Annotated in this window: 88 protein-coding genes and 3 riboswitches (2 of these 91 cut by a window edge); of the genes, 38 read left to right on the top strand and 50 right to left on the bottom strand. The window is 74.2% G+C overall.

What is annotated here, in order from left to right:
- The 5 genes from JOE63_RS07855 to JOE63_RS07835 all read right to left on the bottom strand — a co-directional run.
- Positions 1–323: the beginning of an exodeoxyribonuclease III gene (locus tag JOE63_RS07855; protein ID WP_204540401.1), read on the bottom strand. The gene continues 481 nt to the left of window position 1, outside the view; the window shows 323 of its 804 coding nt (coding positions 1–323); the start codon lies at positions 321–323; its stop codon lies beyond the left edge, outside the window.
- A 102-nt stretch (positions 324–425) separates the two neighbouring features.
- On the bottom strand, positions 426–1,841 hold the full coding sequence (locus tag JOE63_RS07850) for an MFS transporter (RefSeq protein WP_204540397.1): 1,416 nt from the start codon (positions 1,839–1,841) through the stop codon (positions 426–428).
- 83 nt (positions 1,842–1,924) lie between these two features.
- Positions 1,925–2,806, bottom strand: coding sequence for a bifunctional methylenetetrahydrofolate dehydrogenase/methenyltetrahydrofolate cyclohydrolase (locus tag JOE63_RS07845; protein ID WP_087472834.1), 882 nt, complete (start codon positions 2,804–2,806; stop codon positions 1,925–1,927).
- Positions 2,807–2,814: 8 nt separating this feature from the next.
- Positions 2,815–4,104, bottom strand: coding sequence for a serine hydroxymethyltransferase (gene glyA / locus JOE63_RS07840; RefSeq protein WP_087471416.1), 1,290 nt, complete (start codon positions 4,102–4,104; stop codon positions 2,815–2,817).
- 82 nt (positions 4,105–4,186) lie between these two features.
- Positions 4,187–4,297: riboswitch (ZMP/ZTP riboswitch) on the bottom strand.
- Positions 4,298–4,350: 53 nt separating this feature from the next.
- A complete protein-coding gene (locus JOE63_RS07835) occupies positions 4,351–4,869 on the bottom strand; it encodes a GNAT family N-acetyltransferase (RefSeq protein WP_087471415.1) in 519 nt (172 codons plus the stop codon).
- 107 nt (positions 4,870–4,976) lie between these two features.
- Here JOE63_RS07835 and purU point away from each other — a divergent pair, with 107 nt between their 5' ends.
- Positions 4,977–5,897 (top strand): formyltetrahydrofolate deformylase, encoded by a 921-nt coding sequence (gene purU / locus JOE63_RS07830; RefSeq protein ID WP_087471414.1) that lies wholly within the window; start codon positions 4,977–4,979, stop codon positions 5,895–5,897.
- Positions 5,898–6,062: 165 nt separating this feature from the next.
- Here purU and JOE63_RS07825 read toward each other — a convergent pair whose 3' ends face one another.
- From JOE63_RS07825 to JOE63_RS07790, 8 genes are all read right to left on the bottom strand, one after another.
- On the bottom strand, positions 6,063–7,175 hold the full coding sequence (locus JOE63_RS07825) for a substrate-binding domain-containing protein (RefSeq protein ID WP_087471413.1): 1,113 nt from the start codon (positions 7,173–7,175) through the stop codon (positions 6,063–6,065).
- Positions 7,176–7,255: 80 nt separating this feature from the next.
- Positions 7,256–8,545 carry a multiple monosaccharide ABC transporter permease gene (gene mmsB / locus JOE63_RS07820; RefSeq protein ID WP_087471412.1) on the bottom strand — a complete coding sequence of 430 codons (1,290 nt, stop codon included), beginning with the start codon at positions 8,543–8,545 and terminating at the stop codon, positions 7,256–7,258.
- A 52-nt stretch (positions 8,546–8,597) separates the two neighbouring features.
- A complete protein-coding gene (mmsA, locus tag JOE63_RS07815; RefSeq protein ID WP_087471411.1) occupies positions 8,598–10,154 on the bottom strand; it encodes a multiple monosaccharide ABC transporter ATP-binding protein in 1,557 nt (518 codons plus the stop codon).
- 329 nt (positions 10,155–10,483) lie between these two features.
- Entirely contained in the window at positions 10,484–10,981 is a 498-nt protein-coding gene (locus JOE63_RS07810) for a GNAT family N-acetyltransferase (protein WP_204540393.1), read from the bottom strand.
- Between the two features lie 96 nt (positions 10,982–11,077).
- Complete coding sequence (gene pulA, locus JOE63_RS07805; protein ID WP_204540390.1) at positions 11,078–17,269, bottom strand: pullulanase-type alpha-1,6-glucosidase; 6,192 nt, start codon at positions 17,267–17,269, stop codon at positions 11,078–11,080.
- A gap of 276 nt (positions 17,270–17,545) precedes the next feature.
- Positions 17,546–21,211 carry an ATP-binding cassette domain-containing protein gene (locus JOE63_RS07800; protein ID WP_204540387.1) on the bottom strand — a complete coding sequence of 1,222 codons (3,666 nt, stop codon included), beginning with the start codon at positions 21,209–21,211 and terminating at the stop codon, positions 17,546–17,548.
- 154 nt (positions 21,212–21,365) lie between these two features.
- Entirely contained in the window at positions 21,366–22,352 is a 987-nt protein-coding gene (locus tag JOE63_RS07795; RefSeq protein ID WP_204540384.1) for a malate dehydrogenase, read from the bottom strand.
- A gap of 138 nt (positions 22,353–22,490) precedes the next feature.
- Positions 22,491–23,708: an NADP-dependent isocitrate dehydrogenase gene (locus JOE63_RS07790; RefSeq protein ID WP_047234064.1), complete on the bottom strand. Its 1,218-nt coding sequence runs from the start codon at positions 23,706–23,708 to the stop codon at positions 22,491–22,493.
- 374 nt (positions 23,709–24,082) lie between these two features.
- Between JOE63_RS07790 and JOE63_RS07785 the strand changes: the two genes are divergently transcribed.
- Positions 24,083–25,156: an MIP/aquaporin family protein gene (locus JOE63_RS07785; RefSeq protein WP_239576654.1), complete on the top strand. Its 1,074-nt coding sequence runs from the start codon at positions 24,083–24,085 to the stop codon at positions 25,154–25,156.
- A gap of 65 nt (positions 25,157–25,221) precedes the next feature.
- On the opposite strand, the gene JOE63_RS21655 is transcribed toward JOE63_RS07785, so the two are convergent.
- A complete protein-coding gene (locus JOE63_RS21655) occupies positions 25,222–25,650 on the bottom strand; it encodes a DUF3017 domain-containing protein (protein WP_087471405.1) in 429 nt (142 codons plus the stop codon).
- Positions 25,651–25,704: 54 nt separating this feature from the next.
- On the opposite strand from JOE63_RS21655, the gene JOE63_RS07775 reads away from it, so the two are divergent.
- Positions 25,705–27,081, top strand: coding sequence for an NAD(P)/FAD-dependent oxidoreductase (locus JOE63_RS07775; protein WP_204540378.1), 1,377 nt, complete (start codon positions 25,705–25,707; stop codon positions 27,079–27,081).
- A gap of 61 nt (positions 27,082–27,142) precedes the next feature.
- Here JOE63_RS07775 and purH read toward each other — a convergent pair whose 3' ends face one another.
- Positions 27,143–28,792 (bottom strand): bifunctional phosphoribosylaminoimidazolecarboxamide formyltransferase/IMP cyclohydrolase, encoded by a 1,650-nt coding sequence (gene purH, locus JOE63_RS07770; RefSeq protein ID WP_204540375.1) that lies wholly within the window; start codon positions 28,790–28,792, stop codon positions 27,143–27,145.
- Between the two features lie 61 nt (positions 28,793–28,853).
- A riboswitch (ZMP/ZTP riboswitch) is annotated at positions 28,854–28,942 on the bottom strand.
- A 3-nt stretch (positions 28,943–28,945) separates the two neighbouring features.
- Positions 28,946–30,370, bottom strand: coding sequence for an MFS transporter (locus JOE63_RS07765; RefSeq protein ID WP_204540371.1), 1,425 nt, complete (start codon positions 30,368–30,370; stop codon positions 28,946–28,948).
- Between the two features lie 102 nt (positions 30,371–30,472).
- Between JOE63_RS07765 and JOE63_RS07760 the strand changes: the two genes are divergently transcribed.
- On the top strand, positions 30,473–31,063 hold the full coding sequence (locus JOE63_RS07760; RefSeq protein ID WP_087471401.1) for an ArsR/SmtB family transcription factor: 591 nt from the start codon (positions 30,473–30,475) through the stop codon (positions 31,061–31,063).
- Here JOE63_RS07760 and purN read toward each other — a convergent pair.
- On the bottom strand, positions 31,060–31,701 hold the full coding sequence (gene purN, locus JOE63_RS07755) for a phosphoribosylglycinamide formyltransferase (RefSeq protein ID WP_047233091.1): 642 nt from the start codon (positions 31,699–31,701) through the stop codon (positions 31,060–31,062). The two genes, JOE63_RS07760 and purN, sit on opposite strands and share 4 nt — an antisense overlap.
- A 148-nt stretch (positions 31,702–31,849) precedes the next feature.
- Here purN and JOE63_RS07750 point away from each other — a divergent pair, with 148 nt between their 5' ends.
- Complete coding sequence (locus tag JOE63_RS07750; protein WP_087471400.1) at positions 31,850–32,473, top strand: hypothetical protein; 624 nt, start codon at positions 31,850–31,852, stop codon at positions 32,471–32,473.
- 13 nt (positions 32,474–32,486) lie between these two features.
- On the opposite strand, the gene manA is transcribed toward JOE63_RS07750, so the two are convergent.
- The 6 genes from manA to JOE63_RS07720 form a co-directional block, all read right to left on the bottom strand.
- Positions 32,487–33,656 (bottom strand): mannose-6-phosphate isomerase, class I, encoded by a 1,170-nt coding sequence (gene manA, locus JOE63_RS07745; RefSeq protein ID WP_204540369.1) that lies wholly within the window; start codon positions 33,654–33,656, stop codon positions 32,487–32,489.
- A gap of 2 nt (positions 33,657–33,658) precedes the next feature.
- Positions 33,659–35,176 (bottom strand): phosphomannomutase/phosphoglucomutase, encoded by a 1,518-nt coding sequence (locus tag JOE63_RS07740; protein WP_204540366.1) that lies wholly within the window; start codon positions 35,174–35,176, stop codon positions 33,659–33,661.
- On the bottom strand, positions 35,169–36,248 hold the full coding sequence (locus tag JOE63_RS07735; RefSeq protein ID WP_374059005.1) for a glycoside hydrolase family 130 protein: 1,080 nt from the start codon (positions 36,246–36,248) through the stop codon (positions 35,169–35,171). Before JOE63_RS07735 ends, JOE63_RS07740 begins: the two co-directional genes overlap by 8 nt.
- Positions 36,249–36,321: 73 nt before the next feature.
- Positions 36,322–37,212, bottom strand: a complete 891-nt coding sequence (locus JOE63_RS07730) for a carbohydrate ABC transporter permease (protein WP_087471397.1) — start codon at positions 37,210–37,212, stop codon at positions 36,322–36,324.
- Entirely contained in the window at positions 37,212–38,183 is a 972-nt protein-coding gene (locus tag JOE63_RS07725) for a carbohydrate ABC transporter permease (protein ID WP_087471396.1), read from the bottom strand. The genes JOE63_RS07730 and JOE63_RS07725 overlap by 1 nt, the downstream gene beginning before the upstream one ends.
- A 23-nt stretch (positions 38,184–38,206) precedes the next feature.
- A complete protein-coding gene (locus JOE63_RS07720) occupies positions 38,207–39,499 on the bottom strand; it encodes an ABC transporter substrate-binding protein (RefSeq protein WP_239576652.1) in 1,293 nt (430 codons plus the stop codon).
- 347 nt (positions 39,500–39,846) lie between these two features.
- Here JOE63_RS07720 and JOE63_RS07715 point away from each other — a divergent pair, with 347 nt between their 5' ends.
- Positions 39,847–40,938, top strand: a complete 1,092-nt coding sequence (locus JOE63_RS07715; protein ID WP_144425449.1) for a LacI family DNA-binding transcriptional regulator — start codon at positions 39,847–39,849, stop codon at positions 40,936–40,938.
- 22 nt (positions 40,939–40,960) lie between these two features.
- Here the strand turns inward: JOE63_RS07715 and JOE63_RS07710 are convergent, their stop codons facing one another.
- Positions 40,961–42,667 (bottom strand): endonuclease/exonuclease/phosphatase family protein, encoded by a 1,707-nt coding sequence (locus JOE63_RS07710; RefSeq protein ID WP_204540361.1) that lies wholly within the window; start codon positions 42,665–42,667, stop codon positions 40,961–40,963.
- 124 nt (positions 42,668–42,791) lie between these two features.
- Positions 42,792–46,898 carry a polysaccharide lyase family 8 super-sandwich domain-containing protein gene (locus tag JOE63_RS07705; RefSeq protein WP_204540359.1) on the bottom strand — a complete coding sequence of 1,369 codons (4,107 nt, stop codon included), beginning with the start codon at positions 46,896–46,898 and terminating at the stop codon, positions 42,792–42,794.
- Between the two features lie 546 nt (positions 46,899–47,444).
- Here JOE63_RS07705 and JOE63_RS07700 point away from each other — a divergent pair.
- Genes JOE63_RS07700 through JOE63_RS07690 form a run of 3 tightly spaced genes read left to right on the top strand, consistent with a single transcriptional unit; the run spans position 47,445 to position 50,911 of the window.
- Positions 47,445–48,785 (top strand): M20/M25/M40 family metallo-hydrolase, encoded by a 1,341-nt coding sequence (locus JOE63_RS07700; RefSeq protein WP_087471392.1) that lies wholly within the window; start codon positions 47,445–47,447, stop codon positions 48,783–48,785.
- Between the two features lie 60 nt (positions 48,786–48,845).
- Complete coding sequence (locus tag JOE63_RS07695; RefSeq protein ID WP_087471391.1) at positions 48,846–50,339, top strand: MFS transporter; 1,494 nt, start codon at positions 48,846–48,848, stop codon at positions 50,337–50,339.
- The gene (locus tag JOE63_RS07690) at positions 50,336–50,911 is read left to right on the top strand and encodes a hypothetical protein (RefSeq protein ID WP_087471390.1); all 576 of its coding nucleotides are present in this window, start codon (positions 50,336–50,338) and stop codon (positions 50,909–50,911) included. The genes JOE63_RS07695 and JOE63_RS07690 overlap by 4 nt, the downstream gene beginning before the upstream one ends.
- 100 nt (positions 50,912–51,011) lie before the next feature.
- Here the strand turns inward: JOE63_RS07690 and JOE63_RS07685 are convergent, their stop codons facing one another.
- A complete protein-coding gene (locus JOE63_RS07685; protein WP_204540356.1) occupies positions 51,012–52,274 on the bottom strand; it encodes a cell division protein PerM in 1,263 nt (420 codons plus the stop codon).
- A gap of 81 nt (positions 52,275–52,355) precedes the next feature.
- Here JOE63_RS07685 and JOE63_RS07680 point away from each other — a divergent pair, with 81 nt between their 5' ends.
- Both JOE63_RS07680 and JOE63_RS07675 read left to right on the top strand, forming a co-directional pair.
- Positions 52,356–53,201 (top strand): patatin-like phospholipase family protein, encoded by an 846-nt coding sequence (locus JOE63_RS07680; protein WP_204540353.1) that lies wholly within the window; start codon positions 52,356–52,358, stop codon positions 53,199–53,201.
- Positions 53,198–54,256 carry a 1-acyl-sn-glycerol-3-phosphate acyltransferase gene (locus tag JOE63_RS07675; protein WP_307839990.1) on the top strand — a complete coding sequence of 353 codons (1,059 nt, stop codon included), beginning with the start codon at positions 53,198–53,200 and terminating at the stop codon, positions 54,254–54,256. The genes JOE63_RS07680 and JOE63_RS07675 overlap by 4 nt, the downstream gene beginning before the upstream one ends.
- 102 nt (positions 54,257–54,358) lie before the next feature.
- Here the strand turns inward: JOE63_RS07675 and sucD are convergent, their stop codons facing one another.
- The 3 genes from sucD to JOE63_RS07660 form a co-directional block, all read right to left on the bottom strand.
- A complete protein-coding gene (sucD, locus tag JOE63_RS07670) occupies positions 54,359–55,249 on the bottom strand; it encodes a succinate--CoA ligase subunit alpha (protein ID WP_087471388.1) in 891 nt (296 codons plus the stop codon).
- Between the two features lie 37 nt (positions 55,250–55,286).
- On the bottom strand, positions 55,287–56,456 hold the full coding sequence (gene sucC / locus JOE63_RS07665; protein WP_204540351.1) for an ADP-forming succinate--CoA ligase subunit beta: 1,170 nt from the start codon (positions 56,454–56,456) through the stop codon (positions 55,287–55,289).
- 188 nt (positions 56,457–56,644) lie between these two features.
- A complete protein-coding gene (locus JOE63_RS07660) occupies positions 56,645–58,246 on the bottom strand; it encodes an OmpA family protein (protein WP_204540347.1) in 1,602 nt (533 codons plus the stop codon).
- 159 nt (positions 58,247–58,405) lie between these two features.
- On the opposite strand from JOE63_RS07660, the gene JOE63_RS07655 reads away from it, so the two are divergent.
- Complete coding sequence (locus JOE63_RS07655) at positions 58,406–58,627, top strand: helix-turn-helix domain-containing protein (RefSeq protein WP_087471385.1); 222 nt, start codon at positions 58,406–58,408, stop codon at positions 58,625–58,627.
- 1 nt (position 58,628) lies between these two features.
- A complete protein-coding gene (locus tag JOE63_RS07650) occupies positions 58,629–59,204 on the top strand; it encodes a Clp protease N-terminal domain-containing protein (RefSeq protein WP_204540344.1) in 576 nt (191 codons plus the stop codon).
- 27 nt (positions 59,205–59,231) lie between these two features.
- Here the strand turns inward: JOE63_RS07650 and JOE63_RS07645 are convergent, their stop codons facing one another.
- Positions 59,232–60,158 (bottom strand): DUF5996 family protein, encoded by a 927-nt coding sequence (locus tag JOE63_RS07645; protein WP_204540342.1) that lies wholly within the window; start codon positions 60,156–60,158, stop codon positions 59,232–59,234.
- A 107-nt stretch (positions 60,159–60,265) separates the two neighbouring features.
- Between JOE63_RS07645 and JOE63_RS07640 the strand changes: the two genes are divergently transcribed.
- Positions 60,266–60,955, top strand: coding sequence for a DUF6518 family protein (locus JOE63_RS07640; RefSeq protein ID WP_204540339.1), 690 nt, complete (start codon positions 60,266–60,268; stop codon positions 60,953–60,955).
- A 116-nt stretch (positions 60,956–61,071) separates the two neighbouring features.
- On the opposite strand, the gene pcrA is transcribed toward JOE63_RS07640, so the two are convergent.
- Positions 61,072–63,837, bottom strand: a complete 2,766-nt coding sequence (pcrA, locus tag JOE63_RS07635) for a DNA helicase PcrA (RefSeq protein ID WP_087471382.1) — start codon at positions 63,835–63,837, stop codon at positions 61,072–61,074.
- A 119-nt stretch (positions 63,838–63,956) separates the two neighbouring features.
- Between pcrA and JOE63_RS07630 the strand changes: the two genes are divergently transcribed.
- On the top strand, positions 63,957–64,337 hold the full coding sequence (locus JOE63_RS07630) for a VOC family protein (RefSeq protein WP_204540337.1): 381 nt from the start codon (positions 63,957–63,959) through the stop codon (positions 64,335–64,337).
- Positions 64,338–64,352: 15 nt separating this feature from the next.
- On the opposite strand, the gene JOE63_RS07625 is transcribed toward JOE63_RS07630, so the two are convergent.
- From JOE63_RS07625 to JOE63_RS07610, 4 genes are all read right to left on the bottom strand, one after another.
- The gene (locus JOE63_RS07625) at positions 64,353–64,835 is read right to left on the bottom strand and encodes a DUF456 domain-containing protein (protein ID WP_204540334.1); all 483 of its coding nucleotides are present in this window, start codon (positions 64,833–64,835) and stop codon (positions 64,353–64,355) included.
- 27 nt (positions 64,836–64,862) lie between these two features.
- Positions 64,863–65,669, bottom strand: a complete 807-nt coding sequence (locus tag JOE63_RS07620; RefSeq protein WP_204540332.1) for an alpha/beta fold hydrolase — start codon at positions 65,667–65,669, stop codon at positions 64,863–64,865.
- Complete coding sequence (locus tag JOE63_RS07615) at positions 65,666–66,226, bottom strand: PadR family transcriptional regulator (RefSeq protein WP_204540329.1); 561 nt, start codon at positions 66,224–66,226, stop codon at positions 65,666–65,668. The genes JOE63_RS07620 and JOE63_RS07615 overlap by 4 nt, the downstream gene beginning before the upstream one ends.
- Before the next feature lie 102 nt (positions 66,227–66,328).
- Positions 66,329–66,694: a hypothetical protein gene (locus JOE63_RS07610; protein WP_204540327.1), complete on the bottom strand. Its 366-nt coding sequence runs from the start codon at positions 66,692–66,694 to the stop codon at positions 66,329–66,331.
- A gap of 436 nt (positions 66,695–67,130) precedes the next feature.
- Between JOE63_RS07610 and JOE63_RS07605 the strand changes: the two genes are divergently transcribed.
- The 5 genes from JOE63_RS07605 (at position 67,131) to cobA (ending at position 73,599) form a co-directional block, all read left to right on the top strand.
- Positions 67,131–68,882: a nitrite/sulfite reductase gene (locus tag JOE63_RS07605; protein ID WP_204540324.1), complete on the top strand. Its 1,752-nt coding sequence runs from the start codon at positions 67,131–67,133 to the stop codon at positions 68,880–68,882.
- Between the two features lie 188 nt (positions 68,883–69,070).
- Positions 69,071–69,784: a phosphoadenylyl-sulfate reductase gene (locus tag JOE63_RS07600; protein ID WP_374059065.1), complete on the top strand. Its 714-nt coding sequence runs from the start codon at positions 69,071–69,073 to the stop codon at positions 69,782–69,784.
- An 8-nt stretch (positions 69,785–69,792) separates the two neighbouring features.
- Positions 69,793–70,803 carry a sulfate adenylyltransferase subunit CysD gene (gene cysD, locus JOE63_RS07595; RefSeq protein WP_087471375.1) on the top strand — a complete coding sequence of 337 codons (1,011 nt, stop codon included), beginning with the start codon at positions 69,793–69,795 and terminating at the stop codon, positions 70,801–70,803.
- Positions 70,803–72,191, top strand: coding sequence for a sulfate adenylyltransferase subunit 1 (locus JOE63_RS07590; protein ID WP_204540321.1), 1,389 nt, complete (start codon positions 70,803–70,805; stop codon positions 72,189–72,191). The genes cysD and JOE63_RS07590 overlap by 1 nt, the downstream gene beginning before the upstream one ends.
- Before the next feature lie 10 nt (positions 72,192–72,201).
- The gene (gene cobA / locus JOE63_RS07585) at positions 72,202–73,599 is read left to right on the top strand and encodes a uroporphyrinogen-III C-methyltransferase (protein WP_204540318.1); all 1,398 of its coding nucleotides are present in this window, start codon (positions 72,202–72,204) and stop codon (positions 73,597–73,599) included.
- Between the two features lie 77 nt (positions 73,600–73,676).
- On the opposite strand, the gene JOE63_RS07580 is transcribed toward cobA, so the two are convergent.
- The 3 genes from JOE63_RS07580 to JOE63_RS07570 are packed head-to-tail and all read right to left on the bottom strand — an operon-like array spanning position 73,677 to position 77,415.
- Positions 73,677–75,203, bottom strand: a complete 1,527-nt coding sequence (locus tag JOE63_RS07580) for a hypothetical protein (protein WP_204540315.1) — start codon at positions 75,201–75,203, stop codon at positions 73,677–73,679.
- 59 nt (positions 75,204–75,262) lie between these two features.
- Positions 75,263–75,943, bottom strand: coding sequence for a LuxR C-terminal-related transcriptional regulator (locus tag JOE63_RS07575; protein WP_204543552.1), 681 nt, complete (start codon positions 75,941–75,943; stop codon positions 75,263–75,265).
- 14 nt (positions 75,944–75,957) lie between these two features.
- Positions 75,958–77,415 (bottom strand): ATP-binding protein, encoded by a 1,458-nt coding sequence (locus JOE63_RS07570; RefSeq protein ID WP_204540312.1) that lies wholly within the window; start codon positions 77,413–77,415, stop codon positions 75,958–75,960.
- Between the two features lie 136 nt (positions 77,416–77,551).
- Between JOE63_RS07570 and JOE63_RS07565 the strand changes: the two genes are divergently transcribed.
- Positions 77,552–79,291 carry a PspC domain-containing protein gene (locus JOE63_RS07565; RefSeq protein ID WP_204540309.1) on the top strand — a complete coding sequence of 580 codons (1,740 nt, stop codon included), beginning with the start codon at positions 77,552–77,554 and terminating at the stop codon, positions 79,289–79,291.
- Positions 79,291–79,866, top strand: a complete 576-nt coding sequence (locus tag JOE63_RS07560; RefSeq protein WP_204540306.1) for a hypothetical protein — start codon at positions 79,291–79,293, stop codon at positions 79,864–79,866. The genes JOE63_RS07565 and JOE63_RS07560 overlap by 1 nt, the downstream gene beginning before the upstream one ends.
- A 169-nt stretch (positions 79,867–80,035) precedes the next feature.
- Here the strand turns inward: JOE63_RS07560 and JOE63_RS21650 are convergent, their stop codons facing one another.
- Positions 80,036–80,800: a hypothetical protein gene (locus JOE63_RS21650; RefSeq protein WP_307839989.1), complete on the bottom strand. Its 765-nt coding sequence runs from the start codon at positions 80,798–80,800 to the stop codon at positions 80,036–80,038.
- A 180-nt stretch (positions 80,801–80,980) separates the two neighbouring features.
- Here JOE63_RS21650 and JOE63_RS07550 point away from each other — a divergent pair, with 180 nt between their 5' ends.
- Positions 80,981–82,141 (top strand): glycosyltransferase family 4 protein, encoded by a 1,161-nt coding sequence (locus JOE63_RS07550; RefSeq protein ID WP_204540303.1) that lies wholly within the window; start codon positions 80,981–80,983, stop codon positions 82,139–82,141.
- A 4-nt stretch (positions 82,142–82,145) separates the two neighbouring features.
- Here the strand turns inward: JOE63_RS07550 and guaA are convergent, their stop codons facing one another.
- Entirely contained in the window at positions 82,146–83,759 is a 1,614-nt protein-coding gene (guaA, locus tag JOE63_RS07545) for a glutamine-hydrolyzing GMP synthase (RefSeq protein ID WP_307839988.1), read from the bottom strand.
- A 43-nt stretch (positions 83,760–83,802) separates the two neighbouring features.
- The gene (thiE, locus tag JOE63_RS07540; protein WP_087471367.1) at positions 83,803–84,528 is read right to left on the bottom strand and encodes a thiamine phosphate synthase; all 726 of its coding nucleotides are present in this window, start codon (positions 84,526–84,528) and stop codon (positions 83,803–83,805) included.
- 52 nt (positions 84,529–84,580) lie between these two features.
- A riboswitch (TPP riboswitch) is annotated at positions 84,581–84,660 on the top strand.
- A gap of 4 nt (positions 84,661–84,664) precedes the next feature.
- Between thiE and thiO the strand changes: the two genes are divergently transcribed.
- The 3 genes from thiO to JOE63_RS07525 are packed head-to-tail and all read left to right on the top strand — an operon-like array spanning position 84,665 to position 87,132.
- The gene (gene thiO / locus JOE63_RS07535) at positions 84,665–86,038 is read left to right on the top strand and encodes a glycine oxidase ThiO (RefSeq protein WP_204540300.1); all 1,374 of its coding nucleotides are present in this window, start codon (positions 84,665–84,667) and stop codon (positions 86,036–86,038) included.
- 5 nt (positions 86,039–86,043) lie between these two features.
- The gene (gene thiS / locus JOE63_RS07530) at positions 86,044–86,277 is read left to right on the top strand and encodes a sulfur carrier protein ThiS (protein ID WP_374059003.1); all 234 of its coding nucleotides are present in this window, start codon (positions 86,044–86,046) and stop codon (positions 86,275–86,277) included.
- 9 nt (positions 86,278–86,286) lie between these two features.
- Positions 86,287–87,132 carry a thiazole synthase gene (locus JOE63_RS07525; RefSeq protein ID WP_307839987.1) on the top strand — a complete coding sequence of 282 codons (846 nt, stop codon included), beginning with the start codon at positions 86,287–86,289 and terminating at the stop codon, positions 87,130–87,132.
- A gap of 100 nt (positions 87,133–87,232) precedes the next feature.
- On the opposite strand, the gene JOE63_RS07520 is transcribed toward JOE63_RS07525, so the two are convergent.
- Together JOE63_RS07520 and JOE63_RS07515 are read right to left on the bottom strand one after the other, a co-directional pair.
- Complete coding sequence (locus JOE63_RS07520) at positions 87,233–88,501, bottom strand: ThiF family adenylyltransferase (protein WP_204540294.1); 1,269 nt, start codon at positions 88,499–88,501, stop codon at positions 87,233–87,235.
- The gene (locus tag JOE63_RS07515; protein ID WP_204540292.1) at positions 88,498–88,956 is read right to left on the bottom strand and encodes a DUF3817 domain-containing protein; all 459 of its coding nucleotides are present in this window, start codon (positions 88,954–88,956) and stop codon (positions 88,498–88,500) included. Before JOE63_RS07515 ends, JOE63_RS07520 begins: the two co-directional genes overlap by 4 nt.
- 124 nt (positions 88,957–89,080) lie before the next feature.
- Here JOE63_RS07515 and JOE63_RS07510 point away from each other — a divergent pair, with 124 nt between their 5' ends.
- From JOE63_RS07510 to JOE63_RS07500, 3 genes are read left to right on the top strand one after another with little or no spacing between them, the layout of a single operon-like run.
- Positions 89,081–90,877, top strand: a complete 1,797-nt coding sequence (locus JOE63_RS07510) for an ABC transporter transmembrane domain-containing protein (protein WP_087471363.1) — start codon at positions 89,081–89,083, stop codon at positions 90,875–90,877.
- The gene (locus tag JOE63_RS07505; RefSeq protein ID WP_204540289.1) at positions 90,874–92,607 is read left to right on the top strand and encodes an ABC transporter ATP-binding protein; all 1,734 of its coding nucleotides are present in this window, start codon (positions 90,874–90,876) and stop codon (positions 92,605–92,607) included. Before JOE63_RS07510 ends, JOE63_RS07505 begins: the two co-directional genes overlap by 4 nt.
- A gap of 28 nt (positions 92,608–92,635) precedes the next feature.
- Entirely contained in the window at positions 92,636–93,673 is a 1,038-nt protein-coding gene (locus JOE63_RS07500; RefSeq protein WP_204540287.1) for a GNAT family N-acetyltransferase, read from the top strand.
- A 45-nt stretch (positions 93,674–93,718) separates the two neighbouring features.
- On the opposite strand, the gene JOE63_RS07495 is transcribed toward JOE63_RS07500, so the two are convergent.
- Positions 93,719–94,576 (bottom strand): SURF1 family protein, encoded by an 858-nt coding sequence (locus tag JOE63_RS07495; protein WP_204540284.1) that lies wholly within the window; start codon positions 94,574–94,576, stop codon positions 93,719–93,721.
- 146 nt (positions 94,577–94,722) lie between these two features.
- On the opposite strand from JOE63_RS07495, the gene JOE63_RS07490 reads away from it, so the two are divergent.
- From JOE63_RS07490 to JOE63_RS07465, 6 genes are all read left to right on the top strand, one after another.
- Positions 94,723–96,921 (top strand): DUF11 domain-containing protein, encoded by a 2,199-nt coding sequence (locus JOE63_RS07490; protein WP_204540281.1) that lies wholly within the window; start codon positions 94,723–94,725, stop codon positions 96,919–96,921.
- A gap of 142 nt (positions 96,922–97,063) precedes the next feature.
- Entirely contained in the window at positions 97,064–99,562 is a 2,499-nt protein-coding gene (locus JOE63_RS07485; protein WP_087471359.1) for a phosphoketolase family protein, read from the top strand.
- A complete protein-coding gene (pta, locus tag JOE63_RS07480) occupies positions 99,559–101,751 on the top strand; it encodes a phosphate acetyltransferase (RefSeq protein ID WP_087471358.1) in 2,193 nt (730 codons plus the stop codon). Before JOE63_RS07485 ends, pta begins: the two co-directional genes overlap by 4 nt.
- Complete coding sequence (locus JOE63_RS07475) at positions 101,748–103,007, top strand: acetate/propionate family kinase (RefSeq protein WP_204540277.1); 1,260 nt, start codon at positions 101,748–101,750, stop codon at positions 103,005–103,007. Before pta ends, JOE63_RS07475 begins: the two co-directional genes overlap by 4 nt.
- A 16-nt stretch (positions 103,008–103,023) precedes the next feature.
- Complete coding sequence (locus JOE63_RS07470; protein ID WP_204540274.1) at positions 103,024–104,004, top strand: DUF4031 domain-containing protein; 981 nt, start codon at positions 103,024–103,026, stop codon at positions 104,002–104,004.
- 297 nt (positions 104,005–104,301) lie between these two features.
- Positions 104,302–104,844, top strand: a complete 543-nt coding sequence (locus JOE63_RS07465) for a SanA/YdcF family protein (RefSeq protein WP_244286069.1) — start codon at positions 104,302–104,304, stop codon at positions 104,842–104,844.
- Between the two features lie 43 nt (positions 104,845–104,887).
- Here the strand turns inward: JOE63_RS07465 and JOE63_RS07460 are convergent, their stop codons facing one another.
- The 4 genes from JOE63_RS07460 to JOE63_RS07445 are packed head-to-tail and all read right to left on the bottom strand — an operon-like array spanning position 104,888 to position 109,349.
- Positions 104,888–106,531, bottom strand: coding sequence for a succinic semialdehyde dehydrogenase (locus tag JOE63_RS07460; RefSeq protein ID WP_087471355.1), 1,644 nt, complete (start codon positions 106,529–106,531; stop codon positions 104,888–104,890).
- Positions 106,532–106,540: 9 nt separating this feature from the next.
- Complete coding sequence (locus tag JOE63_RS07455) at positions 106,541–107,602, bottom strand: GNAT family N-acetyltransferase (protein WP_204540270.1); 1,062 nt, start codon at positions 107,600–107,602, stop codon at positions 106,541–106,543.
- Complete coding sequence (locus JOE63_RS07450; protein ID WP_204540267.1) at positions 107,599–108,216, bottom strand: GNAT family acetyltransferase; 618 nt, start codon at positions 108,214–108,216, stop codon at positions 107,599–107,601. The genes JOE63_RS07455 and JOE63_RS07450 overlap by 4 nt, the downstream gene beginning before the upstream one ends.
- An 8-nt stretch (positions 108,217–108,224) precedes the next feature.
- Entirely contained in the window at positions 108,225–109,349 is a 1,125-nt protein-coding gene (locus JOE63_RS07445) for a GuaB3 family IMP dehydrogenase-related protein (protein WP_204540264.1), read from the bottom strand.
- 146 nt (positions 109,350–109,495) lie between these two features.
- On the opposite strand from JOE63_RS07445, the gene JOE63_RS07440 reads away from it, so the two are divergent.
- Together JOE63_RS07440 and JOE63_RS07435 are read left to right on the top strand one after the other, a co-directional pair.
- Positions 109,496–110,197 carry an exonuclease domain-containing protein gene (locus JOE63_RS07440; RefSeq protein WP_204540261.1) on the top strand — a complete coding sequence of 234 codons (702 nt, stop codon included), beginning with the start codon at positions 109,496–109,498 and terminating at the stop codon, positions 110,195–110,197.
- A gap of 149 nt (positions 110,198–110,346) precedes the next feature.
- Positions 110,347–111,882 carry a helix-turn-helix domain-containing protein gene (locus JOE63_RS07435; RefSeq protein WP_087471351.1) on the top strand — a complete coding sequence of 512 codons (1,536 nt, stop codon included), beginning with the start codon at positions 110,347–110,349 and terminating at the stop codon, positions 111,880–111,882.
- A 55-nt stretch (positions 111,883–111,937) separates the two neighbouring features.
- Here the strand turns inward: JOE63_RS07435 and JOE63_RS07430 are convergent, their stop codons facing one another.
- Complete coding sequence (locus tag JOE63_RS07430; protein WP_087471350.1) at positions 111,938–112,576, bottom strand: Rid family hydrolase; 639 nt, start codon at positions 112,574–112,576, stop codon at positions 111,938–111,940.
- Positions 112,577–112,935: 359 nt separating this feature from the next.
- On the opposite strand from JOE63_RS07430, the gene JOE63_RS07425 reads away from it, so the two are divergent.
- Positions 112,936–114,549, top strand: coding sequence for a flavin monoamine oxidase family protein (locus JOE63_RS07425; protein WP_204540258.1), 1,614 nt, complete (start codon positions 112,936–112,938; stop codon positions 114,547–114,549).
- Positions 114,550–114,639: 90 nt separating this feature from the next.
- Here the strand turns inward: JOE63_RS07425 and guaB are convergent, their stop codons facing one another.
- Positions 114,640–115,343 carry the 3' end of an IMP dehydrogenase gene (gene guaB, locus JOE63_RS07420; protein WP_087471348.1) on the bottom strand. It continues 826 nt past the right edge of the window, so only the last 704 of its 1,530 coding nucleotides appear in the window; the start codon falls outside the window, past its right edge — the gene reads right to left on this strand; the stop codon is at positions 114,640–114,642.

Below are 115,343 nucleotides of genomic sequence, written 5' to 3'. Positions count from 1 at the left end.
AGGCGACCGCCGTCGGGCAGCTCGAGGTCCGCCTCGACCCAGCGGCCCGTGTCGACGGGCGGCTCCGGCTCGCCGGCACCCAGCCCGACGCGCACGGCCGAGACGGGCAGCCGGGACGCGACGGCGACGCCGGCGCGGCCCTTGATGTCGCACGCCTGGTGCGCGACGTGCCACCCGTCGAGGAAGTCGTTGACGATCGAGTCGGGGGCGCGGACCTCCTGGAGCAGGAGGACGTCGGGCGTCCGGGACGCGATCCAGGCGTCCATCCCGCGGCGGTAGGCGGCACGGATGCCGTTGACGTTGGCGGTGGCGATGGTGAGCAAGTGGGCTCGTCCTCCCTCGATGACGGTCGCGCGCGGCTGCCAGGACGGCCGCGGCACGCCGGCCATCCCATCACACGCCACCGACAGGACGGCGACCTCTCGTCATGCGGGCGGCGTGGTCTCGCTCACGCTCACGAGGGCGACGCGGGCGGGCCGGAACGCGCCGGCGAGCACCGCCGACACCGCGGCGAGCACGGCGAGGACGACGAACCCGACCCGGAGGTGGTGGGCGGTCGCGAAGACGCCGGTGAGCACGCCGCCGAGCACCGCGCCCGCGTAGGTGAAGACGTTGAGGCGCGCGACCGCACGGTCCGTGACCGTCGCGACGATCCCGGCGGGAGGTTCGACCGGCGCCACGCCCGCGTCCACGTCGACGAGCCCGTCCTCGACGACCCGGTCGACCCCGACGACGTCCTCGACGCGCCCGCCCGGGGTCGCAGGTCCGGTGCTCCCCGAGCCCGTCGCCACCGCCTCGCGGGCCCGGTCCCCGATCGCCGAGAAGGCGAGGGGCGCGACCACGCCGAGCCCGAGCCCCGTCGCGGCCAGCCCGAGCACCGCGACGGGCCAGGCGGGGGCCGCGGCCACCGCGACGAACCCGAGGGCGCCGAGCGTGCCTCCCAGGCGCACGACCCGTACCCGGCCGAGACGCTCGACGAGGCCGTCCCCGACGAGCCGCGACACGATGAGGGCCGCCTGGTACGCCGCATACCCCAGCGGGGCGGCGGCGGCGCTCGCCGCGAGGACGTCGCGCAGGAACGTCGCGCTCCAGCTCGACACGGCCGAGTCGGCGACGGGGAACGCGAGCATCCCCGCGCCGAGCAGCGCGATCGTGCCCGCCGCGACCCACGGCACGGTCCCGAGCGCTGCCACGCCGCGGCCGTCGTCCGCGACCCCGACCGCTACCGGGCCCGCCTCGGTCGGCCGCTCGGTGCCCGGAGTCCCGCCCGGGGCCACGGCGCCCGGGACGGTGGTGCCGCCGTCGGGCAGCCGTAGCGCGAGCCAGACGGCGCCAGCGGCCACGAGCAGCGCCACCAGCGGGAGCGAGGCCGGCTGACCGAGGCCGACGAGCACGCTGCCCGACACGGCGAGCGCACCCAGCACGCCCCCGGCGGCGTTCGCGGCGAAGAACGACGCGAGCAGGCTGCGCCCGTGCCCGCGCTCGACGTCGATCCCGAGCATGTTCATCGCGGCGTCGACGGCGCCGAGCGCGAGCCCGTACAGCCCGATCGCGACGAAGAACACCGGCCACGACGGCGCGAGCCCGACGCCCGCCACCGCGAGCGCCGCGAGCAGCAGGCCGCCCACGACCACGGCGCGCGCGCCGCGGAGCGCCGCCACGACGCCGGACAGCGCGCTGCCCAGCCCGGCGAAGACGCAGACGCCCAGCACGACGAGCGTGACGACGTCGTCGCCCATGCCGAGCCGTTCCTTGTACCCGGGGATGCTGGTGAGCACCACGGCGAACCCGAAGCCCTGCACGGCGTACGCCGCCGTCGTCGCGATGCGCGCCCTCGTCACCCGCGCAGACTAGCGCCTGCGGGCCGCCCCGGGAACGCCGCAGGGCGCGGCCGTGGTGATCCACGACCGCGCCCTGGGAGAGGTCAGGCGGAGGCGCGCTCCGCCGCGTCGACGACGTTCGCGAGGAGCATCGCGCGCGTCATGGGCCCGACCCCGCCGGGGTTCGGCGAGATCCAGCCCGCGATCTCGGCGACGTCGGGCGCGGCGTCCCCGACGACCCTGCTCTTGCCGGTCTCGGGGTCGACCTCGCGCGAGACGCCGACGTCGATGACGACGGCGCCCGGCTTGACCATGTCGCGCGTGATGATGCCCTGGACGCCCGCCGCCGCGACGACGACGTCGGCGCGGCGCACGAGCTCCGCGAGGTCCGTCGTCCCGGTGTGCGTGAGCGTCACGGTCGCGTTGACGGCGCGGCGCGTGAGCAGCAGGCCGATCGAGCGGCCGACGGTCACGCCGCGGCCCACGACCACGACCTCCTTGCCCGCGAGGGAGATCCCGTGCCGCTCGATGAGCTCGATGATCCCGCGCGGCGTGCACGGGAGCGGCGAGGTGACCTCCTCGTTGACCCGCAGGACGAGGCGCCCGAGGTTGGTCGGGTGGAGCCCGTCCGCGTCCTTGGCCGGGTCGATGAGCTCGAGCACGCGGTTGGTGTCGATGCCCTTCGGCAGCGGGAGCTGCACGATGTACCCCGTGCAGGCCGGGTCCTCGTTGAGGCGGCGGACCGCGGCCTCGATCTCCTCCTGCGTCGCGTCGCCGGGCAGGTCCTCACGGATCGAGGACAGGCCGACCTCGGCGCAGTCGCGGTGCTTGCCGGCGACGTACCACTGCGAGCCGGGGTCGTCGCCGACCAGGAGCGTGCCCAGGCCGGGCACGACGCCCTTCCCGGCGAGGACCGCGAGGCGGTCCTTGAGCTCGGCCTTGATGGCCGCGGCGGTCGCCTTGCCGTCGAGGAGCTGCGCACTCATCCGGGGGCTCACTGGTGCAGGCCCGGGTACAGCGGGAAGTCGGCCGTGAGCTTCTGGACGCGGGCGCGCAGCGTGTCGGCGTCGGCCGCGGCACCCTCGCGCAGGGCGATCGCGATGATGTCGGCGACCTCGGTGAACTCGGCGTCGCCGAAGCCGCGCGTCGCGAGCGCGGGCGTGCCGATGCGCAGGCCGGACGTGACGCGCGGGGGGCGCGGGTCGAACGGCACGGCGTTGCGGTTCACGGTGATGCCGACCTCGTGCAGGAGGTCCTCGGCCTGCTGGCCGTCGAGCGCGGAGTGGCGCAGGTCGACGAGCACGAGGTGGACGTCGGTGCCGCCCGTGAGGACGGAGACGCCGGCCTCGGCCACGTCGGCCTGGGCGAGGCGGTCCGCGATGATGCTCGCGCCGCGCAGCGTGCGCTCCTGGCGGTCGCGGAAGTCGTCCGAGCCGGCGATCTTGAACGACACGGCCTTGGCCGCGACGACGTGCATGAGCGGGCCGCCCTGCTGGCCGGGGAAGACGGCGGAGTCGATCTTCTTGGCGAACTCCTCCTTGCTCAGGATGAAGCCGGAGCGCGGGCCGCCGATCGTCTTATGGACCGTGGAGGACACGACGTCCGCGTAGGGCACCGGGGACGGGTGCAGGCCCGCGGCCACGAGACCCGCGAAGTGCGCCATGTCCACCCAGAGCTTCGCGCCGACCTCGTCCGCGATCTCGCGGAACGCCGCGAAGTCGAGGTGACGGGGGTACGCGGACCAGCCGCCGATGATGACGTCGGGACGCGTCTCGAGGGCCTGCTTGCGCACCTCGTCCATCTCGATGCGGTACGACTGCGGGTCCACGCCGTAGGCCGCGACGTCGTAGAGCTTGCCGGAGAAGTTGATCTTCATGCCGTGCGTGAGGTGGCCGCCGTGCGCCAGCTCGAGGCCGAGGATCTTGTCGCCCTTGTTGATGAGCGCGTGCAGGACGGCGGCGTTGGCCGTGGCGCCCGAGTGCGGCTGGACGTTGGCGTGCTCGGCGCCGAAGAGCTCCTTGGCGCGGGCGATCGCGAGGTTCTCCGCGACGTCGACCTGCTCGCAGCCGCCGTAGTAGCGGCGGCCCGGGTAGCCCTCGGCGTACTTGTTGGTGAGCACGGAACCCTGCGCCTGCAGGACGGCGCGCGGGACGAAGTTCTCGGACGCGATCATCTCGAGGGTGTCGCGCTGGCGCGCGAGCTCCCCGTCGAGGACGGCCGCGATCTCGGGGTCGAGCTCGGCGAGCGGGGTGTCGAGGACGTTGTCGGCTGGCTGGGCGCTCATGGCGTCTCCTCCGCGGGTGCTTGGCAGTGTGTCGTCGGTGGTCACGTTCCCGGCTCGCCGGGTACGCCCCACCAGGGGTGTGACCCGGGGCCCAGGCGAACGACCCGTCGTCTGCACAGCGTGTCGCTCCCCGGTGGTGATCCACCCTGCCCGGGCGGAGTTCCTCCGGGCGGCGCCAGTCGCGACGCGTCGATCCTAGCGCACGGCCCGCGGGCCGGTCCCGGGCTCTCGCCTGCTCGTGCCCGGCTACTCCTGCCCGACGGCGTCGGACTCGTTGCGCGCCTCGGCCTCGCCGAGGATGCGGCGCAGGTAGGTGTACGTGAGGTCGCCGGCGGCCCTGTCGTACTGCTCCTCGTAGCCGTGCTTGGTGTACATGGCGAGGTTCTGCTTGGAGTCCTTGCCCGTGAAGACCCAGATCTCCGACGTCTGCTCGGGCAGGTAGGGCAGCACCTCGAAGAGCATCTGCGTCCCGATGCCGCGGCCCTGCATGTCCGGCGCGACCGCGAGGCGGCCGAGCGTCGCCTTGCTGTCCTCAATCTCGACGCGGACCGAGCCGACGAGGCGCGGGCCGAGCCACGCGCCGATCGTCACGACGTCCTCGCGCGCGAGGTCCTCGCGCAGCTCGTGGAGCGTCTGGGTCAGCGGGGGGATGTTGGGGTCCTGGTAGAGCTGCGCCTCGGTGACGAACGCCGCCCGCCGCAGGGTCAGGAGCTCACCGGCCTCGGCGTCGTCGACGAGGCGGGTCGTGATCTGCGCGTCGTTCATGAAGACATGGTGTCAGACATCGCGCGGCCCGACCGCGCGTGTCCGGGTGATGTCAGGGTGCCGGACGGCGGCCTCGGCACCGCCGGGACGCGGCTACCCTCTGAGGGGTGTCCACGACAGATCCCCGTGGCGCCGACGTCCCCGACACCTCGGCGCTCCGCACCGCGCAGCCCCCGACCGGCGACCCCACGCACTGGGTCCTCACGCTCTCGTGCCCCGACGGGCCGGGGATCGTGCACGCCGTCGCCGGGGCCCTCGCACGGCTCGGCGGCAACATCACGGAGTCGCAGCAGTTCGGCGACCCGCTCTCGGGGCTGTTCTTCATGCGCGTGCAGGTCACGGCCGCCGCGGAGCGCGCCGAGCTGGAGCGCGCGGTCGAGGAGGTCGCGGCCCGGTTCGCCATGACGTGGCAGCTCGACGTCGTGGGGCGCCGGGTCCGCACGCTGCTCATGGTCTCCAAGGCACCGCACTGCCTCGTCGACCTGCTCTACCGCGAGCGCTCCCAGGGCATGCCGATCGAGGTCGTCGGCGTGGTCGGCAACCACCGCGACCTCGAGGACATCGCCACGTTCTACGGCAAGCCGTTCCACCACGTCCCGGTGACCCGGGACACCAAGGCCGACGCCGAGGCGCGCCTGCGCGGGCTCGTGACGGAGCTCGACGTCGAGCTCGTCGTCCTCGCGCGCTACATGCAGATCCTCTCGGACGAGCTGTGCCGCGAGATGCCGGGGCGCATCATCAACATCCACCACTCGTTCCTGCCGAGCTTCAAGGGCGCGCGCCCGTACGCCCAGGCGCACGACCGCGGCGTCAAGCTCATCGGTGCGACGTCGCACTACGTGACGGGCGACCTCGACGAGGGCCCGATCATCGAGCAGGACGTCGAGCGCGTCGACCACTCGCGCCGGGTCGAGGACCTCGTCGCGATCGGCGAGGACGTCGAGCGCCAGACGCTGGCGCGCGCGGTGCGCTGGCACGCGGAGCACCGCGTGCTCCTGGACGGGCACCGCACCGTCGTCTTCCGCTGAGCCGTCGCCGCCCCGGGCTCCCCGGCGACCGGCACCGCTCCCCCTGAACGACGGCGGCCCCCGCCACGTCCGAGGACGTGACGGGGGCCGTCGAGCGGCGGCGTGCCGGTACGCCGCCGCCACCCGGTCGCTCAGGACCGGGCAGCTCGCGGGGTCAGCCGCGGGTCACTGGGTGAGCGGGCCCAGCGTCGGGTCGTTCGCGTAGACGTCGGCCGCGTTCTCCTGCGTGACGATGATCGGGTCGAGCAGGAAGGCCGGGACGACCTTGACGCCGTTGTCGTACGACTCGGTGTCGTTCGCCTCGAAGTCCTCGCCCTTCTGCGCGAGCTGGACCTGACGGATGCTCTCCGCGACGAGCTCACGCGTGTCCTTGTAGATCGTCGAGTACTGCTCGCCCGCCACGATCGACTTGACCGACTCCACCTCGGAGTCCTGGCCGGTGATGACCGGCGTCGGCAGGCCCGCCTGGCTGACCGACGTGAGGGCAGCGCGCGCCAGCGTGTCGTTCGGGGAGAGGATGCCGTGCAGCTCGGTGCCGTCGCCGTACGAGCCGGAGACGATCGTGTCCATGCGCTTCTGCGCGTTCTCGGCCTTCCAGCCCTGCGTCGCGACCTGCTCCTGCGACGTCTGGCCCGAGACGACCGTGAGGGTGCCGTCGTCGATCTTCGGCTGCAGGACGCTCATGGCGCCCTCGAAGAACGGCGTCGAGTTCGCGTCGTCGGGCGAGCCGGCGATGAGCTCGATGTTGTACGGGCCTTCGCCCTTGCGCTCCGCCAGACCGGTGAGCAGGGCCTCGCCCTGGAGCTCGCCGACCCGGAAGTTGTCGAAGGCGACGTAGAGGTCGACCGCGTCCGTGTTCTCGAGGAGACGGTCGTAGGCGATGACCTTGACGCCCTGGTCGGCAGCGGACTTGAGCTGCGAGCCGAGCTGCGTGCCGTCGATCGCGCCGACGATGATGACCTTGGCGCCCTGCTCGACCATGGCGTCGATCTGGCTCTGCTGCTCCGAGACGCCGCCGTTGGCGAACTGCACGATCGGCTTGAAGCCGGCCTCGGTCAGGCCGTCGTTGAACAGCTCCTCGGCGAGGACCCAGTTCTCCGACGTCTTCTGCGGGAGGGCGACGCCGATGGTCGCGCCCTCCTCGAACCCGGCGGCCGCGGACTCGCCGCCACCCGTCGAGTCGCCACCGCTGTCGCCCCCGCGGTCGGAGGAGCAGCCGCTGAGCACGAGCGCACTCGCGGCGGTGAGCGCCAGGAGCGTCGTGGTGAGCTTCTTCATGGGTACCACTTTCTTGTCGGGCATCCGTCGTCGGATGCTGGAGGGGTCGTGCGGTGTGAGAGGCGGGCGAGGAGCGGCGGTCAGCCCTTGGCGGCGGTCGAGCCCGCCTCGACGGGGACCGCGGGCTCGACCTCGTCCGCGCCGGTGACGGCGCCCGTGCCCTTGTCGCGCCGTGAGGGGAAGATGAGCCCGATGATCGACGGGCGGCCCTGCACCTTGTTGTAGACGTCGAACGCGACGGCGATGAGGAGCACGAGGCCCTTGATGATCTGGGTCCAGTCCGAGCCGACGCCCATGAGCTGGAGGCCGTTGTTGAGGACGGCCATGACGAGACCACCGATGACCGAGCCGACGACGGTGCCCACGCCGCCGGAGACGGCCGCGCCGCCGATGAACACGGCCGCGATCGCGTCGAGCTCCCACATGTTGCCGTCCGCGGGGCCGGACGCGGTGGACCGGCCGATGAAGATCATCCCGGCGAGCGAGGCGAGGACCGACATGTTCATCATGACGAAGAAGTTCGTGCGCCGGATGTTCACGCCGGACAGCGCCGCGGCGGCGCGGTTGCCACCGACCGCGTAGACGTGGCGACCGGTGATGGTGCGCGACGCGACGAACTGGTAGACGACGACGAGCAGGACCAGCACGAGCGCCGGGACGGGGAACGACGTGCCGACGCGGCCCGACCCGTAGAGGTACGTGAGGTAGGCGATCACGGCGCTGAAGAGGACGACGCGGGTGACCGCGACGGAGGTCGGGACGGGCTCCGCACCGAGCTTGCGGGCGCTCGCGCGGCGGCGGAGCTCCGACCACACGACCGCGGCGATCGCGAGGACGCCGAGCAGCAGGGTCGAGTTGTTGAGCCCGGTGTTCGGGCCCCACTCGGGCAGGTAGCCGCCACCGAGCGTCTGGAGCTCGGCGGGCACCGGCACCGACTTCGAGTCACCGATGAGCTGGTTGAGGCCGCGGAACAGCATCATGCCGGCGAGCGTCGTGATGAAGCCGGGGATGCCGACGTAGGCGACCCAGAAGCCCTGCCACGCGCCGATGATCGCGCCGACGCTCAGCCCGAGGAGGATCCCGAGCCACCACGGGATGCCCCAGTCGCGGATCGCGAGGGCCACGATGATGCCGGTCACGGCGGCCACGGAGCCCACGGACAGGTCGATGTGGCCCGCGATGATGACGAGCACCATGCCGATGGCGAGGATGAGGATGTAGGAGTTGCCGTTGAGCAGGTTCTGCGCGTTGCTCGGCGTGAGGACCCGCCCGCCCGTGGCGATCTGGAAGTAGATGACCAGGGCGAGGAGCGCGAAGAGCATGCCGAACTGGCGCGCTCCTCCGCTCAGCAGCTGCTTGATGGACGACATCGTCGGTAGTTCCTTCTCGGTCGAGATGCGGTGGCTGGGTGGTGGGGCGCGCTCAGGCGGCGGCGTCGGACGCGTCGCCGGGCGTTCCGGTCATGAGGCGCATGAGCCCCTCCTGGGTCGCCTCCGACCCGGGGACCTCGCCCGTGATCCGCCCCTCGAAGACGGTGTAGATGCGGTCGCACAGGCCGAGGAGCTCGGGCAGCTCGGACGAGATGACCACCACGCCACGGCCGGCGTCGGCGAGCTTCTGGACGAGGCCGTAGATCTCGTACTTGGCCCCGACGTCGATGCCGCGCGTCGGCTCGTCGAGGATGAGGAGCTCCGGCTCGGTGTACATCCACTTGGCGAGCAGGACCTTCTGCTGGTTGCCGCCGGAGAGCTTCGCGACGCCCTCGTGGACGCTCGGCGCCTTGATGGAGAACGCCTTGCGGTACGACTCCGCCGCGACGAACGCGGCATCCTGGTCGATGACGCCGTTCTTCGAGATCCGCGGCAGGTTGGCCGCCTGGATCGTGCCCAGGATCGTGTCGAGCAGGTTCAGGCCCAGCGTCTTGCGGTCCTCGGGGACGTACGCGATCCGGTTCTCGATGGCCGAGAGCACGGTCGGCATGGACACCTCGCGGCCGTCGATGCGCACGACGCCGGACTTGTAGCGCCCGTACGAGCGACCGAAGATCGAGCGCGCGAGCTCGGTGCGGCCGGCGCCCATGATCCCGGCGAAGCCGACGATCTCCCCCCGGCGGACGTGGAACGTCGACCCCTTGCACACGAGCCGCCCCGGCACCTCGGGGTGCTCGACGGTCCAGCCCTCGACCTCGAAGAACGTCTCGCCGATGGACGGCGTGTGCTCCGGGAAGCGCGACTCGAGCGAGCGGCCGACCATCCCGCGGATGATCCGGTCCTCGTCGACCTCGTCGCCCTGGACGTCCAGGGTCTCGATCGAGCGCCCGTCGCGGATGATCGTGATCGAGTCCGCGACCTCCTCGATCTCGTTGAGCTTGTGGGAGATCATGATGCTCGTCAGGCCCTTGGACCGCAGGCCGCGCAGCAGGTCGAGCAGGTGCTCGGAGTCCTCCTCGTTGAGCGCCGAGGTCGGCTCGTCGAGGATCAGCAGACGGACGTCCTTGGCGAGGGCACGGGCGATCTCGACGAGCTGCTGCTTGCCGACGCCGATGCTCTTGATCTGGGCGTCGGGCGACTCCTGGAGGCCGACGCGCGCCATGAGCTCCTCGGCGCGGCGGCGGGCCGCGTCCCAGTCGATGCCGAACGCACCCTTGACCTCGTTGCCGAGGAAGATGTTCTCGGTGATCGAGAGCTCGGGGATGAGGGCGAGCTCCTGGTGGATGATGACGATGCCCGCGTGCTCGCTCGAACGGATGTCCTTGAACTGGACCTCGGCGCCGTCGTAGTAGATGTCGCCGGAGTACGTCCCGTGCGGGTACACGCCCGAGAGCACCTTCATGAGCGTCGACTTGCCGGCGCCGTTCTCGCCGCAGATCGCGTGGATCTCTCCCGCCCGCACCCGCAGGTTCACGTCGTCGAGGGCGCGCACGCCCGGGAACTCCTTGGTGATACCTCGCATCTCGAGGATCACGCGCTCGTCCACCATCGGACCTCCTCCTGCCGAGGACAGCTCGCGGCGCACCGACGCGCCGCGGACCCGGACACCCTCAGCGCCGTCCGAGCGGGTGCGACGTTATGCCGGTCACGTTCTTGGCGTCAACTCCTGAACGCAAGGATCGGCAGAACCGTGACCAAACAGCGACCTTGGTCCCAGAACGCCGGGCGGAACGGCCATTGATGTGAGCGCAAACACGAGGAGAACGCTCCCACGCGGTCAGGAACTGAAGACGTGAGAGCGCTCTATGGACGCGGCGCGTTCCGGGAAGGTCGAGGGCTGACCAGTGGTGGTGGAACGACGGCGCGACGGCCGCGGGTCTACCGCGGCGGCAGGGGGCGCTTGAAGCCCTCGTGCGACTGCTCGTACCCGAGCGCGCGGTAGAACCGGTGCGCGTCGGTCCGCTGCTTGTCGGACGTGAGCTGGGCGAGCGCGCAGCCGCGCGCGACGCCCCACGCGTGCGCCCACGCCATCATGGCGCGGCCCACGCCCTGCCCACGGAGCCGTCGGTCGACGCGCACCGCCTCGACGAGGAGCCGCGACGCGCCGTTCCGGGAGATCCCCGGGATCACGGTGAGCTGCATCGTGCCGACGATCTCGCCGTCCAGCTCGACCACGACGAGCTCGTTGTGCGGGTCGGCGTCGATCGCGGCGAACGCCGCGTCGTGCGCGGGCCCGACCTCCCCCGTCCGAGCCCGGGCGATGGCGTCGTCCGCGATGAGCGCGACGACGCGCGGCAGGTCCGCGGCGACCGCAGCACGGAACGCGAGCCCCGCCGTCGGGCCGGGTGCGGGCGCGGGCTCGGGAGGGTTGCTCACGGCTCGCGACCGTAGCACCCGGGCCGCCGAGGTAGAGCCCTGGTCGTGGACCAGGGCTCTACCTCGCCGTACCGTGCGTCTCCCTCGGTGGTCCGGTCAGGAGCAGGCGAGCGCCTCGTGGGTGACGGCGAAGGTCGAGGTGACCTCCTCGCCGTCGACCACGGTGGTGGCCGTGACGACGGCCTCCCCCGCTGCGACGCTCCTCGCCCGCGTCGCGAACGACTGGTAGGCGTTCTTCCCGGCCGCGACGTCGGCGAACGACTTCTCGCCGAACGGCGTGGACAGCGTCAGGTCCACTGGGACGGCGCCGTCGTTCGTCGCGCGGAGGGCGACGTAGGCCTTGCCCGCGAGGCAGCGGGGCTGCACCTCGACGGAGACGGGCAGGTCGCCGCCCGCCTGCGGCTCGACGAGCACCGCGACGGTGCGCGCCGGGACCGTGACGGTCCCAGAAGCCGCGTCCCACGTGGTGCCCTGCACGACGGCGTCGCTCCCCTCGGCCTGGACCGGCGAGAGCACGTACTCGCGGCCCGCGAGCGCGGACAGCGGGACGGTGACCTCGTCCGGCGAGGCGTTGAAGACGGCGAGCAGCCCGTCGAGCGCGGGGTCGACGTCGGCACCGACCGTGTCGTCCACCGACATCGCGACGACGCCGGGCGCCTGCTCCGGACCGGCACCCGGGAAGGTGACCTTCTCCCGGATGAGGTCCGCGTCGCCGAGCCGGAAGAGCTCGGTCGAGTGCCGCAGCCGCAGGAGCTCCTGCGCCTGCGCCGACGCCGTGGCGATGTCGTCGGGCGACGGCGTGAGCGCCGGGTCCGCGAGGAGCGGGGCCATGAGCGGCCACTTGTCCTCGTTGTCCGCCGCCATCGGCAGGCCCTTGCCGAAGCCGTTGTCCTGACCGGTCCAGTCGATCGCGTTGAACCAGTCGCCCGAGTCGTAGCTGTTGCGGTCGAGCGACTTCGACCGCAGCAGGTCCGTGCCCGCGTGCCAGAACGACGGCGTCTGGGAGAGCGCCGCGGTCGCGAGCGAGACCGTGTTCATGCGCACGCGCTCGTCCATCGGCGTGTCGGCCGGGAGCTTGAGCGCGAGCAGGTCGAACAGCGTCTCGTTGTCGTGCGCGTCGACGTAGGTCACGACCTCCTCGGGCGAGTCGGCGTAGCCGGCCGGCGCCCCGCGGTAGTCGATCTCGTCGCCGCGCTTCTCCTCACCCGTCGACGTGACGAGCGTGTAGTCGCGCAGGTTGCCCGCGAGGCCGAGACGCACGAGGTCGGTCTGGTGCCCGAGGTCGGCGAGCTCGTCCGCGGACCCGTCGTTCACGGTCCCCGGCTCTCCCGCCCGGGCGGGCTGCCCGTTCGGGTCCGTCGCGAGGCCCGTGCCGAAGCCCTGCGTGAACGTGGACGCGCCGTCGACGGGCGAGCCGCCGTGCACGGCGTCGCGCAGCCGGTCGGAGAACGTCCCGATGCCCGTGCCGCCGAGCTGGCCCTGCGTGGCCTGCTCGAACAGCGCATTGCCCGCGACCTCGCCGAAGTCCCAGCCCTCGCCGTACAGGTAGACGGACTTCCCGTCGACGCCGTCCTCGGCGAGCGTGAGCTCGTCGAGCGCGGCCCGGACGTCGAGCATGTTCTGCTTCGAGTGGTGGCCCATGAGGTCGAAGCGGAACCCGTCGACGCGGTAGTCCTTCGCCCACGTGACGACGGAGTCGACCATGAGCTTGCCGGCCATCGCGTGCTCGGTCGCGACGTTCTGGCAGCACGTGCTCGTCTCGACGGAGCCGGTGGTCGGGTTCTGCCGGTGGTAGTAGCCCGGCACGACCTTGTCGAGGACGGACTTCGCGTCCTGCCCGCTCGCGGCGGTGTGGTTGAACACCTGGTCGAGCACGACCTGCAGCCCGGCGCCGTGCAGCGACCCGACCATGGTGCGGAACTCGGCCACGCGCGCGCCGCCGTCCGCGTCGACCGCGTACGACCCTTCGGGCGTACTGAAGTGCCACGGGTCGTAGCCCCAGTTGAAGCCGTCCTGCGCCTGCACCGCCGCGACGGCGGCCTGCTGCTCGGGCGAGTCGTGCGCGAACCCGGTGAGGTCGCCGGTCGTGGCCTGGGCCGCGCGGTCCTCGGGGATCGACGCGATGTCGAACGTCGGGAGCAGGTGCACCGTGGTGACGCCCGCGTCCGCGAGCTCGCGCAGGTGCGTCATGCCGGCCGAGTCCTGCTCCGCGAACGCGAGGTACGTGCCGCGCCGCTCCGCCGGGACCGTCTCGTCGGAGATCGAGAAGTCCCGGACGTGGAGCTCGTAGATCGTCTGGTCCACCGACCGCTCGACGACCGGGGCGGGCGTGCCCTCCCAGGCGCTCGGGCGGAACGCGGGGTCGTCGAGGTCGACGGCCACCGAGTGCGTGGAGTCGAGCGTCAGGCCCACCGAGTACGGGTCGGTGACGACGTTCGTCTCGACCTTCCCCGTGCTCGGGACGTAGACCTGCACCTCGTAGAGGTAGCGCGCGCCCTTCCAGCCGACGTCCGCGCCGCCGAGCTTCTTGTCGGCGGTCTTGCCGTCGAGCGTCCACGTGCCGTCGGGCTGGCGCGCGGCCTCGAACCGGCGCGGGTCGTCGTCGAGCGACGCCCCCGCGGGCCACGCGAGCACCGAGACGGCCTTCGCCGTCGGCGCCCACAGCGCGAAGGACGCCCACTTGCCGTTGGCGTGCCACGAGACGCCGAGCTCGCGCTCGGCCGCGTCCTGCGCGAACAGGTCGTCGACGACGCCCGGCACCTGCACGCCGGTCGCGGCCGTGAGCGCGCCGCCGTCGGCCCGGGTGACGAGGAGCTGGCCCGTGAGCGCCGCCTCGACGCCCGCGCGGTCGAGCGGCTCGCCGTCGTCGAGCACGCGCAGCGCGGTGTGCCCCGCGAGCGCCGGGAACTCGGCCGCGACGTCGTCGGGCAGGCCCGACGGGTCGACCGCGAGCGTGTACGACGCCGTGCCCTCCGGGGCGTGCACCTCGCCGTCGGCGGCTCCCGGGGTGACCGAGAGCCCGCCCTCGGGTGCGACCCACAGGGTCCACTCGTCGCCCGTGCCGAGGTCACCCGGCCACGCGACGACGCCCTCGCGCACCCAGTGCGCGGCCTGCTGGCCGGTGCCGGGGAGCGGCGGGTTCGCGACGTCGATCGTCAGGACGTGGGACGCGAGGTCGTACGAGAACGTCACCTGCTCGCCGTCGCCGACGGAGAACTGGTAGTTCGCCCCGTCGCGCGCGCCGCCGACGCCGTAGTTCTCGGCCCAGCTCAGGCCGTGCGCGACCTTGCCCTCGTACGCGCCGGCCGCGAGGCGGTCGGTCGACCAGGTGTAGACGCCGTCGCCGTCCGGGTCCTTGAGCCAGGACGCGAGGCAGTCGGGCGCCCACGAGCCGGGGCAGCCGACCTGGTCCTGGAACGAGCCCGCGAGCGTGACGATCGGCCCCTGCGCGGTGCTCGAGAAGTCCTTGCTCACCGGGTCCCAGTAGAACGTCACCGGGCCGCCGGTCGTCGTGTACGTCGCGTTGCCACCGTCCTGTACGCCGCTGACGCCGTAGTTGACGGTCCACGACCCGTTGAGCGCGACCTTGTACTCGTACGTCCCGGCCGGGACGTCGAACGTGCCCGCGTAGACGCCGTCGGGGCGCTTCGTGAGCTTCGCGGCCTCGCAGCCCGGGGCCCAGTCGCCCGCGCAGCCCATGGCCGCGTTGTGGCTCCCGGGCACGGTCACGAGGTCGATCTCGGGCTCGGGCTCCTCGCCCACGACCCCGCTCACGTCGACCCCGACGCTCGCGAACGTCGACGCGGCGGCACGGTCGCCGTCGGCGTCGGTCGTCACGGCGCGGTACTCCACGAGCGTGCCGTCCGCGAGACCGGCGACGTCGTGGAAGACGCGCGGCGCGGTGTCTTCGGCGGTACCGAGCGGGTGCCACTCGGCGCTCCCGACCTCGCGCCACGCGAACGACGTCTCGGCCCACGCGTCCGGGTCGACCGTGGCCGTCACGGGCGCGACGCCGGTGACCGCTCCCCCGGTGCGCGGCACGGTGACGGCGATGTCGCCCGACGAGTCCGCGCCGACCTGGCGGTCGGCCCGCAGCACGACGGTGCCCGTCGCCGGGACGGTCAGCGTGACGACGCCGTCGGCGTCGGCGGTGACGGGCGCGGCCTGCTCGCCGTAGAGCACCTCGTACGAGGCGCCGGGCGTGAGGGTCGTGAACGTCGCCGTCCGCTCCTGCGCCGCGTTGTTCAGCGCCACGAGGTGCTCGACCTTCTCCGTACGGTCGACGCGGCTGAAGGCGTACACGCCCGCGCCGTTCTCGACGTAGCGCTCGACCTGGGCGCCGTCGGCCAGCGCCGGGTGCGCCTCGCGCAGCGCGGCGAGCTCGGCGATGTGCGCGTAGAGCGGCGCGTCGGTGCCGAAGCGGTCGACGCTGCCCGCCTGCTCGCCGGTGACGAGCGGCTGGTCGGCGTACTCGTCGACCTGGGTCGCGAACAGGGTCTGGCGCGCGTCCTTGTCGCCGCCCTTCCCCGCGAAGCCCTGCTCGTCGCCGTAGTACACGACCGGCTGCCCGCGGGTCAGGTACATGAGGTCGTGCGCGAGCTCGTCGCGCGCGAGCGGGTCGTCGGTGCTCGCGAGCATGTACCCGACGCGGCCCATGTCGTGGTTCCCGAGGAACGTCGGCAGCGCCTGCGCGTTCGTCGTGGGCGTCGTGTACATGTCGTCGCTCGCGAAGAGCGACGCGAGGCCCTTGGCGCTGTTGCCGCTCGCGAAGCTCGTCGCCGCGGACTGGAACGTGAAGTCGAGCGTCGAGCTCATGTCCGTCTTGCGCACGTAGGGCGAGAGCTTCGCCGCGTCGGCGTCGTACACCTCGCCGAACATGAAGAAGTCGTCCTTGCCCTGCGCGTGCGCGTAGTCGAGGACCTCGGTGGTCCACGTCTCCCAGAACTCGAAGTTCACGTGCTTGACGGTGTCGATGCGGAAGCCGTCGATGCCGAGGTCGATCCAGTCCTGGTAGACGTCGACGAACCCGTCGACCACGGTCGGGTGCTCGGTCATGAGGTCGTCGAGGCCGTCGAAGTCCCCGTACGTCACGGACTCCCCGGTCCACGTCGAGTTGCCGCGGTTGTGGTACAGCGTCGGGTCGTTGAGCCAGGCCGGGACCTTGACGTCCTCCTTGCCCGCGGGGACGACCGGTGTGTACGGGAACGACGTCGCGGCGTCCAGCGCCGGGAAGTCTCCCGTGCCCGCGTGGTCCGCCGGGTCGAACACGGCGCCCTCGGCGTCGCGGTACGGCGACGTGGCCTGGTCGACGTACGAGTACTGCTTCTGCTCGTTGTCGATGACGTCGGCCGTGTGGTTCGTGATGATGTCGAAGTAGACCTTGATGCCGCGGTCGTGCGCCTCGTCGATGAGCGCCTCGAGCTCGGCGTTGGTGCCGAGGTGCGGGTCGATCTGCGTGAAGTCGGTGATCCAGTAGCCGTGGTAGCCCGCCGACGTGTCGGCGCCCGTGCCTTGGACCGGCTGGTTCTTGAACGACGGCGTGAGCCAGATCGCCGTCGTGCCGAGGCCCTCGACGTAGTCGAGGTTCTGCCGCAGGCCCGCGATGTCGCCGCCCTGGTAGAAGCCCTTGTTCGTCGGGTCGAACCCGGAGACGAGCGGGTCGTCGCCGAGCCCGGCGGTGTCGTTCGACGGGTCGCCGTTCGCGAACCGGTCGGTCATGACGAAGTAGAAGCGCTCGCCCGACCCGGGCTGGCGCACGGGGGGCACCACGAGGTCGGCGTCCTGCGCCTCGTCGTAGCCGCTCGCGAGCCCGAGCGGCGTGAGCGCGATGCGGTGGGTCGACTCGTCGAACGTGACACGCACGGTCGCGTCGCCGCCGAGCACGAGCGGCGCGTTGTCCTGGCCGCCCTCGCGCCCGTACGCCTCGTCCCAGGCGTCGTCGAACGCGACCTTGTACTGGTACGTGCCGGCGGGCAGGTCGAAGTCGGCGGACCACACGCCCGCCGCGTCGGTGGGTGCGAGCTCGGTCGCGGCGCACGCGGGGTCCCAGTCGGCCGCGCAGCCGAGCTCGGACTGGAGGTCGCCCACGAGGGCGAGCGTGCGCTCGTCGGCCCCCGCCGCGGGGGCGGCGAGCGCGGCGAGCGTGACGCCCGCCAGGCCGGAGGCGGCGAGCGCGACGGCGGTGACCGACGCCGTCGTACGGGCCCCGCGCGAGCGGCGGGGCGACGGGTCGGATGGGTGGGGCGACGGGATGCGCGGAACGCGGCGACGTCGCGGCGTGGAGGTCATGAGGACTCCCTCGTCCGGTGGCTGGTGCGGGACCGCACGCGTGAGCGGGCAGGGGCCGGCAAGACCACGGACGACGGGACCAGCAGCGGGCGACGTCGACCGCGGCTTCCTCAGCGTACGGCTGAGGCGAACTGTACTGGTTGCAGAAATTTGCAGCAAGACCCAGCAACTCTGGGTCGCGAACGCCTCGCGCGCGACGTCCGGAGACGAACCCGGGGTCGCTCCTCACGGAACACGTCCGGTGAGGAGCGACCCCGGGTTCGACGGGAGAGGAGGTCAGCCCGCCAGGTGACCCCAGCGCGGTGCCAGGTCGCGCCACGGCCCGACCTCGGCGACGCGGCCCTCGTCGAGCACGACGACGCGGTCCGCCCGCGCGAGCGCCGCACGCTTCGACGTCGCGCCGATCACCGTGGTCCCGCGCTCCCGGAGCGAGGTCCACAGCTCGATCTCGGTCGCCGCGTCGAGCGCGCTCGAGACGTCGTCGGCCAGGAGGAGCTCGGCGTCGGTCGCGAGCGCCCGCGCGAGGGCGAGCCGCTGCACCTGGCCGCCCGAGAGCCGGACGCCGCGGTGCCCCACCAGGGCCTCGTGGCCCCCGGCCTCGACGACGTCGCGCTCCAGGCGCGCGGCCGCGACCGGGCCCTGCACGTCGCGCTCGTGCCCGAGGCGCACGTTGTCGGCGAACGACCCCGAGAGCACGCGCGGGACCTGCGCCACGTGGGCGACCTGCCCCGGGCGCAGGAACGTCTGGGCGTCGACGACGTCGGTCCCGTTCCACCGGATGTGCCCCGTGTGCTCCATGAGGCCCGACAGCGCCGAGAGCAGGCTCGACTTGCCCGCCCCGACCTGCCCGAGCAGGAGGACGAGCTCGCCGCGGCGCACCGCGAGGTCGACGCCCTGGACGCCGATCGTGCCGTCGTCGTGCAGCGCGGTGACGTCGGCCAGCTCGAGCCGCTCGAGCGTCTGGCGCGGACCCGGGTCCGGCACGGGGGCCTCGCCCGTGAGGAGGTCGACGCCGGGCGGCAGGTCCATGAGGTCCGTGCCCGCGGCGAACCGGCTCGTGGCGCGCTGCCACGAGCGCGTGCCGGGCGCCTCCGTCACGACCGCGCCCGCGACCACGCCGAACCAGCCGAAGCCGGTCACCGCGTTGGCGACCAGGAGCGCGGTCGCGAGGTCCCACGTGCCGGCGAGCAGCCCGGCCCACGCCGCCACGACGCCGAGCTGGATCATGACGAGCGGGACGCCGTCGAGCGCGGCCTGCACCCGGTGCTCGAAGATCGCGGCCCGCACGCGTCCCCCGTCGACGTCGCGCAGGTGCGCGTGCACCTGCGGCGTCCGGGCGGCGAGCTTGACCGTGCGTGCCGAGTCGAGCGCCGAGACGAGCGCACGGCCGAACCGGGCGCGCGCCGCCGACGACCGCGTGGCGGACCGGCCGGCGATCGGGCGCCCGAGCGCGGACGCCGCCGCCGAGACGACCATCACCGCGAGCAGGACCGCGCCCGCGAGCCACGACCCGCTGAGCAGCGCCGTGACCCCCGCGATGACGAGGCCGTTGACGAAGTCGACCCATCGGTCCGCGTACCGGACGAAGCGGTCGGCGTCCATGGCGCGCGCGACCACCTCGCCCGGGGGCGTCGCGGTGAGCCGGTGCTGACGCGTCTGGCCGGCCATGACGGCCATGCGCACGCGCAGCAGCACCTCGATCCACCAGCGCGGGTAGACGTACAGCGCCCAGGCGAGGCACAGCGGCGCGACGACGAGGAGCACCGCGAGCGGGACGAGGAGCTGGGCGGGGAAGCCCTCGTCCAGGTCCTGCACCGCGCGGCCCCACAGGAAGCCCGTGACGGCGCCCTGCGCCGAGACCAGACTCGTCACGAGGAAGAGCAGGGCGCCCACGACGCCCCACGCGGGGCGCACGAACAGCGCGTGCAGCACCCCGCGCGCGAGGCTGGGCCCGTCACCGGGGTCCGCGAGGACCGGCGGCTCGCCCCGCCGTCGGCGACCTCCGACGGACTCCCCCGCGCGGTCCGCGTCCACGTCGCCGGCGTCGCCGGCGTCGCCGGAGGCGCCCGGCGCGCCCGGCCCGGGGGACGCGACGCGCGCGCCGTCGCCGTCGCCGTCGAGCAGGGCCTCGCCCGCACCGGGGTGCGCGCCGACGGCGCCCGTCGCGGCCTCCTCGGCGACGCTCGCCGCGAGAAGGTCGCGGTACGGGCCCGCGACGCGGGCGAGCGCCGCCCGATCACCCTGCTGCACGACCCGCCCGTGGTCGAGGACGGCGAGCAGCCCGGCGCGCTCGATCGTCGTCAGTCGGTGCGCGACGAGCACGCCCGTGCGCCCGGCGAGCAGCCGCTCCGAGGCCGCGACGACGCGCGCCTCCGTGAGCGGGTCCATGCGCGCGGTCGCCTCGTCGAGCACGACGACCTGCACGTCGCGGACGAGCAGGCGGGCGAACGCGACGAGCTGCTCCTCCCCCGCCGAGAGCGACGTCCCGCCCGGGCCGAGCAGCGTGTCGAGGCCGTCGGGGAGTCCCGCGACCCAGTCGTCGAGCCGGAGCTCGCGCACGGCGGCCTCGACGTCGGCGCGCGGCACGTCGGCGAAGAGCGCGACGTTCTCGGCGAGCGTGCCCGCGAGGATCTCGGTCCGCTGCGTCACGACCCCCACCGCGGCGCGCAGCGCCTGCAGGTCCAGGTCGCGCACGTCCACGCCGCCGACGAGCACCGCGCCGCGCGGCGGCTCCACCGCGCGCGACAGCAGCGACGCCAGGGTCGACTTGCCCGACCCTGTCCGCCCCACGAGCGCGACCGTCTCGCCCGCGGGCACCCGCAGGCTCACGCCGTCGAGCGCGAAGGTGCCCTCGGCGTACGAGAAGTGGAGGTCGCGCAGCTCGATCCCCACGGGCCCGTCGGGCAGCGCCCTCCCGCCCGCGGGCTCGGGCTCGACGGCGAGCATCTGCCGGATGCGCGTGAGCGCCCCGATGCCCTCCTGGATGTCCGGCAGGTGGTGGACCAGGTTGTCCACCTGCCCGACGAACATCGCCGTCACGAGGAACAGGGTGACGAGGCGGTCGACGCCCAGGTCGCCGTCCGCGGCGAGCGCGGCACCCGCGACGGCCACGCCCGCGAGCAGCGACGCGAGGACGAGCCCGGCACGCCGCAGCATGCGCGACTCGATCACGAGCACGGCCTGGAACTTCCGGTGCACCTGGGCCGAGCGCTCGGCCAGACGCCGCACCGCGAACGACTGACCGAGGCTCGTGCGCAGGTCGTCCCGCGCCGCGACCGACTCCTCGAACGCCGCGGCGTGGTCCGTCCACGCGGCCTCCTCGATCACCTTGCGGCGCGCGATCTCGCCCAGCATGGGACGCACGATCACCGCGGCGACGGCGCCCAGCACCGGGAAGAGGATCCAGGCCGGCCACCAGGTCAGGCCCGCGACGACCCACATCGGGAGGACGCCGACGACCGTGCGGCCCACGCCCCAGAGCTGGCGGCGCACCAGCGTGCCGACCGCGTGCGTGTCGTCGTCGACGCGGTCGAGCACCTCGCCGACCGCCTGCTCCGTGAGCGTGGCGAGCGGCTGGTGCAGGGCGGCCGTGAGCAGGTCGCCGCGCAGGCGACCCTCGGCCCGGTCCACGACGCCCGCCCACACGACCTGGCCCGCGGTGTCGAGCAGCGCGGCGCCGACGACGCACACCGCGAGGAGCTGGAGCGTCGCCGTCGTCGGGTCGTCCGCGAGCCAGCCCGCGATGACGGTCCCGAGCGCGGCACCGACCGCTCCGAGCGTGAGCGCGACGAGCGCGACGGCGGCCAGCGGCCCGCGCAGCCGCCGCCAGTCCAGGCGGCGGGCGGGGTCGACGGGCGCGCGCGACGCACCCGCCGCCGGGGTGGGGTTCGGGGTGGTCGGGGGGTTCGGGGGCTGCTCGGTCGGCAGGGTGGCGTCGATCATGGCCCGTCGACCCTACGGCGTCGCACCCCCGCAGGCGCAGCGATTTTCCGCTCGGCCGCCCGCCTCCGGGCCCCCCGCTCCGTCGCTCCAGTCCGGCCCCCGGACCGTCCCTGGTCCCGCGGTCCGTGCTCGAACCACGGGACCGGAGCCCGGCTCAGACGAGCCCGAGCTGCTCCACGGCCTGCCGCTCCTCCTGGAGCTCCGCGACCGACGCGTCGACGCGCCCGCGCGAGAACTCCGACAGCTCGACGCCCTGGACGATCACCCACGACCCGCCGCGGGAGACCACCGGGAACGACGAGATGAGGCCCGACGGGACCCCGTACGACCCGTCGGACACGACACCCGCGCTCGTCCAGTCGCCCTCCGGCGTGCCGTGGACCCAGTCGCGCACGTGGTCGATCGCGGCGTTGGCTGCCGACGCCGCCGACGACGCGCCGCGCGCGTCGATGATCGCCGCGCCCCGCTTGGCGACCGTCGGGATGAACGTTCTCTCGAGCCACTCGCGGTCCTCCGCGAGCCGCGCGCCCGGGGTCCCTGCGACGTCCGCCTGGAAGACGTCCGGGTACTGCGTCGCCGAGTGGTTGCCCCAGATCGTCACCTTGCGCACCTCCGACACCGGCACGCCCGCCTTCTTGGCCACCTGCGTCAGCGCGCGGTTGTGGTCCAGGCGCGTCATCGCGGTGAACCGGTCCTTCGGCACGTCCGGCGCGTTCGACGCCGCGATGAGCGCGTTCGTGTTCGCCGGGTTGCCGACGACGAGGACGCGGACGTCGTCCGCCGCGCCCGCGTTGATCGCCTGGCCCTGCGGCTTGAAGATGCCACCGTTGGCCTCGAGCAGGTCGCCACGCTCCATGCCCGGACCGCGCGGGCGCGCGCCCACGAGCAGCGCGACGTTCGTCCCCTCGAACGCGGCGGTCGGGTCGTCGAAGATGTCGATGCCCGCGAGCAGCGGGAAGGCGCAGTCGTCGAGCTCCATCGCGGTGCCCTCGGCGGCCTTGACGCCCTGCGGGATCTCCAGGAGGCGCAGGCGCACGGGGGTGTCGGGGCCGAGCATCTGGCCCGACGCGATACGGAAGAGCAGTGCGTAGCCGATCTGACCGGCCGCGCCGGTCACCGTCACGTTCACGGGGGAAGTCATGCGCTCACTCTCCCACAACGCGACCACCTCGGAGCGCGACGCGATCCCGGCCGCGGCGGGTGGGCGGGCGCAGGAACGACGAACGGCGACGCCCCCTTGCGAAGGGGGGGGCGCCGCCGTCGGGCGTGCTGAGGGCGATCAGCCCAGGCGCGCCTTGAGGTTCTCGTCGAGCGCGGCGAGGAAGTCCTCGGTCGTCAGCCACTCCTGGTCCGGGCCGACGAGGAGCGCGAGGTCCTTCGTCATCTGGCCGGCCTCGACGGTCTTGATGACGACGTCCTCGAGGGTCTGCGCGAACTCGGTGACCTCGGGCGTGCCGTCCAGCTTGCCGCGGTGCATGAGGCCGCGGGTCCAGGCGAAGATCGACGCGATCGGGTTGGTCGACGTCGGCTTGCCCTGCTGGTGCTGGCGGTAGTGACGGGTCACGGTGCCGTGCGCGGCCTCGGCCTCGACGGTCTGGCCGTCCGGGGTCATGAGGACCGACGTCATGAGGCCGAGCGAGCCGAAGCCCTGCGCGACGGTGTCGGACTGGACGTCGCCGTCGTAGTTCTTGCAGGCCCAGACGTAGCCGCCCTCCCACTTCATGGCCGAGGCGACCATGTCGTCGATGAGGCGGTGCTCGTAGGTGAGGCCCTTCGCGGCGAACGCCTCGGCGAACTCGGCGTCGAACACCTCCTGGAAGATGTCCTTGAAGGCGCCGTCGTAGGCCTTGAGGATCGTGTTCTTCGTCGAGAGGTACACGGGGTACTCGCGCTGGAGGCCGTACGCGAACGAGGCGCGCGCGAAGTCGCGGATCGACTCGTTGAAGTTGTACATGCCCATCGCGACGCCGCCCTCCTCGGGCATGGTCACGACCTCGAACTTCTGCGGCTCGGAGCCGTCGGCCGGCTCGAACGTCATCGTGATCTTGCCGGGGCCGGGGACCTTGAAGTTCGTCGACTTGTACTGGTCGCCGTGGGCGTGACGGCCGATGATGATCGGCTTGTTCCAGCCCGGCACGAGGCGCGGGATGTTCGAGATGATGATGGGCTCGCGGAAGACGACGCCACCGAGGATGTTGCGGATCGTGCCGTTGGGCGAGACCCACATCTTCTTGAGGCCGAACTCCTCGACGCGCGCCTCGTCGGGCGTGATCGTCGCGCACTTGACGCCCACGTTGTACTGCTTGATCGCGTTCGCCGCGTCCACGGTGACCTGGTCGTCCGTCGCGTCGCGGTTCTGGATCGACAGGTCGTAGTACTTGAGGTCCACGTCGAGGTACGGGTGGATGAGGCGGTCCTTGATGAACTGCCAGATGATGCGCGTCATCTCGTCGCCGTCGAGCTCGACGACCGGGTTGACGACCTTGATCTTGCCCATGCGCAGATCGCTCCAACTGTCGGGGACTGGTGCCCCCGGGAGCCGGACGGCGACCGTGCGGCCCGTGGGGCCCGGTCCGTCGCACACAGGGGCGTTGCTGACCGCGGTCCAGGGTACTCGACTTCTCGACGTCAAGATACTTTCGCGGTTCCCGGCGAACCGACCGCATCGTGAGACAGGCCGTCCGTTCTCAGGTGGAGCACCGCTGATTTCCACGCATCTCCCGGGTGGTGGTGGCAAGATGCCCCCAGATGCCGGAATGGCCGGGCACTCGGTCAGGCATCGTGCCGTCGTCCCGACCGCCTCCCGGTGCCGCACCGTGGCGGCCGGGCCGGGACTGCCCGAAAGTACCCACCGAACCAGACAGGATGATCATGTCCCAGGACACCACCGCTCCCGGCGCACCGGAGGGCTTCGTCGACGACCCGCGCCCCGCGCCGACGGAGACCGTCGCCGTCGTCCAGCCCAGCCTCCTCGCGCGCCTCGGCGCCGAGGTCTTCGGCACGTTCTTCCTCGTCCTCGCGATCGTGGGTGTGGCGCTCTACACGTTCGTCAGCCAGCAGAACGCCCTGGCCGTCGGCCTCGCCGGCGGCATCGCGGTGATCGCGGGCGCCGCGGCCGTGGGCAACGTGTCCGGCGGCCACTTCAACCCGGCGGTGACGCTCGGCGCCGCGATCGGCGGCCGCACCGCGTGGCGCGACGTCCTGCCGTACTGGGTCGCCCAGCTCGTGGGCGCGATCCTCGCCGGGCTCGTCCTGCTCGCGACCGTGCCCTCGACGCTCCCGCAGCTCCTGGGCCAGGACGGCCGGGGCGGCGTGTTCGTCGCGACCGCCAACGGGTACGGCAGCTTCTCCTCGCTCGCGACGGCGTCGCAGGGCGGCACGGAGTTCGGCCTCGTGCAGGCGCTGCTCATCGAGACGATCGTCACCGCCGTGTTCGTGGGCGTGATCCTCGGCGTCACCGACAAGCGCGCGAGCGTCCAGTACGCGCCGGTCGTCATCGGTCTCACGCTGACCGCGCTCATCATCGTCGCCGCGCCGATCACCAACGCGTCGCTCAACCCGGCCCGCTCGATGGCCTCGGCGGTCTTCGCCGGCGACGGCGACCTGTGGAAGCAGCAGTGGGTCTTCTGGGTCGCGCCGCTCCTCGGCGCCGCGATCGCGGGTCTGTTCTACCGCGCCTTCGCGTTCGCCCCGAAGCAGGACGACCTCCTCGGCGAGGACCAGGTCGTCACGCTGTCCGAGGCCGAGGCCCCGGCGTACTCCGCGGCGGCCGGCGCGACCGGTGCCGGCGCCGTCGCCGCCGTGGTCGAGGAGGAGGTCGTCGTCACGGACGAGAACGGCGACGTCGTCGCGGTCGAGGAGGTCGTCGAGGTCGTCGAGGTGGACGAGCCCGAGGCACCCGCGACGGACAAGACCCCCGGCACGGACGAGGCCCCCAAGGCCTGACGTCCCGCACGTCCCGACGGGCCCGGACCGCGACCGCGGTCCGGGCCCGTCGTCGTCCGCAGGGATCAGATCTCGCCCTGGTCGAGGGTCAGCGCGAGGAACGCCATCACGACGGCGGGCGCGAGGAAGAAGAAGACGTCCAGCCCGCGCGAGCGCACGGTGATCCCCACGGGACCCGGGCCCGGGACGGCGGCGCGGCACACCCCGGCCACGGCGAGCAGCCCGGCGAGCGTGAAGCAGCCGGCGCGCGCGCCGACGAGCACCGCGACGAGCGTCGAGACCGCGACGCCGGCGAGCACGAGCCACATCGCCGGCTGGCGCGACGGGGCGAGGCTCGCGGGCGGTTCCGGGACCGGCGGCTGGGTCTCGTCGTCGGGTCGCGCCCCCGCCGGTGGCTCCCCGTCTCCCGGCTCGTCGTCGACGTGGTGCCACGCCGGCACGAGCGTGGCCGGCGGCCGGTGCCGCGTCCCCCCGTCCGCGGTGACGTCGGTCACGCTGCTGCACCTTCCACGTCCGGAAGCCTACCGTCGTGACCTAGCGTGAGGTGCATGTCGTCCGCTGAGCCGCCGGTCCTCCCACCACCCGCCGCGCACCGCGCGTCCCCTCCCGCGGCGACCCCGGAGGCGCCCGGGTCGGTCGTCGTCGTGGGTGCGGGGCTCGCCGGCGCCCAGACGGTCAGCGCGCTCCGGCGTCGGGGTTTCACGGGGCGCGTGACGCTCCTCGGTGCGGAGGGCGTTCCTCCGTACGACCGGCCGCCGCTGTCGAAGGAGCTCCTGAGCCGCCCGAGCCCCGCGTGGCTGGCCGAGGACCTGGGCGTGGACGTCGAGGCCCTCGCCGACGAGGTCCGCCTCGCTGACCCGGCGGCGCGGCTGGAGCGTCGCTCGACGCCCGGGGGCGGCGCGTGGGAGGTCACGACCCGGTCGGGCGAGCGCCGCTCCGCCGACGCCGTCGTGCTCGCGGTCGGCTCCACGCCCGTGCGGCCCGACGGCTGGGCGCACGCCCGTCTCCTGCACACCGCGCAGGACGCGAAGGCCCTGCGCGGCGCGCTGCGGCCCGGGCTCCGCCTCGTGATCGTCGGCGCCGGCTGGATCGGTGCCGAGCTGGCGGGGGTCGCGGCCGGCGCGGGTGCGCACGTCACGGTCCTCGAGGCCGCGCCGGCCCCGCTCCGGCGCCAGCTCGGACCGGCCGTCGGCGCGCACCTCGCGCCCTGGTACGCGGCCGCGGGCGCCGAGCTCGTGACCGGGGCCGCCGTCGCGGAGGTCCGGCCCGACGGCGTCCGGCTCGCCGACGGGCGCGAGCTGCCGGCCGACCTCGTGCTCGCCGCCGTCGGCGCCCGCCCCGCGACGGACTGGCTCGACGGCGCGGTCCCGCGCGACGTGCGCGGCAGCGTGCCCGTGGACGCCACCGGCGCCGTGCCCGGGCTGGACGGGCTCTGGGCCGTCGGCGACTGCGCGACGCGCGAGCACCCGCTGCTCGGCGCGGTGCCCGGCGGCCACTGGTCCGCCGCCCTCCACGACCCGGACGCGACCGTCGCCGCGCTGCTCGGCGACGAGCCCGACGGTCCCGGGCACGCCCCCTACGTGTTCTCCCAGCAGCTCGGGCACGACGTCGCCCTGTTCGGTGTGCCCACCGAGGGCGACGACGTCCTGTTCCGGGGCGACCCGTCCGGCGGCACCGGGGGCCACGAGGGCTGGGCCGCGTTCTACCTCGCCCCGGGGGCGGCCTCCGGCGCTCCCTCGGACGTCGGCACGACGGCGGACGGCGGCACGGGGCGCCGGGTCACCGAGGTCCGCGCGGTCCTCCTCGTCGACTCGCCGCGCGACGTCGGCCCGGTCCGCAAGGCGATGAACCGCACGGGCCACCTCCGCGTCGACCTCGACGTCGCGCTCGACCCGACCCGCCGCCTCCGCGACGCCCTGGTCTGACGCCCGGTGCGCGACGGCCCCGCCGGTCCGGAGACCAGCGGGGCCGTCGAGCAGGGTCGTGTCAGTGCGCGAAGTGGCGCGTGCCCGTGAAGTACATCGTCACGCCCGCCGCCTGCGCCGCCTCGATCACCTCGGCGTCGCGGATCGACCCTCCCGGCGCGACGACCGCGCGCACGCCCGCGTCGAGCAGGATCTGCAGGCCGTCGGCGAAGGGGAAGAACGCGTCGGACGCCGCGACGGCGCCGCGCGCACGCTCCTCGCCGTCGGCGAGGGTGTTGGCGCGCTCGACCGCGAGGCGGCACGAGTCGACGCGGTTGACCTGCCCCATCCCGACGCCGACGGCGGCCCCGTCGCGCGCGAGGAGGATCGCGTTCGACTTCGCGGCGCGGATCGCGCGCCACGCGAACGCGAGGTCCGCGATCGTCGCGTCGTCGGCGGCCTCGCCGGTGACGAGCGTCCAGTGCTGCGGGTCGTCGCCGCCGGTGACGGTGCCGTCCTCGGCGGTCACGACGCCGTCGATGTGGTCGATCGTCTGGACGAGCAGCCCACCCGAGATCGGACGGAACTCGACCGGGTCGCTCTGCGCGCCCTCCGGGAGCACGAGGACGCGCAGGTTCTTCTTCGACGCGAAGATCTCGAGCGCGCCGTCCTCGTAGCCCGGTGCCACGACGACCTCCGTGAACACCGGCTTGAGCGCCTCGGCGAGCTCCTTGGTCACCACACGGTTCGCCGCCACCACGCCGCCGTACGCGGACACCGGGTCGGTCGCGTGCGCCTTGCGGTAGGCGGCCGCGATGTCGTCGTCGGTCGCGACGCCGCACGGGTTGTTGTGCTTGACGACGGCGACGGCAGGGCCGGTGTGGTCGTACGCGGCCCGGCGCGCGGCGTCGGCGTCCACGTAGTTGTTGTAGCTCATCGCCTTGCCCTGCACCTGGGTCGCCGTGGCGAGCCCGCCGCGCCAGTGCGTGTACAGCGCGGCCTGCTGGTGCGGGTTCTCGCCGTAGCGCAGGACGTCGGCCCGCTCCCAGGTGGCGCCCGTGAACGCGGGGAAGGCCGGGCCGTCGGGCGCGTACGACGACGCGAACCACGACGCGACGGCGACGTCGTACTGCGCGGTGTGCGCGAACGCCTGCGCCGCGAGGCGCTTGCGCTGGGCGAAGGTGAACCCGCCGTCCCGCACGGCCGCGACGACGTCGTCGTACCGGGCCGGGTCGACGACGACGGCGACGCTCGGGTGGTTCTTCGCGGCCGCGCGGACCATCGAGGGGCCACCGATGTCGATCTGCTCGACGACCTCGTCCGGCCCGGCACCCGACGCGACGGTGGCGGCGAACGGGTAGAGGTTGACGACGACGAGCTCGAACGGCGCGATGCCGAGCTCGTCGAGCTGTGCGAGGTGGTCGGCCTTGCGGGAGTCCGCGAGGATCCCGGCGTGCACGCGCGGGTGGAGCGTCTTGACGCGGCCCTCGAGGCACTCGGGGAACCCGGTGAGGTCCTCGACCTTCGTCACGGGCACGCCCGCGGCGGCGATCGTCGACGCGGTGGAGCCGGTGGAGACCAGCTCCACGCCTGCCGCGTGGAGCGCGGTGGCGAGCTCGACGAGGCCCGTCTTCTCGTAGACGCTCAGGAGCGCGCGCCGCACGGGGCGCTGCGCGTCGTCGGCGAGCTGGACGTCGGGGGCGGAAGGCACGTGCGGGGCCGGGTGGGACATGACGAGGGGCTCCTCTGGGTCGCGGTCGCCGCGTCGACGGACGCCGACGCGAGTGGCAGAACCCAGGCGCCCAGGCGGTCGACGCTCCAGCAGGTAGATCCGGCCGCTCCCCGGTGGTCGTTCCCACCCTCGCCAGTCGCGGCCGGGACGAGTCTACCGGCCCGGGCCGGCGGGCACGGGCTCGCCCGGCACGACGCCCGATGCGGCGAGGGCGGCCGCGTCGTCGGCCCAGGTGTCGGGCGTGCCGACCCGCCAGAGCGACCGGACCGTGCTGAGGACCGCGACGGTGACGACGAGGAGTCCCGCGAGCACCACGAGCGCGGTGCCGAGCCCGAACCGCTCGAGGAGCCCGCTCCCGACGAGCGGCACGAGCGGCCCGGCGGCGAGGCCGGTGAGCCCCAGGACGGACGCCAGCCGCCCCTGGAGCTGCGGCGGCGTGATCGCGGCCGCGTACCCGGACAGGCACGCGTTCGCCGCGGGGACCGGCAGGAGCGCGGGTGGGAGCAGGACGACGTACCCGACGTACGTGTTGAGCGCGGCCATCGCGACGGCGCCCGCCGCCAGCGTGCCGAGCGCGCCGACCACGAGGGCGCCGGCCCGGATCCGCGCGACGAGCCGGGGCGCGAGGACCGCGCCGACGAGCACGCCTAGGCCCACCGCGAGGTCGACGAGGCCGATGAGGAGCGGCGCCGTGCCCGTGCGCACGAGCTCGAGGTTGATCCCGACCATGAGCCCGCCGAACGCGACGTTGATGACGACGAACAGGCCGAGCAGCGCGCGGAACAGCGGCACGGACCACACGAACCGGAGACCCTCGCGCAGCGCCTCCGCGGGGCGGGTCGCGCGCGCCGCGGCGACGTCGCCGTTGAGCGGCTCGCGCACGAGCCACGTGCAGACGGCGGTGGCAAGGTGCCCGATCGCGGCGCCGGCGAGCGGGACGGCGTGCGCGACGGCGTACAGCACCCCGCCGAGGGGTCCGGCCAGGAGGCTCGCGACGGCGTCGCGGCCCTGCACGGCCGCGAGCGCCGTCGGCAGCTGCGGCACGGGCACCACCGAGCGGAACGCCCCGCTCGTGGCCGGGTCGACGAGCGCCCCGACGACCGACGCCCCGAAGAGCACCGCCGCGAGGTGCCAGGCGGTGAGCGACCCGAGCCCCGCGGCGAGCGCGACGGTCGCCCACAGCACCGCGCCGACGCTCGCGGACACGGTGATGAGCCGCCGCCGGTCGACCCGGTCCGCGACGACCCCGGCCGGCAGCGTCGCCAGGAGCGCCCCGAGCTGACCGACGGCGGCGACGACGCCCGCCTGCACGACCGAGCCCGTGATCCCGTAGGCGACGAGCGGCACGGCGAAGAGCGCGACGCCCGCGCCGAGCGACTCCGCGGTCATCCCCGTCATGAGCAGCATGTACGACCGGTTGCGCAGGAGCGACGACGGGACGGCACCGCCGGGCGCGGCGACCGGCGAGAAGGCGTCCGGCGGTTCGGCGTCCGGGACGGCGGGGGCGGGGACAGCCGCCGTCGACGACGGGCCGGTGGGCGGGTGGTCCTCGACCGAGGCGGCAGGCGGGTTCGTCATGGCACGAACCTAGGTGCGCAACTCCACTTGCGCAATAGTCGTTGCGCACTTGTTCGTGTGCACCTCCGCGTGCGCGGTCCCGGGCGTTGCTAGCCTCGGCCTGTGCTCGAGACCTTCCGCGTCCAGGACCCCGCGGCGCTGCGAGCGATCGCGCACCCGCTGCGGCAGCGCATCCTCGTGGAGCTCGCCGTCCTCGGGCACGCGCGTGCCGCCGACCTCGCCCAGGCCACCGGCGAGCCCGCGAACTCCGTGAGCTTCCACCTGCGCGTGCTCGCCAAGGCCGGGATGATCGTCGAGGCGCCCGAGCACGCGCGCGACCGCCGCGACCGGGTGTGGAAGAACGTGGCGCAGAGCTACGCCGTCGAGCCGGGGACGCCCGACGCCGTCCGCCACGTGGTGCGCCCGGCCCTGGCCTGGGCCGAGGAGACGTTCCGGCGCGGGAGCGAGACCGGGGGTCGGGAGGACCGGATCCTCGCCCTCAGCACGCTCGTGCTCACCGCCGACCAGGCGGCGACGATGTCCCGCGAGCTCGCGGAGCTGCTCGAGCGCTGGACCGCGCGCTCGCTCGAGGAGGGGCGCGCGGCGCCTCACGAGCGTCGCCAGACCTACCAGGCCCTCGCCGTCCTCGCGCCGCGCGACCTCCCGCCCGCGGACGAGGCCACCGGCGAGGACGCGGAGGACCCCGGCGCCTAGCCCAGCAGGGCCCGACGGCCCTCGACACGCAGGCCCTCGCGCGCGACGCGGCCGACCGTCTCGACGAGCAGCGCACGCTCCGCGACCTTGATGCGCTCGTGGAGCGACGACTCGTCGTCGCCGTCCTCGACCGGGACGGCGACCTGGGCGATGATCGGCCCGGTGTCGACGCCGTCGTCGACCACGTGGACGGTGCACCCCGTGACACGCACCCCGTACGCGAGCGCGTCCCGCACGCCGTGCGCGCCCGGGAACGACGGCAGGAGCGCGGGGTGCGTGTTGATCGTGCGGCCCGCGAAGCGCCCGACGAACGCCGGGCCGAGGATGCGCATGAAGCCGGCGAGCACCACGAGGTCCGGACGGAACACGTCGACCGCCTGCGCGACCGCCTCGTTCCACGCGGCCCGGTCGTCGAAGTCCCCCGGCGCCACGACGACGGCGGCGATCCCGGCCTCGCGGGCGAGGTCGAGACCGCCCGCGTCGGCCTTGTCCGACACGACGCCCACGACGCGCGCCCCGTAGGCGGCGTCGTCGTGCGCGGCGAGGATCGCGGCGAGGTTGCTGCCCGCGCCCGAGACGAGGACGACGACGCGGGCGGCGGAGGTGGACTCGACGGGGTGGCCGGACGGCGTCTGCACGGTGCTCCTGCGGGGTTCGGGGTGGCTCGGGCGGCTCAGGGTGGCTCGAGCGTCGGGCTCGGCGGGGCGGGGGCGGGGGCCCTCCCGGGCACCCGGTCTCCGATGGGAGAATGTACCGCGAGCCGCCCGACCGACCGAGGAGCTGCCCGTGGGCAACCCGTACGCACCGCCCCGTCCCGACGCGCCGCAGCAGCCTCGACCCGAGCCGCCGCAGCCGCCGGAGGAGGGCGCGCGTCCGGACGCACCGGTCCCGCCCGGCGCCGGCCCGACCCCGGATGCCCCGCTCCCCCCGCCCCCGCCGGGGTGGCCGGCCCCGCACGCGCCCGCCGCCGGCAGGCCTCCGGCGCCGCCCGAGCCGGCGGAACCTGACCCCGAGCTCGCACGGCAGGCGACCCGGCGCGTGCTGCACTTCGGCCTGCTCCTGCTCTCCGTGATCGTCGTGAGCACCATGCCGTTCCCGTGGCAGGCCGTGAGCCTCGCGCTCGCGCTCGGGGCGATCGTCGTGGGCATCCGCGCGCTCGTGGCCGTCTGGCGGGCGCGGGTGCGCGGCGCGCTCGTCCCGGCGCTGGGCATCGGGGTCGGGCTCTCCGCGATGCTCGCGCTGCAGATGGTCTCGACGCTCGTCACGTGGGACGTCGCGCTGGCGCACCAGCAGTGCCTCGACGGCGCGATCACGGTCTCGGCGGAGAAGCGCTGCGACGTCGAGCGCACCCACGCGCTGGAGGAGAAGTTCGCACGCTGGTTCCCCACCCCCGCACCCGCGTCGTCGTGACGACGGCCTGACCTCAGGCCCGCGCCACGACGGCCGTCCCGTGCCCTGACACGACGAGCGGTCCGTCCACGTGCGGGACGAAGACGGAGTCGCCGGGCAGGAGGCGTCGCGCGTCCGCCGCGACGACGCGCACCTCTCCCTCGACGCACACGACGATCCGCGGGCCGTCCTCCGGCCCCGGCAGCTCGTCCCCGGCCCGCGGGGTGGCGACGCGCAGGCCCAGGTCGGCGGCCGGCGCGACGTAGTCCACGACGCCCGGCACCACGCGCACCGGACGCAAGAAGCCGGTGAGCCGCGGTGTGAAGTCCGTGATCGCCAGCAGCTCCGCCACGTCCACGTGCTTCGTCGTCAGGCCGGCACGCAGGACGTTGTCGGACGCCGCCATCACCTCGACGGCCATGCCCCGCAGGTAGGCGTGCAGCGTCCCGGGGGCGGTGTAGAGGGCCTGGCCGGGCTCGAGCCGCTCGTGGTTCAGCAGGAGCGGAGCGAGGAGCCCGGGGTCGCCGGGGAACTCCTGCGCGAGGTCGTGCACGACGGCCAGCTCGGGCCGGGCACCCACGGCGTCACGCGCGGTCTCGGCGACGGTCTCGACCCACGGCGCCGCGCTCCCCCGCTGGCCGAGGAGCCACGTGAGCGCGCCCCGGTGGGCGTCGACGGGCTGCTCACGCAGCAGCACGACGAGGGGGTCGAGCGCGGGCACCTCGAGCTCGGCGACGAGCTTCGCCGCCTGCTCCGGCTCCCGGAGCCCGCTGAGGAGCTCGAAGGGCGTGAGGGCGTACACGATCTCCGGCTTGGCGGAGCGGTCCCGGTACGTCCGCACCGGGTCGGTGCGCGGGACGCCGCGCTCGTCCTCGGCGGTGAAGCCCGCCTCGGCCTGGGCGGTCGTCGGGTGCACCTGGACCGACAGCGCGCGGGCGGCGGCGAGGATCTTGGCGAGGAACGGCAGGCGCGGGCCGGACCCGGCCAGCACGCGGGGTCCCAGCATCGCCTCGGGCTGGGACGCCACGAGCGCGTCGAGAGCGACCCGGCGTCCACCACCGTCGGCGGTGGACGGGTCGTCGGGGTGGGCTCCCATCCAGACCTCGGCGACGGGACGACCGTCGACGGGACGGCCGAGGAGCTGCTGCACGAGCGTGGTCGAGCCCCACGGGTAGCGGCGCACGGGGTTGTCGAGGAGGTACATCGTCAGCGCCGCCCTCCCCCGACCGTCGCGCCGCCGCTCGGCGGCCCGCCGCCCTCTGCGGGCATCTTCGCGAGCGCGTCGAGGACACGGTCACGCACCGCGCGCATCGTCCCGACGTCGGCGGCCTCGACGTTCAGCCGCAGGACGGGCTCGGTGTTCGACGCCCGCAGGTTGAGCCACCACGGGTCGTCGCCGTACCAGCGGCGGACGGTCATGCCGTCGAGCTCGTCGACGTCGAGCGACGCGGCGCCGTAGGCCTCCCCGAGGACGTCGAGCACCGCGGCCGTCGCGGTCTCCGGGTCCGCCACGGCGACGTCGACCTCCCCCGAGCGCACGTACGGGTCGAGGCCAGCGACCAGCTCCGAGAGCGGGCGGTCCTGCTCCGAGAGCGCGGCAAGGACGTGCATCGCGGCCAGGAGGCCCGAGTCGGCGCCGAGGAAGTCACGGAAGTAGAAGTGCCCGCTGTGCTCGCCCCCGAAGACGGCATCCTCGGACGCCATGAGCGCCTTGATGAACGAGTGGCCCACGCGCGTGCGAACCGTCCGCACCCCTTCGGCGCCCAGGATCTCGGGCACCGCGCGCGACGTGATCGCGTTGTGCAGCACGACCGGCACGCCGCCCTCGCCCCGCACCCGGCGTGCCTCGCGGAGCCCGACGAGCGTCGTGAGCACCGAGGGGTCCACCCTCCGGCCCCGCTCGTCGACGACGAAGCACCTGTCGGCGTCGCCGTCGAACGCCAGCCCGAGGTCCGCACGCCGACGCACGACCTCCGCCTGGAGCACCACCGTGTTCGCCGGCACGAGCGGGTTGGCCTCGTGGTGCGGGAACGACCCGTCGAGCTCGAAGAACAGCGGGACGATCCCGAGCGGGAGCGGCGGCAGGCCCGCTGCCATCCCGAGGACGGCCGGGACCGTGAGCCCTGCCATGCCGTTGCCGGCGTCGACGACCACGCGCAGCCGGCGGCCGCCGGACAGGTCGACGAGCGAGCGCAGGCGCTCGGCGTAGGAGCGCAGGACGTCGACGGCCTCGTGGCCGCCGCGCGGCCCGGCGTCGACGGGATCGCCCGCGAGGAGCTCCTCGGCCCGGTCCCGGACGGTGCGCAGGCCGGTGTCCAGGCCGACCGGGCGTGCCCCGGACAGGCACAGCTTGATGCCGTTGTACCGGGCGGGGTTGTGGCTCGCGGTGAACATCGCGCCGGCGGCGTCGAGGAGACCCGACGCGAGGTAGAGCTCGTCGGTCGAGCACAGACCGGCGTCGAGCACGTGCGCGCCGGCCTCCCGGGCGCCGTCGACGAACGCGGCCAGCAGCCCGGGGCCGCTCTCGCGCATGTCACGGGCCACCACGACCCGACGCACCCCGTCGGCGCCCGGCCGGACGACCGTCTCCACGAAGGCCGCGCCCAGCGCGCGCACGACGTCGTCGTTCAGCTCGTCAGGGACGACACCGCGCACGTCGTACGCCTTGACGACGCGCCGGAGCGCCTCGTGCGCGGTGAGGTCCGCGGCCCGGCCCTCAACCATCGAGACGCACGAGCTCGGCGACACCGATCCGGGAGTCGGCCATGCCGTAGAAGACGAACCGGCGTCCCTGGATCTCCTCGACGGCCGTGGGGAACACGACGTTGCCGAGCGTGCCCTCCAGCTCTGCGGCGGTCTCCGGGACGAGCAGCGGCTCGGGCGTCCGGGCCAGCACCCGGCGCGGGTCGACGGGGTCCAGGATCATCGCGCCCGCCGTGTACCGAGCACCGTGAGCCAGGGCGAAGCCGGAGAAGTCGGCGCCCGTCACTCCGTGGTGGAGGACGAGCCAGCCCTCGGGAACGCGCAGGGGTGCCGGGCCACCACCGATCTTCGACGACTCGTACGCCATCTCCGGCGTGGCGACCGGCGCAGAGCTCTCGACGTGCGTGAGCGCTCCGAGGTCGCGCGTCACGGCCTCGAGGTCGACGTAGCCGATCCAGATCGACGGCCGCGGGTCGTCGACCCCGGCCGGCGGACGAGCCCCCTCGCCGGGGCGGAGCCAGTCGAGGTCCCACATCGGCCGGTGCAGCAGCGCGAGCGCGGGTCGGCCGTCGGGACCCGGGACGGCCTCGGGGAAGAACACCACGTCCTTGTTGGGGAAGAGGTTGAGGTCGGTGTCCAGCTCGGGCTGGTAGGCGAACCGCAAGGGCCCGAGCCGGCGCCACGACACGGTGTCCCGGGAGACGGCCAGCGCGGGCTTCGGGCCCAGCGGCCCGTACGCGACGTAGGTCATGACGTGGAGGTCCAGGGGCTCGACGAACGTGATCCGGGGGTCCTCGACCCCCGCGTTCTGCCGCCCGTGCTCCCAGCCCTCGTCGGGGGCGAGCACCACCCCGAGCCGCTCCACGCCCACGGGCACCCCGTCCTCGAGGACGACGCGCGCCCGACCGATGCGCGAGACGTTCCCCTCGGCCACGAGGCGGGGGTAGAGGTACAGCGTGCCGTCCGGCCCCCACGCGGTGCCGGGGTTGAGCACGCCCTCGACCTCGAGGGGCTCCCCGGGCAGGGGCGACATGATCGTCCCGAGACGACGCAGGGCGTACGGGACCGTCACGAGGGACTGAGAGTGGTTCACCTGGGTCATTTCCTAGCCTTGAGAGGTCGGGGCGGGGCCGGCGCGGTCTCGCGCCGCCCCGCACGGTGACGGGTCAGCCCTTGACGGCCGAGCCGAGGTTCGCGGACGTGAAGTGCCGCTGGAACAGCAGGAACAGGACGACGGCGGGCACCGCGAGCACGCACGCGCCCGCCAGGACCGCGCCCATCGGGTTCGCCTGGAACGACGAGTTCGCCTGCGAGAAGTTGGCGAGGCTCACCGCGAGCGGCTGCATCGACGCGTCCTTCGTCACGAGGAACGGCCACAGGAACTCGTTCCACGGACCGATGAACGTCACGAGCATCGCGGTGAGGACCGCCGGGCGGACCAGCGGCACGGCGATCGACCGCAGGATCCGCAGCTCGCTCGCGCCGTCGATGCGCGCCGCGTCGAACACGTCGCGCGGGATCTGGAGGAAGTACTGCCGGAAGATCAGGACGGCGACCGAGTTCACGGCGAACGGCAGGATCATGCCGAGGTAGTTGTCCGCGAGGTCGAAGTACCGCACGACCATGACGTAGAGCGGGATCATGAGCAGCTGGAACGGGATCGCCTGGACGAGCAGGACGAGCGCGAACACGAGCCCCTGGCCGCGGAAGGACAGCACCGACAGCGCGTACCCGACGAGCAGCCCGAACACGAGCGTGCAGCCCACGACGCCCGCGGTCATGATCAACGAGTTGAGCAGCGACCGGGCGAGGTCGATCGACTCGTTGACCCCCACGAAGTTGTCGAGGGTGAGGTTCCGTGGCAGCGGGAGCAGGCCCAGGACGCTCGTGTCCCGCTCCCTCTGCAGCGCCCCGAGGAGCATGTAGTAGAACGGCACGAGCGCGAGGAACGCACCGAGCAGCAGCACCGCGAAGCGGAGCACGCGTAGCAGCCGGCCTCCGCCGGAGCCGCGGGCCCGGGTCGTGTCCCGCCGCGTGGTCGAGGTCGTGGAGGCCATCAGCCCTTCCTCTCCGTGAGACGGCGCGAGGCCAGCGACAGGAGCATGACCGCGAGCACGAGGATCATGCCGACCGCCGCGGCGATGTCGGGCTGCCCCTGCTGGATGCCCTTCTGGTACATGAGCAGCGCCGGGGTCATCGAGGCGCCGTTCGGTCCTCCCCCGGTGAGGAGGTACGGCTCGGTGAAGATCTGTCCGGTGGTGATGACGGAGAGCAGCACCACGAGCGAGGTCACCGGCCGCACGGCAGGGAGCGTGACGGCCCGGAACCGGCGCCAGGGCCCGGCGCCGTCCATCGCTGCCGCCTCGTGCAGCTCCTTCGGCACGTTCTGCAGCGCGGCGAGGTAGAGCAGGACGTAGAACCCGAGGTTCTTCCACGTCACGTAGACCGCGATCAGGGGCATGATCAGGCTCGGGTTCGCGAGCCAGGTCGGCTCCGGCGCGAGGCTCCCCAGGAGCCTGTTCACGACCCCGTTGCCGTTGAACATGAAGATCCACACCGCGAGCGTCGCGACGGACGCCGTGACGTACGGGACGTAGTACGAGACCCGGAAGAAGCCCTTCCAGTGCACGACGGCATCGAGGCCCGACGAGAGGAGGAGCCCGAGCACCACCGTGAGCGGCACGTTGATGAGGCCGAACACCGCGAGGTTGCCGAACGCCTGACGCACCGCCGGGTCCGCGAGGACCTGCCGGAAGTTGTCGAGGCCGACGAAGGGGTGCGGGACCTGCACGCCGGGTGCCGTGAAGAAGAAGTCGTGGAACGACATCCACACGCCGAATCCGAACGGCACGAGGAACACCACGACGACGAACGCCACGTACGGGGCGCTGAGAAGGATGCCGAGGGGGTTCTCCCCGAGCCAGCGCTGGAGTCGCCGGCCGCGGGGTCGCGGCCGGTCCTGGCGCGGGCCACGGAGCGCCGTGGCCCGCGCGGACGGCTGCACGTCCTCGTCGTGAAGGGTGACCATGAGTGCTTCGCCTCGTCCTGGGCTCAGCCCGCCAGGCCGTCGATCGTCGCCGCGGCCTCGCCGAACGTCGTCTCGAGGTCGCCGGACCCCGACTGCACGGACCCGCTCCACGCGTCGCGGAAGACCTGCATCTTCTCGGCGAGCCCGTCCACCGTCGGGACGTCGACGGCGAGCGGCACGGACGCCGCGAACGGCTCGAAGAAGGTGTTCTCCGCCAGGAAGTCGGCCGCGAGCTCGGGCACGTCCGTGCGGGTCGGGAACTGGCCGGTGATCTCGAGGAGCGCGAGGTCGTTCTCGTCGTTCGTCGCGAACTTGAGGAAGTCCCACGCGGTCTGCTGGTTCTTGCACGAGGAGTAGAGGCCGACGTTCTTCGAGTCCGCGAACGTCGACGTCCCGTCGGCGGGCACGCCGTCGGCGGTCGGGAGCGGGACGACGCCGAAGTCCACCTTGCCGTCGAACTGCCCCTTGCCCCACGGGCCGGCGACGCCCATGGCGGCGACACCGTCGGCGAACGGACCGGCCCACATGTCCCCGCTGTACGCCTCCGCGGACGAGAAGCCCTCCGCGTAGAGCGTCTGCCAGAAGCCGAGAGTCTCCAGGCCCGCGTCGCTCGTGAACGTCGCCTGACCGTCCTCGATGAGCTGCGTGCCGCCGGAGTTGGCGAGGAAGAACGGGTAGAAGTCGAAGTTGACGTTCGTGTAGTCCGCGGTCGCCGGCGGATAGATCGCGAAGTCGGCCGCCCCGGCGTCCTTGATCGCCTGCGCCGCCGCGAGCACGTCGTCGTACGTCTCGAGCTGCGGGTCCTCGGCGTCCAGGCCGGCGGCCGCGAACACGTCCTTGTTGTAGTACAGCATGAAGGGGTTCGTCTTCCAGGGAAGCTGGTACAGGTCCCCGTCGGCGCTGCGGAACCCGTCCGCCGCGGCGCCCGAACGACCCGTGACGTACTCCTCCGCGTCGTCGAACGTCGTCGACAGGTTCACCAGGCCACCCTGCTTCTGGAACGCGGGCACGGCGGCCGGGGCCGTGTTGAACACGAGGCACGGCGTGTTCCCCGCCGTGATCGAGGCGGCGATGACGTCCTCGGACGAGCTTCCCGCGGGGATCGCCTGTGCGCTCACCTTCTCGTCCGGGTGCTCGGCGTTCCACGCCTCGACCACCTGCTCGCCCCAGGCGACCTCCTGCTCGTTGGTCGAGTACCAGACGTCGATCGGTCCGCTCGTGAGACCTCCGTCTGACCCGCCGGTACCGCCGTCGCCGCCCGATCCGCACGCCGCGAGCGGCAAGACCACCGCAGCCGTCGTCGCCAGCGCTGTCATCCGTGCGCCACGCTTCATTGCGCCCAACTCCTCATCCGGGCTCGTCACCCGCTCGTCGCTCTGGCCCCCGCCCCTCGGTCCCCCGCACGGCGGCCCGCCGACGCCGCCGTCCTGACGGCGTCGACGCGATGATTAAACCGGTTTGAACAAGGCGCGTCAAGATCGCGCGGAGTTCCGGGCGGCGCAAGCAGTCACGGCGGGCACCTGCCCGCGGGAGATCCCCGCGGATGCCTGGACTTGCACCGTTCAGCGCGCCTCTCAGCCGCGGTGCGGTCGACGCCCGTCCCGACGAGAGTGTGCGCGACGACTACTAAACAGCGGGTCAAACCGTGCGCTATCCTGACGAGGTGAACGCAGCGGAGCACTCGACCCTCACCCCCGGCGACCGGACCACCCGGACGGTCGGCGCCAAGCGCGTGACGATCGGTGACGTCGCGGCCCGCGCCGGGGTCTCGAAGAGCGCCGTCTCGTTCGTGTTCAACAACCGACCCGGCGTCAGCGCAGCCGCACGCGAGCGCATCCTGCGCGCTGCCGACGACCTCGGCTGGCAGCCCAGCGCCCGTGCGCGCGCTCTCTCCCGGTCGCGCACGCAGGCCGTGGGCCTCGTGATCCGGCGGGAGCCCGAGCTCCTCAGCACCGACCCCTTCTTCCCGCTCTTCATGGCGGGCGTCGAGATCGGCCTGTCCGAGCAGAACTACTCGCTGGTCCTCCAGGTGGTCAAGGACCAGCACGGCGAGCGCGACGCCTACGAGCGGCTCGCGCGCGAGTCGCGCGTCGACGGCGTGTTCCTCACCGACGTCCGGGCCGGGGACACCCGCCCCCGGGACGTCGGCGCGCTCGGGCTGAGCGTCGTCGTCGTCGCGCCCGAGGAAGCGGACACCGAGGCGGACGTCGTCATCGGGATGGACGACGCAGCCGGGGTCCGCCGCGCGGTCCACCACCTGCACTCGCTCGGCCACCGGCACATCGGCCACGTCATGGGTGTGCCGGGCTACGTCCACACCGAGGCGCGGCGCCGAGCCTGGGAGGACACGCTCGACGAGCTCGGTCTGCCCGTGGGCCCCGTCGTGACCGCCGACTTCACGGGCAGCTCCGGCGCGCGCGCGACGCACGAGCTCCTCGACCTGCCGCGGCCCCCGAGCGCGATCGTCTACGGCAACGACCTCATGGCGATCGCCGGGATCTCCGCGGCCACCGACCGCGGCATCCGTGTCCCGGAGGACCTCTCGGTCGTCGGGTTCGACGACATCCCGCTCGCCCCGTACATCGTGCCGCCGCTGACGACGGTCCGGCAGAACGTGGTCGCCTGGGGCACGGCCGCGGCCCAGACGCTGGTGGCGCTCGTCGAGGGGAAGGAACCGCCGGAGATCCGGTTGCCGTCCGTCGAGTTCGTCGTGCGGGGCAGCACCGGGCCGACGCGGCACCGGCGCCCGTCCTGAGACGGGCGCCGGTGGGCGCGTGTCAGCCGCAGCTCTTCGCCGCGTACTCCTCCTGAACCGTCACCGGTGCCCGACCCGCCACGGTCGCCGTGACTGTCGCGGTGCCGGCGTCGGTGCGTGCGGCCCGCGTGCTGAACGACTGGTACGCATGGCGTCCCGGCGCGACGTCCGCGCTGGCGCGCTCGCCGAACGCGGTCGACAGCACGACGGCCGCCGCGGCGTCGCCCGTGTTCGTCGCCCGTACGGCCACGTGCGCGGTCCCGGCCATGCACCGCACGACCGCCTCGACCTCCGGCGCCCCGCTCGGCACGCACGCCTCGTCGCAGACCCGTAGCGACGCCAGGACGGCCTTGTGGTCGGAAGGCCAGACGGCGTCCGGCGTGAGGATCACGTCGGCGCTGTCGTCGTCGACGCGCTCGTCGCGCACGATCGTCGACTGCGGACCCACGACCTGGGCGCCGTGAACCGCCACGCGGTCGTCGGGTGCCACGAAGACGTAGTCGATCCGGTCCCGCTCGTCGGCCTCCGGCGCCCACGTCAGCTCCGACGTGGGGAACAGCGTGTTGTCCGCGGGCCACGTGAAGCCCGGGTTCGACACGGGGTCGGGGTGGACCTCGCGGAACACGTCCACGAGACCGCCGTCGAGCAGGGTCTGCGTCGTCTGCCACGGGACGACGACGCCGTGGTGGTCGAACAGGTCGGCCGTGGCGTCGGTCCAGTCCTGCACCGACGGCTCGTTGAAGTCGCCGCCCACGACGACCAGGCGACCGGCCGCGCGCTCCGCCCGGACGTCGTCGAGGAGCGCGGCCGCGGCCGCCGGGCGACCCGACTGGAGGTTCGCCGCGAGGATCGCGCCGACGTCCGTCACGGGCGCGTCGAGCCGGTCCCACGTGCCCCACCCGGCCGGCCAGTCGCCGAGGACCGCTCCGCCGTACCCGCGGGGCAGGTACGTCGTGTACCAGCGGTACTCGAGGTGACCGCCGTAGGCCACCACCTCTGTGCCGTTGACGTCGAGCACGGCCTTCGACCACCGGTCGCCGACCGTCCCGGTCTCGAGGATCGGGTAGCGCGACACAATGCCGGTGCCGGTCGCGAGAAGATGGTCGTACCCCAGGAGCGCCGCCACGTCCGCCGGGGTGTCGTTGCGCTCCGGCATGAACGTCACGTCCGCATCGGTCTCCCGGAGGACGTCGGCGATCTCGCGCGCCCCGTCCGGGATCTGCGAGCCACCGTGCCACAGGTTGAAGGTGAGCACGTTCAGCTCGCTGACGCCGTCGACCTCAGGCTTGGGCTCGGCGGGCTCGACCGGCCGCACCGCCTCCACGGTCAGGTCGACCGGCCCGGCGAGCACGTCGTACCCGTCGTCGGCGAGCAGGTAGACGTCGTAGTCACCCGGACCGATCGACGCAGCACCGCGCGTCCAGCCCGCGCGGTGCTCCGGGCCCCAGGTCACGCTGCCGGACGCGTCCGGCACGTAGCGCCAGTCGAGCGAGGGCGGCCCGCCCGGCAGCACGCCGTCGCGGTAGACGCCGAGCCAGTTCTTCGTGTTGACCGCCGCGCCGGCGGCATAGGTGATCGTCACGGACCCGTCGGCCGTGATCCGCGGCGTGTCGAGGCGGAGCGAGGGCTCGGTCGTCGCCGCCGCCGGGGCGACGGCGAGCGCCACGAGGGCGGCGCCGGCGACCGCCGCCGTGGCTCGGCGACGGAGTCGTGTCAGGTGGGGAAGCATCGGTGGTTCCTCTCGGGACGGGTGACCGCGACGACGCGGTCAGGGATCTCTGACGGAGCGGACCGGGCCGTCGTGGCGGTGTCCTCCGACACCGCCACGACGGCCCGGCCGCGGCCGCCGCGGCTCAGCCGCAGCGCTTGGCCTCGTACGGTGCCTGGACCGTCACCGGCTCGCGACCGGGTGCGGTGGCCGTGATGCTCACCGCTCCGGCGTCCACCACGGCCGCTCGGGAGCTGAACGACTGGTAGGCGTTCCCTCCCGGCGCGACCGCGGCGTACGTCCGGTCGCCGAACGGTGTCGACAGCACGATCGCCGCTGTCTGCTCGTCCGTGTTCGTCGCGCGCACCGCCACGTAGGCCGTGCCGGCCAGGCAGCGCGCCGTCACCTCGACGGTCGGCGCCGTGGTCACCGGGGCCCGCTCCACGAGACCCTCGAGCGCCGCTGCGAGGGCCGCCGTCTTCTCGTCGACGTCGCCCTGGGTCGCGCCCTCCGCACGGGCCGCCTCCTTCGCTGCCTCGAGCGCGGGCAGCAGGGGGGCCCAGCTCTCGGGCGTGTACTGCCTGCTGTCCAGCGCGTCGGCCTGCGCGACGAGCCGGTCGAGCTCAGCCGTGTCGACCGCGACGACCACGTCGCACCACGCCATCTCGTCACCCTTCGCGTGCGTGACCAGGACGGCGGTCCTCCCGGCCTGGCCGGTGGCCAGGTCGAGCTCCACGCGCCCGTCGCCGACGCGGGGGTCGCCCACGACCGACGCCACCGACTCGTCGAGCGAGAACGCGATGAACTCGTCGTCCGGCTCGAGGGGCGTGACGCTGGCCGTCGCCACCGCCCTGGACGCGGGATCCGCGGCCACGGGCGACGCGTCGCACTGCAGGTTGTACCCGCCGTACACCTCGAGCTCGAAGATCGAGAGCCCGTACTTCGTGACGGGCAGGCCGATCACCCGGACGTAGCGCACGTCGGACCCGGGCAGGTCCACGACGTTCCGCAGCTCTGCCGAGGTCTTCTCGACCCGGGCCAGCTGCTCCCAGGTCCGGCCGTCGAGCGACCCTTCGACGCGGAAGTCGTTCGACGTCGCCGCCTCCCAGGTGACGACGACCTGGTTGATGCTGCGGGTTCCCTCGAGGTCGACCTGGAGCCAGCGCTCGATCGTGTACGGCGCGTCCTGGCGCTGGGAGGACCAGCGCGTCGTGAGGTTGCCGTCGTTGGCGTTGCGGGCGCCGGCGGTCGCGTTGTAGGTCGAGTCGGCCTGGACCGGGCGGGCGAGGGCCAGGTTCTCCCGGCCCGCCGGCACGGTCGGCGCGTCGACGACCAGGTCGTCGGCGAACACCTCGAGCTCCCACAGCGAGACGCCGTACTGGGTCGTGCTGCGCTGGACCGTCTGCATGCGCACGTAGCGCGCCCGCTCGTCGACCGCGACGGCGTCCGTCCCCCCGTCGCTGCCCGCGCCCGTCGTGGCGTAGGCGTCGCGCCAGGCGGTGCCGTCGTCGGAGACCTGGATGCGGTACTGGCGGGCGAAGGATGCCTCCCACCACAGCCGCACGGCGCCGATCCGCTGCACGGAGCCGAGGTCGACCTGCGCCCAGGCGCTGTCCGAGAGGTTCCCGCTCCAGCGGGTGTCCATGTTGCCGTCCGTGATGCTCGCGGCGGCCCCGCCCGACGAGCCGGAGGCGGTCGCCGACCGACCGAGGGCGAGGTTCACGCTCGAGTCGACGTCGAGCTCCCGGACGGCGTACCCGTCGTCGCCCGGGCCGTCCAGCAGCACGAGGCGGACGAAGGCGGCCGCGGTCGGGGCCAGTTCGAGCCGGGTGCGACCCCCGGCGCCGTCCTGCACGAACCGGTGGTCGGTCCAGGTCGCGCCGTCGAGCGACGTCTGCACCAGGAAGCGCGACGCGTGCTGGTCGCCCCACGACACCGTGGCGCCGGTGACGAACGACCCCGGCGCGAGACGCCTCGTCAGCCACGCCGTCCCGTCTCCGCCGGAGCGCCAGGCCGTGGCGTCGTCCCCGTCGCCCGCGAGCGCCGCGCCGTGACCCTCCAGCGCGCTGCTCGCGGTGAGGTCCGAGTCCGTCCCGGCGTCCGACGAGAGGGGCGCCGTGACGGTCTTGCCCAGGCTCGCGCCGGAACCCAGGGCGAACGTGCCGCGGTGCTCGCCGTCCGGACCGCCGAGCACGACGGAGACGACGAGGCCCGGCCGGTCCGGGTTCGCGACGCTCGCCACCGGGACCTCGCCCGACTCGTCCACGAGGACGATCGCGGGCTGGTTCACCTCGAGCGTCCGGCCGGCACCGAGATCGAGGCTCCCTGCCTGGTAGAACGTCGCCATCGTGCGCCGGAGCCCGGCGTGCCGCACCGCCTGCACCGCGGCGTCGTTGCGGAGCACCTGGACGGCGGGCGCCGCGGCATAGGCCTCGACCTCCTGCGGGGAGGCGGCGGGGAGCACCACGTACTCGTAGCCGGCGTCGCTCGGACGCACGCCGTGGTCCACGTAGAGCGTGAAGGCGTCCCGGCTCACCGGGTCCTGACCGACCCAGCTCCCCGTCTGCGCCGTGTTCGAGACGAGCACTCGCTGACCGGCCGGGAAGACGTAGCCGACCTCGTCGTTGTAGGCCCACGACGGACCCTCGAGCGCAGCGCCCACGGTCCCCGGAGCGACGGGTCGGCCGTCGGCCGAGGCGTTGTCCTTCGCCACGGCCTGGTTCACCGTCGTGTGCACCGGCGCGTCGGACTCCGAGCGGATACCGGCGCCGAGCGCGACCATCTCGTCGTCGAGGTAGAAGTAGCTCTTCCTGCCCTGGGTGTCGGCACGGTCGAGGCTGTGCACGCTCACTCCGTAGGTGCCGTCCGAGACGCCGCCCGTGAAGCTGCCTCCGTTGCCCGTCCGGCCGGCCGTGCCACGCGTCTGCTCCTTGACGTAGGGAGCGGTGACGCCGGGGTAGTGGAACCAGTCGAACGCCGGACCGAGGTCGACGTACTCCCGGTTGGTCACCTGGATCGCTGTCGCGCCCGCCGCGTTCCACACGATCTCGTTGCCGACCTCCGGGCGGAAGGTGGAGCGGTACTCGCTGCCGACGGTGCGGCTCGAGTTGAGCCGCGTGAAGATCCCGTACCCGTCGCGCAGGTGGGACGAGAACTCCGACCGCCAGAAGTACTTGTTCCCGGTGACACCGTTGGTCCGGGTCGTGCCCCTGATGCTGTCGATCAGCTCCTGGTAGTCGGTCGCGTACAGCGGGTCCGTGCGCTCCATCTTGGTGAGCGGCTCGAGGAACTCGGCGGCGTACCCCGTGACGCCGCCGACGGTCTTCGGCTCTCGATATCCGAGGTACAGCATGCCGACCTCGCCGCGAATCATCCACCGCGTGCCGTTGACGACGTAGAACGCGATCGTGTCCAGATGCTCCCGGGTGAACGCGAGACCCGTGCCGCGCGCCGCGTCGGCCCACAGCGCCACGTTGGTGAAGAGCGCCATGCCGTACCCCTCGCTGTACAGCTGCGCCCCGTGCGCCCAGAAGCTCCCGTCGGGCTGCACCGCCTCGTTGGTCGCCCCGGAGCGGTCGACGGCGACGGTCTGGACCATGGTGTCGAAGCCGGACACGATCTTCTCGTGGTCGCGGGTCGCGAGCGCCTCGAAGAGGTAGTTCGTCGTGCGCCACGCACCGTTGGCGCCGACCGGGTCGAGCCTGCCGGTGTTGTGCTCGAGCGCGACGGCCTTCGCCTCGGGGCTCAGCTCGTCGCCGAGGAAGACGGTGAGACGCCCCATCGCCATGGACTCGCCGATCTCGGTCTCCCACCAGTTCGTGTTGCCCGGGTCGACCGCGTCCCAGTGCACGAGCGCGCGCTCGACCGCGGCGAGGACTGCGGGGTCCTCGAAGCCCGCGGCGTCGGGGTCGCGGTAGGCCTGGGCGAGCGCGAGCATTCGGTAGAGCGCGATGTATGCGGACCAGGTCGCACCGTTCGCGGAGCTCGTCCGGTCCGCGTAGTCGACGTCCGGCCACGATCCGTCGGCACCCTGCGACGCGACGTAGTCGAGAGCCTCGGAGGTACGTGCCAGGTAGATGCCGTTCGCGATGATGACGTCGTCACCCTGCCCCAGGTAGTACTCCCGGAGGCGCGACGTGATCGTGTCGACGTCGTCGCCGGGCGGCGCCGCGCCCGCGGGCGCGACGACGAGTCCGACAGCGCTCAGCACGAGTGCCAGGAAGGCGGAGATCAGGGCTCTGACGCTTCTCATGGGGTGCTCCCTTGTGGTGGTCCGTGGCGCGCGCACGGTGCGGTCGGGGCGGCGCGGGCCGACGTCGGTCGTCGTCCGTCGGGAGCAGCGCAGGACGGGTCGCCTCTCGGCACGGGCGCCGACGGCGGTGCCGGACTTCTGACGCGTCATCGCGCAGGTGCTCCTTCACGGTGAGGCGGCCCGTGCCGCCTCCGACGGACGGTTCGACCGCCTGGCGAGGCGCCAGGCGGGTCGCGTCCTGCCTCGCCTCCTGTGGCGAGGTCGCCGGCCGCGCGCCCACGGGTGACGCCTCCCTGCGCCGACGGTGACGTGGCGCTAGTAAACCGGTTCTTGACAGCGCAGTCAAGATGGCACCAGCTTCCTCTGCGCACGGAGCGATGGGGAATCCACACGGAACTCTCGGGCTAGGCGCGAGGCGCCGCATGCTCCGTGGCAGATCCCTTCCCGGGAGTCATGGCGTCGGACTAAATCGGTACAGGCGTGATGGGCCACGGCACAGAGATCCCCCGTCGCCCGCTCGTGACATCGAGTCTCTAGGGTGGGGCCATGACGACCGCTCCCGTGACCCCTCGGCCCGGTGCCGACGAGCGCCTCGCCCGGCTCATCCGGATCCCCACGGTGTCCGCCGAGATGGAGGAGCGAGGCCTCGCGCCCTTCGACGAGCTCGTCGACCTCCTGCCCGAGCTCTACCCCCTGGTCCACGCGCACCTCGACCGCGAGCGCATCACCGACCTCGGGCTGCTCTACCGGTGGCGCGGCCGGTCCGACGAGGCGCCGCTCGTGCTCATGGCGCACTACGACGTCGTCCCGGTCGACGAGAGCGACGCCTGGACGTACCCGCCCTTTGAGGGGCGCGTCGCCGACGGCTGGGTCCACGGGCGCGGCGCGCTCGACGACAAGGGGCCGCTCGTCGTCGTGCTCGAGGCGGTGGAGAACCTGCTCGCAGCCGGGTTCACGCCCGCGCGCGACGTCTACCTCTCGTTCGGCGGCAACGAGGAGTCGCACGGCGCGGCCGCCGCGGCGATCGCCACGACCCTGCGCGACCGCCGCGTGATCCCGTGGCTCGTGCTCGACGAGGGCGGTGCGGTCACGGACTCGCCCCTCCCCCTCGTCCCCGGGAGCGCCGCGATGATCGGAGTCGGTGAGAAGGGCGTGCTCACGCTGCGCCTCACCGCGCGCGGCGAGGGCGGCCACGCCTCCGCGCCGCCCACGACGACGGCGGTCCGGCGGGTCGCGCGCGCCGTGGAGCGCCTCGGCCCGCGCACCTTCCCCGCGCGGACGCCCGTCGCGATCTCGCGCATGCTCCGCCTCTTCTCCGACCGCGCGACCGGACCGGCGCGCACCGCGCTGCGCGCTCTCGCTGCCGCGCCGCCCGTGTCCGCGCAGACCTTCGCCGCGATGGGCGGCGAGGCCGCCGCGATCGTCCGCACGACCGTCGCGCCGACGATGCTCTCCGGCGGCACGGCCGCGAACGTCCTGCCCTCGCAGGCGTCCGCGACCGTCAACCTGCGGATCGCGCTCGGCGAGACCGTCGCGGGCACCGTCGAGCGCGTCCGGCGGCGCGTCGACGACCGGCAGGTCCAGATCGAGGTCGTCGAGGGCAGCGAGCCCTCTCCCGAGTCACCCGTCGACGACGAGCGGTTCGCCCTCCTCGCCGCGTGCGTCGGCGTCTCGCACCCCGACGCGCTCCCCGCCCCGTACATCACGATGCAGGCGACGGACGCGCGGCACTTCCACCGGTTCGCGCCCGCCGTGTACCGGTTCGCGCCGCTCGCGATGTCCGCCGAGCTGCGCGCGACCATCCACGGCGTCGACGAGCGCGTCGAGGTCGCCGAGCTCGGGCGGGGGGAGCGGTTCCACCGCGCCCTGCTCGAGCGGCTACCCTGACGCTCCCCCACCTCACGGGGCGCGCGACGACGCGCGCCTCCCCACGCAGAAGGAGCAGCGATGGCTCGCTCGCTCACCGGGCGCCTCGCGGGTTCGACCCTCGCCGGCGTCGTCGGGTTCCTCGCCTTCGTCGAGCTGACGAGCGGCGTCCTCCAGGGCTACTACACGCCGATGCTCACGGACATCGCGCGGCACCTCGGCGTGCACGACGCCGACGTGAACTGGCTCGAGGGCTCCCAGCTCATGCTGTCCGCGCTCGTCGTGCCCGCGCTGGCCAAGCTCGGCGACATGGTCGGCCACCGGCGCATCCTCCTGTGGTCGACCGCGGTCACCGCGGCAGCGTCGCTCGTCCTGCCGTTCACCGACTCGTTCACGGTGTTCCTCGTGGCGTGGGCCGTGCAGGGGTTCTACGTCGTGTGGCTGCCCCTGGAGATCGCGCTCGTGTGGTCGCGCGCCCGACGCCTGGCGAACCCCGCCGCCGTCACCGCGCGGGCCGCCGGCGTCCTCGTCGCGGCGCTCGAGACCGGCGCCATCCTCGGTGCGCTCGCGGGCGGTGCGCTCGTCGACGCCCTGCCGCTGCGCGTCGTGCTCCTCGTCCCGGCGTTCCTGGTCGTCGTGTGCTTCGTCGTCGTGCTGCTCGGGGTGAAGGAGTCCCCCGACCCGGCAGGCGGACGCTTCGACACCGTCGGCCTCGTGCTCGTCTCGCTCGCCCTTCTCGCGCTCACCGGTGGGCTCAGCCTGCTGCGTCTCGAGGGCGTCGCTGCGGTCGCACCCTGGGCGCTCGTGGTGCTCGGGGTCTTGTTGCTGTGGCCCTTCGCCCGGTGGGAGCTGCGCCAGGACGACCCGCTCGTCGACGTCCGCATGTTCCGCTCCCCCACGCTCGGCCCGGTGTTCCTCACCGCCGGCCTGTTCGGCGTCTCCGTGCTCGGCGCCCAGGCGCCTCTGTCCACGTTCGCGCGCACCGACCCCGCCGAGCACGGGTACGGGCTCGGCACGACCGGCTTCCAGACGTCCCTGCTCATCGGCGTCTACCTGATCGGCATGATCGTCGGCGCGCTCTCGTACCCGCGCGTCGCCCGGCGCGCGACGCCGCGGCTCACCCTCGTGGGCGCGTCCACCCTCGTGGGAGTCGGCTTCCTGCTCTTCCTGCCGTTCCACGCGACGTACGCGAACGTGCTCACCAACATGGTGATCGTCGGCCTCGGGTCCGGCGCCCTCGTCGCCGCGCTGCCCGCGGCGGCCGCCGCCGCCGCGCCCCCGACGCTCACCGGCGTCGCGACCGGCCTCACCAACTCCGTGAAGACCGTCGGTGGCGCGATCGCGTCCTGCGTCTTCGGCATCGCGCTCGCGGGCGCTGCGCTCCAGGGCGGCGCGACCGGGAGCACGGCCGGCTCGTTCGGCGGGTACGTCACCGTCTGGGTCGTGTGCGGGACGACGGCGCTCGTCGCCGCGGTCCTCCTCCTCGCCGTCGTGCCACGCCAGGCCTTCACCGACCCCGCCACCGCAGCAGCCCCCCTCCAGGGCAAGCCCACCGCACGGTCGTCCGCGGCATGACTGCTCCGACGCCGCTGCTGCCCGTCGGCCGAGAGCGCCTCCGCCGCAGGGAGGCCGCGTGGTGGTGGCTCGCGGTCCCCGCCGTCGTCCTCCTCGCTGCCGTGGTCTTCGTCGTCTGGACGATCGTGTCGTTCGCGACCCACGACGCGCTGGAGCTGGTCGAGGACGACCAGATCCTGGCCGCCGCCGCGGAACCCTGCGCGCAGGTCACGGAGGCTGGTGCCACGCTCGCGAGCGCCGCGACCGCTACCGAGCGGGCCGCCGCCGCGCTCCAGCTCGCGCAGGGTGCCCGCGCGCTCGCGACAGCCGTCGGCGCGGTGCCCACGGACGTGCTCGACGCCGACAGGCCGGCACGGTCATGGGCCGACGACTGGGCGGTGCTCGCAGACCGCCTCGAGGCATGGTCGGCGAGCGTCGCCGTCGGCGAGGACGCCCGCTTCGAGCTCCCGCTCACCGAGGACGGCTGGTCGGTGGTGACACGGATGGACCTTGCCGCCCCGCCCGACTGCCCCGTCCCGACGTCGCTGGTCGACCTCGACGCCACCCCGCCGCGCACGCCAGAGCCCGGCTAACGAGGGGCACCCGCCGCGACCACGGCGCCTGAGACCGCCCTCCCTCTCCCCTCCGCAACTACGGCTCTACCTCGGCGGACCGGGGCTCTACCTCGGCAGGTCAGGCCTCGTCGTCGAGGGGGTGGGCGTGGCGGCGGCCCAGCACGTCGAGTCGCGACCACAGGATCGCGAGCGCGGCGCCGCCGCCGATCTCGGCCGCGGCGAGCGCTCCGACGACGAGCGCGTCGGCGCCGACGACCTGGAGACGCCCGGGCCCGACGGCTCCGCCCGCGAGCCAGCTCACGACCCCGACGAGGAGTCCCGCGCCGAGCGCGACCCCGCCCACGGCGAGGCCGACGTCGAGCCACCGGACGTCGTCGTCGGGGTGGGTGCCGGTCACGTCGCGCAGGCGGCGCCAGACGAACGCCCCCGCCACGACCCCGAGGACGACGACGACCGCGGGCACCCAGGGCGTCAGGGGGTTGGTCCAGTCGTCGCCGGGCAGCGCGCCGAGGAGCGGGACCGCGGGCAGCGCACCCGGTTCCGAGCCGCTGGGTGCGAAGGTGCTGCCCTCGCCGACGGCGAATCCGGGCCCGACGAGCCACGCCCCCGCCCAGGCCACGACGTTCGGCAGGACGGCGAGCTGCGCGAGGGCGAGGACGATCCCGCCGACGGTCCCGGGCACGAGGCCGGCGACGATGTCGCCCGACGTCGCGCGCCCGGCGACGAGCCACGCCCCGACGACGACGGCGGAGACGCCGGCGAGCAGGCTCGTGGCCAGCAGCCCGCCGCGCAGGCCCAGCCGCACCGACGGCGGGAGCCACCCGTCGAGCCGGTGCGTGAGGTCGCCGACGAACGGAGCGTCCGGCCGCGCGAGGATCCCGGCGCCGAGCCCGAGCCCGCCGACGAGCGCGCCCCCGACGACGGCGACCGCGAGGCCCCAGGGCGGGGTGGACCCCGCGAGGAGCGCGACGCCCAGCGTCGCGAGCGCGTAGGTCACGGTGCCCGCGACCCACGCGGACGTCGTCGTGTGCGCGGAGCGGCGCGCGGACGCGAAGCAGCAGAACAGCGCGAGCGCGGTGAGCCCCAGCGGGACGAGCGTGACGGTCGTCCCGCTCGCGACGAGCGGGACCCCGTGGCCGAGGAGCCAGAAGCCCGCGGCGATCGTCACGGACTGGCCCCACCCCGTGCCCTCGGAGGACCCGGTGGACGACGCGAGGAAGGCCACGACCCCCGGCAGCACGACGACCGCGAGCGACAGCGCGAGGGCCTGGAGCGCGGCGAGCACGCCCGACGGCCCGCGCCGGACCACGACCGGTGCGGGGGCCGGGCTGCCGTCCACGGTGCGCGTGCGCGCACCACGCGTCGTGCTGGTGGTGCTCATGGTGCCCATCGTCGTCGATCGAGTGGTCGGTACGTGGCATTCGCCCCGGCGCGCCAGCCTACCCGCGCCTACGATCGGTCCATGACGACGGCGCCCACCCCCACCGCGTTCGTCCTGGGTGGCGGTGGCGTGCGCGGCGCGGTCCAGATCGGCATGCTGCGCGCGCTGCTGGAACGCGGCATCACGCCCGACCTGGTCGTCGGGACGTCGATCGGCGCGATCAACGGTGCGGCTCTCGCGGCCGACCCGACGCCCGCCGTCGTCCCCCGCCTCGAGTCGGCCTGGTCGTCGCCGGCGGCGGCTCAGGTCTACGGCGAGGCCTGGTACCGCCAGGTGCACCGGCTCGCGACGACGCGCACCCACCTCGCCAGCCCTGCCCCCCTGCGCGCGCTCCTGCGCCAGGTGCTCGGGGAGCGCACGACGTTCGCCGACCTCGCCGTGCCGCTCGTCGTCGCCGCGGCGTCGATCGAACGGGCGGCCGAGCGGTGGTTCAGCGACGGCCCGCTCGTCGAGGCCGTGCTCGCGTCGGCGTCCGTGCCGGGCGCGCTGCCCCCGACGCGCATCGGCGACGAGCACTACGTCGACGGCGGCGTGGTCTCGTCGATCCCGCTGGGCGAGGCCGTGCGCCGCGGTGCGCGGACGGTCTGGGTGCTCCAGGTCGGCCGGATCGAGGAACCGCTGCGGCCGCCCCGGACCGCGGTCGAGGTCGCGAAGGTGACGTTCGAGATCTCCCGGCGGCACCGGTTCGCGCGCGAGCTCGCCGAGGTCCCCGACGACGTGGCCGTCCACGTCCTGCCGAGCGGCGGGCCGCTCCCGGGCGACGACCGGCTCTCGTCGTCGCGTCGGCTCGACACGACGCGCGCCCGCGCCGCCTCGTCGTACGCGGCGTCGCGCCGCTACCTGGACGAGCTGGGCGGGGACGCGTGAACGTCCCGCCCCCGCCCCGGTGGGTCCGCCGGCTGGTGCTCGCGCCGGCCGTCGTCGTCCTCGCGGTGCTGCTCGTCCCGACGAGCATCATGCTCGTCCTGCTCGTCGGCGGGATCGTGAGCTGGGCCCTTCCTGGACGGCTCCGCGCTCCGCGCGTGCTGTGGGTCGCGAGCTTCTACGTCGTCTGGGACGCGGCCGCGCTCCTGGCCCTGTTCGGGCTCTGGGTGGGTTCGGGCTTCGGCTGGGCGCTGCACCGGCCCGCGTTCCGGCGCGCGCACGTGCGGCTCGCCGGCCGGATGCTGTCGGTGCTGTTCTGGCAGGTGCGCTGGACGCTGCGCCTGCGGATCGACGTCGACCTCAGCGAGGCGGACGGCCTCGACGGGGCACCGGTGCTCGTGGTGAGCCGCCACGCCGGGCCCGGCGACTCGTTCGTGCTCATGGACCGCATCGTGAACGCCGCGGGACGCGAGCCGCGCGTCGTGCTCAAGGACACGCTGCAGTGGGACCCCGCCATCGACGTCCTGCTCCACCGCGTCCCCGCGTGCTTCGTCGTGCCGCGCTCGCGCCGCCCGCACGGCGCGCCGTCGGGCAGCGAGGCGGTCGCGGCGCTCGCCACCGACCTCGCGCCGGACTCCGCCGTGCTGCTCTTCCCCGAGGGCGGGAACGTCACGCCGCGCCGACGGGACGCCCGGATCGCCGCGCTGCGCGCGTCCGGCGAGGACGGCCTCGCCGTCCTCGCCGAGGGGATGCCGCACGTCATGGCGCCGCACGTGGGCGGATTCCTCGCCGCGCTCGACGCGACGCCGACGACGGGCGTGGCGGTCGTCGCGCACACCGGCCTCGAACGTCTGGTCACGGTGCGCGACATCTGGCGCGAGCTCCCGATGGACAAGCACCTCACGCTCAAGATCTGGGCGACGCCCCGCGACGCGCTCCCGGCGGGCGACGAGGAGCGCGCCGCGTGGCTCTACGCGCAGTGGGTGCGCCTCGACGCGTGGCTGGCCGCCTCGGGAGCGCCGACGGTCCCGAGCGGCGACCGCGACCCGGCCACCTGACGTCGGGCGTCGGCCCGGACGCACGACGCCCCGCGACCGGGGACCGGTCGCGGGGCGTCGGGTGCGTGGACCCGGGTCGTGGGTCCTCCGGCAGACCCAGGGTCAGGCGAGGACCTCGCGCAGGAGCGCGGCGGTCTCGGACGGCGTCTTGCCCACCTTGACGCCGACGGCCTCGAGGGCCTCCTTCTTGGCCTGCGCGGTGCCCGCGGAGCCGGAGACGATCGCGCCGGCGTGGCCCATCGTCTTGCCCTCGGGGGCGGTGAAGCCCGCGACGTACCCGACGACCGGCTTGGTGACGTGGTCCTTGATGTAGGCCGCGGCACGCTCCTCGGCGTCGCCGCCGATCTCGCCGATCATGACGATCGCCTTGGTCTCGGGGTCGTTCTCGAACGCCTCGAGCGCGTCGATGTGCGTGGTGCCGACGATCGGGTCGCCGCCGATGCCGATGGCGGTCGAGAACCCGAGGTCCTTGAGCTCGTACATCATCTGGTAGGTCAGCGTGCCCGACTTCGACACGAGACCGACCGGGCCCTTGCCCGTGATGGTGTGCGGGGTGATGCCGGCGAGCGACTCGCCCGGCGTGATGATGCCGGGGCAGTTCGGGCCGATCATGCGCGTCTTCTTGCCCTGGAGGTAGGCCCAGACCTCGGCCGTGTCCTGGACGGGGACGCCCTCGGTGATGACGACGATGAGCGGCATCTCGGCGTCGACGGCCTCGATCGCGGCGTCCTTGGTGAACGCCGGCGGGACGAAGAGGACGGACACGTTCGCGCCGGTCTCGGCCATGGCCTCGGCCACCGTGCCGAACACGGGGAGCGTGACGTCGTTGCCCTCGTGGTCCTTGTGCGTGACGGTCGTGCCGGCCTTGCGGGCGTTGACGCCGCCGACGATCTGCGCGCCCGAGTCGAGCATGAGGGCGGTGTGCTTGGCACCCATCCCGCCGGTGATGCCCTGGACGATGATCTTGGAGTCGGAGTTCAGGTAGATCGACATGGTGTTCTCTGTCTCAGCTTTCCGCGTCGTCGGGCGATCAGGCGTTGGCCAGCTCGGCAGCCTTGTCGGCGCCGCCGTCCATGGTCTCGGCGAGCGTCACGAGCGGGTGGTTCGCCTCGCGCAGGATCGCGCGGCCGAGGTCCACGTTGTTGCCGTCGAGGCGCACGACGAGCGGCTTGGAGGCCTCGTCGCCGAGGATCTCGAGCGCGCCGACGATGCCCTTGGCGACCTCGTCGCACGCGGTGATGCCGCCGAAGACGTTGACGAACACCGACTTGACCTGCGGGTCGTTGAGGATGACGTCGAGGCCGTTCGCCATGACCTGCGCGTTGGCGCCGCCGCCGATGTCGAGGAAGTTGGCGGGCTTCACGCCGCCGTGGGCCTCGCCCGCGTACGCGACGACGTCGAGCGTGCTCATGACGAGCCCCGCGCCGTTGCCGATGATGCCGACCTCGCCGTCGAGCTTGACGTAGTTGAGGCCGTTCGCCTTGGCCTTCGCCTCGAGCGGGTCGGTCGACTCCTTGTCCTCCAGCGCCTCGTGGTCCGGGTGGCGGACCTCCGACGCGTTGTCGTCCAGCGTGACCTTGCCGTCGAGCGCGATGATCGAGCCGTCCTCGGTGCGGACGAGCGGGTTCACCTCGACGAGCGTCGCGTCCTCGGCCGTGAAGACGGTCCAGAGCTTCTGGATGACGGCCGCGACCGGGGCCTTGAGCTCCTCGGCGAAGCCGGCGGCGTCGACGATCTCCTGCGCCTTGGCCTCGTCGATGCCCACGATCGGGTCGACGGCGACCTTGGCGAGCGCCTCGGGGCGCTCGACCGCGAGCTGCTCGATCTCCATGCCGCCCTCGACGGAGCACATGGCGAGGTAGTTGCGGTTCGACCGGTCGAGGAGCACCGAGAAGTAGAACTCCTCGGCGATCTTGGCGCCCTGGGCGACCATGACGCGGTGGACCGTGTGGCCCTTGATGTCCATGCCGAGGATCTCGGACGCCTTCTCGGCGGTCTCCTCGGGCGAGTGGGCGAGCTTGACGCCGCCGGCCTTGCCGCGGCCGCCGGTCTTCACCTGGGCCTTGACGACCACGGTGCCGCCGCCGAGCTTCTCAGCGCCTGCGCGGGCTTCCTCGGGCGTCGTCGCGACGACCCCGCCCAGCACGGGCACGCCGTGCTTCTCGAAGATGTCGCGCGCCTGGTATTCGAACAGGTCCACCCTGCTGCGTCCTTCCGTCTGATGCGCCGTGTGCGGCATGACCGATGTCTCGACATCAAGACATCCCCGTACAGGGTAGCCCGGGAAGGCCGGGGCTCCTATCGATCGGCCGCGGACCGCGCCCGGTGCCGGGTGTTCCGTTCGTCACGCGGCGGCCCGCGTGGGCACGGTCCACGGCCCGCGAGGCCTCAGCCCGAGACCGGGACGTCGACGAACCGGACGGGCGTGCTGCCGTCGGTGAGCGACGTCGACCCCTCGGGCACGTCCACGACGACCGTGTCGGAGCCGAGGTCCGGCCAGACCACGCTCACGGTCGACGTCGTCCCCGACGCCAGCGAGCCGACCGAGGCGTCGGCGAGGACGTTGCGCGCCTGCAGCTCGTAGAAGTCCTGGTCGACGAGGTAGTCGACGGGATAGACCCGCACCCCGCCGTCGAGCAGGGTCACGTTGCTCGCACCGAGCAGTCCCAGACCGAGATCGCCCCGGCCGTCCCGGACGGAGCCGAGGACGCTGACGAACGACGCCTGCTCCGGACCGTCGTTGCGCACGGCCAGCTCGCCCACCAGGTACCCGCCGGCGCGCCGCACCTCGACCAGCTCGACGTGCAGACGCTGGATCCCGCCGACCCCGTCGCCGTGCAGGACGACGGCGCCGCCCAGGCCCTCGACGGTCGGGCCCTCCGCGGCGACGAGCCCGTCGGTCGACGTCGCCTCGACCGTCGCGGCGTCCGCGGCGGGCGTGAACTCGACGGTCACCCGGCGGTTGAGCGCGCGCGCCTCGTCGGTCGCCTCCGTCGTCACGGGCTCGGACTCCCCGCGCCCCTCGACCTGGACGTCGAAACGACCCAGGTCGGCGATCTCTGCCAGCCGGTCCGCGACGGCCCGCGCACGCCGTTCCGAGAGCTCCTGGTTCGCGGCCTCCTCGCCCTGGTCGTCGGTGTGCCCGACGACGACCAGGTCGCCGTCGGCCGCGAGCGCGAGCTGCGCGACGACCGCGTCGAGCGCCTCGCCCGCGTCCGGGCCGATCACGTCCGAGTCGACGTCGAAGAGGACGTCGGAGTCGACGACGACGCTCACCACGTCGTGCGCGTCGCGCGTGCGCACGGCGTCGCCGGCCGTCGTGCTGAACGTCTCGAGGTAGGCGGAGGACGCGACGACGTCCGCGAGGCCGCCCGGCGCGAGCTCCTCCACGGGGACGGTCAGGCCGTCCGCGTCGGCGGCCTCGACCACGGGCACGCCCTCGACCAGGCCCACGGCCGGGACGAGCACCGAGGTGGTGGCCGTCGTCGGGGCGTCGAACGCGACGTGCCCGACGACGGGCTCGCGGCCAGGAGAGAGCATGTACTCCTCGCCCAGGGACGCCAGCGCGACCCCGTCCGGGGTCCGCGCCGCCTCGCGGACGACGCCGGTCTCCAGGTCGACGAGCCGCACGCCGTCGAACGAGTCCTCCTGGGTCAGCGCCCGGTTGGCGAACACGAACCCGGCCATGACCGCCTCGTCGCCTCCGGTGGCCTCGACCTCGACCCGGAGCACCGCGAGGTCGCCGTCCACGACGACCGGCCCGACCTTCGCCTCGACGTCGACCCCGCGCACGTGGCCCTCGACCACGACCGGCGAGGGGTCCGTGGACCGGGCGGGCGCCGCGTCGACCGGCGCCGACGGCTCCCCGACGGGCGCCTCCGGGCTGACCGTCACGCACCCGGCGACGAGCGTCGCCGTGGTCACGCCCGCCATGACCGCCAGGAGCGCCCGGCGCGAACGACCCCCGGGCGCGATGGACCGCTGGTGCATCTGTTCCTCTTCCGTCGTCGGTGCCCCTGCGCCTCCTGGACGCCGGCGCGGCGCCACGACCCTAGTGGACCGCCCCCGACGTCCTGGGGGCGCGTCCACGCACCACCGCGCGTCAACCCTTGTTGACACATCGTGGGATGTCAACCTAGATTGACATCCATGGAACCCGTCGACATGGACGCCGCGAGCAGCACCGATCCCGACACGGGGCTGCGCGCCGTGCGGTCGCTGCGCGTGCTCGCCGAGCGCCTCGAGGTGCTGCAGGTCGAGCACGCCCGAGCGCTCGGCTGGTCGTGGCAGGAGATCGCCGACCGCCTCGGCGTCACCCGCCAGGCCGTGCACAAGAAGTACGGCGCGTCCCGAACCACCAGGAGGTCATGACATGTTCGAACGCTTCGCCGCCGACGCCCGCGACACGGTGGTCGGCGCCCAGGAGGTCGCCCGTACCCGCGGCGACGACGCCATCGACGCAGCGCACCTGCTCCTCTCCCTCGCCCGCCAGGGCGGCGGCGCGGGCGCCGCCGCCCTCGCCGCGGTCGGCGTCGACGCCGACGGCCTCGAACGCCAGGTCGACTCCGCGCGCCGCCACGACACGCTCGACGGCCCGGCGCTCGCCGCCCTCGGGATCGACCTCGACGAGATCCGTGCCCGCACGGACGCGGCGTTCGGGCCCGGGGCGCTGGACCGCGCGGGCGACGACGAACGCACGCGCGGGCGACGCACCCGCCGGTCGCACATCCCGTTCACGCCCGAGGCGAAGAAGGCGCTCGAGCTCTCGCTGCGCGAGGCGGTGCACGCAGGTTCCCGCACCATCGACTCGGGCCACGTGCTCGCCGCGGTCGCGCGCGCGAAGGGCTCGACGGCGCACCGCGCGCTGGTCGACGCGCTCACCGCGGCGGGGTCCGACGTCGCGGGCCTGCGCGCCGCGCTCGCGACCCAGCACCGCAAGGCCTCCTGACCCGGTGCCACCGGTCCCGTGCTGCCCTCAGCCGGGAGGGACCGGCCCCGTGAACGCGGCGAGGTCCCACCCGGCGGCCGTCGCCAGCTCACGGTAGGAGCGCTCGAAGAACGCGAGCAGGACGGCGTCGGGGTCCGCCGCGTCGCGCAGCACCCCGCACGGGAGCACGGCCTCGCGCAGGCCCGGGTCCCAGTACCCGGGCGCGAGGTCGAGGTCCGTCACCCCGGGCGGCTGCGGGTAGGCGTACGCGTAGACCTGGTCGGCGTGCGTCGTCGGGTCGCCGGGCCAGTAGCCGACGGCCAGGTTCTCGGCGTTCTCCGCGTAGCGGTAGATGGGCTCGACGTCGTCCGGCTGGTGGAAGGGCCGCCCGTTGAAGAGCGTGAGCCCCAGGTCGAACGCGCCCCAGTAGAAGCGCGGACCGCTCGACTTGCCGTAGAAGCCGGAGCGGAACCGCTCCATCACCGCGACGACCCGCTGCACGGTCGCGAGCCACGTCCGCGTGCGGTCGCCGTCCCACTCCCCGACCGCGGTGTCCTGCTCGAACGGCACGGGGTCGGGGATCTCGCGCGGCGTCGACCACACGCGCACGGGCACCTCGAGCCGGTCGAGGCACGCGAGCGTCCGCGCGTAGAAGTCGGCGACGGACATCGGCCCCAGCGCGATCGTCTCGGTGCTCCCGTCGGACGTGCGGAACACGACGCGCTCCGCCACGAGGTCGATCTCGACGTCGAGCGCGCGGTCGCCGACCTGCATCACGGGCGTGACGAACCCGCGCGACGTCACGTGGAACGCGACGTTCCACCAGTGGTTGAGGAACGGCGTCAGGTCGAGCACGACCTTGCCGATCACCTGCGTGAACAGGTGGAGCGGCCGGCGGGTCGGCTCCCACCGCCGCACGTCGAGGTCGGGCCAGGGGGCGGGCGCGGGGGCGGGACGGGCGGCCGGCTGGGTCACGGGAGGCTCCTCGGGGCTCGGTCGTCCTGCCACGGTAGGACGCCTCCCGCCCCGGTGCCCGACGACGGGGTGACGCCCGGCGGGCCCGGGCCGCCTAGCGTCGTGGCGTGCCCGAGACGACCTCGCCCCCCGACCGCGCCGACGACCGCCCGTCGGCACCGACCCGACCCGTCGGGGTCACGGCGTCGCCCGGTCACCCGTGGCGGCGCGGTGCTGTCGTCCTCGTCGCGAGCTTCCTGCTGGGCGGCCTGACGTCGTACGCCCAGGGGTTCCTGCCCGACGCCGCGGCGCCGTTCGCGAACTCGGCGAGCGGCTGGACGCTGCTCACCGCGCTGCTGGTCGCCTGGTCCGCGCGCGACCCGCGCACCCGGACGTGGCACGCCGCCGTGCTGGGCGCCGCGAGCTTCGTCCTGCTCGTGCTCGGCTACACCGTCGCCGCCGACCTGCGCGGGTTCTTCTACGACCCGACGATGTTCGGCGCGGTCGGCCTGGTCGTCGGACCGTTCGTGGGGGTCGCGGCGGCGTGGCTGTGGCGCACGGGCGTCCACGCCGCTCTCGGCACCGCGGTGCTCGCGGGCATCGGCGTCGGCGAGTCGGTGTACGGGCTCACGACCGTCGTCGAGACGACGGGCGCCGCCTACTGGGTCGTGATCGGCGTCGTCGCGCTCGTCCTGCTCGGCGGCATGCTCGCGCGCCGGCTCCGCGGCGCGCTGCCGGTCGCGATCGCCATCGGGGGCACCGCCGTCGTGGCAGCAGCGTTCGTCGTCGCCTACCGCGCCCTCGGCGCGATCGGCTGACTCGCGGGGCGAGCCCCCGCACGCCGAGAGAGCGGCCCCCGGCTCAGAGCCCGGTGCACGGCACCCGGTACGTCGCTACCTCGGTCGGAGGTCGCCGTCTCGGCGCCGAGGCGCTCTCAGAGCTTGGTCACCGGCGAGTAGCGCAGCAGGAGGCGCTTGGTCCCGTCGGCGCCGAAGTCGATCTTCGCGACCGCGTTCGGGCCAGCGCCCTCGAGCGCGACGACGGTCCCCAGCCCGTAGGCGTCGTGGGTCACCTTGTCCCCGACTGCGAGGTTCGGCACGTCCCCGTCGGCCCGCGGCGTCGCCGACCCGAACTTCGCCCCACCGGACGGCGAGCCGAACGCGGCGCGGGCAGGGGCCGACGACGACGGGTCGTGGCGGGTCTGGCGGGAGCGGCCCGAGGAACGAGGGCCGCGGATGGTAGACCCGTCGTCGGACCCTGACCGCGCCCCCGACCCGAACCCCGACCCCGACCGCGAACCGGACCACGACCCCGAGCCGCGGCCCCAGACCGACCCGCCCGCGCGCAGCGTCGCCATCGACGACTCGCGCCGCCGCCAGTCCCACAGCTCCTCCGGGATCTCCTCGAGGAACCGGCTGGGCGGGAACTCGTTCGCCATCCCCCACGCCGACCGCACCGCGGACCGCGAGACGTAGAGCCGCTCGCGCGCCCGGGTGATGCCCACGTACGCGAGGCGGCGCTCCTCGGCGAGCTCGGCGTCGTCGTGCAGGGACCGCATGTGCGGGAACGTGCCGTCCTCCATGCCGGTGAGGAACACGACCGGGAACTCGAGGCCCTTGGCCGTGTGGAGCGTCATGAGCGTGACGACGCCCGGGTCCTCCTTCTCCTCGTCGTCGCCCTCCTCGTCCGCGTCGTCCGCGGGGATCTGGTCGGCGTCCGCGACGAGCGACACGCGCTCGAGGAAGTCGGACAGCGTGCCCTCGGGGTCGAGCTCGGTGAACTCGGTCGCGACGGCGTGCAGCTCGGCGAGGTTCTCGACGCGCGTGGCGTCCTGCGGGTCGTCGCTCGCGCGGAGCTCGGCGAGGTACCCGGTGCGGTCGAGGACCGCGCCGAGGATGTCCGAGGGCGTCGCGCCGGACTCCGCGAGCTCGCGCAGCCCGGTCATGAGCTCGACGAACGCGCGCAGCGGGTTGAGCGTGCGGTTCGTCAGGCCGGGGATCTCGTCGATCCGGGCGAGCGCCGCGCCGAACGAGATCCGCTCGCGGTCCGCGAGCGCCGCGACGGCCCCCTCGGCCCGGTCACCCAGACCGCGCTTGGGCGTGTTGAGCACGCGGCGCAGGTTGACGTCGTCGTCGAGGTTGTCGATCGCGCGCAGGTACGCGACCGCGTCCTTGACCTCGCGGCGCTCGTAGAAGCGCGTGCCGCCGACGACCTTGTACGGCAGGCCGACGCGGATGAGCACCTCCTCCAGCGCGCGGGACTGGGCGTTGGTGCGGTAGAACACCGCGACGTCGCCCGGGCGCACGCCGTCGGAGTCGCCGAGGCGGTCGATCTCCTCCGCGACGAACCGCGCCTCCTCGTGCTCGTTGTCCGCGACGTAGCCGATGACCTTGGCGCCCGCGCCCGAGTCGGTCCACAGGCGCTTGGGCTTGCGGTCGGGGTTGCGGGAGATGACGGCGTTGGCGGCGGAGAGGATGTTCTGGGTCGAGCGGTAGTTCTGCTCGAGCAGGATGGTCCGCGCGTCGGGGTAGTCGGCCTCGAACTCGAGGATGTTGCGGATCGTCGCGCCGCGGAACGCGTAGATCGACTGGTCGGCGTCGCCGACGACGGTCAGCTCGGCGGGGTCGAGCGCCGGGACCTGCGCCTCGCCGGTGCCGCTCGTCGCGGCGTCGGTGGCGGCGGAGTCCTCGCCGACCCCCGCGAGCTCGCGCACGAGCACGTACTGCGCGTGGTTGGTGTCCTGGTACTCGTCGACGAGCACGTGCCGGAACCGGCGGCGGTAGTGCTCCGCGACGGCGGGGAACGCCTGGAGCAGGTTGACCGTGGTCATGATGATGTCGTCGAAGTCGAGCGCGCTGGCCGCGACGAGCCGCGCCTGGTAGCGCGTGTAGACGTCGGCGAGCACCTGGTCGAACTCGGGCACGCTCGCGCCGTGCTGGCCGCCCCGCGCCGCGAGGCCGTCGTCCGTCGCGTGGGCGCCGGAGTCCCGGGCATAGGTCTCCGGGTCGATGAGCTCGTTCTTGAGGTCCGAGATCTTGTTCGCGAGCGAGCGCGCCGGGTACTTCTTGGGGTCGAGGTCCAGCTCGCGCGTGACGAGGGTGATGAGCCGCTGCGAGTCCGCGGCGTCGTAGATCGAGAAGCTCGACCGGAGCCCGAGCGTCTTGGCCTCGCGCCGCAGGATGCGCACGCACGCGGAGTGGAACGTCGAGACCCACATGTTCCGCGCGGCCGGCCCGACGAGGGCCTCCACGCGCTCGCGCATCTCCGCCGCGGCCTTGTTCGTGAACGTGATCGCGAGGATCTGCCCGGCGTTCGAGCGGCGCGTGGCGAGCAGGTACGCGATGCGGTGCGTGAGCACGCGCGTCTTGCCGGACCCCGCACCCGCCACGATGAGCAGCGGCCCGCCCGCGTGCACGACGGCCTCCCGCTGCTGCGGGTTGAGCCCGTCGAGCAGCGCGTCGGGGTCGAGGTGGGCGTACCGGCCCTTGCGCTCCCCCGTGCCCGACGGCGATCCGGTGCCCCCCGGCCCGCCCGGGGCGCCGTCCCCGACGGGCGACCCGGCGCCGTCGGGCACGGCCGGGTCGTCGGTCCAGCGCGGGGCGGTCCGCGGGAGGCGGGACTCGCCGCCGTGGTCGACGCGCGGGCCGTCGAACAGCGTGTCGAGGCCGGGCAGCGGGAGGTTCTCGAAGAGCGAAGCCATAGCCCCTCCAGCCTAGGCGCCCCCGCCCACACCCGGTGCCGCCCCGCCGATGAGTCGTGCCGTCCGCGGCGGTCTCCCCCCGTGACGACCGCAACACCCCTCACCACGAAGGAGACACCATGGCGACGACCCACCTCACCGGCGTCCACACCGTCGCGGTCCCCGTGACCGACCAGGACCGTGCGCTCGCGTACTACACGGGGACGCTCGGCTTCGAGGTCCGCATGGACGGCGAGCTCCAGGAGGGGTTCCGCTGGATCGAGGTCGCTCCCCCGGGCTCGGCGACGTCCGTCGCGCTCGTCGCAGCCGGGGACGGCGTCCCCGCGGGCGTCGACACCGGCATCCGCCTCGCGACCTCCGACGCGGCCGCCGACCACGCGGCGCTCACCGACGCCGGGGCGAGCACCGGCGAGCTCCTGCGCTGGGAGGGCGTCCCGCCGATGTTCTCGCTGCGCGACGTCGACGGGAACACGCTCTACGTGATGGAGATCCCCGGCTGATCAGACTCCCACCGGTCAGGTGATCGCGAGCCCCACGCCCCACGTCGCCGCCGCGAGGAGGCCGCCCAGGAGCTGGACCAGGATCGTGATGCCCGTGGCCTGCATCGCGGCGACGGTCGCGCGCCACGCGGCGCGGCGGTCGCGGCGGCGCAGCAGCTCGGCGACGAACACCGCGAGGACGAAGCCGATGAAGAGCCCGATCACCGGGATGACGAAGAACCCGACCACGCCCGCGACGCCGCCCCACACGAGGGTCGACCAGGGGACGTCCGCGCGGCGCATGTGGCGACCCGCGAGGACGTACTGCGACACCTCGGCGGCGACCACGAGCACCGCGGCGACCGCGAAGACGACCCACGCGGCGGTGCCGCCCGTGACGATCGCCCAGACGAGGACCGCGCCGAGCACGAGCACGTTCCCGGGCAGCACCTGCACGACGATCCCGACCAGACCGACCAGGATCGCCAGGCCGACGAGGACCTCTCCACCGACGCTCACGGGGGAAACCCTCGCACGTCGGGCGCGCTACGCACGCCCCGCGAGCGGCACCAGCCGCGGGTGCGCTGCGCCGTCGAGCACCCAGGACCGGATCATCGCGCTGAACAGGTCCGGGTCCTCCGCGCTCCACTGGTGGTGCATCCCGGGCGCGAGGCGCACGACGGCGTCCGGGACCCGGCGCGCGATCGTCCCGAGCGCGGAGCGGGCCGCGCGCAGGTCCCGCGAGCCCGCGACGGCGAGGACGCGCGCACCGGAGGTCTCGATGCCCGTCGGCCAGCACCCGTCATAGACGTCCTCGACGGTCCGGGCCATGTTGTCCCGGCGGATCGCGAGGCCGGAGCGGACGAACAGGTCGCGCGCCTCCGCGGGGAGGCCGAAGGAGCGCGCCTGCGCCTCCCAGTACCAGCGCCGGTCCCAGACCCGGAGCTGCGCGCGCCCGAACGCCCCGGTGAACCCGCGCACGCCGTCGACCGCCGCGCCGGACACGAGGACCGAGCGGACCAGGCCCGGGTGCCGCGCGGCGAGGTGCAGGGCGACGACCCCGCCGTACGACAGCCCGACGAGGTGCACGGCCCGGCCCGCGGGCAGCGCGGCGACGAGGTCGGCAACGTCGTCCGCCGTGGCACCGATCGACTCGACGTCCTCCGCAGCACGGGACCCGAAGCCCGGCAGGTCGGGCGTCCAGAGGTCGAGGTCGGCGAGGTGCTCCACCTGCGGCTCCCACATCCACGACGCCACGTTGCCGCCGTGGAGCAGGACGACGGACAGCTCGCCCGTGCCCGGGGCGCCCGGGCGGGTGGCGGGGTGGTGCACGACGGCGTCCGGCGCGCTCACGGGAGCACCTCGCCCTCGGTCTCGTCGAGCCACGCGAGCTCCGCCCGGGCGTGCGCGAGACCGTGGCGCAGGGTCGCGAGGCGCAGGGCGAGGCCGCGCGTGCCGCGGACGCGGTCCGCGTCAGGGCCACCGCCCGCGAGGACCGCCGCGACCCGCTCCTCCTCGGCGGTGAGCGTCGCGACCGTCTCCTCCGCCAGCGCGCGCCGGGACGCGAGGAGCGTCGCGACCCCGTCGTCGTCGAGCTGGTCCGCGAAGAAGAGGCGGCCGAGGAAGGGCTCGCGCGAGTCCTCGGGCTCCAGCGGCGCGGCGAGCCAGTCGCGCAGCGCCGCGCGGCCGGCGTCGGTGATCGTGTGGACCTTCCGGTCGGGGTAGCTCTCCTGGGGCACGACCTCGACCTCGGCCAGCCCCGCGTCGACGATCGCGGCGAGCGTGCGGTAGAGCTGCGAGCGGTCGGCCGCCCAGAAGTGGCGCACGGAGGAGTCGAAGGCGCGCTTGAGGTCGTAGCCCGTCATGGGCCGGACCGTGAGGAGCCCGAGGACGAGATATCGGAGGACCATGCGACTAGTGGACCATGCACCTAGTCCCGCGTCAACGTCCCAGGGACGATGGAGGCCCGTCGACGGACGATCCGTCGACGGGCCCCGGCCGGGTCGCTGCGGTCAGTTCCAGAAGACCGCGACGAGGATGTTCACGAGGGTCAGACCACCGATGGCGTGCTTGACGCCCGGCGCCACGGCGCCGTCGGCCGCCTTGGCCCCCTGACGCTTGGCGACGAACGCGAGGACGGCGATGACCAGGGCGATGACCAGCTTGACGCCGATCTTGGCCATGTCCGGGCCGCCGTCACCCCAGACGGACGCCTCGCCGATCCCGACCATGGCGATCCCCGCGACGAGCGCGGTGAGCGCGCCGTGGAAGACGCCCCTGTACAGGCCCGGCGAGCGCAGGGACGCGAGGTAGCCGCCGAGGACGATGGCCCACCCGATGAAGTGCAGCGCGACGAAGACGTTGTAGAGGAAGTCCATGCCGTCATCCTATTTGCTGACGCCACTGTCGTGAAACTTTGCACAAGGTGAGCCGCGCCGCACTCCCCGCCCCACCCTCCGGCGGACCGGACATCCTGCTGGACAAACTTGACTCTATCGGTCTAGTATTTCCGGTTTCCCACCATACGGACGAGGGGTGTCCACCACGCTGGACCGCGGCTATCGTTCTGCGCATGACCACGGCAGCCCGCACCCTCCTCGTGACCTCGCGTCACGGGATGCCGGCGTGCGCGCACACGTGTCTCAGCTGTTGTCGCTGAACCGCGCCCGACTCAGCGCGAGCCCGCAGGCTCGCCCCTCTCCCCGGAGAAACCCTGAGAACCGGCGCGCGCCGTCGGTCCTCAGCCACTCGCACCCTCGCTGAGCGCTCGCCGTCGCGCGTCCCCGCCCCCGAACGAGGACTCGAGGAACACCGATGACGCAGGTCACGACGGTGCCGGACGCCACCCCGGCCCGACCTGAGCGCCCGGCGCGTGCCGCCGGAGAGCGGCCCGCCCGCCCGGCGCGCGCCGCCCGGCCGAACGGGCAGTGGAAGATCGACGGCACCGAGCCGCTCAACGGCAACGAGAAGTGGAAGCAGGAGGACGGCGGGCTGTCCGTCCGCGAGCGGATCGAGACGATCTACGCGCGGGAGGGCTTCGACTCCATCACCGGCGACGACCTGCACGGGCGGTTCCGCTGGTGGGGCCTGTACACGCAGCGCAAGCCCGGGATCGACGGCGGCAAGACGGCGACGCTCGAGCCGCACGAGCTCGAGGACAAGTTCTTCATGCTCCGGGTCCGCATCGACGGCGGGGCGCTGACGACCGAGCAGCTCCGCGTCATCGCGGACATCTCGAAGGACTTCGGTCGCGACAGCGCGGACATCACCGACCGCCAGAACATCCAGCTCCACTGGGTCGAGGTCGAGAACGTCCCGGAGATCTGGCGCCGCCTGGAGGCTGTCGGCCTGCAGACGACGGAGGCCTGCGGCGACGTCCCGCGCGTCGTCCTCGGCAGCCCCGTCGCCGGGATCGCCGCCGACGAGCTCATCGACATCGGCCCGGCCGTCGCGGGGATCACCGAGAAGTACATCGGCGTCCCCGAGCTCGCGAACCTCCCGCGCAAGTTCAAGACCGCGCTCACCGGGCACCCGAGCCAGGACGTCGTGCACGAGATCAACGACGTCGCGTTCGTCGCGCACCGCCACCCCGAGCTCGGCGTCGGGTTCGACCTGTGGGTCGGCGGCGGACTGTCCGCGAACCCGCGCCTCGGCGAGCGCCTCGGGGCGTTCGTCACCGAGGAGCAGGTGCCCGACGTCTGGCACGGCGTCGTGCAGATCTTCCGCGACTACGGGTACCGCCGGCTGCGCAACAAGGCGCGCCTCAAGTTCCTCCTCGCCGACTGGGGACCCGAGAAGTTCCGCGAGGTCCTCGAGACCGAGTACCTCGGGTACGCGCTGCCGGACGGCCCGCCCGCCCCCAAGCCGCCGGTGCCCGGCGACCACGTGGGCGTGCACAAGCAGAAGGACGGGCTCAACTACGTCGGTGCCGCGCCGTACGTCGGCCGCGTGTCCGGGACGGTCCTCGCGAACGTCGCCGACCTCGCCGAGTCGGTCGGCTCGCACCGCGTGCGCCTCACGCCGCACCAGAAGCTCCTCGTGCTCGACGTGCCGGACGAGCAGGTCGAGCACGTCGTCTCGACGCTCAAGGCGAACGGGCTCGACGCCAACCCGAGCCCGTTCCGCCGCAGCACCATCGCGTGCACGGGCATCGAGTACTGCAAGCTCGCCATCGTCGACACCAAGGACACCGCGACCGCCACGATCGACGAGCTCGAGAAGCGGCTCGGCGACCTGTCGCACATGAAGCCGCTCTCGCTGCACGTCAACGGGTGCCCCAACTCGTGCGCGCGCATCCAGACGGCGGACATCGGGCTCAAGGGCCAGCTCGTGATGGACGACGACGGCGAGCAGGTCCCGGGTTTCCAGGTCCACCTGGGCGGGGGGCTGGCGTCCGACGACCGCGAGCTGGCCGGGATGGGCCGCACCGTGCGCGGCCTCAAGGTCACCGCGACCGACCTGCCCGACTACGTCGAGCGCGTCGTCCGGCGGTACGAGGCGGACAAGGACGGGACCGAGACGTTCGCCGAGTGGGCGCACCGAGCCGACGAGGAGGCGCTCCAGTGAGCGAGGACCAGGGCGTGACGACCGCGCCGGCCGGCGGACCGGCTGCCTCAGGGCCGTCGGGCACCACCGACCCGCTGGCCGCGCTGCGCGCCGCGGCGAAGGCCAAGGCCGAGCAGCGCGAGAGCTCGAAGGCGGCGCACCACGCGGAGCGTGCCCGGCACGGCAGGCCCAAGCGGTCGCTCGACGAGCTGCGCGAGATCGCGCGGCGCGGCGAGGAGCTGCTGCACGGCGCGGGCACGCCCGGCGTCGAGGGCGCCACCCGCCCGGAGGCGACGGCCGAGGAGGTCATCGCCTGGGCGGCGCGCGAGTTCGGCACGTCCGTCGCCGTCGCGTGCTCCATGGCCGACGCCGTGCTCCCCCACGTCGTGGCGCAGCAGATCCCCTGGGTCGACGTGCTGTTCCTCGACACGGGCTACCACTTCGCCGAGACGGTCGGGACGCGCGACGCCGTCGAGCAGCAGATGGACGTGACGATCGTCGACGTCCGGCCCGAGCTCACCGTCGCCCAGCAGGACGCGGCGCACGGCAAGGACCTGTTCGGTCGCGACCCGGCGCTGTGCTGCCAGATGCGCAAGGTCGAGCCGCTGCACCGCACGCTCGCGGGCTACGAGGTGTGGGTCACGGGCGTGCGCCGCGACGAGGCGCCGACCCGGACGAGCACCCCGCTCGTGACGTTCGACGAGAAGAACGGGCTCGTGAAGATCAACCCGCTCGCGGCATGGTCGTTCGACGACCTGCTCGCCTACGCCGCACGGCACCAGGTGATCCTCAACCCCCTGCTGAACGACGGCTACCCGTCGATCGGCTGCCAGCCGTGCACCCGGCGCGTCGCGCCGGGCGAGGACCCGAGGGCCGGCCGCTGGGCGGGGCTCGACAAGACAGAGTGCGGACTCCACGTATGAGGACGGGCATGACGACCATCGACCTGACGACCGACGCACCGGGCTCCGCCGCCGGTGCTCCTGCCGGCGCCTCCGCAGAGGCTGCGCCGGTCCCCGCCACGGCGCTGCCCGGGGGGCGCCGCCTCGCGCAGCTCGACGCGCTCGAGAGCGAGGGCATCCACATCGTCCGCGAGGTCGTCGCCGAGTTCGAGCGGCCCGTGCTGCTGTTCAGCGGCGGCAAGGACTCCGTGGTGATGCTGCACCTCGCGGTCAAGGCGTTCGCGCCCGGCCCGGTGCCGTTCCCCGTGCTGCACGTGGACACGGGCCACAACTTCCCCGAGGTGCTCGCCTACCGCGACGCGACCGCGGAGCGCCTCGGCCTGCGGCTCGAGGTCGCGAGCGTGCAGGACTACCTGGACGACGGCCGCCTGCGCGAGCGCGCCGACGGCACGCGCAACCCCCTCCAGACGCAGCCGCTGCTCGACGCGATCTCCGGCCACCGGTTCGACGCCGTGTTCGGCGGCGGCCGCCGCGACGAGGAGAAGGCGCGCGCCAAGGAGCGCGTGTTCTCGCTGCGCGACGAGTTCGGCCAGTGGGACCCGCGCAACCAGCGCCCGGAGCTGTGGAACCTCTACAACGGGCGCCACCGCCCGGGCGAGCACGTGCGCGTGTTCCCGCTCTCGAACTGGACCGAGCTCGACGTCTGGCGCTACATCGCGCGCGAGCGCATCGAGCTCCCGGGGCTCTACTACGCGCACGAGCGCGAGGTGTTCGACCGCGACGGGATGCTGCTCGCCGTCGGGCCGTACTCCCTGCCCCGGACCGACACCGAGGCCGCGTCGCTGCGGACGGAGACGGTCCGCTACCGGACCGTCGGCGACATGTCGTGCACCGGCGCCGTGCGCTCGGACGCGACGGGTGTCGAGGACGTCATCGCCGAGGTCGCCGCGACGCGCATCACCGAGCGCGGCGCGACCCGCGCCGACGACCGCCTCTCCGAGGCCGCCATGGAGGACCGCAAGAAGGAGGGGTACTTCTGATGGGCACCCAGACCAGCACCGGCACCATCACCGAGGACGCGGCGCTGCCGCTCGACGACGCGCGCCGCGGCACGCTGCTGCGCCTCGCGACCGCGGGGTCCGTCGACGACGGCAAGTCCACGCTCGTGGGACGCCTGCTGTTCGACTCGAAGTCCGTGCTCGCCGACCAGCTCGATGCCGTCGAGCGCGTCTCGCGGGACCGCGGCCTCGAGTCGGCCGACCTCGCGCTGCTCACCGACGGCCTGCGCGCCGAGCGCGAGCAGGGCATCACGATCGACGTGGCGTACCGGTACTTCGCGACCGCGCGCCGCTCGTTCATCCTCGCCGACTGCCCCGGGCACGTGCAGTACACGCGCAACACCGTCACGGGCGCGTCGACGGCGGACGTCGTCGTGCTGCTCATCGACGCGCGCAAGGGCCTGCTCGAGCAGACGCGCCGCCACCTCGCGGTCGCGAGCCTCCTGCGCGTGCCGCACGTGGTCGTCGCGGTCAACAAGATCGACCTCGTCGACTACAGCGAGGCGCGCTACGAGGAGCTCGCGGCGGACATCCGCGCGGCGGCGACGTCGCTCGGCGTCGGCGACGTCCACACCCTCCCCGTCTCCGCGCTCGTCGGCGACAACGTGGTGGACCGGGCGAGCGCCAACACGCCCTGGTACGACGGCCCGAGCCTGCTCGAGCTGCTCGAGGAGCTCCCCACCGGCGACGACCCGGAGGCCGAGGCGTTCCGCTTCCCCGTCCAGGTCGTCATCCGCCCGCAGGCCGCGGCCGACGAGCGCTACCGCGACTACCGCGGGTACGCCGGTCAGGTGGCGTCGGGCGTCGTGACGGTCGGGGACGAGGTCGTGGTGCTGCCGTCGGGTCGCCGCACGACCGTCGTCGGGATCGACACGGCCGACTCGCTCGCGTCCGGCGAGGAGCTCACGGAGGCGTTCGCGCCGCAGTCCGTGACGATCCGCCTCGCGGACGACGTGGACGTCGCGCGCGGCGACCTCATCGCGTCCGCCGCGGAGGCCCCCGAGGTCACGCAGGACGTCGAGGGCACCGTCGCGTGGCTCAGCGACCGCCCGCTGTTGCCCGGCGCGCGGGTGCTGCTCAAGCACACGACCCGCACGGTGCAGGCCGTGGTGCGCGACGTCGTCGGGCGGCTCGACCTGGACACCGCCGAGCTCGAGCCTGCCGAGCGCCTCGACCTCAACGACATCGGCCGCGTGACGCTGCGGCTCGCGTCGCCGGTCGCGGCCGAGGAGTACGTCGTGGCCCGCCGCACGGGCGCGTTCCTGCTCGTCGACGGCCAGGACGGCGGCACGCTCGCCGCCGGCATGGTGGGCGACGCGCTCGCCGCCGCGCGTCGTCCGGCGTCCCGGCCCGGCTCGTACGCGATCTAGGCTGGAAACCGTGACCGCACCCGAGCACGAGACGTACCCCCTGGGCCTGCGTCTCGTCGGCCGCCGGGCCGTCGTCGTCGGCGGCGGACCCGTCGCGGCGCGCCGCACGCGCGGGCTCCTCGACGCGGGCGCCGTCGTGACGGTCGTCGCGCCGTTCGTGTGCGAGGACCTCGCGGAGCTCCTCGCGGTGCACGGCCCCGCCGCCGACGCCCACGGCCACGTCGCCCTGCCTGCGGACCACGGGGCGCCGCTGTCGTGGGTGCGGCGCGACTACCTCACCGGGGACCTCGACGGCGCGTGGCTCGTCCACACCGCGACCGGCGACCCGTGCGTGGACGCCGAGGTCGCGGCCGACGCCGAGGCCGACCGGGTCTTCTGCGTCGCCGCGGGCGACGCGGACCTCGCGACCGCCTGGGTGCCCGCCGTCGCACGCACGCGCGTCCCGGGCGGCGCCGCTCGCGGCGTCCCGGCAGCGGAGGTCACGGTGTCCGTCAACGCGGGCCGCGACCCGCGCCGCGCCCAGCGCGTGCGCGACGCGGTCGCGGCGCTGCTCGAGGCGGGCGAGCTCCCGCTCCGGGCGGTCCGCCCGGCGGGCTCGCGCCCCACGGCCGACGACGACGCCCCCCGCGCCGGGGCCGTCTCCGAACCGCTCGTGCGGCCGGTGGGGACGGTCGCGCTCGTCGGGGGCGGCCCCGGCGACACCGGGCTGATCTCGGTGCGAGGACGCCGCCTCCTCGCGGAGGCGGACGTCGTCGTGGTCGACCGGCTCGGGCCGCGCGGCCTGCTCGCCGAGCTGGGCGACGACGTCGAGGTCGTGGACGTCGGCAAGACGCCGGGCCACCACCCGGTGCCGCAGTCGGAGATCAACCGGATCCTCGTGCACCACGCGCTCGTCGGGCGGCGGGTCGTGCGGCTCAAGGGCGGCGACCCCTACGTGTTCGGGCGCGGGGGCGAGGAGGCCGAGGCGTGCCGCGAGCACGGCATCCCGGTCGAGGTCGTCCCGGGCGTGACGAGCGCCGTCTCCGTCCCCGCCGCGGCGGGCATCCCCGTGACGCACCGCGGCCTGTCGCGCGGCTTCACCGTGCTCACCGGGCACGAGGACGTCGGCAAGGTCCCCGCCGCGAGCGACCACACCGTCGTCCTGCTCATGGGCGTCTCGCGGCTCGCGGAGACCGCGGCGGCGCTCGTCGCGCAGGGGCGTCCTGCCGAGACGCCCGTCGCGGTCGTCGAGGACGGCTACGGCCCGCGCCAGCGGACCACGGTCGGCACGCTCGCGACCATCGCCGAGCGCGCCCGCGAGGCCGGCGTCCGCCCGCCCGCGGTGACCGTCGTCGGCGACGTGGTGACCCTCTCCCCCGCGTGGCCCGGCCCCGCCCCGGGCGCCGGCCACGGCGTGCCCTCCGAGTAGCCGCGGGCGCCTCGGCGTGCACGACCCCCGTCCTGCCGGCTCATGACAGGGACCTCACGGCCCGTTGAGCGTCCCGGTCACCCGGGGTCGTCGTGCGGGACCAGCACCCGCACCCCGGGCCGGTCGAGCACGGTCGTCGTCGTCTCGTCGAGGGTCCGTCGGGTCTCCTCGCTGAACCCGTCGCCCGTCGTCCGCACGAGGACGGCGGACGTCCCCGAGGTCAGGTAGCGCAGCGCCTCGTCCTGCCAGGCGAGGTTCCGACGGCGCGGGACGGCCTCGCCCGCGGCGTCGTGCGCGCCGAGGTCGTACGCATACCCGGACAGGTCCACCGGGAGCTCGCAGCCGCGCTCGAGGTCGCGGCTCAGCACGTCGAGGACGGCGAGCACCCCGGGGGAGTCGGCGCGGACGCAGCCGTCGTCGGGGAGCCGGGCCGCGACCTCGGCCGTCGGGATGGGCACGATCCGGGGAGCGGTCAGCACGGCCGCCACCAGGAGGGCGCCGGCCCCGGCCCCCAGGGCCGCCCCTACCACCACCCGGCCCGGGCGCGGCACGAGCGAGCACGCCGCCGCCAGGACGAGCACCAGGGCCGGGGCCGGGAAGGCCGCGTACTGCGCGTACGCGGACGGCGCGGCCAGGAGCACGCCGACCTGCACCACGAGCAGCGCGACCCACAGCCGCCCGCGCCGCCCGGTCCAGGCGACGACCGCCGCGACGGTCACGAGCGCCAGCACGGCCCAGACCGCCGCGACCTGGGCCCGGTGCGACACGAGCTCGTCGAGGCCGCCCGTCCCCGTGACCCACACGAGCCGCTGCTCGAGGTCCGTCGTCGCCCGCGGCCGGCCGAGCTGGGTGAGCACGATCATGCGGACCATGTCCGGACCCGCGGCGAGGAGGAACGGCAGCAGCACGGTCGTCAGCGCGACGACGGCGCCCGCTGCGGCGCGAGCGGCGGTGCGCCACCCGGCGACGGCCAGGAGCCAGAGGAGCACGACCACCAGGGGCACGACGCCCCAGATCTTGACCGTCGCACCGAGCCCGAGGACGGCCCCGCCCGCCCACGCCCAGAGACGCCCGGTCCCGGTGCCCTCCGTGCGCACGTCGAGGCCGCGGAGCAGCAGCACGACCCCGCCGAGCAGGCACAGCGACCCCAGGGGCTCGAGCAGCGTGAGGCGCTCGGCCCAGGCCGCGGCGAAGGACACCGCGTACAGGACGCCGCCCACGACCGCCGCCGTCGTGCCCCACCGGCGCGCGACGCGCGTCACGAGCACGGCGTTCGCCGCGCCGACGAGCATGAGGCCGACACGCGCGGCGACGAGCGCCTGGTCGTCGCTCGTCCACGCGGTGAGCCCCGCGAAGGGCGTCAGGGCGAGCATCGAGCCGGGCGGGTGCAGCAGCAGGAAGTCTCGGTACGGCAGGCGGCCGTGCACGAACGCGACCGCCGCCGAGAAGTACACGCCGTCGTCGTACCCGCGGTACGCGCCGACACCGGCCGACCCGCCGACGAGGTGCCACCGCACCACGAACGCGAGTACCGCCACGACGGCGGCCGCGCCCCACCCCCACCGCGCGGCAGCGGGCTCTCGGCGCGGGGCACGGGCTGCCATGCTCACACCCGCCAGTGTGCGCCGGACCCGCGGCGGACGCGCGACACGGGGCGGCGCCGCTAGAGGAGGCGCCGCTGGGCCGCCCAGCGGGTGAGCTCGTGGCGGGAGGAGAGCTGGAGCTTGCGCAGGACCGCGGAGACGTGGGTCTCGACCGTCTTGATCGAGATGAACAGCTCGGACGCGACCTCGCGGTAGGTGTACCCGCGCGCGATGAGGCGCATGACCTCCTGCTCGCGGGCCGAGAGCCGGTCGAGCTCGTCGTCGCGCACCGCGACGTCGCCGGCCCCCGTGCCGAACGCGTCGAGCACGAAGCCCGCGAGGCGCGGCGAGAACACCGCGTCGCCGCCCGCGACCTGTCCGACGGCGGCCGACAGGTCCGGCCCCGAGATCGCCTTGGTCACGTACCCGCGCGCCCCGGCGCGGATGACCGCGACGACGTCCTCCGCGGCGTCCGACACCGAGAGCGCGAGGAACCGCACGTCCCCGAGCAGGTCGGTGCAGCGCTGGATGACCTCCGCGCCGCCGCCCCCGCTGCCGCCGGGCAGGTGCACGTCCAGCAGGACGACCGGGGGGCGCAGCTCGTGCACGCGCGCGACCGCGGACTCGACGTCGTCCGCCTCCCCCACCACGGCGACGAGCGCCGGGTCGAGGCTCGCGCGCACGCCCGCCCGGAACATGTGGTGATCGTCGACGAGCACCACCGGGACGGGACCGGTCGCGGGGCCGCCGACGGCCGGCATGCTGGGGATGGTCGTCACGGGGTCTCCTGGTTCGACGGTGGGCTCGACGGTGCAGTCGACGGTGCGGGCGACGGCGTGCTCGACGGCGGGCGGGCGGGCTCGGGCTCCGCCGTCACGGCCCGCGGCACGCGCAACCGTACCTCCGTGCCCCAGCCCGGCCGGCTGATGATCTCGGCCTTGCCGCCGCGGCGCTGGACCCGGCCGAGGATCGACTCCCGGACGCCGAACCGGTCGGGTGCGACGTCCTCCATGTCGAAGCCGTCCCCGCGGTCGCGCACGAAGACCTCGACGGCCGCGTCGCTGACCTCCAGGTAGACCGAGTAGGGCGGCCCGCCGTGCGCGACGGCGTTGACGAGCGCCTCGCGGGTCGCCTGCAGCAGCGCCGCGGTCTCCTGGGTGGGCGTGCAGTCGCCCACCATGACGACGTCGACCACGACCGGCCCGGGGTCGGTCTCGCCGGTCGACCCGCCGACGGGCGCTCCGAGAGGCGCCCCGATGGGCTCCGCGCGCCGGCCCACGCGCCCGTCCTCGACCTCCGCGACGAGCCCGCGCAGCTCGGCGGCGAGCGACGTCCCCGGCGAAGGCCGGTCGTCGTACAGCCACTCGCGCAGCTCGCGCTCCTGGGCGCGGGCGAGGCGCGCGACGGTGTCGGCGTCGGACGACCGCGCGCGGATGAGCGCGAGCGTCTGCAGCACGGAGTCGTGCAGGTGCGCGGCGATGTCGGCGCGCTCGGCCTCGCGGGCGCGCGCGGCCCGCTCGTCGCCGAGCTCGCGCACCAGCTTCAGCCACCACGGCGCGAGCACGATCGCGACGCCGCCGAGCACGGCGACCGCCGCGACCGCCGCGCGGACGATCTGGGTGGGCCGCGCGTCCTGCCCCACGAGCAGGACGATGCCCACGAGGACGAGCACGACGCCGCCGGCGATGCGGAGGACCCCGGCGGGCGTGCGCCCGCCGGCCCGTGTCAGCAGCCGACCGCGCTCGACGGCGTCGAGCTGGCTCCACGCGAGCGCCGCGCCCGCGAGCGCGATGAGGACCGGGATCACCCACGACACCTCGACGTCGATGCCGGTGCGCAGCGCGACCAGCAGCGCGGCGCCGCCCAGCAGCACGACGCCGATCGCGACGTCGCGCACCGGGAGCCTGCGCACGCTGCCCTGGAGGCGTGGCGCGAGCCGCGACAACGACGCCGGGCGCTGCTCGTCGCGCGCTGCGGCCGGGTCGCCGGACGGGACCGTGAGCCACCAGAACACGTAGAGCGCGACGCCGGCGCCGCCCGCGAGCCCGAGGAACGCCATCACGAGGCGCACGACACCGACGCTCACGCCCAGGTGCGCCGCGAGCCCGGCGCACACGCCGGCGACCCACCGGCCGCGCTCGGGGCGGCGCAGCGGCAGGTCGCGCGGTCGGGGACCGGGCCCGGCACCGGTCGGTGCGCCGGGCCGCGGGCCGGGACGGGCAGGAGTCGTCACCCCCCGATCGTCACACGTCCCGGGCTCTCGGAGCGCTCCCGGACCGGGAAACCAGGGTCGCGCGGCAGCCGGTTCAGGGTCGGGTCAGGGTGGCACCCGATACCGGCGACGCGCCTCCGGGGCCAGCATGGTTGCCATGAGCACTCCCGACCTTCCCGGACCCGGCACCCAGCCCGGGCCCTCCGGCGGCACCGCCGACGCACCCGGCGCGCAGCCGGGCACCGTCCCTCCCGGTGCGGGCGGACCCGACCCCGTGCGGGGCGGCCCCGCCGGCCCGACCGACCCCGGTCAGACTCCTCCGCACGGCTCCCCGCAGGGCCCTGGCGGGACCCGCCCGAGCGGCACGGACGGCTTCTTCGACGCCGTCCGTCGCGTGGGCGTCTACCGCTCGGACGACCGGTGGATCGGCGGTGTCGCGTCCGGAGTCGCCGAGCGGTTCGGGATCGACCCGCTCATCGTGCGCGGGCTCCTCTTCGTGACCTTCTTCCTGTCGGGCGCCGGGCTCGTCCTCTACGGCGCGGCGTGGGCCCTGCTCCCGGAGCGCCGCGACGGGCGCATCCACCTCCAGGAGGCCTTCCGCGGCAACGTGGACGTCGCGCTGCTCGGTGCGGCCGCGTTCGTCGTCGTCGGGTTCTCCTGGGGCGGCGGCTGGTGGTCGTGGTGGGACACGCTCCACCTGGGGTGGCTGACCGGCCTGTTCTGGGTCGCGGCGTTCGTGACCGTCGCGGTCGTCGTGGTCTCCGCGCTCACGCAGCGCGGACCCCGGGGACCCCAGGGCGCGCCGCCGCCGGCGCCCCCGTGGGCCGGCGGCCCCGGCGCACCGGGCACCGGTGGTCCTGGCGCTCCCGGCTACGGCCCGAGCGCTCCCGGCCACGGACCCGCGGGCCCGGGGTACGTGCCGCCCGCCCCCGGCGGCGCCGCGCCGACCGACGCCCCGTGGGGCTCGCCCGGTACCCCCGCCGGCGGCCCGCCGTCCGGACCTCAGGACCGGGTCACCTGGTCGGCCGAGGCGAGCCCGTACGCCTCGACCGCGCCGGGGGCGACCGCGCCCGTCCCCCCGTACGCCCCGGGTGCACCGCTCGGCACGACGACGCCCCCCGCACCGCAGGCCGCCGCGTCGCCGCGCGTCCACCAGGGACCGCGGAACCCGGCCGCGCAGCAGCCGCCCCGGCCCCCGCGCGCCCCGCACCCGCCGAAGCCCCCGCGTCCCCGCGGGCCCGGGGCGACCACGACCGGCGTCGTCGTCGGGCTGAGCCTCCTGATCGGCGCGTTCCTCCTCGTCGTCGACCGGCAGGGCGAGCTGCCCTGGCCCGTGTTCCTCACCTGGGCCGGCCTGTCCGGGATCCTCGCGGGCCTCGCCATCGTCGTGAGCGGCCTGCGCGGGCGCACGAGCGGCGGCCTCGGCTGGCTCGCGGTGCTCCTGCTGGTCGTCGCTCTGCCGGCGTCCGCGTGGCGGTCCGCCCCGTTCACGTTCTTCCTGGACGACTCGGTGCGGACCGTCACGGACGGCACGCACCGCGTGACCGACCCGGACGTCGCCGAGGAGGGGTTCGGCGTGACGTTCGGCGACCCGACGATCGACCTCTCCGGGCTCGACCTGTCCGACGCGTCCGGCACCTCTCCCGTCGAGGTCCCGATCCAGCTCGGCGCCGGCGACGCGACCGTGGTGGTGCCGGACGGGGTCCCCGTCCGCGCGGAGGTCCAGGTGCTCGCGGGGAACGCCCGCTGGCTCGTCGACGGCGACCGGCAGGAGATCGGCGGCGTCAGCACGCGGCCGGTCACGTTCGACAACGACGAGGTCCAGTCCGGCGACGACCCGCTGCTGGTGCTGCAGGTCGAGGTCGGGGCCGGCCAGATCACGATCGAGGAGAACTGATGAACGACTCAGAACGCCGCGACGACGACACGCGGCCGCTCGGCGACGAGCTGTTCGACACCCCGCAGGCCGGGGCCCCGGAGGCGGACGCCGCGCACCCGACGGTCCCGCTGTCCACGGAGGCACCGGCCACGGAGCCGTTGGTTCTCCGGCCCCTGACGCCGGAGCCGCTCCCCACGGAGCCGCTGCAGGCCGGGTCGGCGCGGGACGGGGAGACCTCCGTCCTGGACGTGCCCGGTCAGCCGGTCCCCGGGCACCCGGGTACCGCCCCGGCCGGCACGACGACGACCGGCCGGACTGCCGGCGCCGTCCCGCCGGCCGGGCCGTCGGTCCCCCCGACCTCGCCCACGGCGCCCCTGTCGCCCGCCGAGCCCGCCGCGCCCGCGCGACGCGGTCCCCGCGTCTCCACGATCGTGTGGGGCTTCGTCATCGTCGCGTTCGGCGTCGTCGTCCTCGCCGCCGCCCTCGGCGCGCGGGTCGACCTCGGGCTGGCCGCGATCGTCGTGCTCGCCGCAGCGGGCCTCACGCTCGTGGTCGGGTCCATCGTCTCGGGGGCCCGTCGCCGGCGCGGCTGAGCCCGGCGCGGCGTGCCGGTTCCCCGGCGAGCCGGGCCGAGACACACCGAGGGCCGTGGCACGTGTGCCACGGCCCCTCGGCGTGTCCGAGCGACGCCGCCCCGCTCGCTCCCCCCGGTGCGACCCGGCGGGAACGGGTCCTCGGCGTCCGGACGGACGGCCGGGACGATCAGGGGGTGGGTTCGTCACCCCGGCGCTCGGGCGGGGTGCCCGTGCGCCCGGTCGTGGGCGGCGTCGTGTCCGGCGAGGCGGCAGGCGAAGAGCCGGGTGCGGACGGCGTGCCCGTGCCGGGCGCGCCCGTCGACTCGACCGGCGTCGCCGCGGCCCTCGCCTCGGCCCCCGGCGTCGAGAGCGCCGACGTCCGGCCCGGTGCCGTCGGAGTCGTCGGCTCGGGCCCCGCGGGCGGTGCGGTCGGAGCCGCGTGCGCGGGCGCCACGTGGCGACCCGCGTCCGACAGGTCACCGGACGACGTGTACGCCCCGGGCGTCTCGACCGCCACGCTGGGGCCGCCCGCGAGCCGCCGGAGCGCTATCCCGACGAGGATGAACAGGACGCCGAGCCCCATGACGAGCAGGCACACCCCGAACGCGACGACGGACGTGAAGAGCGACGCCCGGAGGAACGACGCCGTCATGACCGTCTGCCGGGTCGGGTCGTCCTGGTCGAGCTCGGCGTACGTCTTGCCGCCGCTCGCCTCGAGCGCGTGCTTGTTGATGACCTCGGCCTGCGCGTACGCGGTGAGCGGGCCGTTGACGTGGCGGCCCGCCAGGAACGACGCGTCGTCCGAGACGGTGATCTCCTCGGCGGACAGCTGGTTCGCCACCACGACCCAGGTGCCGATGCCCGCGAGGAGGAGGACGATGCCGGCGATGATCGACACGAGGCCGATGCCTCGCGCCCCCTTGGCCGGCGTGACGGTGACGGTGCTCGACATGGCGCGCTCTCCCCTTCGTCAGGACCCACCTGCTGCCGCACCACGGTCCGCGACCCACGGGCGCGGGTCCGCCGCAGGGCGGTCGAACCACCCATACGGGACCCACGGTAGCGACGACGACGACGGACCGCGCGGCGAACGCGCACCTCAGCGCCGCGTCCGGGTGGGAGGATGCCGTCCGTGCGCATCACCCACCTGACCGACTGCTACCTCCCCCTGCTCGGCGGGATCGAGACCCAGGTCGCTCGCCTCGCGCAGCAGCAGGCGGCTGCCGGCCACGACGTGTCCGTCGTGTGCACCACGCCCGCCCGTCCCGGCGCGCACGGCGTCTCGACCGAGCAGGACGGCGACGTCACGGTGCACCGGCTCGCCGCACGCGTCCCGGGCGGCTACCCCGTCCACCCGCGCGCGCCGCACCACGTGGCGAGGATCCTGCGCGCGGGCCGGCCCGACGTCGTGCACCTGCACATGGGCGTGCTGACGCCCTCGACGCAGGCGTCGCTGCGCACGGTGGTCCGGGCCGGGCTGCCCGCGGTGCTCACCGTGCACAGCGTGTGGGGCGGCGCCGAGCGTGCGTTCGCGGGGCTGGACCGCGTCGTGCGGTGGTCACGGTGGCCGGTGCTGTGGTCGGCGGTGAGCGAGCTGACCGCCGCTCCGCTGCGCCGCATCGTCGGCGACCACGGCGAGGTCGCCGTGCTGCACAACGGCCTCGACCTCGACGCGTGGCGCGTCCCCCGCACCGAGCGCGCGGACCGCATGGAGGGCCCCGCCGTGCACGTCGTCGCGGCGACGCGGTTCGCGCCGCGCAAGCGCGTGCTGCCACTCCTGGAAGTCGTGCGCGACGCCGTCGCGCGCCTCCCCGAGGGCGCGCTCCACGTGACGCTCGCCGGGGACGGCCCCGAGCTGGCCGACGCGCGGCGCTTCGTCGCGGAGCACGGGCTGGGGTCGGTCGTGTCGCTCCCCGGCCGCCTCGACGCGACCGGGCTCAAGCGGCTCTACGCGCGCGCCGACGTGTTCGCCGCGCCCGCCGTGGAGGAGGCGTTCGGCATCGCCGCGCTCGAGGGCCAGGCCGCCGGTCTCGCGATCCTGACGCGCTCGCAGTCGGGCGTCGCGGAACGCCTCACCGACGGCGTCGACGCGCTCCTCGCGGCCGACGACGCCGGGCTCACCGACGCGCTCGTGCGGCTCGCGACCGAGGACGGCCTGCTCGACCGGATCGTCGCGCACAACCGCGACGTGCCGTCGTCGGCGGGCTGGCCGCGCGTCCTCGCCGACGTCGAGGCGGCATACGAACGGGCCGCGACGATCGCCGTGGATCGTCGGGCCCGTCCGTCCCGCTAGGGGGTCACTCCCACTCGATGGTGCCCGGGGGCTTGCTCGTCACGTCGAGCACGACCCGGTTGACCTCGGCCACCTCGTTGGTGATGCGCGTCGAGATGACGGACAGCACGTCGTAGGGCAGGCGCGTCCAGTCCGCCGTCATCGCGTCCTCGGACGAGACGGGGCGCAGCACGATCGGGTGGCCGTAGGTGCGGCCGTCACCCTGGACGCCGACCGAGCGCACGTCGGCGAGCAGCACGACCGGGCACTGCCAGATCTCGTCGTCCAGGCCCGCCTTCGTCAGCTCCTCGCGCGCGATCGCGTCGGCGGCGCGCAGCGTCTCCAGGCGGTCGGCCGTGACCTCGCCGACGATGCGGATGCCGAGGCCGGGGCCGGGGAACGGCTGGCGGGCGACGATCTCCTCGGGCACGCCGAGCTCGCGGCCGACCGCACGGACCTCGTCCTTGAACAGGGTGCGCAGCGGCTCGACGAGCGAGAACTGCAGGTCGTCGGGCAGGCCGCCGACGTTGTGGTGGCTCTTGATGTTCGCCGCACCCTCGCCGCCGCCGGACTCGACGACGTCCGGGTAGAGCGTGCCCTGCACGAGGAACTTGACCTCCGCCCCGTGCTCGCCCGCGTCCTCGACGATCTGGCGCGCGGAGTCCTCGAACACGCGGATGAACTCGCGGCCGATGATCTTGCGCTTGGTCTCGGGGTCGCTGTGCCCGGCGAGCGCGGTGAGGAACCGCTCCTTCTCGTCGCGGATCACGAGGTTGACGCCCGTCGCCGCGACGAAGTCGCGCTCGATCTGCTCGACCTCGCCCGCGCGCATGAGCCCGTGGTCCACGTGCACGCACGTGAGCTGGTCGCCCACGGCGCGCTGCACGAGCGCCGCCGCGACCGCGGAGTCGACGCCGCCGGAGAGGGCGCAGATGACGCGCGCGTCGCCGACCTGGGCGCGGATCGCCGCGACCTGGTCCGCGATGACGTTGCCGGGCGTCCAGTCCGGGGCCAGCCCGGCGCCGTCGTACAGGAAGTGCTCCAGCACGGTCTGGCCGTGCGCGGAGTGCTTGACCTCGGGGTGCCACTGCACGCCGTAGAGGCGGCGCGACGTGTCCTCGAACGCCGCGACGGGCGAGCCCGCGGACGTCGCGAGGACCTCGAAGCCCTCGGGCGCACGGTGCACGGCGTCGCCGTGGCTCATCCACGTGGTCTGGTTCTCCGGCGTCCCGTCGAGCAGGACCCCGGCCTCGCAGACCGACACCTCGGTGCCGCCGTACTCGCGCAGACCCGTCTGGGCGACCTCGCCGCCGAGCGCCTTCGCCATGGCCTGGAAGCCGTAGCAGATGCCCATGACGGGCACGCCGGCCGCGAACAGCGCCGGGTCGACGAACGGGGCGCCGGTCGCGTACACGGACGACGGCCCGCCCGAGAGGATGATCGCGACCGGGTCCTTCGCGAGCATCTGCTCGACCGTGAACGTGTGCGGCACGATCTCGGAGTAGACCTTGGCCTCGCGCACGCGGCGCGCGATCAGCTGCGCGTACTGGGCGCCGAAGTCGACGACGAGCACGGGGCGCGGGGTCGCGGCGACCTCGGCGGTGGTGGGGGTGTCGGGAGCGGTGGCGGGTGACGTCACGGCTCCAGGATAGTCGCCGCGCGGCGGGCGACCGTCACGCGTCTCAGGCGTCGGTGCGCTCGCCGGGTCGCGCGGCGGCTCGTCCTGCCACGCGCTCGCGCAGCCCGCGCGCGGCACGCTCCGGGTCCGGCGCCTGCGTGATCGCCCGGACCACGACGACGCGGTCCGCCCCGGCGTCGAGCACCGCGTCGAGCCGGTCCAGGTCGACCCCGCCGATCGCGAACCACGGCGTGCTCGGCCTCGTCGCGGCGACCGTGCGCAGCAGGTCGAGCCCGACGGCGGCGCGCCCCGGCTTGGTGGGCGTCGCCCACAGCGGGCCCACGCAGAAGTAGTCGACGTCCGGGTCGGCCTCGGCCGCGGCCGCCTGGTCGGCCGAGTGCGTGGACCGGCCGAGCACCGGCGCGGCGCCGAGCAGGGAGCGCACCGCGGGGACGGGCAGGTCCCCCTGGCCCATGTGCACCACGGGCGCGCCCGTCAGCCGAGCGACGTCGGCCCGGTCGTTCACGGCCCACAGGGCGCCGTGCTCCGTCGCGACGCGCGCGACGAGCTCCTGGAGCTCGAGCTCGCGCGCCACGTCGAGCGTCTTGTCGCGCAGCTGGACCACGTCGACCCCGCCCGCGAGCGCCGCCCGCAGGAAGTCCTCGAGGTCGCCGCGCTCCTCGCGCGCGTCGGTGCACAGGTAGAGGCGCGCGTCGGCGAGGCGGGCGCGCACGTCGTCAGGAGCCGACGGTGCGGGGGCGGCGGGCGTGGCGAAGGTCTCGGGGCTCACCCGCCGGAGCCTAGCCGCGGCGGGCCCGGGGCAGGCGGTACTGTGGCCGACAGCACGGGAGCCCCGCACGGGGCTGAGAGGGCGTCGGAGCCGACCGTCGAACCTGATCTGGGTCATGCCAGCGAAGGGAGCGCGCATGCACACCCCTGTCCGTCCTGGGTCCCGCCCGCCGGGAGCCGGCCCTGCCGTGCCCGACGGCGCGCGCGACGTCGTCGTCGTGGGCGGCGGGATCGTCGGGCTCGCCGTGGCGTGGCGGGCGACGCGCGCGGGGCTGACCGTCACGGTGCTCGACCCGTCGCCGGGCGACGGCGCGACGCACGCCGCCGCCGGGATGCTCGCCCCGGTCACGGAGGCCGACTTCGGCGAGGACGACGCGCTCCGCCTGCACCTCGCCGCCGCCGGGGCGTGGCCCGGCTTCGCCGCCGACCTGCGCGCCGCTAGCGGGGCCGACGTCGGGCTGCGCACCGCGGGCACCCTCACGCTCGCCTACGACGCCGACGACCTCGCGCTGCTCCGCCGCGTCCTCGCCCTCCACGCGGAGCACGGCCTCGCGTCGCACGAGCTCACCGTCGCCGACGCCCGCCGACGCGAGCCGTACCTCGGCCCGCGGGTCGCGGGCGCGGCGTGGGCGCCCGAGGACCACGCGGTCGACCCGCGCGCGACGCACGCCGCGCTGCTCGCCGCGCTCGGCGCGGGCGACGGGCCGGGGACGGTCCAGGGCGTCGGCTCTCGCACCGCGGCGCACTCCGTCGTCGTGCGGGCGTCCGCGACGCGGCTCGCGCTCGGCCCGGCCGGGCAGGCCGTGGGGGTGCACGACGACGCGGGCCGGCTCCACGCCGCGGGCGCGGTCGTCGTCGCGGCGGGCTGGGAGTCCGGGGCGCTGCTCGCGGACGTGCCGGGCGTCGTCGTGCCGACGCGACCCGTCAAGGGACAGACGCTGCGCCTCGACGCCGGGCCGGACCTCGCGCTCGAGCACGTGGTGCGCGGTGTGGTGCAGGGGCGGCCGGTGTACGTCGTGCCGCGCAACCCGGTCCCGGACGGGCAGGGTCACGGCTGCGCGGGGCACCGCGAGGTCGTCGTCGGGGCGACCACCGAGGAGAACCCCGACGACCGGCGCGCGACCGCCGGCGGGGTCTTCGCCCTGCTGCGCGACGCGCGCGCCCTGCTGCCGGGGATCGACGAGGCCGCGCTCGTCGACGTGACGCCGCGCGCGCGGCCCGCGACCCCGGACAACCTGCCGCTCGTCGGCCCGACCGCCGTCCCCGGCCTGCACCTCGCGACCGGGCACGGTCGCAACGGCATCCTCCTCGCGCCGCTCACCGCCGACGCGGTCGTCGCCGGCCTCACCGGCGCCCCGCTCCCCGCCGACGCCGCCACGACCCTCTATCCGACCCGCACCGACCGCTTCGCCGAACCCGGGATCACTCTCCACGGCGCGCCCGAGCTGGGGAACGATCCCGGGTTTGGCACCGCCCGGGCGGGCGCCTTCTCCACGACGACACCGAGGTGATCCCCGTGACCGCATCCACTCCGAGCGCGCTCGTCAACGGCGAGCCGTACCCGCTCGACGCGCCCGTGCACCTCGAGCAGCTCGTCGCGGCGCTCGTGCCCGCGTACGTCGCCGACGGGACGCCGCAGGGCGTCGCCGTCGCCGTGGACGACGCCGTCGTGCCGCGCGGCTCGTGGGCGACGACCGTCGTCGCGCCCGGCGACCGCATCGAGATCGTGACCGCCGTCCAGGGCGGCTGAGGAGGACTCGTGACCACGACCGACACCACCCCGCGCCGACCTGCGGACCGCGAAGGCCTCGACGACGACCCGCTCGTCGTCGCGGGCACGACCATCGGGTCGCGCCTCGTCATGGGCACCGGCGGGGCGGCGAACCTGCTCACGCTCGAGGACGCGCTCGTCGCGTCGGGCACCGCGCTGACGACGGTCGCGATGCGCCGCGTCGCCGTGCGAGCCGGTGGCGACGCGAACCCCGACGCCGGGATCTGGGCGCTGCTCGCACGCCTCGGCATCCGGGCGCTGCCCAACACGGCCGGGTGCTTCTCCGTGCGTGAGGCCGTGCTCACCGCGCACCTCGCGCGCGAGGCGTGCGGCACCGAGTGGGTCAAGCTCGAGGTGATCGCGGACGACGTCACGCTCCTGCCCGACCCCGTCGGTCTCGTCGAGGCGGCCGAGCAGCTCGTGCGCGACGGGTTCGTCGTGCTGCCCTACACGAACGACGACCCGATCCTCGCGCGCCGGCTCGAGGACGTCGGGTGCGCCGCGGTCATGCCGCTCGGCGCGCCGATCGGCACCGGCCTCGGCATCCTCAACCCCCGCAACATCGAGGCGATCGCCACCGCCGCGCGCGTGCCCGTGATCCTCGACGCGGGGATCGGCACGGCGTCCGACGCCGCCCAGGCCATGGAGCTCGGGTGCGACGGCGTGCTCCTCGCGACCGCCGTCACGCGCGCCGCCGACCCGGTCCGCATGGCGCACGCGATGCGCCTCGCCGTCGAGTCGGGCCGCCTGGCCGCCGGCGCCGGCCGCATCCCCCGCCGCGAGGGCGCCCTCGCCAGCTCGTCGCCGGACGGCCGCCTCGACCTCGCCCTCTGACTCCGGCGACCAGGCCACCCCGGCACGCCGAACAGGCCGTCCTGGCTCGTCAGCCGACCGGGACGCGCCACCACCACCTGTTCGGCACGTGGGGGGCGGCCTACCTGGCCGGGGAGGGCGCCGCGAGCGCGTCGAGGAGGGCGGGGACGCCGCCGACGACCGAGCGGGCGTCGATCCCCGCGGCGCGGGCGACGTCGGCGACGCGGGCCGAGCGGGCGCCGACCGCGCACAGGACGAGCACGGTGCGGTCCGTCGGGAGGTCCGCGAGCGCCGCGGCCGGGTCGCCCGAGAGGAACGTCCCGCTCGGCACGAGGGTCGACCCGGGCACGGGGCGCACCCGCGCCTCCCAGTCCTCGCGCACGTCGAGCAGGTACGGCGCCGTGCCGTCGTCGCCCAGCAGGGCCGCCGCGTCGCGGGCGGCGACGTCGCGCTCCCCCGCGACCGGCCGCGCGTCCGGCGTCGCCGGGGCGAGCCCGCAGAACGCGGCGTACGCGTCGTCGCCCGGCAGGAGCGCGGTGACGGGCTCGCGCGTCGGGTCGGCGCGCACGGTGAGCTGGCGCCACGAGAGGTCGAGCGCGTCGTAGACGGCGAGGCGGCCCAGCAGCGTCGTGCCGGCGCCGGTGACGAGCTTGATCGCCTCGGTCGCCATGACGGAGCCGAGGGTCCCGCACATCGCGCCGAACACGCCGCCGGTCGCACAGTCGGGTGCGGCCCCGGGCGGCGGCGGGACGGGGAACACGTCGCGGTACGTGACGCCGCGCGCCTCGCCGTCCCCGGGACCGACGGGAGCCGCGCCACCCGGGAGCGGGACGTCGTCGGGCACCGCGAACCGCGGCGCACCCCAGAAGACGCTGACCTGACCCTGGAAGCGGTAGATCGAGCCCCAGACCACGGGCAGGCCGAGCACCTCGGCCGCGTCGGAGACGAGGTAGCGCGTGGGGAAGTTGTCGGCGCCGTCGAGCACGACGTCGTAGCCGCGCAGCACGTCGAGCGCGGTGTCCGCGTCGAGGCGCAGCGCGTGCTCGACGACGCGCACGTGCGGGTTGACGTCGGCGATCGCGTCGCGCGCGGAGTCGACCTTGCGACGTCCGACGTCGGAGCCGCCGTGGATCACCTGGCGCTGGAGGTTGGACGTGTCGACGACGTCGTCGTCGACGATGCCGATCGTGCCGACGCCCGCGGCGGCGAGGTAGAGCAGGGCGGGGCTGCCGAGGCCGCCCGCGCCGACGACGAGCACGCGCGCGGCGGCGAGGCGACGCTGGCCCTCGGGGCCGACGCCGGGCAGTGCGAGGTGGCGCGCGTACCGCTCGAGCTCCGCGGTGGTCAGCTCGGGGCCGGGTGCGACGAGGGGCGCGAGCGGCGTCGTCATGACGCGTACTGCTCCTCCAGGACGGCGAGCTTGGCCTCGGCCTCGGCGTGCACCTTCTTCTCGAGGATGAACGACATGACCGGCACGACGCCCGCGAACACCATGGTCGCGAGGCGGCCCCAGCCCCAGCGCATCTTGGTCCACAGGTCGAGGACCGTGACGAGGTAGACGACGTAGATCCAGCCGTGCGCGAACGGGATCCACGACACGTACCGCATGACGTCGTCGACGTCGACGAACTGACCGACCCCGTACTTGACGAGCATCTCGACGCACAGGATGAGGAGCATCACACCGGTGATGATCGCGAGGACCCGGTAGCGGGCGAGGGCACCGCGCGCCTTGCGGATCGCGGTGCGCGCGGCCTCCGTGCTGGGCGCCGCCGCGTCGGCGGGCACGTCGGAGGGCACAGCGGCGGGCGCGTCGGTCGGGGTGGCCGGGTCCTGCGTGGTCATGGGAGAGGTCCTCGTTCCGGGCGAGACGGCCGCCGCGGTCCCTGCCGCGCGCGGTGGCGTGCGACGCGGTCGCAGCGGTTAAAGCGTCGCCGCGTGTCGGACGCCGAACCTAGGGTAGAACACCGTGCGACCCCTCCCCCTCCCCGACCCGGGGACCCCCGACCTGCGCGGACCGACGCGCTACCTGCTCTGGCTGGCCAGGCGCCAGTGGACCGTGCTCACCGTCTCCGTGCTGCTGGGCCTGGCCAACTTCGCGTGCCAGGCGTTCCAGCCGTACATGCTCGGCCGCGCGCTCGACGAGGGGCTCGCGGAGGGGTTCGGGCCGGAGCTGTGGCGCTGGGCAGGGCTCCTGCTCGCGCTGGGCCTCGGGATCGTCGTCACGGGCGTGACGCAGCACCGGTTCGACATCGCGAACTGGCTCCGCTCCGCGCTCACGACGTCCCAGCTCGTGGGGGACGTCACCGCGCGTTCCGGCGACGCGATCACGGAGGAGCTGCCCACGGGCGAGGTCGTGTCGACGGTGGCGAGCGATGCCATGCGCGTCGGCCAGCTCTTCTCGATGATGGGCCAGTTCCTCGGTGCGCTCGGCGCGTACGTCGTGGTGGCCGTCATCATGCTCTCGACGTCGCTCCAGCTCGGGCTCGTCGTCGTCCTGGGTCTGCCCGTGGTCGCGGCCGTGCTCGCTCTGCTCGTCAAGCCGCTCCAGCAGCGGCAGGCCGCGCAGCGCGAGGCGCAGGGCCGCCTCACGACGCTCGGCGCGGACACGGTCTCCGGCCTGCGGATCCTGCGCGGCATCGGCGGCGAGGGCGTGTTCGTCGGCCGCTACGCGCGCCAGTCGCAGAAGGTGCGGGAGGCGGGCGTCAAGGTCGCGCACACGCAGGCCACGCTCGACGCCCTGCAGGTGCTCCTGCCGGGCCTCCTCGTCGTGCTCGTCGTCTACCTGGGCGCGACGGCGGCGCTGGCGGGCGACATCACGCCCGGGCAGCTCGTCGCGTTCTACGGGTACGCGGCCTTCCTCGGCTGGCCGCTGCAGGTCGCGACCCAGATGCTCAACATCGCCACGCGCGCCCACGTCGCGTCGCGCAAGATCGTGCGCGTCCTCGCGGTCGAGCCCGCCGCGGGCGCGACCCCGGCGACCGCGCCCATGCCGCCCGAAGGCAGCCCCCTCGTCGACGAGACGAGCGGCCTCGTCCTCGAGCCGGGCCGCGTCGTCGCGCTCGTCTCCGCGGACCCCGACGCGTCGGCGGCCGTCGCCACGCGGCTCGGCCGGTTCGACGACGACGCGGAGGTCGCCACGCCCGTGCGTCTCGGCGGGACGTTGCTCGCCGAGCTCGACAAGCACGCGCTGCGGCGCCGGGTCGTCGTCGCCGAGGCGACGCCCCAGCTCTTCTCGGGCGCGCTGCGTGACGAGCTCGACCCGCGGGGCACGGCGACCGAGGCGGACGTGCTCGCCGCCGTGCGGACCGCGGACGCCCACGACGTGCTCGACTCCGTGCCGGACGGCCTCGCGGGCGAGCTGCCCGAGAAGGGCCGCTCGCTCTCGGGCGGGCAGCGCCAGCGCGTCGCGCTCGCGCGCGCCCTGCTCACCGAGCCCGAGGTCCTCGTGCTCGTCGAGCCGACGAGCGCCGTCGACGCCCACACGGAGGCCCGGATCGCCGCGAGCCTCGCCGACGCCCGGCGCGGGCGCACGACGCTCGTCGTCACCGCGTCGCCGCTCGTCCTCGAGCACGTCGACGAGGTCCTGCTCCTCGAGGGCGGTCGCGTCACCGCGCGCGGCACGCACCGCGACCTCGTGGACCGCGCCCACGCGTCCGGCACGGCGCCGGACGACGACGCGGCCCGCTACCTGCGCGTCGTCGGGCGCTCGCTCGACGAGTCCCCCGTCCTCGCCCGCACCGCACCCGAAGGAGGAGAGTCGTGAAGCTCCCCGTCGCCGACGGCCCCGCCGTCCGCGCCGCCGCCGGGCGGCTCTTCGCCCGCCACCGCGGCACGTTCGTCCTGATCGCCGTGCTCCACACCCTGGCCGCCGTCGCCGGGCTCGTCGGCCCGTGGCTGCTCGGCCGCCTCGTCGACGCCGTCACCGAGGGCACGACCTCGTCCTACGTGACGACCGTCGTCGCCGTCGGCGCGGGAGCCGTCGTCGCGCAGGCCGTGCTGCGCCGGTACGCGCAGCGCCTGTCCATGGTGTTCGGCGAGACCGTGTTCGCCGAGCTGCGCGAGGACCTCGTCGAGACGGTGACCTCGCTCCCCCTCTCGACCGTCGAGCGCGCGGGCACGGGCGACCTCGTCGCGCGCACGACCAACGACGTCGACCGCATCCAGCACGCGGTGCGCTTCGGCGTGCCCCAGCTGCTCGTGGCGGTCGTGACGCTCGTCCTCACGGTCGTGGCGTCGGTCGTCGTCGCGCCGCTGGTCGCGCTCGCGCTGTTCGTCGGCGTGCCGCTGCTCGTCGTCGTCTCGCGCTGGTACCTCAAGCGCGCGTCGGCCGGCTACCAGCGCGAGGCCGCGGCGTACGCGACGCTCAACGGCACCATCACGGAGAGCGTCGAGGGCGCGCGCACGGTCGACGCGCTCTCGCTCACCGAACGGCGCAAGGCCCGCGTGCGCGCGGACCTCACCGAGGCGTACGAGGCCGAGAAGTACACGCTCGGGCTGCGCACCGTGCTCTTCCCGGGCATCGACCTCGCGATCGCCATCGCGCCCGTCGCGGCGCTCGTGTGGGGTGCGTGGCTGCTGGCGCAGGGCCAGACGACGCTCGGCGCTGTCGCCACGGTCACGACGTACGCGTTCCAGCTCGCCGGCCCGGTCTGGAACCTCATCTTCTGGCTCGACGAGATCCAGGTCGCCGGGGCGTCCTACGCGCGCATCGTCGGCGTCGCGCAGGTCCCCGGCGACCGCACCGCGACGGGTGACGTGCCTGACGGCGACCGCCTGGTCGCGCGGGACGTCGAGTACGCCTACCGCGAGGGCCACCCCGTGCTGCACGGCGTCTCGCTCGACCTCGAGCCGGGCGAGCGGCTCGCCGTCGTCGGCCCGTCCGGCGCGGGCAAGTCGACGCTCGGGCGCATGCTCGCGGGCATCCACCCGCCCACGGCGGGGTCGGTCCGCTCGGGCGGCGTGCGCCTCGTGGACCTCCCGCTGGAGGACCTGCGCCGCGAGGTCGCGCTCGTCACGCAGGAGCACCACGTGTTCGTCGGCACGCTCGCGGACAACCTGCGGCTCGCGAAGGTCGACGCGAGCGACGGCGAGCTCCGCGACGCGCTCGACGCCGTGGACGCGCGCGGCTGGGCGGAGTCCCTGCCCGACGGCCTGGAGACGACCGTCGGGTCGGGCGGGCACGTGCTCACGCCCGCGCAGGCGCAGCAGGTCGCGCTCGCGCGGCTCGTGCTCCTCGACCCGCACACGCTCGTGCTGGACGAGGCGACGTCGCTGCTCGACCCGCGCGCCGCGCGCCACCTCGAGCGCTCGCTCGACGCCGTGCTCGCGGGCCGGACCGTCGTCGCGATCGCGCACCGCCTGCACACCGCGCACGACGCCGACCGCGTCGCCGTGGTCGACGGCGGCCGCATCAGCGAGATCGGCCCGCACGACGAGCTCGTCGCGGCGGGCGGCGACTACGCGCGGCTCTGGCACTCCTGGCAGCAGGAGTAGGCGCCCGGGCGATGCCAAGATGGTGCTGATGCCTGACACCACGAGCGACACCCTGCACGACCTCCCGTCCCTCCCGAACCCGTGGCGCGCCCGGGTCCCCGGCTATGCCGACGTCGACGCGCTCGTCGGGCTGCGACGTCTGGACGAGCTGCAGGGGACGGGCTCGTCGCACGTCGACCCCGCCGGGATCGAGTCGGAGGTCGCGGGGCTGGCGTCGTGGACGCGCCGTCAGCTCGTCGCCGTCGGGCCGGACGACGTGCCGCGCGCCTGGGTCACCGTGCACGACCGCGCCGCGGGGCGGGCGACCGTCTGGGGCTACTTCGACCGCGACGTGGCCGAGGTCGACGCGATCGCCGACGCGTTCTACCGCTGGGCCGAACGCACGGCGGTCGCGATGGCGCGCCTGCGCGGCGTCACGGCGACGCGCCTGGACGAGAGCCCCTTCGCCGACGACACGCGCCAGACCGGCTGGCTCACCCGGGCGGGCTACGCGCGACGGCGGAGCTGGCTGCACATGACGCGCCCGGTCGCGGCGGACGAGGCGTCGCTGACTCCCCGCGCGGGCGTCGCGGTGCGCCCGGTCGAGCGGCACGAGAACGGGATGCCCGTCGCGGCCGACCTCCAGGTCGTGCACCAGATGCTGGAGACGTCCTTCCAGGACCACTTCAACTCCTACCGCGAGAGCTTCTCGGAGTTCGTCCAGCGGCTCCGCGAGGACCCCGGCCACAGCTGGGACCACTGGTGGCTCGCGTACGTGGAGACCGACGAGGGTCGCCGCGTCCCGGCGGGCACCGTGGTGTGCTCGTCGCTCGCCGCCGCCGAGAGCGGCGCGCGCGGCACCTACGTCGAGTACATCGGGGTGACGCGCGCCGCCCGGGGTCGCGGCGTGGCGAAGTCGCTGCTCGCCACGGTGATCGCCGACGCCGCCCAGGACGGACGCGACCGCGTGGCGCTCGAGGTCGACGCGGACTCTCCCACCAAGGCCGACCAGCTCTACCGCTCGCTCGGCTGGGAGACCGACTACGTCACCGAGTCGTGGTTCAAGGACCTCGAGCTCGACGGCTGACGTGCTCGACGGCCGCGCACCCCGGGCGTCCAGCCGGCCGGCGGGTCAGGCGCCGGGGAGACCGGCGATGCCGGCGTCCTCGCCGCGCGTCCTGCGCTTGCCGCCGGCGGCCTCGTCGCGCACGAGCCGGACCCACAGCAGCACGGCGAAGCCGCCGAACACCCACCACTGCAGCGCGTAGAACAGGTTCTGCAGGTTGAGGCCCGTGCCGCCCTCGATCGTCGGGCGCGGGAGCTGCGCCGGACCGCCGTCGGCGGCCGACGGCTGCTCCGGGTCGGAGGTGAGGAGCACGAAGTACCCGGAGTACATCGGCCCGCCCCACTCGTTGACGAGCGCCCCGGTCGAGATGGCGTCGGTCAGCCCGGGGGCGGAGCCGCCCTGGCCCGCCGCCTCGGAGGCCTGCAGGTAGCCCGTGAGCCGCACGACGCCGTCCGGCGGGTCGAGCGCGGCGCTCTCCTCGGGCGTCGCGACCCAGCCGCGGACCACGGGCAGCACGGGAGCGCCGGAGAGGTCGGCCCACGACGCGCCCTGCGTCCCGTCGTCGGTCACGTGCAGCGGGGTGAGGACGAGGTAGCCGACGCGGCCGTCGAGCGCGCGGTCCTCGACGAGGAGCTGTCCCGCTGGGTCGTACTCCCCCTCGACCCACGCCTGGCGGCCGACGAGCTCGCCCGGGAAGGACGACTGCGGGGGGAGCAGCACCCCGACGCCCTCCGGCCCGGCGGCCTCCAGCTCCGCGGCCTCCTGCTGCGCCGACAGCTCGGCGCGCTGCTGCGCGCGGTCGAGCTGCCAGACGCCCAGGCGCGCGCACACGGCGGCGGCCAGGAGGAACAGCACGAGCAGCCCGACCACGCGGGGCTGGCGGGCGACCGCCCAGAACGAACGTGGGGCGGTGAGCTCGGGCACGACCCCACGGTAGCCGGGCTGCCTGCGAGAACCCGCATCGCGGGCGTCGTACCGGGCGAACCTCACACCGGTGTGGTCCGATGGGTGCCCGGGGAACGAGACGGACGACGGGCCGGCGACGAGGCCGGCGCCCGAGAGGAGCACCCTTGACGCACCGCGCCCGACGCCACCGCCTGCGGTTCGCCGCGGCCGCCATGCTCGTGCTCGTGGCGGGCGCGGTCGCCGCGCCGGCCGCCGCGGCGGACTTCCCGATCGAGGAGCCCTTCGGGAGCACGACGCCGAACGACCCCGCCTGGGTCCCGTTCGGGGAGGCGACGCTCACGGGCGAGGGCGACGGCTGGCTCCGCCTCACCGACGTCGACCAGACCAACGGGGGGTTCGGCGGCTACGTGCTCGACAGCGCGTTCCCGACGGACCTCGGGGTGGCGGTCGAGTTCGAGTACGCGACGTGGGGCGGCCAGGAGCTCGGCGGCAACCGCGGCGACGGGTTCTCGTTCTTCCTCATGGACGGCTCGTTCCCCGCCGCGGTCGGTGGGGACGGCGGGTCGCTCGGGTACACGTTCCTCCAGGGCGGGTACGCGGGCGTCGGGTTCGACGAGTTCGGCAACTTCTCGGCCGGCGTCGGCGGCCCTGGCCCGCAGCCCGGGTTCGTGTCCGTGCGCGGCTCCTACGCCGCGGCCACGCCGTGGGACTACCTCACGGGAGTGCCCGGCCCCGGCGGGACCGTCGAGACCGTGCCGCCGGGTGGCGGCGACCCGAGCCGCGCGTTCGTCCGCACCGTCCGCGCCGTCGTCACCCCGGCGCCGAGCACCGACCTCCTCTCCGTGTGGAGCGACAGCGGACCAGGCACCCCGCTCGAGCCGCTCATCAGCCAGTTCGACATCGGCGGCGCCGCGGGGCAGCCCGCGCTGCCGGCCACGTTCAAGCTCGGCTTCGGCGCGTCCACCGGTGGCGCGACGAACTACCACGAGATCCGGAACCTGCGCGTCGTGGTCCCGACCGTCCTCACCGTCGAGAAGACGACGAGCACACCGGTGGTGGAGTCCGGCGGCCAGGTGTCCTACCAGCTCGAGGTGACGAACGGGTACGTCAACGACGTGGTCGGCGCCCGCGTGGTCGACACCGTCCCGGCCGGGCTCACCGACGTCACCTGGACCTGCACCGCGAGCGGCGGCGCGGCGTGCGGGGCGGCCTCCGGGTCGGGCAACGCGATCGACACGACCGTCGACCTGCCCCGGCTCACCGGCCCCACACCCACGGCCTCGGCGGTGCTCACCGTGACCGGGACCGCCCCGTTCGTCGATGCCCAGACCGTCCTGACGAACACCGCCGAGGTCGTCGCGCCGCCCGACCGCGAGGACCTCACGGACAACACCTCGACCGTCGACGTGACGGTGCTGCCCGCCGCGGACCTCGCAGTCACCAAGGAGCTCACCAGCCCGTCGCCGCTCGTGCTCGGCGACCCCGTCGAGTACGTCGTCGACGTGACGAACGCCGGCCCCGGCGGTGCCCGCGGCGTCGTGCTCGCCGACGCCCTGCCGGCGGCGATCGACCCGGCGAGCGTCGTCGCCGAGGGGTGCACCCTCGAGGGCACGACGCTCGTGTGCCCGGTCGGCCCCCTCGCTGCCGGTGCGGGTGCGTCGTTCACGATCACCGGGACCGTCGGCCCGGACCCCGCGACGTGCTCGGCGGGCGACGTCGTGCAGCGCGCCCGCGTGACCTCGACGTCGGGTGACCCGGACCCGTCGAACGACGTCGCGGAGGTCGCGACGCCGTGCGTCGTGCCGGTCGCGCTCTCCGTCACGAAGACGGGCCCCGCGCAGGTGACCGGGGGCGAGGAGCTCCGGTGGGAGGTCGTCGTGACCAACGACGGTCCCGCCGCGGCACCCGGAACCGTCGTCGAGGACGCCGTGCCCGACGCCGTCACGGGCGTCTCGTGGACGTGCAGCGTCTCGGACGGGTCGGCGTGCGACGCGCCGTCGGGCACCGGGAACGACGTCTCGACGACGGCGACCGTCCCCGCGGGCGGGACGGCGACGGTCGTCGTGACAGGCACTGCGCCCCCGGCGGGGGGCACGGTGACGAACACCGCGACGGTCGAGCCGTGCGCGGCCTGCGTCGACGGCGGCGACGGCCTGCACGAGGCGACGGCGACGACCACGGTCACGGCTGTCCCCGTCCCCGGCCCCGTGCCGGCACCGGGACCGCTTCAGCCCGGCACGTCCGGCCCCGGCCTCGCGACGACCGGCGTGGACGTCGTCGCCGCGAGCGCCGCGGCGCTGGTCGCCGTCGCGCTGGGCACCGGGCTCGCGCTCCACGGCTCCCGGGCCCGCCGCCGGACCTGAGTCCCGGGACCTAGGACCTTTTCTGCGGTCCCGGGCGGACGTCACACCGCCCGGGGCCGTCACGGACCGTGCAGGGCCCCGGTCGATGCGGTTGTATGAAGCCGTAGTCGTTCACGAACCCTTCCCCCTGCAGGAGCGTGAGATGAGCACGACCACCGTCACCGAGTCCACCGCCTGGCGACCCGCCGAGGTCGCCCCGCTCGACGACGACACCCTGCGTCGTGTCGACGCGTGGTGGCGTGCGGCGAACTACCTGTCCGTCGGCCAGATCTACCTGCTGGACAACCCGCTGCTGCGCACGCCGCTGGACCGCGAGGACGTCAAGCCGCGCCTGCTGGGCCACTGGGGCACGACCCCCGGCCTGAACTTCCTCTACGCGCACCTCAACCGCGCGATCGCGCAGCGCCGCCAGTCGACGATCTACGTCGCGGGCCCCGGTCACGGGGGCCCCGGCCTCGTCGCGAACGCGTACCTCGAGGGCACCTACTCCGAGACGTACACGGACATCACGCAGGACACCGAGGGCCTGCGCCGCCTGTTCCGCCAGTTCTCGTTCCCGGGCGGCATCCCGAGCCACGTCGCGCCGGAGACCCCCGGGTCGATCCACGAGGGCGGTGAGCTGGGCTACGCGCTCTCCCACGCGTACGGCGCCGCGTTCGACAACCCCGACCTGCTCGTCGCCGCGGTCGTCGGCGACGGCGAGGCGGAGACCGGCCCGCTCGCGACGAGCTGGCACTCCAACAAGTTCGTCAACGCGCGCAACGACGGCGTCGTGCTGCCGATCCTGCACCTCAACGGGTACAAGATCGCCAACCCGACGGTGCTCGCGCGCATCAGCGACGACGAGCTGCGCGACCTCATGATCGGCTACGGCCACACCCCGTACTTCTTCACGGGCGGGTTCGACGGCGAGGACCACTTCGAGGTGCACCAGCGCTTCGCGAGGCTCCTCGACGAGGTGCTCAACCACATCGCGCAGATCAAGGCCGACGCCGCGGCGGGCAACGACGAGCGTCCCGCGTGGCCCATGATCGTCTTCCGCACGCCCAAGGGCTGGACCTGCCCGCCCGTCATCGACGGGAAGAAGACCGAGGACTCGTGGCGCGCGCACCAGGTGCCGCTCGCGAGCGCGCGGGACACCCCGGAGCACCTCGACGTGCTGCGCGGCTGGCTCGAGTCGTACCGCGCGGACGAGCTGTTCGACGAGGACGGCCGTCTGCAGGACGACATCGCCGCGCTCGCCCCCGAGGGGACGCTGCGCATGAGCGACAACCCGCACGCCAACGGCGGGCTGCTGCTCAAGGACCTGCGCCTGCCCGACTTCCGCGACTACGCCGTCGACGTCTCGGGCCCGGGCGGCAACGTCGCGGAGGCGACGCGCGTGCTCGGCGAGTGGCTGACCGACGTCGTGCGCCTGAACCCGGACAACTTCCGGATCTTCGGCCCGGACGAGACGGCGTCGAACCGCCTCCAGGCGGTCTACGAGGTCACGGACAAGCAGTGGAACGCCGACTTCTTCGGTCCCGACGTCGACGAGCACCTCGCCCGCGCGGGCCGAGTCATGGAGATGCTCTCGGAGCACCAGTGCCAGGGCTGGCTCGAGGGCTACCTGCTCACGGGGCGCCACGGCCTGTTCACGAGCTACGAGGCCTTCATCCACATCGTCGACTCGATGTTCAACCAGCACGCGAAGTGGCTCAAGGTCACCAACCACATCCCGTGGCGGCGACCGGTCGCGAGCCTCAACTACCTGCTGTCGAGCCACGTGTGGCGCCAGGACCACAACGGCTTCAGCCACCAGGACCCGGGCTTCATCGACCACGTGGTGAACAAGAAGGCGGAGATCGTCCGGGTGTACCTGCCGCCGGACGCCAACACCCTGCTCTCGACCTACGACCACTGCCTGCGCTCGCGCCAGTACGTGAACGTCGTCGTGGCGGGCAAGCAGCCGGCGCCGCAGTTCCTGTCCATGGAGCAAGCGATCGCGCACTGCACGCGAGGGCTCGGCATCTGGGAGTGGGCCGGCACCGAGGTCGAGGGCGAGGACCCGGACGTCGTCCTGGGCGCCGCGGGCGACGTGCCGACGCTCGAGGTGCTCGCCGCGGCGGACATCCTGCGCCGCCGCGTCCCCGACCTCAAGGTCCGGGTCGTCAACGTCGTGGACCTCATGCGGCTCCAGGACGAGAAGGAGCACCCGCACGGCCTGTCGGACAAGGACTTCGACACGCTGTTCACCACGGACCGACCGGTCATCTTCAACTACCACGGGTACCCGTGGCTGATCCACCGCCTCACGTACCGCCGCACGAACCACGGCAACATCCACGTGCGCGGGTACAAGGAGGAGGGCACCACCACCACGCCGTTCGACATGGCGATGCTCAACGACATCGACCGCTTCCACCTCGTCATCGACGTCATCGACCGCGTGCCGTCCCTGCGCTCGACCTACGCGGGTCTGCGCCAGGAGATGGTCGACGCGCGGCTGACGGCCCGCCAGTACACGCGCGAGCACGGGGAGGACATCCCCGAGGTGCGCGACTGGGTGTGGCCGGACGCCGGCGACACGGCGACGGGCGAGGGCGGCCCGCAGTACGACGGCGCGCGCGCCGTGCAGGACACCGGAGGAGACAACGAGTGAGCGACACCGCTCGCAGCATCTACATCACCTCGCCCGAGGGCGAGACTGGCAAGTCCACGATCGCGCTGGGGGTCCTCGACCTGCTGGTCCGCAAGGTCCAGCGGGTCGGGGTCTTCCGGCCGGTCACCCGGGCCGTGGGCCCGGACGTGCAGGACTACGTGCTCGAGCTCCTGCTCGCGCACGACGGCGTGGACGTCACGGCCGAGCAGGCGATCGGCGTCACGTACGAGGACGTCCACGCCGACCCGGAGGCCGCGCTCTCGCAGATCGTGGCCCGCTACCACGAGGTCGCACGGCAGTGCGACTTCGTGGTGGTCGTCGGGACGGACTACACCGACGTCGCAGGCCCGACCGAGCTGTCGTTCAACGCGCGCGTCGCGGCGAACCTCGGCGCGCCGGTCCTCCTCGTCGTCTCCGGCAAGGGCCGCACGCCCGACGCCGTCGGCAACCTCATCGAGGTGAGCGTCGCCGAGCTGCGCTCCCAGCACGCGCAGCCCATCGGCGTCGTCGCGAACCGCGTGCAGCCGGACGACCTCGACGCGGTGCGCGCGCTGCTCGGCGCGCTCGGCCCCGACGGCGAGCCGCTCGCGGGGGCGGCGCCGTCGGGCACGACGGCGGAGCCCGGCCCGGGCGCGCGCCTGCCCGGCTGGGCCGTGCCCGAGGACCCGTTCCTCGACGCCCCGACCGTCCGCGCGCTCATGGAGGCCGTGGGCGGGTCGCTCGCGTTCGGCGAGGAGGAGCTCCTGGGCCGCGAGGCCACGGACCTGCTCGTGGGCGCCATGTCGTTCGAGCACCTGCTCGACCGCCTGACCGACGGCGCGGTCGTCATCACGCCCGGCGACCGCGTCGACATCCTCATCGGCCTGCTCGCCGCGCACTCGGCGTCGGGCTTCCCGTCCCTCGCGGGCGTCATCCTCAACGGCGGGTTCTTCCCGCCCGAGTCGACGGCGCGCCTCGTCGCGGACCTCGACCCGAGCCTGCCGATCATCCGTACCGACCTCGGGACGTTCCGCTCGGCGAGCGCCGCCGCGAGCGCCCGGGGGCGTGTCACCAAGGAGTCGCAGCGCAAGGTCGACACCGCGCTCGCGCTCTTCGAGCAGAGCGTCGACGGCGCGGCGCTGCTCGCGGGCCTCGACGTGCCCCGGCCCGAGGTCGTCACGCCGCTCATGTTCGAGTACGAGCTGCTCTCGCGCGCCCGCGCGGACCGCAAGCACGTCGTGCTGCCGGAGGGCGAGGACGACCGCATCCTGCGCGCCGCGTCGACCCTGCTGGGCCGTCAGGTGGCCGAGCTGACCATTCTCGGCGAGGAGCAGAAGGTCCGTGCCCGCGCGGCCGAGCTCGGCCTCGACATCGACGCGGCCCACGTCGTCAGCCCGCACGACCCGGAGCTCGTCGAGCGCTTCGCGACGGAGTACGCCCGCCTCCGCGCCCACAAGGGCGTCCGGCTCGAGGAGGCGCGCGAGCGCGTCCAGGACGTGTCGTACTTCGGCACGATGATGGTCCACCTCGGCCTCGCGGACGGCATGGTGTCGGGCGCGAAGCACACGACGGCGCACACGATCAAGCCGTCGTTCGAGATCATCAAGACCCAGCCCGGCGTGTCCGTGGTGTCGTCGGTGTTCCTCATGTGCCTGCAGGACCGCGTGCTCGTCTACGGCGACTGCGCGGTCATCCCGGACCCGACGGCCGAGCAGCTCGCGGACATCGCGATCTCCTCCGCGGCGACGGCGCAGCAGTTCGGCGTCGACCAGCGTGTCGCGATGCTGTCGTACTCGACCGGCGAGTCGGGGTCGGGCGCCGACGTCGACAAGGTCCGCCGGGGCACGGAGCTCGTCCGCGAGCGCCGCCCGGACCTGTTCGTCGAGGGCCCCATCCAGTACGACGCCGCCGTGGACGCGTCCGTCGCGGCGTCGAAGATGCCCGGCTCGGACGTCGCGGGCCGCGCGACCGTGTTCATCTTCCCGGACCTCAACACGGGCAACAACACCTACAAGGCCGTGCAGCGCTCCGCGGGCGCCGTCGCGGTCGGCCCGGTCCTCCAGGGGCTCAACAAGCCGGTGAACGACCTCTCGCGCGGCGCGCTCGTGCAGGACATCGTCAACACCGTCGCCATCACCGCGATCCAGGCGCAGGCCCCGGCCGACGCCGTCCCTGACTCCGGTCCTGACTCCCGAGGAGCCACCTCATGACGATCCTGCCCGAGGGCGAGCGCCCCAACCCCTACAGCGCCTACGGGGCGCACGGGTCCGTGCTCGTCATGAACTCGGGGTCGTCCTCGCTCAAGTACCAGCTCGTCAACCCCGTCGGCGGGGAGGCGATCGCCGCGGGCACGATCGAGCGCATCGGCGAGGACACCGGCATCATCAAGCACCGGTTCGCGGGGAACACGACGACGCGCGAGGAGCCGGTCGCCGACCACGGCGTCGCCCTGCGCATCGCGCTCAGCCTGTTCGACGAGGTGGGGCCGACGCTCGCCGACGCGGACGTGTACGCGGTGGGCCACCGCGTGGTGCACGGCGGCGCCGTCTTCTCCGCGCCCGTCCTCGTGGACGACGAGGTCGTCCGCCAGATCTCCGAGCTCTCGCCGCTGGCTCCCTTGCACAACCCGCCGAACGTCAAGGGCATCGAGGTCGCGCGCGAGCTGCTGCCCGACGTGCCGCACGTCGCCGTGTTCGACACGGCGTTCTTCTCCACGCTCCCCGACGCCGCGTCCACGTACGCGCTGGACCGGGAGGTCGCGCAGGCGCACGGCGTGCGCCGGTACGGCTTCCACGGCACCAGCCACCAGTACGTGTCGGGGAAGGTCGCGCGCGTGCTGGGCCGCCGGATCGAAGGCCTCAACACGATCGTGCTGCACCTCGGCAACGGCGCGTCCGCGTCGGCCGTGCGCGGTGGCGTCGCGGTCGACACGTCGATGGGCATGACCCCGCTCGAGGGCCTCGTCATGGGCACCCGCACGGGCGACATCGACGCGGCCGTCGTGTTCCACCTCGCGCGCAACGCGGGCATGAGCATCGACGAGATCGACGTCCTGTTCAACAAGCGCTCGGGGGTCAAGGGCCTGTCCGGGGTCAACGACTTCCGCGAGCTGCGCCGCCTCATCGACGCCGGCGACGAGGACGCGCGCCGCGCCTTCGACGTCTACATCCACCGCCTGCGCAAGTACGTCGGCGCCTACACCGCCGTGCTCGGCCGGGTCGACGTCGTCGCGTTCACCGCCGGCGTCGGCGAGAACGACACCGACGTGCGCGCCGCCGTCGTCGAGGGCCTCGAGCCGCTCGGCCTCGCCGTCGACCCGGAGCGCAACGCCGTGCGCTCCGGCGAGCCCCGCGTCATCTCGCCCGACTGGACGAGCACGCTCGTCATGGTCGTGCCGACGATGGAGGAGCTCGCGATCGCGCGCCAGTCCGTCGAGGTCGTCGAGGCGGCGTCGCGCGCCTGGTAGGTGGGATGCTCGGTCGGTGACCGTCCTCATCGACCCGCCCGCGTGGCCCGCGCACGGGACGCTGTTCAGCCATCTCGTGTCGGACGCCTCCCTGGCGGAGCTGCACGCCTTCGCGGCCTCGATCGGCGTGAGCCGGCGAGCGTTCGACCTCGACCACTACGACGTCGCCGCCGAGCGGTACGACGTCGCCGTGGCGGCGGGCGCCGTCCCCGTCGGTGGGCGCGAGCTCGCCCGACGGCTCGGGTCGTCCGGGCTGCGCGTCCCGGGCCGGGCGCGGCGCGCGGCGAAGGCCGACGCGCTGCTCGCCCGCTGGGACGCGCTGCTGCCCGGCGCCCGGGACGTCGGCGTGGACCTCGTCGAACGCTGGCACGAGCCGCACCGCGTCTATCACGGCCCCGAGCACCTGGTGCACGCGCTCGATTCGCTGGCGCTCCTGGAGGGGCGTCCGCCCGGGGTGCCCGACGGCGCGAGCCGGCCAGGGCGCGAGTCCGTCGACGCGACGTCGGACGTCGCGGCGACGAGCGGAGTGCCGGGCGGCGCGGCGAGCGAAGCCGCGGTGACCCAGCTCGCGCTGTGGTTCCACGACGCCGTGCACGACGGCGAGGCGGGACGCGACGAGGAACGCTCCGCCGACCTGGCGCGTGCCCGGCTCGCGGGCCACCTCGGCACCGCGGCCGTCGACGAGGTCGTGCGGCTCGTGCTCGTGACGACGGACCACTCCCCCGCGGCGGGGGACGGGCCGGGGGCGCTCGTGTCCGACGCCGACCTCGCGATCCTCGGCTCCGCGCCGGACCGCTACGCGCGGTACGTCCGGCAGGTCCGCGCCGAGTACGCCTCCGTGCCCGACGACGCCTTCCGCACCGGTCGCGCCGCCGTCCTCCGCGGCCTGCTCGGTGGCGGTGCCCTGTTCCGCACCCCCCAGGGCGTCGAGCGGTGGGAGGAGCAGGCCCGCGACAACCTCAGCGCCGAGCTCGCCGCCCTGGACGCCCCCGCCTGACTCGACCGCCCCCCACGCCGAACAGGGGGTTGTCGCCCGTCCCCGACCGCCGGGCGGACCACGACCCCATGCTCGGCGGGTCACCACCTCGTGCTCGGGCGCTAGGGTCGGGCCGTGACCGACGAGCCGACCACGCCCGCCCCCGCCGCGCAGCCCCCGTCATCGTCATCGTCATCGTCATCGTCATCGACGTCGTCGACGTCGTCGGATTCGGGGTCCTCCCGCCGGTTACCGCGGGACCGCCCTCGTCGGTCGCGGCGACGGCGGGCGACGGTCTGGGTCGCGGCCGGTCTGGCGGTGCTCGTGCTGGCGCCGTTCGTCGTCGTGCAGGGCGTCGGCCGAGCGCACGTCGCCGACCCGGCGGACGTGCCTCCGAGCGACGCGATCGTCGTCCCGGGCGCGGGGCTGCGCCCCGACGGGTCGCCCTCCACGTACCTGCGGCGCCGGCTCGACGCGGCGGCGGAGCTCTACGCTCGCGGCGTCGCGCCCGTCGTGCTCGTGAGCGGCGACGCGCACGACGACTACGACGAGCCCGGGTCGATGCGCGCGTGGCTCCTCGACCGGGGCGTGCCGGACGACGCGATCCTGCTGGACCGCGAGGGCTTCGACACGCACGCCACGTGCACGCGCGCCGTGTCGGAGTACGGCGTCACCACGGCGGTGGTCGTCACGCAGGGCTACCACCTGCCGCGCACGCTGTTCTCGTGCCGCGTCGCGGGGCTCGACGCCGTCGGGATCGGGGTCAGTGCCGCGAGCGTGGAGCCCTGGAAGGCTGTGCTCTACCGCGTCCGCGAGGTCCCCGCCGCGTCGAAGGCCGTCCTGGACGCCGTGCGGCGCTGAAGGACGCGCACGCGCCCGTCCCACCCGGGGGTCGGGCCCCGGGTCAGGGCAGCCGCAGTCGACGCATGACGTCGAGCGCGGACGTCAGCACCTTGCTGGGGAGCTCGCCGCCGATCGCGTAGAGCGTGTCGAGCGTGAGGCCCTGGTTGGCGCCGCGCTGCACGGAGATCGTCTGCGCCTCCGTGAGCGCCTCGATCCCCTCGCGGCCGTGCCGACGCCCGAGGCCGGACGCCTTGAACCCGCCCATCGGCGCACCGACGGAGCCCCACGCGGCGGAGTACCCGTCGTTGACGTTGACGGTCCCCGCCTCCACGCGCGCCGCGATGCGACGGCCCCGCGCGACGTCGCGCGTCCACACGCTCGCGTTGAGCCCGAACTCGGAGTCGTTCATGACCCGCACGGCCTCGTCGTCGCTCGCGACCCGGCGCACGGACACGACCGGGCCGAACGTCTCCTCGCGGGCGCACGCGGCGTCGTCGGGCACGTCGTCCAGCACGGTGGGCGCGTAGAACCACGGACCGATGTCCGCGCGGTGCACGCCGCCCGCCAGGACGCGCGCCCCGCGCGCGATGGCGTCCTCGACGTGCGCGACGACACGGTCGAGCTGCGCCTGCGACGTGAGCGACCCCATGTCGGCGGAGTAGTCGAGCCCGGCGCCGAGGCGCATCTCGCGGACGAGGGGCACGAACTCGTCGAGGAACGCGTCGGCGACGTCCTCGTGCAGCACGAGCCGCTCGATCGAGACGCAGAGCTGGCCCGAGTTGGAGAAGCACGCGCGGACCGCACCGCGCGCGGCGGCGCGCACGTCGGCGTCGGCCGCGACGTACAGCGGGTTCTTGCCGCCGAGCTCGAGGGTCGCGCCGATGAGTCGCTCCCCCGCTCGCGCGGCGACCTTGCGGCCGGTGGCCGTCGAGCCGGTGAACGCGATGTGGTCCACGTGGTCGGTCACCGCGGCGCCGACGTCCCCGCCGCCCGCGACGACGAGGAACAGGTCGGCGGGCAGCCCCGCCTCCTCGAGCAGCTCGGCGCCCCACAACGCGCTGAGCGTCGTCTGCGGGTCCGGCTTGAGCACGACGGCGTTCCCCGCCACGAGCGCCGGCACGGCCTCCGCGAACGCGAGCGTCAGCGGGTAGTTCCAGGGCGCGATCACGCCGACGACCCCCACCGGGCGACGGTGCACGCGGGTACCCGTCAGCACGGGCAGCATGCCCGGCGCCCGGCGGTCGGCGAGATAGCGGGGACCCCGCTGGGCGTAGTGGCGCGTGAGGATCGCGACGTCCGCGACCTCCTCGAACGCGCTGCGGCGCGACTTGCCGGACTCCATCTGGATCAGGTCGAGGCCGTCGGACTGGCGCGCGAGGACGAGCTCGCCGAACCGGCGCAGCACGGCCGCGCGCTCCCGGACGGGGAGCGCCGCCCAGGCCGGCTGCGCGGCCCGGGCCCGCTCGACCGCCCGCGCGACGTCCGCGACGGAGGACACCGGGAACGCGGCGAGCGGAGCGCCCGTGAAGGGCAGGACGGAGCGGTGCATGCCCGCCTCGTTGCCGGTGACGACGCGCTGCGCGAGCGGTGCGACGACGTCGGGCTCGAGCACGTACGTCGCCGCGGGGTTCTCGGGGTCGATCAGGCCGTCCAGCGCGGCGCCCTCGCCGGGTCCGGTGCCGGGGGTGCCGGATGAGCTCGTCATGGGGACAGGCTACGTCGTCGGACCGACAGTGCCCGAGACGGGGAGCTCCCACGTCGTGAGCACCGGGCGGAAGCCCTGGCGTGCCCAGAAGGGTGCCGAGAGCGGGTTGAGGACGCCGTGGTGCAGGAGCACGACCGCGTCCTCCCCGGCGCGTTCCCGCACGCGCGCGAGCGCCGCGTCGACGAGCGTCCCGCCGACCCGGGCGCCGCGCGCGGCGCCGGTCACGTGCAGCAGCACGAGGTAGGCGACCGGGCCGGTCGTGACCGTCCCGGCGACCGCACCCGACCGCTCCGGCGGCTCGACCGCGACGACGCCCAGCACCTCCTCGGCCCGGTCCCCGGTCCCGCCGACCTCCGTCGGTGGCGCCGTCGCGACGAGGAACGTCGTGGCCGGGTTCGCCACCGCGCCCGCCACCTGGGTCGCGAGGTGCTCCCGGGCTCCGGGCCGCACCCGGGCCGCGCCCACGAGCTCGTCGTACGCGAGCTCCGCGAGCTGGTGCGCGACGAGCGCCGGGACGTCGTCGGGCGTCGCGTCACGCACGACCAGGCCTGCCGGACCGTGTCCTGCCGCGCCGGGAGCCGTTCCACGGCGCGCGGCGAGGTGGACGGTCGGGCGCATGCCGTGCGCGGCGAGTGCCGCGACCGCCCCGACATCACGGCTCGGCCAGAGCAGCACCCTCCCGTGGTCGCGCGGCGCCGGCCCCACCTGGGGCACACCGTCGCCGTCGGGGGGCGTGCCCGGGTCGTTCGCGACGCGCTCGGACCACGCCGCGAGGAGCGCCGCCACCGCGCCCGGGACGTCGGGGCCCGCCGCCCGGGCGCGCAGCCGGTGCTCGCGGAGCGGGCGGAACAGCGCGGCCGAGGAGTCGGGGCCGACGTCACCGACCGTGACGAGGCCCGCGGCCCTCGACCCGTCGGGGAGCCGGACGGCGAGCAGACCCTGGTCGTCCGGGACGGCGCCCAGGTCGGGGATCGCGACGAGCGGGTCGAGCGCGCCGACCCGCGCGCGGTGCTCGGTCTCGAGCGCGGCCAGGTCGTCGGCGTCCGGAGCCCACGCCGCCGTCGTCGTCATCGCCCGGCGTCGCGCGCGTCCGGCGCTCCGAGCGGTCGGCCGAGCACGACGCACTCCTGGTCGGCGTAGCCGAGGCGTTCGTAGAAGCCGCGGACGGCGTCGTTGGTCGAGCGCACCATGAGGCGCACCGCCCGCGCGCCCTGCGCGGCGAGCCACGCCTCGGCCGCGACGACCGCGGCGCGCCCCGTGCCGTCGCCCCGCAGCCGTGGGTCGACGGCCACGTAGTAGAGCCAGCCGCGGTGCCCGTCGACGCCGGCCATCGCCGACGCGACCACCTCGCCCGCGCGGACCGTGACGACGGGCTCGCCGTCGTCGGACGCCGCTCCCCGGAGGTCGCGCGTCGCCCGGCCCACGAGCACCGTGGACGTCTCGCCCAGCCGCGCGTCCGCGAGGTCGCGGTACGGGTCGTTCCAGGGCCGGGTGAGGCCGCACGTGCGCCACAGCGCGACGACGCCCTCGACGTCGCCGTCCGAGGCCTCCTCGAAGACAACGTCCGAGTCCGCCCCGGCACGGCCGCGGTCAGGCACCTCGTCCGACACCTCGTCGGGCGCTGAGCCGGGCACGCCGTCGCCCGCACGGGTCAGCCGGGGCCCGTCCGCGACCCGTCCCGTCATGACGCGGCTCAGCGGGGCTGGTACGGCGAGACGACGACCTCGACGCGCTGGAACTCCTTGAGGTCGGAGTACCCCGTCGTCGCCATCGCCCGCCGCAGCGCGCCGACGAGGTTGAGCGTGCCGTCCGCCTGACGGCCCGGGCCGAACAGGATCTCCTCGAGCGTGCCGGCGGTGCCGACGCGCACGCGCTCGCCGCGCGGGAGCTGCGCGTGGTGCGCCTCCGAGCCCCAGTGCCAGCCCTTGCCGGGCGCCTCCTCGGCGCGCGCGAGCGCCGCGCCGATCATCACGGCGTCCGCGCCGCACGCGACGGCCTTGACGAGGTCGCCCGAGCGGCCGACGCCGCCGTCGGCGATGACGTGCACGTAGCGACCGCCCGACTCGTCGAGGTAGTCGCGGCGCGCGGCCGCGACGTCCGCCACCGCCGTCGCCATGGGCGAGTGGATGCCGAGCGAGACGCGCGTGGTGTGCGCCGCGCCACCCCCGAACCCGACGAGCACGCCCGCCGCGCCCGTGCGCATGAGGTGCAGCGCCGCGGTGTACGTGGACGCGCCGCCGACGACGACCGGCACGTCGAGCTCGTAGATGAACCGCTTGAGGTTCAGCGGCTCCGCGACGCCCGAGACGTGCTCGGCCGAGACGGTCGTGCCGCGGATGACGAAGAGGTCGACGCCCGCGTCGACGACGGTCTGGTAGTGCTCCTGGGTGCGCTGCGGCGACAGCGCGCCGGCGACCGTGACGCCCGCGGCGCGGATCTCCTTGAGGCGCTGCGTGATGAGGTCCGACTTGATGGGCTCGGCGTAGATCTCCTGCATGCGCCGCGTCGCCTCGAGCGGCTCGAGCGTCGCGATCTCCTCCAGGAGGGCCGTCGGGTCGTCGTAGCGCGTCCACAGGCCCTCGAGGTCGAGCACGCCGAGACCGCCGTGGTTGCCGAGCGCGACGGCGGTCGCGGGGCTCATCACGGAGTCCATGGGCGCCGCGAGGATGGGCAGCTCGAAGTGGTACGCGTCGATCTGCCAGCCGACCGACACCTCCTTGGGGTCGCGCGTGCGCCGGGAGGGCACGACCGCGACGTCGTCGAAGGAGAACGCGCGCCGACCGCGCTTGCCACGTCCGATCTCGATCTCGTTGCTCACCGGGCCAGCCTACCGGCGGCCTGTGCCGGTCACCTGCACGGCGACCCGTGTGGGTGGGCGCTGGCAGGGTGACGCTCGTCGCCGGGACGTCCGGCGGCACCGGGCGCGACGAGCGCCGGGACCCGAGCGAGACCCCGAGGTGGACCATGACGACGACGCCCTGGACGGCGGGACCGCTCCTCGGTCTCGACACCGAGACCACGGGCGTCGACGTGGACGTCGACCGCATCGTCACCGCGGCGCTCGTGCTCCGCGAGCCCGGGTCGACGCACGTGCGGACGTGGCTCCTCGACCCGGGCGTCGAGATCCCCGCCGAGGCGACGGCGATCCACGGCGTCACGACGGCGCACGCGTCCGCCCACGGCGCCGCGCCGGCCGAGGCGCTGGAGGAGATCGCGGCGCTCGTCGTCGACGCGCAGCGCGACGGTGTCCCGCTCGTCGCGTACAACGCCGCGTTCGACCTGTCCCTCCTCGACGCGGAGCTCGTCCGCCACGGCCTGCCGACGCTGGCCGCCCGGCTCGGGCGGCCCGTCCGCCCGGTGCTGGACCCGCTCGTCCTGGACCGCGCGTGGGACCCGGCGCGCGAGGGCAAGCGCCGGCTCGTCGACCTCTGCGCGCGCTACGAGGTGCTCGACGTCGGCCCGCTGCACACCGCGGACGCCGACGTCCTCGCCACCCTCGACCTCCTCGACGCCCTCGCGCGCGCGTTCCCGGACCTCGGCGCCCTCGGCCCCGACGCCCTCCACGACCTGCAGGTCGCGGCGCACCGACGCTGGGTCGACGCGCTGGACCCCGAGCGTGAGCCGCCCTACGTCGGGGCCGGCGCGGACGGCCGGTGGCCCTCGTAGCGGATGAGCCCGGCAACGAGGCCACGCTCCCGCCCCGGATGCCACCTATCTCACGACACGGATGGAGGTCCTGTGATGAACCCGTGATCCCGCCACGACCGCGCCGCGTCGTCGCGTGAATATCTCATCCATGAGTTATCGTCGCTCGCATGACAGCGATCGACGACGCCCCTCTCACGCAGGTCGGCACGCTCATCCGCGGTGCCCGCCAGAACCGGGGCCTCACGCAGACCCAGCTCGCCGAGCGGCTCGGCACGAGCCAGAGCGCCGTGCACCGCATCGAGCAGGGCGCCCAGAACCTCAGTCTCGAGATGCTCAACCGCATCAGCCTCGCGCTCGACTCCGAGATCATCAGCCTCGGCGGGCCCAAGCACGCGCACCTGCGCGTCCAGGGCGGCCACACGCTGTCCGGGCGCATCGAGGTCAACTCCTCCAAGAACGGCGCGGTCGCGCTCCTGTGCGCGTCGCTGCTCAACCGGGGCCGCACCACGCTGCGCGGCGTCGCCCGCATCGTGGAGGTCGACCGCATCGTCGACGTGCTCCGCTCGATCGGCGTCCGGGCGACCTGGACGACCGGCGGGCGCGACCTCGAAATCGTCGTGCCGGACCGGCTCGACCTCGCCGCCATCGACGTCGACGCCGCGCGCCGCACGCGCTCGATCATCATGTTCCTCGGCCCGCTGCTCGGGCTCCGAGACACGTTCGAGCTCCCGTACGCCGGCGGCTGCGACCTCGGCACCCGCACCGTGGAGCCCCACATGATCGCCCTGCGGCCGTTCGGCCTCGCGGTCACCGCGACGGGCGGCAACTACCACGCGACGGTGGCCCCGGCGTCGGGCACGGACCTGTCGGTCGTGCTCACCGAGCGCGGCGACACCGTCACGGAGAACGCGCTCATGGCCGCGGCCCGCCGCGACGGCGTGACGACCATCCGCAACGCGAGCCCCAACTACATGGTCCAGGACCTGTGCTTCTACCTCGAGCTGCTCGGCGTCCGGGTGGAGGGGATCGGCACGACGACCCTGCGCGTGCACGGCCGCACCGACATCGACGTGGACGTGGAGTACGCGGTCTCGGAGGATCCGGTCGAGGCGATGAGCCTGCTCACCGCGGGCATCGTCACCGGCTCCGAGATCACGGTGGCCCGGGTCCCGATCGAGTTCATGGAGATCGAGCTCGCGACCCTGTCCGAGATGGGCCTGCGCTACACCCTGAGCGCCGAGTACCTGGCCCGCAACGGCCGGACGCGCCTCGTGGACGTCACGGTGCACCCGAGCGAGCTGCGCGCCCCGATCGACAAGATCCACCCCATGCCGTTCCCCGGGCTCAACATCGACAACCTGCCGTTCTTCGCCGTCATCGCGGCGAACGCGCACGGCACGACGCTCATCCACGACTGGGTCTACGAGGGCCGGGCCATCCACCTCACCGACCTCACGCGCCTCGGGGCGGACGTACGGCTCCTCGACGCGCACCGCCTGCAGGTCACCGGCCCGACGCGGTGGTCCGGCGCCGAGGTGAGCTGCCCGCCGGCGCTGCGCCCCGCCGTCGTCATCCTCCTCGCGATGCTCGCGGCGAAGGGCACGTCCGTCCTGCGCGGCGTGGACATCATCGCGCGCGGCTACGAGGGCCTGACGGAACGCCTGCGCGAGCTCGGCGCCAACATCGAGACCTTCCGCGACTGAGTCCGACGAGCGACGCGACGGGCCGGCACCCTCCGGGGCGCCGGCCCGTCGTGCGTCACTTCGGGTAGACCGCGTCGACCTCCACCTCGACGAGCCAACCGTTCACGGGAAGGTTCTCGATCTCGAGCGCGAACCGTGACGGCCGGGCGGCGTTGACGACCATCGGAGCAGTCGTCGCGGAGCCGAGCTGGACGTCGATCGGCTTCCCGGTCGCGAGGTTCGTGTTGGCGAAGAACTGGCGGTAGGCGCGGTTCCATCCCGCGAAGTCCATCTTCTCCTGGCCCGCGGGGTTCTGGAGGAAGACGCGCATGGACACGACGTCGTCGTAGGACAGCCCCGCCCGCTCGAGGTTCTCGCCGATCCGCATGAGGACGTTGATCCCCTGCGCCTCGGTGATCGTCACGCCCGCCGGCAGCACCCCGCCGGGGAACACGTCGGTGGGGATGTAGCGCTCCTCGGCGCCCGCTCCCGGCGCCGTGTTCAGCGCGGAGGGCCCGAGGCCCGACGACTTGTACCAGGCCACGTTCTTGCCGAACGCGACGCCGTCGGCGATCGACGGGGTGTCTCCGGTCACGAACGAGAAGGACTCGGTGGGCTTCGGCTCGAAGAGCTTCCCTGCGGCGACGGCGGTCCCGGGGACGGCCACGGCGGCGGTGACGGCGACGGCGACGGCGACCTTGGTGCGGTTCTTCATGCGTGCCTCCAGGCGGGGGACGGCGGGCGCCACCGTGACGCCCGCTCCGGCGGGCCACGACGGTCGCCGGAGCCGCGACCGTAGACGCGCACCGTTTCCGGGCCGTGTCGGTCACGTGTCCGCTCGTCACAGCCCTGTCGGGCGCCCGCTCCCCGTGCGCGCGGGCCCCGTCGCTCCCGACCGACGCTCACGACACGAGACGTTTACGAGATCCGCCGTCCGTTGACGGCCACGAAACGTGCCGGACCCGCGTTCGCGACGACGCCTCCCTAGCGTCAGCCGCGGTGCTGACGGCGGCACCCGGCATCGTGGGCCGGGCAGTCCGCCCGTCAGGCCGTGGACGAGAGGGCTCCAGCCACATGGTCACTGACGAGAAGACGTCGGGCGTCTCGCGCCGCAACTTCCTCCAGGCCGTCGGGGTCGGATCCAGCGCCGGCGTGATGTTCGCGACGATGGGCGCGGTCGGCCTCGCGCCGACGGCCGCCGCCCAGCCGCGGAACGAGTCCTGGACTCCCCCGCGGGGCAGCGATTTCAGCCTGACGGGCCGCTCCGCCAAGAAGGTCGTCGTCGTAGGCGGCGGGCCTGCCGGCCTCGCCTCGGCGTACGAGCTGCAGAAGGCGGGGTACCGGGTGACCGTGCTCGAGGCGCGGCACCGGCCGGGCGGACGGACGCTGACCATACGTGGGGGCGACTCCGAGACGGACGTCAACGGCGTCACCCAGAAGGCCCGGTTCTCCGACGGCGTGTACATGAACGCGGGCGCGGGTCGCATCGCCCAGTGGATGGTCACCATGGACTACCTGCGCGAGCTGGGCGTCCCCTACGAGGTGTTCACCAACGCGAACGCGGACGCCTACCTCTACAACGAGCGATCAGGCGCCACCCCCGGCGACCCCGTCCGGTACCGCACGGCCAAGGCGGACGTGTTCGGCTACACGTCGGAGCTGCTGAGCTACGCGGCCGACCAGGGCGCCCTCGACCAGAAGCTCACGGCCGCGGACAAGGAGAACCTGCGCGCGTTCCTCCGCTCCTGGGGGTCGCTGCAGTCCGACGGCAGCTACCGCGGCGGCGACAACCGCGGCTACTCCGTCTACCCGTCCGCCTGGAACGAGCACGGCACGCCGCTCCCCGGCCCCGGGACGGTCTCGGAGGTGCTCGCGTCGAAGGTCGGGCAGTACTTCCCGTTCGAGATCAACTGGGAGCAGTCGATGCTCATGTTCCAGCCGAAGGGCGGCATGGACACGACCTACGACTACTTCGTCCGCGCCATCGGCAAGCAGAACGTCCAGCTCAGCTCGCCGGTCACGGGCGTGCACAACACGACCGACGGGGTCAGGGTCACCTACACGGCACCGAACGGCAAGAGCCGCCAGATCGACGCGGACTTCGCGATCGTCGCGGCACCGGCGGGGCTCATGCGCCGCTGGGACACCAACTGGGGCGCCGACATCGATGCCGCACTCGGCGAGTTCGCCGTCGGGTCGCCGGCGGGCAAGATCGGGCTCGAGTACCGCTCGCGGTTCTGGGAGGACGACCACCGGATCTACGGCGGCATCACGGAGACCGACATGGACCTCGCCCACGTCTGGTACCCCTCGTACGGCTACGGCGAGCGCCGGGGCCTCGTCGTCGGCTACTACAACACCGGCGCCAACGCGCGCTCCTACGCCGACATGACGCCGCGGCAGCGCGAGATGCGCGCCGTCGAGCAGGGCGTGAAGATCCACGGCGAGAAGTACCGGACCGAGCTGGAGAGCTCGTTCTCCATCGCGTGGCACAAGGTGCCCTACATCGAGGGCGCGTGGGCCTACCCCAACACGCAGTCGTCGCGCTTCAAGCAGCTGCAGCAGGGGGCCGGGAACGTGTACTTCGCGGGCGACTGGATGTCCGAGATCTCGGCGTGGCAGCACGGCGCGTTCTGGGCCGCCCGGTACGCGGTGCAGGCACTGCACGCCCGCGTCATGGCGTCCTGACACCGGCGGGGAGGACGGCCTGACGACGACGGCCCGGCCTCCGTCCCCTGACGAGGGGGCGGAGGCCGGGCCGTCGCGGGCCGCGGGTGGTCAGAAGCCGGTGTAGTTGGGCGCCTCGACGGTCATCTGGACGTCGTGCGGGTGGCTCTCCTTGAGCGACGCCGACGTGATGCGGATGAAGCGGCCCTTCTCCTGGAGCTCCGGGACGGTGCGCGCGCCGACGTAGAACATCGTCTGGTGCAGGCCGCCGACGAGCTGGTGCGCAACCGTGCCGAGCGACCCCTTGTACGGGACCTGGCCCTCGACGCCCTCGGGGACGATCATGTCGTCGCTCGTGACCTCGGCCTGGAAGTAGCGGTCCTTCGAGTACGACTTCTTGCCGCGCGAGGACATCGCGCCCATGGAGCCCATGCCCCGGTACGCCTTGTACTGCTTGCCGTTCACGAGGATCGTCTCGCCGGGCGACTCCTCGGTGCCCGCGAGCATCGAGCCGAGCATCACGGACTCCGCGCCCGCGACGATGGCCTTGCCGATCTCGCCCGAGTGGCGCATGCCGCCGTCGGCGATGACGGGCACGCCCGCCGGGCGCGCGGCGAGCGACGCCTCGTAGACCGCCGTCACCTGCGGGACGCCCACGCCGGTGACGATGCGCGTCGTGCAGATCGAGCCCGGGCCGACGCCGACCTTGACCGCGTCCGCGCCCGCGTCGACGAACGCCTGGGCGCCCTCGCGCGTCGCGACGTTGCCGCCGATGACCTGCACGTCCCGCGTCGCCGGGTCGGACTTCAGGCGCG

This window comes from Cellulosimicrobium cellulans, from assembly GCF_016907755.1.
GTDB classification, from domain to species: domain Bacteria; phylum Actinomycetota; class Actinomycetes; order Actinomycetales; family Cellulomonadaceae; genus Cellulosimicrobium; species Cellulosimicrobium cellulans_D.
Note: the sequence above shows the minus strand (reverse complement) of the source record. Positions and strands in the feature narration are given on the sequence as shown.

Coding starts and splice junctions, on each gene's coding strand:
- JOE63_RS07610 (WP_204540327.1), bottom strand. CDS start 66,694: ATGGACTTCCTCTACAACGTCTTCGTCGCGCTGCACTTCATCGGGTGG.
- pcrA (WP_087471382.1), bottom strand. CDS start 63,837: ATGGCTTCGCTCTTCGAGAACCTCCCGCTGCCCGGCCTCGACACGCTG.
- JOE63_RS07590 (WP_204540321.1), top strand. CDS start 70,803: ATGGGCACCCAGACCAGCACCGGCACCATCACCGAGGACGCGGCGCTG.
- JOE63_RS07520 (WP_204540294.1), bottom strand. CDS start 88,501: ATGACGACGCCGCTCGCGCCCCTCGTCGCACCCGGCCCCGAGCTGACC.
- JOE63_RS07690 (WP_087471390.1), top strand. CDS start 50,336: ATGACTGCTCCGACGCCGCTGCTGCCCGTCGGCCGAGAGCGCCTCCGC.
- JOE63_RS07720 (WP_239576652.1), bottom strand. CDS start 39,499: ATGACAGCGCTGGCGACGACGGCTGCGGTGGTCTTGCCGCTCGCGGCG.
- thiO (WP_204540300.1), top strand. CDS start 84,665: ATGCACACCCCTGTCCGTCCTGGGTCCCGCCCGCCGGGAGCCGGCCCT.
- JOE63_RS07565 (WP_204540309.1), top strand. CDS start 77,552: ATGAGCACTCCCGACCTTCCCGGACCCGGCACCCAGCCCGGGCCCTCC.
- JOE63_RS07710 (WP_204540361.1), bottom strand. CDS start 42,667: ATGCTTCCCCACCTGACACGACTCCGTCGCCGAGCCACGGCGGCGGTC.
- JOE63_RS07425 (WP_204540258.1), top strand. CDS start 112,936: ATGGTCACTGACGAGAAGACGTCGGGCGTCTCGCGCCGCAACTTCCTC.
- JOE63_RS07765 (WP_204540371.1), bottom strand. CDS start 30,370: ATGACGAACCCGCCTGCCGCCTCGGTCGAGGACCACCCGCCCACCGGC.
- JOE63_RS07580 (WP_204540315.1), bottom strand. CDS start 75,203: ATGGCAGCCCGTGCCCCGCGCCGAGAGCCCGCTGCCGCGCGGTGGGGG.
- mmsB (WP_087471412.1), bottom strand. CDS start 8,545: ATGTCGTCCATCAAGCAGCTGCTGAGCGGAGGAGCGCGCCAGTTCGGC.
- JOE63_RS07705 (WP_204540359.1), bottom strand. CDS start 46,898: ATGAGAAGCGTCAGAGCCCTGATCTCCGCCTTCCTGGCACTCGTGCTG.
- JOE63_RS07775 (WP_204540378.1), top strand. CDS start 25,705: ATGTCGTCCGCTGAGCCGCCGGTCCTCCCACCACCCGCCGCGCACCGC.
- JOE63_RS21650 (WP_307839989.1), bottom strand. CDS start 80,800: ATGTCGAGCACCGTCACCGTCACGCCGGCCAAGGGGGCGCGAGGCATC.
- JOE63_RS07650 (WP_204540344.1), top strand. CDS start 58,629: ATGTTCGAACGCTTCGCCGCCGACGCCCGCGACACGGTGGTCGGCGCC.
- JOE63_RS07560 (WP_204540306.1), top strand. CDS start 79,291: ATGAACGACTCAGAACGCCGCGACGACGACACGCGGCCGCTCGGCGAC.
- JOE63_RS07835 (WP_087471415.1), bottom strand. CDS start 4,869: ATGAACGACGCGCAGATCACGACCCGCCTCGTCGACGACGCCGAGGCC.
- JOE63_RS07685 (WP_204540356.1), bottom strand. CDS start 52,274: ATGAGCACCACCAGCACGACGCGTGGTGCGCGCACGCGCACCGTGGAC.
- JOE63_RS07700 (WP_087471392.1), top strand. CDS start 47,445: ATGACGACCGCTCCCGTGACCCCTCGGCCCGGTGCCGACGAGCGCCTC.
- glyA (WP_087471416.1), bottom strand. CDS start 4,104: ATGAGCGCCCAGCCAGCCGACAACGTCCTCGACACCCCGCTCGCCGAG.
- JOE63_RS07655 (WP_087471385.1), top strand. CDS start 58,406: ATGGAACCCGTCGACATGGACGCCGCGAGCAGCACCGATCCCGACACG.
- JOE63_RS07660 (WP_204540347.1), bottom strand. CDS start 58,246: ATGCACCAGCGGTCCATCGCGCCCGGGGGTCGTTCGCGCCGGGCGCTC.
- manA (WP_204540369.1), bottom strand. CDS start 33,656: ATGTACCTCCTCGACAACCCCGTGCGCCGCTACCCGTGGGGCTCGACC.
- cysD (WP_087471375.1), top strand. CDS start 69,793: ATGACGACCATCGACCTGACGACCGACGCACCGGGCTCCGCCGCCGGT.
- JOE63_RS07740 (WP_204540366.1), bottom strand. CDS start 35,176: ATGGTTGAGGGCCGGGCCGCGGACCTCACCGCGCACGAGGCGCTCCGG.
- JOE63_RS07575 (WP_204543552.1), bottom strand. CDS start 75,943: ATGCCGGCCGTCGGCGGCCCCGCGACCGGTCCCGTCCCGGTGGTGCTC.
- JOE63_RS07630 (WP_204540337.1), top strand. CDS start 63,957: ATGGCGACGACCCACCTCACCGGCGTCCACACCGTCGCGGTCCCCGTG.
- JOE63_RS07790 (WP_047234064.1), bottom strand. CDS start 23,708: ATGGGCAAGATCAAGGTCGTCAACCCGGTCGTCGAGCTCGACGGCGAC.
- sucD (WP_087471388.1), bottom strand. CDS start 55,249: ATGTCGATCTACCTGAACTCCGACTCCAAGATCATCGTCCAGGGCATC.
- JOE63_RS07605 (WP_204540324.1), top strand. CDS start 67,131: ATGACGCAGGTCACGACGGTGCCGGACGCCACCCCGGCCCGACCTGAG.
- JOE63_RS07825 (WP_087471413.1), bottom strand. CDS start 7,175: ATGAAGAAGCTCACCACGACGCTCCTGGCGCTCACCGCCGCGAGTGCG.
- JOE63_RS07500 (WP_204540287.1), top strand. CDS start 92,636: ATGCCTGACACCACGAGCGACACCCTGCACGACCTCCCGTCCCTCCCG.
- JOE63_RS07615 (WP_204540329.1), bottom strand. CDS start 66,226: ATGGTCCTCCGATATCTCGTCCTCGGGCTCCTCACGGTCCGGCCCATG.
- JOE63_RS07680 (WP_204540353.1), top strand. CDS start 52,356: ATGACGACGGCGCCCACCCCCACCGCGTTCGTCCTGGGTGGCGGTGGC.
- JOE63_RS07430 (WP_087471350.1), bottom strand. CDS start 112,576: ATGAAGAACCGCACCAAGGTCGCCGTCGCCGTCGCCGTCACCGCCGCC.
- JOE63_RS07485 (WP_087471359.1), top strand. CDS start 97,064: ATGAGCACGACCACCGTCACCGAGTCCACCGCCTGGCGACCCGCCGAG.
- JOE63_RS07475 (WP_204540277.1), top strand. CDS start 101,748: ATGACGATCCTGCCCGAGGGCGAGCGCCCCAACCCCTACAGCGCCTAC.
- JOE63_RS07695 (WP_087471391.1), top strand. CDS start 48,846: ATGGCTCGCTCGCTCACCGGGCGCCTCGCGGGTTCGACCCTCGCCGGC.
- JOE63_RS07785 (WP_239576654.1), top strand. CDS start 24,083: ATGTCCCAGGACACCACCGCTCCCGGCGCACCGGAGGGCTTCGTCGAC.
- pulA (WP_204540390.1), bottom strand. CDS start 17,269: ATGACCTCCACGCCGCGACGTCGCCGCGTTCCGCGCATCCCGTCGCCC.
- JOE63_RS07725 (WP_087471396.1), bottom strand. CDS start 38,183: ATGGTCACCCTTCACGACGAGGACGTGCAGCCGTCCGCGCGGGCCACG.
- JOE63_RS07460 (WP_087471355.1), bottom strand. CDS start 106,531: ATGACGAGCTCATCCGGCACCCCCGGCACCGGACCCGGCGAGGGCGCC.
- JOE63_RS07845 (WP_087472834.1), bottom strand. CDS start 2,806: ATGAGTGCGCAGCTCCTCGACGGCAAGGCGACCGCCGCGGCCATCAAG.
- JOE63_RS07795 (WP_204540384.1), bottom strand. CDS start 22,352: ATGACTTCCCCCGTGAACGTGACGGTGACCGGCGCGGCCGGTCAGATC.
- JOE63_RS07730 (WP_087471397.1), bottom strand. CDS start 37,212: ATGGCCTCCACGACCTCGACCACGCGGCGGGACACGACCCGGGCCCGC.
- JOE63_RS07515 (WP_204540292.1), bottom strand. CDS start 88,956: ATGACCACGCAGGACCCGGCCACCCCGACCGACGCGCCCGCCGCTGTG.
- JOE63_RS07435 (WP_087471351.1), top strand. CDS start 110,347: ATGACAGCGATCGACGACGCCCCTCTCACGCAGGTCGGCACGCTCATC.
- purH (WP_204540375.1), bottom strand. CDS start 28,792: ATGTCCCACCCGGCCCCGCACGTGCCTTCCGCCCCCGACGTCCAGCTC.
- JOE63_RS07455 (WP_204540270.1), bottom strand. CDS start 107,602: ATGACGACGACGGCGGCGTGGGCTCCGGACGCCGACGACCTGGCCGCG.
- mmsA (WP_087471411.1), bottom strand. CDS start 10,154: ATGGTGGACGAGCGCGTGATCCTCGAGATGCGAGGTATCACCAAGGAG.
- JOE63_RS07800 (WP_204540387.1), bottom strand. CDS start 21,211: ATGATCGACGCCACCCTGCCGACCGAGCAGCCCCCGAACCCCCCGACC.
- JOE63_RS07450 (WP_204540267.1), bottom strand. CDS start 108,216: ATGACGGGACGGGTCGCGGACGGGCCCCGGCTGACCCGTGCGGGCGAC.
- JOE63_RS07440 (WP_204540261.1), top strand. CDS start 109,496: ATGACGACGACGCCCTGGACGGCGGGACCGCTCCTCGGTCTCGACACC.